A 115,343-nucleotide genomic window follows, 5' to 3' on the forward strand; every position below is an offset into this window, starting at 1 on the left:
CGCAGCAAAATCTCCACGCCGCAGCACTGCCGGGTGCGTAAGTCCTGCAGGGGCTGGCACCAAAGCGTGAACTCGTGGGCGGCGATTCCAAGGTTAATTTCCCGGGAAAAGCTCATTCTTCCCGCGGTCGCCAGCCACGCAATACCGGTCATCAACAGGCTGATTATCAGCGCCAGGGGCAGTTCGCCCGGTAGCTCATTGAAGGCGACCGCTGAGGCGCCCGGCCCGCTAACGCTAATCGTGAAAGGAAATTCCGTCGAATGCTGGCGATAGATGATTTGCTCGCCTGGCAGCGCTTCGTGATCGACCAGCCCGGTGCCGCTAATAAAGCTTTTTTCACCGACGCTGAGGCCAATTCCGGTAATTAACGCCGATTTTGCATTGAAAATTAACTCGCCCAGCAGCTCGATATTAATCACCAGCAGCACGCCGTCGTCGCCGCTAAGCGAAGCGGGATACCACTGGATTAGAACCGGCGTTCCCTTGAGCAACGAAGAGTCGTAGCTGAAAGTAAGCAGCGGGTGACTGGTCGGCAAGGCGGGCTGTAACTGGTGCACCGGAATATTTCGTTGACCAAAAATACTGGAGCAGTACAGCTGTTTCGACTGCACCAGGGCGATGGATCGCACCGTCTGTAGCGACGCCGCCAGCTTACGTAACGTGAGATGAATTTCCTGACAGGGCTGGTTTACCAGGTGCAGCAGGGGGGCGTGCTGTGCCGCCAGAGGCCGCAGGATATTATCCATGGCGGTCACCATTTTATTGGTGCTGATCTGGACGCGCTGCTGATTTAGGCTACGCTGCGAAATAAATCGTATTACTAACGTCGTCGTTAGCGTAAGTAGCGCGACCAGCAAGCAAACCAGAATGCGTTTCCTGCGATAGGTTGTGATAACTTTTTGTGCAGTCTGCATGCGCGACGCCCTGTCGGCTAAAAGTGTTAATGAGAGTAACAGCCGTTATAGAGCAAGTGTAGTGGGCGCAGATAATATCGAGAGGAAAAAGAAGAATGCGCCCGTGGGCGCATTCTGTTGAGCAATGATTAGTCGCACTGAACTTTGATTGCCAGGCCGCCGCGCGACGTTTCCCGGTATTTGGCGTTCATGTCCTTACCGGTCTCATACATCGTTTCAATGACTTTATCCAGCGACACGCGCGGTTCGCTGGTGCGGCGCATGGCCATCCGACTGGCGTTGATGGCTTTGACGGAAGCGATGGCGTTACGTTCAATGCACGGTACCTGCACCTGGCCGGCCACCGGATCGCAGGTGAGACCAAGGTTGTGTTCCATGCCGATTTCCGCCGCCACGCAGACCTGCTCGGGGCTGGCGCCAAGGATTTCCGCCAGACCTGCAGCGGCCATCGAGCAGGCCACGCCGACTTCGCCCTGGCAGCCGACCTCAGCGCCGGAAATGGACGCGTTCATTTTATACAACGTACCGATAGCGCCAGATGCAAGGAAGTAACGAATATAGATATCCGGGCTGACGGACTCGATGAAGTGGTCATAGTAAGCCAGTACCGCCGGCACGATGCCGCAGGCGCCGTTAGTCGGTGCCGTGACCACGCGGCCACCGGCGGCGTTTTCTTCATTGACCGCCAGCGCGAACATATTGACCCAGTCCACCACGTTCATCGGGTCGCTGGAGAGTTTATCGCTGGCAACCAGCATCCGCCGCAGCGCCGAGGCGCGACGAGGCACGCGCAGCGGGCCAGGCAGTACGCCTTCGGTGTTCATGCCGCGGTCGATGCAGGCGCGCATGGTCTGCCAGATATTAGCAAAATAGTCTTCAATCTCTTTTTTGCTGTGCAGAGCCAGCTCGTTCTGCATCACCATGCCGGACAGCGACATGCCGGTCTCTTTGCAGTAGCCCAGCATCTCCTGGGCGGATTTGAACGGATAGGGTACGGAAAGTTCGCTGGCGCTCTCTTTGCCGAAATGCTCTTCATCGACGATAAAACCGCCGCCGATGGAGTAATAGGTTTTGCTGTAGATTTCTTTCTCGCCAGCCCAGGCATGAATGGTCATCCCGTTTTCATGCAGCGGCAGGTTGTCGCTACGAAAACGCATGCCGTCATTCTGCGGGAAATCGACCTCATGCTGCCCCTGCGCCAGCAGCAGGCGTCCGCGCGTTTCAACGTCGCGAATAAATGCCGGTATCGCGTCAATATCGACCGTATCGGGCTGATTGCCCGCCAGTCCCATAATAATAGCGATATCCGTATGGTGGCCTTTGCCGGTTAATGACAGTGAGCCGTAGACGTCAACCGCCACGCGCGTCACTGTATTAAGCAATCCCTTTTCGACCAGGTCATCGACGAACTGTTTACCGGCCTTCATCGGCCCTACAGTGTGGGAAGATGAGGGGCCGATCCCCACCTTGAACATGTCGAATATACTAATCACGCTAACACTCCTGACAGGGTTGTCGCGAGTGCGACAACGATGTAATCACTGCGCATAGTGTAAGAGGGAACCGGGTCATCAGCTTATGTATTCACATGAATTAAACTAATGGATAACCGCGGATTTACTAATGCTGTGAACCCGCGCTATTAAGTATATACCCTGGAGAATTCGAGTTGCAGAAAAGCTAGCTTACACGCAACCTGAAGTATGGCGGGTAGCGCTAAGGACGAGCGCCTATCTGCAGCGCCAGCTCGCGAATAATACCGGCGGTCATTCCCCAGACAAAATAATGCTGGTACCAGGATAGCCAGACGCGATGCGAATTGCCGCGGCGATGGATATCCAGCGGGTGATAGCGTCCCAGCCGCAGCGCTTCGGCCAGCGGCATTTCGAAGACCGCAGCGACTTCATCCTGGCTGGCATGATAGTGCAGGTCAGGTGGAATAATCCCTACCACCGGGGTGACCTGAAAGCCGGTGACGCTATCCACCGGCGGCAGAACGCCGATGACCTCAACCGACTCCGGCGGGATCGCGACCTCTTCCTGCGCCTCGCGCAGCGCGGCGGCGATCAGCGTCGCATCGCTGTTATCTACCGCGCCGCCGGGGAAAGCGACCTGACCCGCGTGCTTGCGCATCAGCGGCGAACGCTGGGTTAGCAGCAGCCCAGGCTGCGGGCGACGTACAATCGGGACCAGTACCGCAGCCTGACGCTGGTTAAGCGCGCTGCGCGTGGGCTGTGGGCGCAGAAGCTGAAAACGCGAAAGGAAATCGTCAAGTTCGAGGGCGCTGTCCGCCATGTGCTAGCTCTCCAGTTGCTGCAGGATACGATTAACTTTATCAAAAGTTTCCTGATATTCCGCTGCTTCATTGCTATCGGCGACAATCCCGCCTCCGGCGGAGCAGTAAAGCTGCCCCTGCCAGGCCGTCAGCGTACGGATGGTAATGCTGGTATCCATATTGCCGCAGAAGCTGAGATATCCGATGCTGCCGCACCACGCATTGCGCCGCTGCGGCTCCAGCTCATCGATGATCTCCATCGCTCTGACCTTCGGCGCTCCGGTAATTGAGCCACCGGGAAAGGCCGCGCGCAGCAGGTCGGCGGCGTGCAGATGGGAAGGCAATCTGGCGGTCACGGTGCTCACCAGGTGATGCACGGCAGGGAAGGGCTCCACCACAAACAGTTCGGGCACCCGGACGCTACCGGGAGCGGCAACCCGGCCAATATCATTGCGCATTAAATCGACGATCATCAGGTTTTCGGCGCGGTCTTTTGGCGAGTTCGCCAGCTTTTGCGCCTGCAGCGCGTCCTGCTCAGGGTCGGTCAGCCGGGGGAGCGTCCCCTTAATCGGCCTGGTTTGAATTTCGCCTTGCCGGAGCTGAATAAAGCGCTCGGGCGACAGGCTTAATACTGCCCCTTCATCCAGGCGAATAAAGGCGCTGAACGGCGCGCGATTGGCGCGGTTAAGCTGACGGAAGGCCTGCCACTCATCCCCACGATAGCTTGCCGTAAACCGCTGCGCCAGGTTGACCTGATAGCAGTCGCCGCTGTGCAGCCAGGCCTGGATCTGGCGAAACTTCTCGCCATACTCTTCGCGGCTCATATTTGAGCGCCACGCTGAGGTCAGGGTAAAGGTTTCGGCGACAGGCTCAGCCTGAGCTTCCAGCCACGTCAGGCGCGCCTGCGGATCGTCATAGCTGAATAACGACACCTCCCGACGCTGGTGATCGACGATCAATGCCCAGTCGTAGATCCCCACCGCCATATCCGGCAGCGCGATATCCGCATCCGCTCGTGACGGCAGAGATTCAAAGCGGCGGCCCAGATCGTAGCCGAACAGCCCCAGCGCGCCGCCGAGAAACGGCAGATGCGGATGAGGCTGCGGATGCAGGTTGAAGCGCGCCAGCTGCTGATGCACGAGCGTAAGCGGATCGGCGTCAGAGGTGATGACGGTTTCCCCCTCGTTGATGACGGTCGTTTGACCACGCGTTACCAGCGTGGCGCGCGGCTGGGCGACAACAATATCAAAACGATTATGCGGATGTTCGGCAAAGCCGGAATGCAGCAGCATCGCCCAGGGCCGGGAACTTAAGGAGCTAAAATAGTATTCAGCGGCATCCGGACGCCAGGGCAGGGAAATCATAGCGGGGGACAACATCGTCTTCTTCAATCCTGATCGTTACCGCCCGCTGGTATACGAGAGGACGGCGTGAAATAATTACGCCCCACAATGTAGCAGGAGTCAGTCATGTTTGCAGGTTTACCTTCGCTGAGCCACGAGCAACAGCAAAAAGCAGTGGAAAGAATTCAGGAGCTGATGTCCCAGGGCATGAGCAGCGGCCAGGCTATTGCTTTAGTGGCCGATGAACTGCGCGCCTCCCATACCGGCGATCGGATTGTGGCGCGCTTTGAGGATGAAGACGAGTAAACTCTCCCCAGTTGAGATCAGGTGCCGCTTTCCGCGAAAGGAAAGATCGCATCGGGTCGTTTCCCGGGGGCGTCGTAAAGCGTCACGTGCGTCACGCGCTCGCCGCGCCAGAAGGTAATTTGCGTCCCGACTGGCGTATGATTCACTTGCACTTCCGTCAGCGGTGCGCTGTTGGCAAAATCCCACAGGCAGACAAAACGCGCCTGCGGCAGGTGACTGCGTATGACCAGATAGCTGAGATCGTGAGTCGCCGGGTTATCGGGCGCCACTCCCTGCCAGAGTTCACCATCACCGGAAAGCCAGAGCGCAACGGTATCGCCGTCGCGCGCAAAGTGGCGCGGCTGGCAGCCGTTCAGCGGCGCCATGGTTGCATTGGCCATATGCCGCAGCGGTCCGCTGAGCGAAAAGGGCTGCGGCGTGCCGCTCTGATCCAGCGCCTGCGCCGCCAGGTGCAAAGTCCAGTCGAGCTGCTGGCGATGTGGGTTCTCTACGGTAGAGAGATCGATCAGCACCTCTTCAAGCCATAGCAGGCGACGGCGAAAGCGCACATCTCGCCAGGCCGTCGCGTCCCACTCGACGCGGCTATGACTGTCTAGCTCCGGCGGCGGCTTGCCCCAGTCAACCTCGCTGTCCAGCCACAGAGCGTCGCTATCCATATGCCAGCCTGATACCTGCGGATTGGCCGGAGGCTGGTTGGTCTGATTGACGGAAAGCGTATTATGGGTGGCGCTGTTTTTGTAGTAGTCGTAGTGCATTTTCGCGCCGTAGCCGGTTGTGCCCATATCCGGGAGCAGCCAGCCGTCGTGATGCCAGAGCATCAGCCCCAGCCTGTCGTAATGATCGTGTTCGCCGCCCCAGGGACTGTGCTTTATCAGCAGCGCCTGCTGCGGGCGCCGCCAGAGAGTGAGCCCCGCCCCTGGCGCAAACAGCGATTGCTGAGGAATGAGCGCCTGCGTCGTTTCAGGCAGCGGCTGGTTGCGCCACAGCAAGGTCTCGCGGACATCAGGTTCCGTTTCAATAAACTGCAGCACGGCGGCGTAGAGCGGGTCACGCCAGATAAACCAGGCGAATTCGTACAGATCCCGGTGTCGCAGCTTTTCTTGTCCGGCGAGGCAGTCGTTGAGGCGAGGGAAGGTTCCGTCCGGCAGCAGCAGCGACAGCGGGAACTTCAGCATCGGCTGATACCAGGGGCCATCCAGCAGGCTCCAGCGAGTGCCGCGCGCCAGTTTTTCAAAGGCAAAAAAGCCCTGCAGCGCGTAGTAGTGGTAGTGAATCGAACCTTCAAACCATAGCCCCTCCGCCAGCAGGCCCTTTTCCAGCTGCCAGCGCAGGCCGTAAGGCTGGTTAACGGCGAATTCCAGCAGGCTCTCATCTTCGAGAACGAAACCGAGAACGCCAAGTGCCGCGCTAATTTTGACTTCGTGATTATGAATCTGCGCAGTGCGGTGCTCGCGTAGAAACGTTGCCGCGCAGCGCAGCAGGTTGTCGCGAATATGCCGCTCTTCGGCGGAGGTTAAGCCGTCGCGAATAAAGTCATAACCCAGCGCCATCTCCAGAATACAGTTGGCTTCGCACAGCGTCTGGGCGTTCATCTTCCCCGGTCCGTTGTTGGGAATATCACCGTGAATTTGATAGCCGGGATAGACGTCAGCGTAACCCATCAGCAGCGTGCGAACTTTATCGCGATACGCCGTTTCGCCGGTCAGCCGCCATATCAGACCAAGCTGCTGACAGGCGCTGGCGTTACGACCGTTCATTTCTCGCCACCATGCGCCGTCCCACGGCTCACCGCTGAAAATTTCGCCATCAACCGGGCAGGCGTGGCGATGAGGCATATCCGCCCGCCACGTCAGCCGCACGCCGTGATGGGGGCAAAAATAGTAGAGGTTCCAGCTGGCGATCCCCGTTTGTGGAATGAGCGCCGTCGCGTCAAGCTGCGGTTGCGCTTCCTGCACCAGCCGTTCAAGCAGACCGCTATCGCCGGCTGCACGTCTGGCAATGTCGGGCCAGAGTCCAGAAAATTGTTTCATTAGCGGTTATCCCTGACCTCTGACGATGGGGAAAGCGGAACAATGAGCGTGGTGATATCGTCGGGATATTTCGCTCTTAACCATTGCGCTTTTGCGCGGAACAGGGAATCTTCCGGCCAGGCATGCGCGGCGGTGGCCATATTGCGCAGCGCTTTCTTGTCGTCCATCTTATCAAGGTCTTTCCAGGGCCATGGCGTATCGCTGTTAATAAACCCGGCGATGTATTGATAGCCTTTGCGCAGGCTATGGTCGTCGAGGGTGAAGTTCCAGATATCGACGCCCGCCTTCTCGCCCAGACGACCCAGTCGGTTATAGGCTTCAAGGTTGAAATTGCTGTAGTGCCACGGACGCGTGCGCTCCAGCTCGCCCATCTGGCGGCCTTCAATGTCGAATTGCCCGGCAATTCGTCGCAGTTGGGTGATGTACAGGCGCTGTTTCGTCTCGTCAGTTTTACCGCTAAACAGGGCGAAGGTCGCGGCCTGCATATCAAAATAGCTGCCGTGGTTGTTGTGCCAGTTATCTTCTTCGAAACCGTTCTGGCTGGTGGTCATCCACTGGTAATACTCGCCAAACCACTGCTTTAATGCGCTAACGTCGTTTTCGTTCAGCGCCTCTGAGGATTGCAGCAGGGCGATAGCATCCACCACCTCTACCAGCGCGCGGCTATCAATAATGCCGATACCGCGTCCGGTATTAATGCCGGGAATGGCCTGGGCATATTGCAGGTTGGGATTCATGCGCGTTTGTGGATCGATAAACCAGCTCTTCAACTGGGCCGCCGCCTTCTGCGCGTAGCGATTGTCCTGGGTGAAGTACCACGCCAGCGCAAGGGTTGATACGTCGTTACTCATCTTCACCAGGCGGTTTTTATCGGTGGCATCGCTATTGGCATCCGGGTTGGTTTGCCCATCCTTACGAATATAGGGCAGTCCGTCTTTCGTATCAGGGTTCGGCCACCAGTAGGGAGGGAAACTATAGTAGTCGTGCTTATCGCCGCTGGCGGCGACCAGGGTTTTATCCATCACCGAGAACAGCGGATGCTTGAGCGCCAGATCGGCTTTTTTTTGCAAAGCCGCTTGCGCCTGCACGAATAGCGGATCTTTCGCGGCAATCTGCTGGCGGCTAAAGGTTAAATCCTTTCCGTCGAGCGTGTACGGCTCAGCGGCATATGAGGAGGCGCTAAGGCCGGAACAAAACAGCGCAATGCCTAACAAACCTCGGCGAGGTATTGAGATCATAGTGATAACCCTTCTGCATAATATGAGAAAAGATAACAACAGAATTATACCTGTCGCGTATTTTAATGACGCATAAAACAGGCGGTTTAATTAAAGGCGAACTATTTGAATATTCGATGGCGTGCAGTGTAAAAGACAAAGTGATTTTTTTTGTGATATCCATCAAACTTATTGTCATGGATAAATAATGGCGTTTTTAATGCTGCCGCCGTCACACAATTTCGCCTTTTTCCAGATTTTTTGAATGTTTTAACAAAATCAGTAAATTTATAATTTATTGATATTATTCGATATTTTATTTGTGTCACCTTTTTTGTCACTTCTTGATGTGATCTGCTTCTATTTTTTGATTTTTGAAACGTGATTTCTTTTTAGTGTGGTTGTATTGGGAAATACATTTCTATCTAATGAAGGGAAATATTTCTTACGTCTGCTTTATTAACGTCTTAGCGATATTCAAATACCTTGCTGTGTATTAATTAAGAATTTAATTACCTTTGTGCCCTACAATAAAGGATATGCCATCATGTCTGCCAATAAATTACGTTCACTATTACTTCTCACCGCACTCGGGCTCGGCGTTAGCCAAAGCTATGCGGCTACCACCCTCAACGTTTGGATCCGCGCCAGCAACGACTCGAAAAATATCTACAAACAGGAAGCGGAAAAATTTGAAGAATCAACCGGTATCAAAATCGCGTATTTCAACGCCACTACCGACTTTGAACAGCGGCTGGCGCGCGCCACGGCGGGCAACGCCTTACCCGATCTGATTTTTAACGATGCGGCTTCGCTGGGGCAGTTTATCCAGCTGGGTATTGCCGAAGAAATTGACCCGCAAGCGATCGCCGGCGGCGACCAGCTATTCCCGACGGCCTGGAAAAGTACCCGCTATATCGACGGCAAATACTACGGCGTACCGACTTCAGCGCAAACCTTCGCGCTGTTTGTACGCAAAGACTGGCGTGCAAAACTGGGGCTGCCGCAGCCTAAGAGCTGGGATGATATCCAGACCCTGGCGAAAGCCTTCACTACCCAGGATCCCGACGGCAACGGCAAAAATGATACCTACGGCTTTATCGTTCCCGCCTCCACGACACGCGGCTACGCCAGCTGGTTTATGAGCAGCTTTATCTGGCAGGCGGGCGGTGATTTCGTTAAAGAAGAGAGCGGAAAGTTCAGCGCCTCGCTCAATACGCCGGAAGTGGCTCAGGCGATGACCTTTATGCGCACCATGATGTGCGAAAAAGTCACCCAGCCGGGGGCGATTAACGCCACCACCGCCGACGTTATTCCATCCTTCCGCTCAGGGCAAAGCGGCATGTTCTTTAGCGGCCCGTACCATATCGCGCTGTTCGATAAAGATCCCGGTAAAGACAACTTTGAAGTGGTTCCGGTGGCTGGGCCAAAAGGCGAAGCGACTCTCGCGGAGGGCACCACGGTCTTTATGATGAAGAGCAGTAAACAGAAAGAGGCGGCGCGTAAATTTATCGAATTCATGATCTCGCCGGAAGGCCAGGAGATCGGCATGGGTAAAGGCAGCCAGCATATACCGGTGGTGCGCCTGCCGGTGAATAAGAACGTCGACGTTAAGGACGTTTATCAGGACGCGCGCTGGGAAACCTTCGCCCGGCTCTATAACGAGCAGGGACGCTACGTGCCGCAAATTCCTAACTGGACGCCGGTGCGCCAGGTGGCTGCCGACGGTTTTAACCGAATTTTTGCCGACTGCAGCAGCGATATCGCCGCTGAGCTGAAAACTATCGACGGCAAGGTGAACGCTGAGCTGAAAAAACAAAACGTGCTGGCTAACTGAGGACACAAGTGATGACGCTGCATGAGACGAAGTCCTCGCCGATAAAGCAGGCCGCTTCGCCTGACTCAACCGGATGGCTGAGTGCAAAGCGTAAGCGGGCGCTGATCCCGTGGCTATTTTTGGCGCCTACGCTGATTATTTTCAGCTGGTTTAAGTTTATCCCGATGATTCAGGGTCTGGTGATGAGCTTTTACAAGGTCAACTTTAATCAGCCGAACGAGTGGGTAGGACTCGATAACTTCACCCGCGCTTTTGCAGACTCAGAGCTGCATGCGGCGGTGGTGAACACTTTGCTGTACGTGGTGGTAACGATGTTCGCCGCGGCTATCCTGGCCTTCTTCCTCGCCATGCTGCTGGAAGGCCCGGCGCGCCATCTGCGCTTTATTCGAACCGCCATCTTTTTACCCGCGGTCACCAGTGCGGCAATCGTCGCTGAAATGTGGCGCATTTTGTTCAACCCGACGCCCAATGGCGTGGTTAACCACATCCTCAGCTGGTTTGGCGTCGCCGATCAGGGCTTCCTTGCCAGCTCCGATCAGGCGCTGGGGGTCATCATGCTGCTGCATATCTGGAAAGCGGTGCCCTACAACATGGTGATTTTTATTGCCGGTCTGGCGGGGATCAGCCGCGATTTATACGATGCGGCGAACGTCGACGGCGCCAGCTGGTGGAACCGTCTGCGCTACGTCACGCTGCCCGGCATGATCCCGGCGCTTTCGGTGGTGCTGATGCTCTCCTTTATCCGCGGTTTCCGCGTGTTCGCCGAGGTGTACGCCACCACCGGCGGAGGGCCGTCTAACGCCACGGAAATGGTGATGACCCACATCTACAAACTGGGTTTTGAGCAGTTTGATTATGGCTACGCCTCGGCGGTGTCGTTTCTGCTGTTCACCTTCACGGTTGTATTAACCCTCTGTCATCTGACGCTGAAAAAACGTATCGCACGTTACTAAGGAGCCGCGATGTTAAGTAAACGTTGGGATACAGCAGGGCGCTGGTGCATTTACGCGCTGCTGCTGATTGTCTTCGTCGGGCCGTTCTGGGGCATCGTGGCCACGGCCTTCAGCGGTGCGCCGGTGAAGCCGGGCGAGCTGCTGGCCTGGCCGAATCAGTTCTCGCTGGAAAACTTCATCTTTGCGTGGATGGATATCGGCGTCTGGCAGTACCTGCTGAACTCTATCCTGGTGGTGTTCTTCGGCACCGTTCTACAAGTGTCGGTCAGCGCGCTGGCGGCGTATGCCCTGGCGCGGAAAAAGTTTCGCGGCGTGGCGCTGGTGAGCCTGGTGATTTTGTCCACCATGATGCTGCCGGAAGAGGTCATCGCCATTCCGCTGTACATGATTATTAACTGGCGACTGCCGCTGATCGATGCCTCGCTCTACAACAGCTACCTCGGGATGATTTTGCCGGTGGTTGGCTGGGCTTTCTCCATCTTTGTCCTGACCGAATTTATGTCGGCGATACCGAAAGAGCTGGAAGAGGCGGCGCGGATAGACGGCGCCAACGAATGGCAGATTTTCTTCCATGTGATTCTGCCGCTGGTGAAACCGGCGCTCGGTACGGTAGTGACGTTCGGCTTCATTATGATTTGGGACCAGTACCTGCTGCCGCTGATTGTGGTTAACCAGGACAGCCTGAATACTATTCCGGTGATCCTCGGCACGCTGCGTACCGATGAGAGCATCACGCCGAACATTTTTATCGCGATTACGCTGCTGGCGATGCTGCCCAGCATCATCGTCTATCTGGGTCTGCAAAAACATTTCAACCGCGGGATTATGTCCGGCGCAGTCAAAGGATAAGGAGTGACCAATGGGATCTGTTGTACTGAATAGCGTGCGTAAATCGTATGGTGATGCGCACGTCATTAAAGACGTGTCGCTGACTATCCCGGACGGTGAATTCTGCGTTCTCGTTGGCCCCAGCGGCTGTGGGAAATCAACCCTGCTGCGCATGATCGCCGGCCTGGAGGAGATCTCTGGCGGCGAGGTGCATATTAACGAGCGCAACGTTACCGAGGTAGAACCGAAGCTGCGCGATATTGCGATGGTGTTTCAGAGCTATGCGCTCTACCCGCAGATGACGGTGCGTGAAAATATGGGTTTTGCCCTGAAGATGGCGCGCCTGCCGAAAGCGGAGATTAATCAGAAGGTTAATGAAGCCGCTGCGCTGCTGGGGCTTGAACCGCTACTGGAGCGCTTGCCGAAGGATCTCTCGGGCGGCCAGCGCCAGCGGGTGGAGATGGGGCGGGCGATCGTGCGTAAGCCGCAGGTGTTTTTGTTTGACGAACCGCTCTCCAACCTCGACGCCAAGCTGCGAACCCAGGTGCGCGGCGAAATTCGCGAGCTGCATCGCCGGCTGAAAACCACCTCGGTGTACGTCACCCACGATCAGATTGAAGCCATGACCATGGGGCAGATGATCGTGGTGCTGCGCGATGGGCGCATTGAGCAGGCGGGGACGCCGCTGGAGTTGTACGACCGGCCGGCGAATCTGTTCGTCGCTGGTTTTATCGGTTCGCCGGAGATTAATCAGCTGTCGGGCGTCGTGGTTTTGAACGGCAGCGCCACCAGCCTGCGTCTGAAAGATGGCTCGCTGCTGGCTTTGCCCGCTGGCCTTCAGGTGGCCGACGGTCAGCAGGTGGTGTACGCCATTCGCCCTGAGCAGGTCAACGTCGTCCACGAAGCGCGCGACGATGCGCTGGCGGCGAAGGTGACGGCGGTGGAGAACACCGGCTCGGATATGCAGCTCTTCTGCGATACCGGCGGCGGAGCGTTTACCTCGGTGTTCAAACAGCGTCTGGCTGTAAAAGAGGGCGATAAGATCTGGCTGCAGCCGAAGCTCTCCGGCGTGCACCTGTTCGATGGACAAAGCGGCCAGCGCATAGCGTGCCGGGAGGAAAACTAAGGTGGCGATGAAGCTGTACACCCTTGACGAAACCTGCCTGGAAAACGCCCGGGCGGGCTTAAAGCAGCCGTTCTCGCCGCTGCAGCTGGCGTTAAGCAAGCTGGTGTCGGAGGCCGACATTCTGCGTCGAGAGGCGCCGGAAAGCGTGGTGCATAAAAAGCTGCGCCCGGCCAGCGGCGACGCGCACGATTACTACAGTCTGGGTACCTACTGGTGGCCGAATCCGCGGCGGCCCAACGGGCTGCCCTATATTCGTCGCGACGGGCATATCAATCCGCAATGTGAAAACAACGATACGGACACCTCGCGCATTATCCGCATGTGCGAACGGTGCCTGACCCTGGGGCTGGCATGGTACTTTACCGGCCAGCGGCAGTATGCGCAGGCCGCGGCTACGCAAATACGCTGCTGGTTCCTGGATGCCGACACGCGGATGAATCCGCATCTGAACTACGGCCAGGCGATCCCGGGGATTGTATCCGGTCGCGGCACCGGGCTTATCGATACTCGCTTAATGTGGATGGTGGTGGATACCATTGGCCTGATCAACACGGCGAGCGTGCTTGATACCGATGATATTATCGGCCTGCACCAGTGGTTCCGCGACTTTAACCACTGGATGTACTACAGCGAAATCGGCCACTCAGAGTACGTCTGGCACAATAACCACGGCACCTGGTACGACGCCCAGCGGACGGTTAACGCGTTATTCTATGGCGATAAAGGGCTGGCGGCGCGGATCATTGAGCAGGGAATTACCCAGCGTATGGCGGCGCAGATTGACCAGGATGGCCGACAAACGATGGAGCTGGAACGCACCATCCCGTTCCACTATTCGCTATTTAACCTGGAGGCGCATCTGCTGCTCAACCGCTACGCCGAACACGTTGAGTTCGATCGCTGGAACACCATCCGCGACGGGCGAGGGGTGAAGCAGGGCATCGACTATCTGGTGCCGTTTATTCGCGAGCCGGAGCTCTGGCCGTACAGCGATCTGCAGGGGATCGTGTGGGATAGCGCGCTGCGCGTACTGCTGCAGTCAGTGCGGGGTTATGCAAAGCAGTCTGCCAGCTATCGTGATGCGCTGAAGTGTGTGCCCCAGGAGACCTTACAGTTAAAGGAGCAACTGATGTGGTGTCCGGGCTGATAGAACAATGCTTCTTGCCTCCCGACGGCGCTGTGCCTGGTCGGCCTGGCTGATATGTAGCCCGATAAGGCGTTTACGCCGCTATCCGGGGAATGCGCCGGATAGCGGCTTTGGCGCGGCTTCTTCCCGGGCGGCGCTACGCTTGCCCGGGCTACGGGGCCTCGGCTGTCTTACACTGCGGCGATGATTTTTATCTCGACTTTATACTTCGGATTCATCAGTTTCGCCTGTACGGTACAGCGTACCGGCGCATGACCGGCGACGACCCATGCATCCCAGGCCTGATTCATCGCTGCAAAGTCTGCACCGTCGGCGAGGAAAATAGTCGCATCAAGAATACGTGATTTGCTGCTGCCCTGTTTCTCCAGCACCGCATCGATCTGCGCCAGAGTATCAGCGGTTTGCGCGCAGGCATCGGCATCGAGGTTGGACGGTACGCCGGTGTAGTACAGCGTCTGGTTATGAATCACCACATCAGACCAGCGGGCTTCGGCATCAATACGCGTAATGGTCATGTTTATTTCCTCTCTGTTCCGGTTCATTAAGCTGCGGCAAGACTGCCATAATGTTTCATCTGCGTCACTACCTGCACTGGCGAAAACCCCTCCACCCTGACATAATCACTGTCCAAATAACCAGGGGGTAATGTGATCGACGATTTTGCAGCAGACGGCCAGCTGGCCAGCGCGATTGCCGGATTTAAGCCGCGCGAGCCGCAGCGCCAGATGGCTTTCGCCGTCGCCAGTGCAATTGAAGAAACTCGTCCGCTGGTGGTGGAGGCGGGCACCGGGACCGGGAAAACCTACGCCTACCTGGCGCCTGCGCTACGCGCCAACAAGAAAGTCATTATTTCCACCGGCTCGAAAGCGTTACAGGATCAGCTCTACAGTCGGGATTTACCCACTGTCGCTAAAGCGCTGAACTTCACCGGTAAACTGGCCCTGCTGAAAGGGCGTTCGAACTACCTGTGCCTGGAGCGTCTGGAACAGCAGGCGCTCGCCGGTGGCGACCTGCCGGTGCAAACCCTCAGCGATGTCATTCTGCTGCGCTCGTGGTCTAACCAGACCGTCGATGGCGATATCAGCACCTGCGTTAGCGTGGCCGAAGATTCCCAGGCCTGGCCGCTGGTCACCAGTACCAACGATAACTGCCTCGGCAGCGACTGCCCCTTTTATAAAGACTGTTTTGTGGTGAAAGCGCGGAAAAAGGCGATGGATGCTGACGTGGTCGTCGTCAATCATCATCTGTTCCTCGCCGATATGGTGGTCAAAGAGAGCGGCTTTGCCGAACTGATTCCGGAAGCGGAAGTGATGATCTTCGATGAAGCGCATCAGCTGCCGGATATTGCCAGTCAGTACTTCGGCCAGTCGCTCTCCAGCCGCCAGCTGATGGACCTGGCGAAAGATATCACCATTGCTTATCGCACCGAACTTAAAGACACCCAGCAGCTGCAGAAGTGCGCCGATCGCCTGGCCCAGAGCACGCAGGATTTTCGTCTGCAGCTGGGGGAGCCCGGCTATCGCGGCAACCTGCGCGAGCTGCTGGCGGATAACAATATTCAGCGCGCGCTGCTGCTGCTTGATGATGCGCTCGAACTCTGTTACGACGTGGCAAAGCTGTCGCTGGGCCGCTCGGCGCTGCTCGATGCCGCTTTTGAGCGGGCCACCGTATACCGAGGCCGCCTGAAGCGGTTAAAAGAGACCAATCAGCCCGGCTTTAGCTACTGGTATGAGTGTACTTCCCGCAACTTCACCCTGGCGCTGACCCCGCTGACGGTGGCGGATAAGTTTAAAGAGGTGATGGCGCAAAAGTCCGGGAGCTGGATCTTCACCTCGGCGACGCTATCGGTCAATGACGATTTGCACCACTTTACCGATCGTCTGGGCATAGGCGACGCGCAAACGCTGCTGCTCCCCAGCCCCTTCGATTATGCCCACCAGGCGCTGCTGTGCGTGCCGCGCAATTTGCCGTTACCGAACCAGCCCGGCGCCGCGCGACATCTGGCGGCGATGCTCAAACCGCTGATTGAAGCCAACGACGGGCGCTGCTTTATGCTCTGCACTTCGCACGCCATGATGCGCGACCTGGCGGAACAGTTTCGCGCCACCATGACGCTGCCGGTTCTCCTGCAGGGAGAAACCAGCAAAGGCCAGCTTTTACAGCAATTCGTCAGCGCCGGAAATGCGCTGCTGGTGGCGACCAGTAGCTTCTGGGAAGGGGTGGACGTGCGCGGCGATGCGCTTTCTCTGGTGATTATCGACAAGCTGCCGTTCACCTCGCCGGACGATCCGCTGCTGAAAGCGCGGATGGAGGATTGTCGCCTGCGCGGCGGCGATCCTTTTGATGAGGTCCAGCTACCGGACGCGGTCATCACCCTCAAACAGGGCGTGGGGCGTCTGATTCGCGACATCGACGATCGCGGGGTCCTGGTTATCTGCGACAACCGTTTGGTTATGCGCCCCTATGGCGCCGTCTTCCTCGCGAGCCTTCCGCCTGCGCCGCGCACGCGCGATATCCGTCGGGCGGTGCGTTTTCTTGCGGTACCGTCGGCGAGGTAATCCGGCGCAAAATGTGGTAAGCTGCGCGCCATTTTGTCAATCTGCTAGAGCGAGAGCGCGACAACCCATGCGAATTTTAGCTATCGATACCGCCACGGAGGCCTGCTCCGCGGCGCTGTGGAATGATGGCACCCTCAGTGCTCATTTTGAAATCTGCCCCCGCGAACATACCCAACGTATCCTGCCTCTGGTGCAGGATGTCCTCAATGAAAGCGGCACGCTATTAACCGAGCTTGACGCGCTGGCCTTTGGCCGTGGGCCGGGCAGCTTCACCGGCGTGCGCATTGGTATCGGGATTGCACAGGGGCTGGCGCTGGGGGCCGAGCTGCCGATGATCGGCGTGTCCACGCTGGCAACCATGGCGCAGGGCGCATGGCGAAAAACCGGCGCCACCCGCGTGCTGGCCGCCATCGACGCCAGAATGGGCGAAGTTTACTGGGCGGAATATCAGCGCGATGAACAGGGCGTCTGGCACGGCGAAGAGAGTGAAGCGGTGCTGAAGCCGGAAGCGGTTCGCGAGCGTCTGCAGCAGCTGGAGGGCGAGTGGGCTACCGTCGGCACCGGCTGGCAGGCGTGGCCGGATATGGCTACCGGCTGCGGCTTAACGCTTGCCGACGGCGAAATTGAGCTTCCTGACGCGCAGGATATGCTGCCGCTGGCTTGCCATCTGTTTACGGTGGGAAAAACCGTGGCCGTTGAACACGCTGAACCAGTTTATTTACGCAATGAAGTGGCGTGGAAGAAACTTCCTGGCCGCGAGTGAATCTCAGTAACTATATGTCTGAGAAGAAGGAAGGAGTCGCGTCATGGCGGGTCAAAAAACGGTAGTGCGTTGGTTAGTCGCGGCAGCAGTGGTTGCTGCGCTGAGCGGGTGCGCTTCGGTACCGGATGCCATTAAGGGCACCACCCCGACGCCGCAGCAGGATTTAGTTCGCGTGATGAACGCGCCGCAGCTGTATGTCGGTCAGGAAGCGCGCTTTGGCGGGAAGGTCGTCAGCGTGCAGAATCAGCAGGGTAAAACCCGCCTGGAAATTGCCACCGTTCAGCTTGACGGCGCCGCGCGTCCGGAGCTGGGCGAGCCGTCGCGAGGTCGTATCTTTGCCGACGTAAACGGTTTTATCGACCCGGTGGATTTTCGCGGGCAGCTGGTCACCGTGGTTGGCCCGATCGTCGGCGTCGTCGACGGTAAAGTCGGCAATACGCCGTATAAATTCATGCTGATGAACGCTACGGGCTACAAGCGCTGGAACGTTGTCCAGCAGGTGGTCATGCCGCCGCAGCCGATGATGGACCCGTGGATGTTCGGCCCGCGCCCGTGGGGCTACGGATACGGCGGCTGGGGCTGGTATAATCCCGGTCCTGCCGAAGTCAGAAACGTTGTAACTGAATGATTTTGTAGTTTTTGTAAGTTCAAAGAAACAGCGGCTGGTCCGCTGTTTCTTCGTTTTCAGTCAAATAAGAAAAATAAATAGTGACGCGCTTCGCAACCTGTAAAACGCCTAATTAATAAACTGGTACGCTGAGTTAATATAATGTTAACAAAATGTTTGTTGATCAGGGGCTGTGATGACGACGAATAACTATTTCAGAGGTGATGCAGTGAAAAAGGTTTGGCTAAACCGTTATCCCGCAGACGTTCCTGCGGAGATAAACCCTGACCGCTATCAATCCCTGGTTGAACTGTTTGAACACGCCGTCCGCCGCTATGCTGACCAGCCGGCCTTTATTAACATGGGCGAGGTGATGACCTACCGCAAGCTGGAGGAGCGCAGCCGCGCGTTCGCCGCTTATCTTCAGGAAGGGTTAGGCCTGCAAAAAGGCGACCGTGTCGCGCTGATGATGCCTAATCTGCTGCAGTATCCGGTGGCGCTGTTTGGTATCCTGCGCGCTGGCATGATTGTCGTGAACGTCAATCCGCTTTATACCCCGCGCGAACTGGAACATCAGCTTAACGACAGCGGCGCCGCCGCCATTGTGATCGTTTCCAACTTTGCGCATACCCTGGAAAAGGTGGTTGATAAAACCCAGGTCAAGCACGTGATTTTAACCCGCATGGGCGATCAGCTTTCCACGGCGAAAGGGACGCTGGTTAACTTTGTGGTGAAGTACATTAAACGGCTGGTGCCAAAATACCATCTGCCGGACGCCATCTCGTTTCGCAGCGCGCTGCAGCACGGTTACCGTATGCAGTACATTAAGCCGGAAATCGTCTCTCAGGATCTCGCTTTTCTTCAATATACCGGCGGCACAACCGGCGTGGCGAAAGGGGCAATGCTGACCCATCGCAATATGCTGGCGAACCTTGAGCAGGTGAACGGTACCTACGGGCCGCTGTTGCATCGCGGCAAAGAGCTGGTTGTTACCGCGCTACCGCTGTATCACATCTTTGCGCTGACCATGAACTGCCTGTTGTTCATTGAACTGGGCGGGCAAAACCTGCTGATCACCAACCCGCGCGACATCCCAGGCCTGGTCAAAGAGCTGGCGAAATATCCCTTCACCGCGATGACCGGAGTCAATACCCTGTTTAACGCGCTGCTTAACAACAAAGAGTTTCAGCAGCTCGACTTCTCTTCACTGCATCTCTCCGCCGGCGGCGGAATGCCGGTACAGCAGGTCGTTGCGGAGCGCTGGGTTAAGCTGACCGGGCAGTATCTTCTGGAAGGCTATGGCCTGACGGAGTGCGCGCCGTTGGTGAGCGTCAATCCGCACGATATCGACTATCACAGCGGCAGTATTGGCCTACCAGTGCCGTCCACCGAAGCGAAGCTGGTGGATGATGACGATAATGAAGTTGCGCCGGGAGAGCCGGGGGAGCTGTGCGTGAAAGGGCCACAGGTGATGCTGGGCTACTGGCAGCGCCCTGATGCTACCGCTGAAATCATTAAGGACGGCTGGCTGCATACCGGCGATATCGCGGTGATGGATGACGAGGGCTTCCTGCGTATCGTCGATCGCAAAAAAGATATGATCCTTGTCTCGGGCTTCAACGTCTATCCGAATGAAATCGAGGATGTGGTAATGCAGCATTCCGGGGTTCAGGAGGTTGCTGCGGTTGGCGTACCGTCCGGAAGCAGCGGTGAGGCGGTGAAAATTTTCGTGGTGAAGAAAGAGCCGACGCTGACGGAAGAGATGCTGATCGCTTTCTGCCGTCGCCAGCTGACCGGCTACAAGGTTCCGAAGCTGGTTGAGTTTCGCGATGAGCTGCCGAAATCCAACGTCGGGAAAATTTTACGTCGAGAACTGCGTGACGAAGCCCGTGCTAAAGTAGACAATAAAGCCTGAGCTAAGAGTGAATCGCCAGACGCCGGCTAAGCCGGCGTTTTTTATGGGCGCAAGTTAAGAGAGTATGATTTGAACTATCAGATGATCACCACCAACGATGGCCTTCGCGCCGTCTGTGAAGCGGCAAGCGCGGTTTCTGCCATCGCGCTGGATACGGAATTTGTCCGTACTCGTACCTACTACCCGCAGCTCGGTCTGCTCCAGCTGTTCGACGGCAACCAGGTCTCGCTGATTGACCCTCTGGTTATCACCGACTGGGAACCGATGCGTGAACTGCTGCTGAATAAAGATGTGACCAAATTTTTACATGCTGGCAGTGAAGATCTGGAAGTATTTCTTAATGCCTTTCATTTGATGCCTCAGCCGCTGATCGACACGCAAATTCTTGCCGCTTTTTGCGGTCGTCCGATGTCCTGGGGCTTTGCGTCGATGGTAGAAGAGTATACCGGCGTTGCGCTGGACAAGAGCGAATCTCGTACCGACTGGCTGGCGCGCCCGCTGACCGAACGCCAGTGCGTTTATGCCGCCGCCGACGTCTGGTACCTGCTGCCGATTGCCGGAAAGCTGATGGCTGAAACCGACAGCGCGGGCTGGCTTTCCGCCGCCCTGGATGAATGCCAGCTGATGCAGCAGCGTCGTCAGGAGATTCAGGATCCTGCCGAGGCGTGGCGCGACATTGGTAATGCCTGGCAGCTGCGCACTCGTCAGCTGGGCTGCCTGCAGCTGCTGGCGGAGTGGCGGCTGCGTAAAGCGCGCGAACGCGACCTGGCGGTCAACTTTGTTATCCGTGAAGAGCATTTGTGGAACGTGGCGCGCTATATGCCCACCAGCCTGGGGGAACTTGACAGCCTCGGACTCTCGGGCAGCGAGATTCGTTTCCACGGTAAGACGCTGATCGCCCTCGTCGAGAAGGCGCAGGCGCTGCCGGAAGAGGCGCTGCCAGAGCCGCTGCAAAATCTGATCGACATGCCCGGTTACCGCAAGCTGTTTAAGGATATCAAAGCGTTAGTTCAGACCGTAAGCGCCGAGAAGGGCGTGAGCGCGGAGCTGCTGGCTTCAAGGAGACAGATTAATCAGCTGCTGAACTGGCACTGGGGGCTAAAAAACGGCAACGGGCAGCCTGAACTGGTTTCCGGCTGGCGCGGTGAATTGATGGCCGATCGCCTGAATGCGCTATTAAGCGACTACCCGCGTTAGCGCCGATCGGCATAGTGAAAAAACCGGCTGCGCACAGCGTTGCCGGTTTTTTTATACCTCAGGCTCAGGGCTTCGACTCTTCAGTTTCCGGCAGGGTCACGTTCAGCTCCAGAATCGAAATATCACCGTCTCTCTGCTCCAGCTGTACGCTGACCATCTCCGGGTCGATTTGCACGTATTTGCAAATCACCTCAAGAATGTCTTTACGCAACTGCGGAAGATAGTGCGGTTCAGCGTCGCCGCGACGGCGCTCCGCGACGATAATTTGCAGGCGCTCTTTCGCAATATTGGCCGTGTTCTTTTTCCGCGAGAGAAAAAAGTCGAGTAATGCCATAATTTATCCTCCGAACAGGCGTTTGAGGAAACCTTTCTTCTCTTCTTCTACGAAGCGGAAAGGGCGTTCTTCTCCGAGCAGACGTTCAACCGTATCGGCATAGGCTTTACCCGCGTCCGAGGCGTCATCCAGAATCACCGGCTCGCCCTGGTTTGACGCGCGCAGCACGGACTGATCTTCCGGAATCACGCCCACCAGATTGATGCGCAGAATTTCCAGCACGTCTTCCATGCTCAGCATGTCACCCTTGTTTACGCGGCCTGGGTTATAGCGCGTCAGCAGCAGGTGCTCTTTAATTGGATCTTCGCCCCTTTCCGCGCGACGGGATTTGGAGGCCAGGATACCAAGGATACGGTCGGAGTCGCGAACGGAGGAGACTTCCGGGTTGGTGGTGATGATGGCTTCATCAGCAAAATACAGCGCCATCAGCGCACCGGTTTCGATGCCTGCAGGGGAGTCACAGACGATAAAATCAAAATCCATTTTTTTCAGTTCTTCGAGAACTTTGTCTACGCCTTCGCGGGTCAGGGCGTCTTTGTCACGCGTCTGGGAGGCCGGGAGAATATAGAGATTCTCCGTACGCTTATCTTTAATAAGCGCCTGGTTCAACGTGGCATCGCCCTGGATGACGTTGACGAAATCATAAACGACCCGGCGTTCACAGCCCATGATCAGGTCAAGGTTACGCAGGCCGATGTCGAAGTCGATAACGACCGTTTTCTTTCCCTTCTGGGCCAAACCAGTAGCGATGGCCGCGCTGGAGGTGGTCTTGCCAACGCCTCCTTTACCCGAAGTCACAACAATAATGCGTGCCATAGAAATTCCTTGTTAAAAAGGGATTAATTCAACGATTGAATCGTCAAAGCGCTGTCGTCTAAACGTAGACGGGCCGCTTTGCCATAAAATTCGGCCGGAATGTTATCACTCAGCCAGTATTCCCCCGCGATGGAAACCAGTTCCGCCGAGAGGTTGGTACAAAATATTTGGGCGTCTCTGTCGCCGCCTGCGCCAGCAAGCGCGCGTCCCCGCATCATGCCATATACATGGATGTTACCATCGGCGATAAGTTCAGCTCCGGCACTCACATGGTTTGTAACAATTAGATCACAGTGTGGCGCATAAATTCGCTGACCGGAACGTACCGGCTGATCAATCAAACGCGTTTTTGTGATCTGATTAACAGCTGGAGGTGGGGCAACGGGTTCAGGCGCAGCCTGGCGAGTCACTTTTTCTTTCCCTTCGGTTAATAAAGGGATCCCGGCGCGGTCAATTTCCGTTTTCAGCCGGGGAAGTTTACATCCGCTTACGCCCATAATACGCAGGCCGGTAGCCGCGATCGCCTCATGCAGAGGGCGCCAGTCGACGTCATCTTCAATGCTGCTGATATTCACCACCACGGGAGCGTGCCGTAAAAAGGCGGGAGCCTGGGCGATTTTGTCTTCTAACGCCTGACGAATAACCTCGGGATTTGCATCGTGCAAATGAACCACAGATAAGGTGAAGCTACTGCCCTTAAGTTCGATTGGCGTATTTGACATCCTGGCCTTACTCAATTTGCTGTTTATCACTCGCTGAAGTGCGGTGATATTCCGAAGACTAAAAGGCATGTTATAGTCACTCATATATTGAGGCAAGTGACCACAGGTCTAATTCCGAGTAAAACTATGTTTTGTGTGATCTATCGAAGTACTAAACGCGAGCAAACCTATTTATATGTCGAAAAAAAGGACGATTTCTCCCGCGTTCCTGACGAATTAATGTATAGCTTCGGTACGCCCAAACTGGCAATGATTCTACCGCTCGATGGACGAAAAAAACTCATTCACGCCGATTTGGAGAAAGTGAAACAGGCGCTCACCGATCAGGGCTATTACCTTCAGCTGCCTCCTCCGTCTGAAAATTTACTCAAGAAACACCTGGCGGAACAGGGGAATAAATCTGATTAACCCACAGAGGGAATATAATGTACCAACATCATAACTGGCAGGGTGCGCTACTGGATTATCCGGTAAGCAAAGTGGTTTGCGTTGGCAGCAACTATGCAAAACACATCAAAGAGATGGGCAGTGCGACGCCGGAAGAGCCGGTGCTGTTTATTAAACCTGAGACGGCGCTATGCGACATCCGCCAGCCGTTGGTGCTGCCTGAGGGGCTGGGGTCGGTGCACCATGAAGTTGAGCTGGCGGTACTGATTGGCGGTACGCTGCGCCAGGCGACGGAAGATCATGTCCTGAAAGCCATTGCTGGCTATGGCGTGGCGCTGGACCTTACCCTGCGCGATCTGCAGGGAAAACTGAAAAAGGCCGGTCAGCCGTGGGAGAAGGCCAAAGGCTTTGATAACTCCTGTCCTGTTTCAGGCTTTATTCCCGCCGCCGAGTTTCACGGCGACGCGCAGAGTACTCCGCTGAGTCTGAAGGTGAACGGCGAAGTGCGCCAGCAGGGTTCGACCGCCGACATGATCCATAAGATTGTGCCGCTCATCGCCTATATGTCGCGCTTTTTTACCCTGAAAGCCGGGGATGTGGTGCTGACCGGTACGCCGGAAGGCGTAGGGCCGCTGAGCAGCGGAGACGAGCTGGAAGTCGGTTTTAACGGCTTTTTGCTGACTACCCGCGTGCTGTAACGTCCGCTTGCCGCCTTCTCCGGGCGGCAAAACTTGCATCGGCGTGCCAGAGTGGTTATAAGGTGCACCCTGAACTGCAATGACGGACATCCCAATGAGCGAACAACCTTTCTGGCAACAAAAAACACTGGATGAAATGAGCGATGCGGAGTGGGAATCACTTTGCGATGGCTGCGGTCAGTGCTGCCTGCATAAGCTGATGGATGAAGATACCGACGAAATCTACTTTACCAACGTCGCCTGCCGTCAGCTCAATATCAAAACCTGCCAGTGCCGTAACTATGAGCGCCGTTTCGAGTATGAGCCGGATTGCATCAAGCTAACTCGCGACAATCTGCCTACGTTTGAATGGCTGCCGCCGACCTGCGCCTATCGTCTGCTGGCGGAAGGCCAGCCGCTGCCGCACTGGCATCCGCTGTTAACCGGTTCGAAGGCGGCGATGCATGGCGAACGCATCTCCGTTCGCCATATTGCGGTGAAAGAATCCACCGTGGTTGACTGGCAGGATCATATTCTGAATAAACCGGACTGGGCGCAGTAAGGCGCGCAGTTAGCCTTTCTTCGCGTGGAATAGTCCGCTTTCACCGTCGGCGTCATCTGCAACCCAAAAGTTAATATTGAACTGCGCGTCGTCGCTTAGCTCAATGCGGTGCCAGTACTGCGGCGGGCTGGTTGCGAACTGGCCAGCATTGATAACGACTTTTGCCTCAGGCTCTGTCGCCTGTTCATCGGCAAAACCATAGTAGGTTACCGTCCCTTCCATTACGCAAAGCTGGCCGAAAACACCCGCTGCGGTGTTGTGGTGCGTCAGCAAAGCGGCGGGTACGTTCTGTTTGGTAAAGAATGGGGTGGAGCGTTTTACCTTCCAGCTAGCGGGAATACGCAAATGAGACATCATGTGCTCCTTAGTTAACATTTATAAGTTGCATTTAATATGCAACTTTATGGCGACAACGTCAACGCGCAGGCAAAAAAAACGCTCCCGGAGGAGCGCTTTATGAACAATCGGTCTTAGCGACCAAACAGATCGCGCTTTTTAGGTTTAAACGGCTGAGCGATAAGCACCAGTACACCGACCACCAGATAGGCTGCGAAGATGCCGACCAGCCATTGCGGCATTTCCAGCGTCAGGAATTCCCACTGGCGTACGGAGCAGTCACCGGTAGCGACAAACACCTGAGGCAGCCATTTATCCAGCGGCAGCCACGTTGGGAAACGAGCGGCGAAATCGCAGGTCTGGAAGGGGGAAGGGTGAAGCTGAATCATGGTGTGTTCCCATGACAGCTGCAGCCCGCGCAGGGCGCTGTAGAGCCAAATCACAATCGCGACGTAGCGCAGAGGGGTTTTTGGCGCAATGGCGCCGACGATACCTGCGCCCATCACGCCAAATAGCGCGCAGCGCTCGTAAATACACAGTACGCACGGCTGCAGCAGCATCACGTGCTGGAACCATAACGCCACCAATTCAAGAATAAACGCGGTTAGCGCCATCAGGAGCCAGGCACCGCGTCCCCTTGAGCACTGGTTTAAATATCGCAACATAATCATTTCCCTGGAACATGCTAAATCATGGCAGTGTAAACGAAAACCGTAGCGACGCCAGCAGCTAGTCTGAAAATATTACGTAAACGAATATGGAATGCCCGGCGTTTTGAGCCGGGCATGGATGATTTTATTTCAGCAGCTGCGGCGTCACCAGCCAACCGTGCTCCAGCATCCACTGGGTGGCCGGCATCAGGGTAAACTCGACGCAGGCCAGGCCGACGAGGGTCAGGACGAGAGTATAGGGCAGCGCCATCCACACCATCCGGCCATAGGAGAGGCGAATCAGCGGGGCCAGCGCGGAAGTCAGCAGGAACAAAAAAGCAGCCTGGCCGTTCGGCGTAGCGACCGATGGCAGGTTGGTGCCAGTATTGATCGCCACCGCCAGCAGCTCGAACTGCGGCAAACTGATGGTACCCTGCTCCAGCGCGGACTTGACCTCGTTGATATAGACGGTTCCGACGAAGACGTTATCAGAAATCGACGACAGCAGACCGTTAAACAGATAAAACAACGATAGCTGGGCGTGCGGCGATGCCTGAAGAACGAACTCGATCACCGGGGCAAAAAGGTGCTGGTCAATAATAACCGCCACCACGGCAAAGAAGACCGTCAGTAGGGCGGTAAACGGCAGGGCTTCGGTGAAGGCTTTGCCGATAGCGTGTTCATCGGTGATGCCGGAGAACGTTGTCGCCAGCACAATCACCGACAGGCCGATCAGGCCGACTTCCGCAAGATGCATCGCAAGGGCGATAATCAGCCAGACGCCGATAAGTCCCTGAGCGATAAGACGCAGGCGATCCTGACGACTGCGATCGTCAAAATCCTGTAGCACTTTGCGCACGGTTGGCGGCAGCGGTTCGCCGTAGCCAAACAGGCGGAATTTCTCCAGCAGCAGACAGGTGATTAGTCCGCATACCAGCACCGGCAGGCTAACCGGCAGCATACGCATGAAGAATTCGCCGAAGTGCCAGCCTGCCGCCTTGGCGATGATCAGGTTCTGCGGCTCGCCGACCATGGTCATCACGCCGCCGAGCGCGGTGCCGACCCCGGCATGCATCATCAGGCTGCGCAAGAAGCCGCGGAACTGCTCCAGGACATCGCGATAGTGCTGCTCAATATGGCTGTCGTCGAGCATATTGTCATCATCCGGCCGCGCCGAAGCGACTTTGTGGTAAATACCGTAGAAGCCGACGGCAACGCTTATCACCACTGCGACAACGGTCAACGCGTCGAGGAAGGCGGAGAGGAAAGCGGATGCGACGCAAAACGCCAGCGACAGCAGCATCTTGCTACGAATGCCAAGCAACAAGCGGGTGAAGATGAACAGCAGCAGCTGCTTCATGAAGTAGATCCCCGCGACCATAAACATTAGCAGCAGCAGGACTTCAAGATTACTGGCCACCTCTTCGCGGATATGCCCCGGGGTGGTCATGCCGATAAATACCGCTTCAATGGCCAGCAGGCCGCCTGGCAGCAGGGGATAGCACTTGAGCGCCATCGCCAGGGTGAAGATAAATTCGATAACCAGCAGCCATCCGGCAATAAACGGATGCAGATAAAAGACCAGCGGATTAACAATTAAGAAAATGATGAGAGCGAGTTTGTACCAGTCCGGGGACTGGCCAAGAAAATTGCGCCACAGGGCGCGGCCATAAGACATTTCCACGACAGACATCCTTTCTCCGTCAAATTCTGAAACATGATTTTATGCGTAACTATACGCAAGATTACCAGTTGCGCAAAACGAGACGCAACTTTCTTCGCATCACATTCTTTAGCAACAGAAAATGTGAAATGAAAAGTGGAAAATGAAACGGCGATCCCTTTTTAATTACTTTCTGGCGCTATCTGCCTTATGGCCGCTCTGGTATGATGAGTCGAATAGCAACGCTGTGTAATGGAAATCTTATTATGGTCATTAAGGCGCAAAGCCCTGCGGGTTTCGCTGAAGAGTACATCATTGAAAGTATCTGGAATAACCGTTTTCCCCCTGGTTCAATTCTTCCCGCTGAACGTGAACTTTCTGAACTGATTGGTGTTACCCGTACAACCTTACGTGAAGTGTTGCAGCGTCTGGCCCGCGATGGCTGGTTAACCATTCAGCATGGTAAACCGACAAAGGTGAACAATTTCTGGGAAACTTCAGGTTTGAATATTCTCGAAACCCTGGCGCGTCTCGACCATGACAGCGTACCGCAGCTGATTGATAATCTGCTGTCCGTGCGTACCAATATTTCGACCATTTTCATCCGTACCGCTTTCCGTCAGCATCCGGATAAGGCGCTGGAGGTACTGGCGAGCGCGCGTGAAATTGAAGACCACGCCGATGCGTTTGCCGAGCTGGATTACAATATCTTCCGCGGTCTGGCGTTTGCCTCAGGCAATCCCATCTATGGTCTGATCCTCAACGGTATGAAAGGCTTATATACCCGTATCGGTCGCCACTATTTTGCCAATCCGGAAGCGCGCAGCCTGGCGCTCGGCTTCTATCATCAGCTGGCTAAAGTTTGTGAAGAGGGCCTGCATGAGCAGGTTTATGACATCGTACGCCGCTACGGCCGCGACAGCGGTGAGATCTGGCATCGTATGCAGAAGAATCTACCGGGCGACTTAGCGATTAATATGCGTTAAGCCCACGTAATGAATAAAAAACGCCCGGTGCTTTCACCGGGCGTTTTGCTTTTCAACGGCTACAGCGGGTTCTGCCGCGGCGGGGTGCGTTCCAGCAACTCGACGCTGCCATCGGCGTTTTGCTGCTCCAGAAGAACGTCAAATCCCCACAGGCGGTGAACGTGCTTAAGCACCTCACGGCGGCCTTTATCCAGCGGCACGCGGTTGTGCGGCACGTAGCGCAGGGTGAGCGAGCGGTCGCCGCGCAGGTCCACATTCCATACCTGAATGTTTGGCTCGAGGTTGCTCAGGTTGTACTGCGCTGAAAGTTTGGAACGAATCTCACGATATCCCTCTTCATTATGAATTGCGGATATTTCGAGATAGTTGTTGTGATCGTCATCCAGCACGGTGAAGAAGCGGAAGTCGCGCATGATTTTTGGCGACAGGAACTGGCTGATAAAGCTTTCATCCTTAAAGTCGCGCATCGCGAAGTGCAGAGTTTCAAGCCAGTCAGAGCCGGCAATATCCGGGAACCAGTATTTGTCCTCTTCCGTCGGCGACTGACAAATACGTTTGATATCCTGGAACATGGCGAACCCCAGCGCGTAGGGGTTAATACCGCTATACCACTGGCTGTTGTATGGCGGCTGGAACACCACATTGGTGTGGCTGTGCAGGAACTCCAGCATAAAGCGCTCCGTCACTTTACCTTCATCATAAAGGTGATTCAGGATGGTGTAGTGCCAGAAAGTCGCCCAGCCTTCGTTCATCACCTGAGTCTGCTTCTGCGGATAAAAATACTGGCTGACCTTGCGCACGATGCGCAGGATCTCACGCTGCCACGGCTCCAGCAGCGGCGCGTTTTTCTCCATGAAATAGAGCAGATTTTCCTGCGGTTCAGAAGGGTAGCGACGCGCGGCTTCGATGGTTTTTTCCTCTTCTCGCTTCGGCAGCGTGCGCCACAGCATATTCACCTGGCTTTGCAGATACTCTTCCCGGCTTTTTTGCCGCGCCTTCTCCTCCTGCAGCGAGATTTTTTGCGGGCGTTTATAGCGGTCAACGCCGTAATTCATCAGGGCATGACAGGAGTCGAGCAGTTTTTCAACTTCATCAACGCCGTAGCGCTCTTCACATTCGGTGATGTATTTCCGCGCGAAGATGAGATAGTCAATGATTGAGCTGGCATCGGTCCAGCTGCGAAAGAGATAGTTATTTTTGAAAAACGAGTTATGCCCGTAGCAGGCGTGCGCCATCACCAGCGCCTGCATGGTAATGGTGTTCTCTTCCATCAAATAGGCAATACAGGGGTTGGAGTTAATGACGATTTCGTAAGCCAGCCCCTGTTGGCCGTGCTTATAGGCCTGTTCGGTCTCGATGAATTTTTTACCGAACGACCAGTGCGGATAGTTAATCGGCATCCCGACGCTGGAGTAGGCATCCATCATCTGTTCGGAAGTAATGACTTCGATTTGGTGCGGATAGGTGTCAAGACGGTACAGCTTCGCCACCCGGTCGACTTCTGCCAGATAGGTCTCCAGCAGCTCAAAAGTCCAGTCGGGTCCATCGCTTAAACGGGTTGTGTCCTTGTTCATGGAATCAATCGTAGCCATTAGCGCGCCCTCGTTGTTGATGGTTCTCTCTGTACGGAAAACCTCTAAACAAGCATAGAACACGGCGTCGCAAACTGCGTCTATCCGCATTTCCTTTCTTCGCGATTTCACAATCTTAAAGGCGCTTTTTTGCGCTTTAATCAGAATTTTATTCTGTAGAAAAATGAGGAGCAGCAGGAGATGGTAAAGCGACGGGGTCAGCGCTGGCGCAGAATCCTGTGAGATAAGTCACCATAAATAAAGCGTATGTTGAATAATATTTTCATCTGAGTTATCAATTTGTAATCAGATGATTGTTCTTTAACGATTACGGAGCCGCTATGCGCGTCGTCATACTGGGAAGTGGGGTTGTAGGAGTCGCAAGCGCCTGGTATTTAAGCCAGGCAGGACATGAAGTGACGGTTATCGACCGTCAGCCGGGACCGGCCGAAGAGACCAGCGCCGCTAACGCCGGGCAGATCTCCCCCGGCTACGCCGCGCCCTGGGCGGCGCCGGGCGTCCCCTTGAAGGCGATTAAATGGATGTTCCAGCGCCACGCTCCGCTGGCTATCGGTCTGGATGGCACCCAGTTCCAGCTGAAATGGATGTGGCAGATGCTGCGCAACTGCGACACTCGCCACTATATGGAAAATAAAGGACGAATGGTGCGCCTGGCCGAGTACAGCCGCGACTGCCTGAAAGCGCTGCGCGAGAGCACCGGTATTCAGTATGAAGGGCGCCAGGGTGGTACGCTCCAGCTATTCCGCACCGACAAGCAGTTCGAGAACGCGACCCGCGATATTGCGGTGCTGCAGGATGCTGGCGTGCCTTACCAGCTGCTGGAAGCGAATCGCCTGCTGGAAGTTGAGCCGGCGCTGGCAGAAGTGAGCCATAAGCTCACGGGCGGTTTGCGCTTACCTAATGATGAAACCGGCGACTGCCAGCTCTTCACCACTCGTCTGGCCCGAATGGCGGAGCAGGCGGGCGTGACTTTCCGTTTTAATACTCCGGTGGATGAACTGCTCTATGAAGGGGATCTCATCTCGGGTGTGAAGTGCGGCGCTGAAATTATTAAAGCCGATGCGTACGTTATGGCATTCGGATCCTATTCGACAGCCATGCTGAAAGGGCGGGTGGATATTCCGGTCTATCCCCTGAAAGGCTATTCGCTGACGATCCCCATCGCGGAAGAGGACGGCGCGCCGGTTTCGACTATCCTTGATGAAACCTACAAAATCGCCATCACCCGTTTCGACAGGCGTATTCGCGTTGGCGGAATGGCGGAAATTGTTGGATTTAATAAAGAACTGCTGCAGCCGCGGCGTGAAACCCTGGAGATGGTCGTGCGCGATCTGTTCCCCCGCGGCGGCCACGTTGAACAGGCAACCTTCTGGACCGGACTGCGTCCGATGACTCCGGACGGTACGCCGGTGGTGGGGCGTACGGGGTATAAAAATCTGTGGCTCAACACCGGCCACGGCACGCTGGGATGGACCATGGCCTGTGGTTCAGGGCAGCTGATTAGCGACCTGATCTCCGGACGCACGCCGGCGATCCCGTATGACGATCTTGCCGTCGCCCGCTACGGACGCGGCTTTACGCCGGCCCGCGCTCAGCATCTGCATGGCGTTCACAATTAACAAGGAGCTTTCATGTCTCGTCCTGTAAAGGCCAGCATTGATATGTCAGCCTTACGCCAGAATCAACAAATTGTTCGCCGCGCGGCGCCCGGCTCGCGCCTGTGGGCGGTGGTCAAAGCCAATGCGTATGGCCACGGTCTGGCAAGGGTCTGGAATGCGCTTAGCGCCGCAGACGGTTTCGCGATGCTCAATCTTGAAGAGGCGATACTGCTGCGTGAGCTGGGCTGGAAAGGGCCGATACTGATGCTGGAAGGCTTTTTTCATGCCGATGAGCTGGCGTTATTTGATAAATACCGCTTGACCACCAGCGTGCACAGTAACTGGCAAATTAAGGCCCTTCAGCAGGCGAAGCTGCATGCGCCGCTTGATATTTACGTCAAGGTGAATAGCGGGATGAACCGGCTGGGGTTTATGCCGGATCGTCTGCACATCGTCTGGCAGCAGCTGCGAGCGCTCAGCAACGTCAGTGAAATGACGTTGATGTCGCATTTTGCCGAAGCCGAAAATCCGGATGGCATCGCGGAGCCGATGCGGCGCATTGAGCAGGCGGCGGAAGGGCTGGATTGCCCGCGCTCGCTGGCGAACTCGGCGGCCACCTTGTGGCATCCGGAGTCGCATTTTAACTGGGTGAGGCCGGGGATCGTGCTTTATGGCGCTTCACCTTCCGGCCAGTGGCAGGATGTGGCCAATACCGGGCTGAAACCGGTCATGACGCTAAGCAGCGAAATTATCGCCGTGCAGAATCTGAAAGCCGGTGAAGCGGTTGGATACGGCGCAACCTGGCGCACGACCGAGGAGCGGCGAATCGGCATCGTTGCCTGCGGCTATGCCGACGGCTACCCGCGCTTAGCGCCCAGCGGAACGCCGGTGCTGGTTGATGGCGTCCGCACCGTAACGGTCGGGCGTATCTCAATGGATATGCTGGCGGTGGACCTGACAACCTGCCCGCAGGCAGGCATTGGCGCGCCGGTCGAGCTATGGGGCAAAGAGGTCAAAATTGACGATGTCGCAGCCTCCTGCGGCACCGTCGGATATGAATTAATGTGCGCCCTTGCGCCGCGCGTGCCGGTTGTGACAGTGTAACCTGAAGCGAGGCGGATCACTCCGCCTCATCTTCCGCCATCCGTACGCCAACCCGCAGAACGTGATCCTCTTCTTTTTCCGCCACCGTCCACACCATGCCGGCAAATTCCACCTGGTCGCCGACAACCGGGGCGGCGCCTAACAGGTGCTGTATGACGTCACCCAGCGACTGCTGACGATCGCGAAACTCTTCTCCCCCGTCAATGCCGTAAATCTGCGCCACGTCGGCGAACCTGGCGCTGGCATCGAGAATAAAATCACCGAAGAAGCGCTGATCGAGAGCCACCGGCGGCGACTGGCTGAACAGTTTACCCAGCGCGGGTAAATCGCGTTCGCGGCCAATCACGCAGAGAATATCGCCTTCCAGCAGGCGGGTGCTGCCGGTAGGGTGCTGCAGAGCGTTATCGCGGAATAGCGCGGCAATCCGCGTTTCCGGCGGCATATGCAGGTCGCGCAGCGCCGCGCCGACGCACCATTTCTCCGCGCTCAACTGATAGACAAACTGCTCCCACGGATTTTCCGGATGGATATCCAGCCCGACGCGTGAGATGGGCGATCCGACCGGTGGCACCACCACTTTGGCTTTTTTGGCCGCCCAGGAGAGCGACGTACCCTGTAAAAGCAGCGAGACCAGCACCACGAAGAAAGCCACGTTAAAGAACAGGCGCGCATTCTCCAGGCCCGCCATCATCGGAAAGACGGCAAGAATAATCGGCACCGCGCCGCGCAGACCCACCCAGCTGATAAATATGCGCTCGCGCAGGTTAAAGCCGCGAAACGGCAGCAGGCCGGCGAATACCGACAGCGGACGGGCGATGAAAATCATCCACATCGACAGAATGAGCGCCGGGATGGCGATGGGCCACAGATCTGACGGCGTGACCAGCAGGCCGAGCACCAGGAACATGGCGATCTGCGCCAGCCACGCCAGCCCGTCAAAGTTTTGCAGAATGCCGTGGCGGTTGCGAATCGGCCGGTTGCCCAGCAGGAAGCCGCACAGATAGACCGCGAGGATGCCGCTGCCGTCCAGCGAGGTGGTGGCGGCGAAAATCATGATCCCGCCGCTCAGCGCCAGCAGGGGGTAAAGCCCGGCGGGCAGCACAATGCGGTTAATCATCTGCAGCAGCAGATAGCCGCCGCCGAGACCGATGGCGATACCTAAGCCAAACTGCTGGACGATATGCACCAGGAACATCCAGCTCAGGCCGGTTTCATGCTGCTGAATCATCTCGATAAGCGTAATGGTCAGGAACACGGCCATCGGGTCGTTGCTGCCGGATTCAATTTCCAGCGTTGAGCCGACGCGTTCGTTTAGCCCTTTTCCGCCGAGCAGAGAGAACACCGCTGCGGCATCCGTCGAGCCGACAATCGCGCCGATCAGCATGCCTTCAATCAGGTCGAGTTTAAACAGCCAGGCCGCCATGAGTCCGGTCAGGGCCGAGGTAATTAACACCCCGACCGTGGCAAGCGACAGCGCGGGCCAAAGCGCTACGCGAAAGGAGCTGGCCTGGGTGCGCATCCCGCCGTCAAGCAGAATGACCGCCAGCGCCAGGTTACTTACCATGTAGGCGAAAGGGTAGTTGTCAAACGGAATGCCGCCGATACCGTCAATACCCGCCAGCATCCCAATGGCTAAGAAGATAACCAGAATCGGGATGCCGAGGCGTGAGGAAAAGGAACTTAATAAGATGCTACAGGTTACTAAAACAGAACCCAGGATAAACAGACTGATGACCGCAGCGGCGTCCAATGTTGACGTACTCCTTACCGGCGTGAAGATAAATTAAAAACTACACCATTTTAACAATCCGACGCCGATCAGGATATGCGTTAGAGGAATTTTTATTCTGTCAGTACCGGGTGGCCGCTGATGCTCAACGTCGTGGCAGAGGCGTTGTTGACCAGCAATGCTCTGGCGCCAAGCGGTAGGGTGACCGTGCGCTGCTCGTGGCCAAAATCCAGGCCGCTGATGACCGGAATGTTAAGCTGCTGGCGAAGGTAGTCGTATACCATCGGCAGATCGTATCCGGCATCGTAGTCGTTGGCGACAGCGCCGGTAAAGCTGCCGAGGATAATCGCTCGCTGGCGCGCCAGAATACCGCTATTAAGCAGCTGCAAGAGCATACGCTCAACGCGGAAGGGATGCTCGTTAATATCCTCCACAACCAGAACCCCGTCGCTAATCTTCGGCATCCACGGGGTACCGATAAGCGAGGTCAGCATCGCCAGGTTGCCGCCCCATAGCGTGCCGCTGGTGCGACAGTCGGGCCCCTCGCCGTGCCATTCAAGCGTAAACGTCGGGTTGCGCAGGGCCTGCCAGAAATGGTGTTCGGTAAATTCATTAAGCGCTTCGGCGCCAAAGTTTCCCGCCAGCATCGGCCCGCTAAAAGTGATTATGCTACCCTTTGCCAGCAGGCCCATCTGGATGGCGGTGAAATCGCTGTGGCCGCAAATGAGCAGCGGATCCCGCTGCTGACGGGCAATGAGCCCCTGCCAGTCAATTTGCGGCAGCAGGCGAGTCGCGCCGTAGCCGCCGCGTACCGCCAGCACGATACGGTTTTTGCCGTCGAGGGCGGCGAGCTGGTTAATATCGGCAAGGCGTTGGTTCTCAGTCCCGGCAAAGCGCAGCGCCCGGCGGGGAATGACTTCCTGGTGCGCCACCTGATGCCCGGCCTCCTGCAGACGTTGCACGCCGCGATTCGCCGCCTCCTGGTTGATGCAATAGCCGGAGGGGGCGATGAGATAAAACTGAGACATGACAATTCCTTGCTAAGAATGAAAGGGTTATCATGCCGCCTGGAGCGTTTATTGTCATCTCCGTGCGGCAAACTTCAGCCAATAAGGATAGATGTGTGAAATTGAGATGGTGTGTTTTTTTATTTGTATTGTTGGCCGGTTGTAGTTCAAAACACGATTATCGTAACCCGCCGTGGAATCCGGAAGTCCCGGTTAAGCGGGCGATGCAGTGGATGCCAATCAGCGAAAAAGCTGGCGCGGCGTGGGGCGTTGATCCCCAGCTGATTACCGCCATTATCGCCATTGAATCCGGCGGCAACCCGACGGTGGTCAGCAAATCCGGCGCGGTTGGCCTGATGCAGCTGAAACCCTCAACGTCCGGGCGCGATGTTTACCGGCGGATGGGCTGGAGCGGCGATCCTTCGGTGAGCGAACTGAAAAATCCCGAGCGTAATATTTCTATGGGGGCGGCCTACCTTAGCATTCTCGAGAACGGTCCGCTGGCGGGGATTAAAGATCCGCAGGTGATGCGCTATGCGGTGGTGGTTTCCTACGCCAACGGCGCGGGCGCGCTGCTGCGCACCTTCTCGTCTAATCGCCAGGATGCGATTGAGGAGATTAACGATATGGACGCCGATGATTTCTTTGAGCACGTGGTGAAGAAACATCCGGCACCGCAGGCCCCGCGCTATATCTGGAAGCTGCAGAAAGCGCTGGACGCCATGTAACGGGCGCTCCCCACTGGCTTAGCTTGCCGGGGGTCATCAGCCCAGCCGATTCAGGGACAGTAAAGTGAGAAAGACGCGCGGCGGAGTTCCGCCGCGCGAAGGTTCACTGCGCGGCTTTTTTCTCCTCAACCGCAGCAGGCTGATGCGCGGCAGGCTGCGCCGAGCCGATATCGTCATTCGCCGCCGGGCGCGCGGTAGGCACGGAATCGCACGGCTTCTCTTTCGGGCACACCAGGTCCAGCATCTTCAGCGTGACGCCGTTGGTCCAGCCAAAGCCGTCCTGTAGCGGATACTCGCCGCCTCCGCCGCCGGTTCCCGTCGAACTGACATCATATTTTTCCACCAGCTTCTGTTTGCTGTCGTAAGTGTGCTGGACGTTGCTCAGGAAACGCCAGCTTACCTCCATCGCGATTTTTTGCTGGCCATATTTTTGCAAACCCTCCGCCGCGACCCACTGCAGCGGCGCCCAGCCGTTGGGGGCGTCCCACTGCTGGCCGCTATTCACCGTAGTGGTGGTCAGGCCGCCGGGCTTAAGTAGCCGCGTTTCGGTGGCGGCGGCGACTTTCGCAGCGCGTTCGCTGGAGGCGGCGTTGACGTACAGCGGGAACAGCGCCGCGGCGGTCAGCTGATTGCGCACCTTATGACTTTTAAGGTCGTAATCGGCGTACCAGCCCTCTTTATCATTCCACAGGTAGTTTTCCAGCGCTTTCTGGCGGGCATTGGCTAACGCGTCATACTTCGCGGCTTTGGTCGAATCTCCCGCCGCTTTGCTGGCGCGAGCGATGGCTTTTTCCATATGGAACATCAGCGAGTTTAAATCGACCGGAACAATAGAGGTGGTACGGATAGTGCCGAGCTGCTGCGGGTTATCCATCCAGCGTGAGCTAAAGTCCCAGCCGGATGCCGCGGCAGAGCGCAGATCGCGGTAGATTTCAGTCGCCGGACGATTGGGGTTATTTTTGGCGGTGGTCACATCGTCCAGCCAGGATTCCGGGCGCGGCGTGTCGTTATCATCCCAGTAGCGGTTGAGCAGCGCGCCGTCGGCCATGCGCACCACGCGCTTGCTGGCGCTGCCGGGCTGAAGCGCCTCAGCGCCATCCATCCAGTACTGGTACTCTTTCTCCATCTGCGGCAGCCATTTCTTGAGTGCCTCGTCGCCATCATGGGTGGCCAGCAGTTCAACCATAAACGGGAAGAAAGGCGGCTGCGAACGGCTCAGATAGTAAGTGCGGTTGCCGTTGGGAATATGACCCCAGGCGTCGATCTCGGCGGCAAAGTTGGTCACCATATCTTCGATTTTATCCCAGTGGCCGCTCTCAGCCAGGCCAAGCATGGTGAAGTAGCTATCCCAGTAATAGACTTCGCGAAAGCGTCCGCCGGGCACCACGTAAGGTTTTGGCAGCGGCAGCAGCGAATCCCATTTTTCTACTTCAACGGTACTGCGGGTCAGCACTGGCCAGAGTCCATTGATATGCTGGCGCAGGGTTTGCCCTTTTGGCGGAACGTACTGGTCGTTTTCCTGAGGCAGGGTAAAGTTAAGCTCGACAAAGTGCCGCAAATCAAAGCTGGTCTGATTTTTCTGCATACGATAATCGGCAAGGATCATCAGCGGATCGCCGTTAGGGATGGCGTCAGCGAACGTTTTCTGGTCAGAGAAAAGTTTGGCGCTTTGCACGTCGTTAAACAGCGGCCCGAGCAGGATATCGGGCGATTGCGGGATAGGGCGGGTCTCTTCAGCCTGAGCCGTCAGCGTCGCCAGAGCGACAAATGCGCCCCCGAGCGCCAGACGAAGGGTTGCGGGGCGACGGGAAACCGGACTCGTCATAAATTGTTCTCCTTATCATTGCAGACTATGTGCCACTGCATTCGGCCATCAGAAAACCTTAGACGAATATCCGCCGCTGCGCGTGTCCGAGGTAACATTTTAAGTGAAAACAGAGTATTTACCGGGCATCGCTCTGTTCCGCGCCGACAAAATATTGGCGATTAAAACAGTGCTGTCTTGTATGGTACTTCGGGGGGCGCTGAATATCTGGTAATTGATAAAAAACATAATCCGTGAATAAGAAAAATAAATAGACAAGCGGCATGGTATTCCTATATGGCATTTTTATCGGCTCATCCCTGTCGCCTGAAAAAAGTTAGCGAAGTATTAAAACATGTGATCTGCCAAACAAAAAACCGGGTTCTAATACCATTGAAGGCTGACAGGATCACATAAATAAAAAAACATAAATAATTAATAAAAAAACATAATGGCATCTGTAGGAGGGAAAAGTAAAAAATGCAGACTTTACAGAAACCGGTTTCATTTTTTCGTAAAGGAGTGATGTATGTCTGCTGGCGACAAAATTTCTGTCAGAGAAAAAGTAGGTTACAGCCTGGGGGACGCAGCGAGCCATATTGTATTTGACTCCTCCGTTGCCATCTTAGCCTACTTCTATACCGATATTTATGGTCTACCGCCCGCCGTGATGGGGACGATGTTTTTGCTGGTTCGTCTGCTGGATGCGATTACCGATCCGATTATGGGGGCGATTGCGGATGCCACCTCAACCCGCTGGGGGCGCTTTCGTCCTTGGCTGCTGGCGATATGCGTCCCCTTTGCGGTGAGCTGCGTGCTGGTTTATTCCATTCCATCTTTCTCTGACTCGGGAAAAATTGTTTACGCCGTGGCGGCATATATATTCATGACACTGATGTATACCGCGATAAATATCCCTTACTGCTCGCTGGGCGCGGCGCTGACCTCCGATCCGCGCGAGAGTCTCTCGCTGCAATCCTGGCGTTTCGCTATCACGCCGATCGGCGGGGCGCTCGGTACCGCGTTTATTCTACCGCTGGCTGATCTTCTTTATCCGGGCGATCGGGCGACGGGTATTCAGGTCTCCATGGCGATATTTGGCGTTATAGGCTGCCTGATGTTTGTCGTCTGTTTCGCGACCACTAAAGAGCGCGTTCAGCCGATTAAAGAAGAAAATCTGAATATTGCCCGCGACGTGAAAATTCTCTTTCGTAACGATCAGTGGCGTATTCTTTCCGTTTACAATTTTATGATGCTGGTCGCCGTGGTGATTCGCGGCGGCGCCGTCGTTTATTATGTTAATAGCGTGCTGCACAAAGGCGCCGACGTGATTACGGTATTCATGCTTGGTGGGATGTTTGCCTCCATGCTGGGCTCGGTGCTGGCAAAACCGTTCGGTACGCGTTTTTGTAAAGTCAGACTCTCTTTCTGGATTAACCTGTTGACCGCTGCGCTGGGGGTCGTGTGCTTTATTGTACCGGTGCAATATTGGCTTCTGGTGCTTGGGGTCCATATTCTGATCTCCATTATTCAGGGCGGTAACGGCGCGCTGCAGTGGTCGATGATTACCGATGTGAACAACTACGGCGAATGGAAAACCCAGCGGCGTATTACCGGTATGAACGTTGCGGCCAATATCTTTGTGATAAAACTGGGCGTCGCCGTCGGTGGGGCGATCCTTGGCTGGATATTAGCCTATTACCATTACGCCGCTAACACCACGGTACAGCCGGCTTCCGCCGTACAGGGGGTGGTGCTGTTATTCACGCTGGTACCTTCTGTTTTTTATGTTCTTACCGCAGTCTCTATTAAATTCTATGGCTTAACTGAAAATAGAATGAACGGCATCGTTGATGATTTGAAAAACGGAACTTTTGCTGAATCCTGATTAAACACTAAAAAAGTGCAAGGGCTATCTGATTTATTGCCTCCGGATAGCCTGGTGGTATCCGGGATGACATATACAATAACATAATTAGGGATGTTAAAAATGAAAGTGAAATATATCGCTCTGGTTATGAGTGCCGTATTTTCTGGCGGTCTGCTGGCCGCCCAAAATAATAACTCTGTGGATATTGAAAAACGGTTAGCACAGCTTGAACAGCGTTTAATTAACGCTGAACAGCGGGCCGCCGATGCGGAAGCGAAAATTCAGACGCTAACCCAGCAGCAGAACGTGGCGGCGAAAAATGCGCCAACCGTGAAGGTCGAGTCTGCGGAGCCCGTCGCTCCCGGCGCGACTCCCACGAAGCTTGCGCTCTCTGGCTATGGCGACCTGAAGTTTTATGGCGATGTGGAATTCAATATGGACGGTGCCAGCGGTAGCGGTAGCCTGACGTCGGTAAAAACCTCTTCGAATAAAAACTGGGCGCCGGGTACTAAAGAACGTTGGGATATTAACGGCCGTATTCTGCTGGGCTTCGATGGTATGCGCAAAATGGATAACGGCAATTTCGCCGGTTTCTCCGCCCAGCCGCTGGCCGATATGACCGGTAAGATGAACCTTGATGATGCGGTATTCTTCTTTGGCCGGGAAGATGACTGGAAGGTCAAAGTTGGTCGTTTCGAAGCCTACGATATGTTCCCGCTGAATCAGGATACGTTTGTCGAATACTCCGGCAACACGGCTAACGACCTTTATAGCGATGGCTACGGCTATATTTACATGATGAAAGAGGGCCGCGGCCGTAGCAGCAGCGGTGGCAACTTCCTGCTCAGTAAAACGATAGATAACTGGTATTTCGAACTTAATAATCTGGTGGAAAATGGCAGCACGCTGTTCCGGGACTCCAGCTATCACGGCAATAACCTGGAAAATGAGAAAAACGTTGCCTATTTACGTCCGGTGATTGCGTGGAATAGCGGTCGCTTCTCTACCGCCGTCGCGATGGAAAAGAACGTCGTGAAGAATGCTTACGGTTATTACGACAATCGCGGCAGTTGGATCGACCAGTCGGACCGCACCGGCTATGGCTTGACGATGTCATGGAATGGACAAAAAACCGATCCGGAAGATGGGGTCACCACTAACCTGAACGTGGCCTATATGGATGCCTCCGATGAGAAGGATTTCACCGCAGCTATTAACTCCCTCTGGCATCGTTTTGAACTGGGTTATATCTACGCCCACAACAAAATCGACAAGTTCAACTCGGCTAATTATGTCTCTACCTGCGACGATGGCTGCTGGATCTCCAACGTGGGTGACTACGATATCCACACCATTCACGCGTCGTACCTGTTCCCCAATGTCATGGATATGAAGAACTTCAATATCTATCTTGGCGCTTACGCCTCGTGGATTGAAGCGAAACCAACGGATGGCGACAAACATGAAGACTCCCGCTACGGCGGCCGTCTTCGCTTCAAATATTTCTTCTGATCAAAGCCGAGCCCGCATTGCGCGGGCTCTGGTCAATATGCCATTACGCCTCCTGCGGAGGCTCGAGTTAACAGGACAACACCATGTATGACAGTAAAGCGGGGACCCCGCTGGAAGGGTTTGCCGAATTTGCCGCCGCCGCCGCTGCCGAGGGCGCGGTGCTGCTGAGAAACGATCGCGGCATGCTGCCGCTTGACGCTCAGCAGCCGGTTTCGTTATTTGGCCGTACGCAAATTGACTACTATCGTAGCGGTACCGGCTCGGGCGGGGCGGTAAACGTGGTGAGCCGAACCACCTTGTTGCAGGCAATGCGCGCGCGCAGCGGGGGGAAGCTCAATGAGCAGCTGGCCGCGCTTTACGAGAGCTGGACGCAACAGCATCCTTTTGACAACGGCGGCGGAGGCTGGGCGGCTGAGCCCTGGTATCAGCAGGAGATGCCGCTGAGCGATGAGCAGATTCGTCAGGCCCGCGCCGTCTCGACCCAGGCGGTGATTGTCCTTGGCCGTACCGCTGGTGAAGATCAGGATAACGCGGATGTTGAAGGCGGATACCGGCTCACGGCCGACGAAATGATGCTGCTACATCAGGTCTGCCGCGAGTTTGACGATGTGGCGGTCGTGCTGAATACCGCCGGGCTTATCGATCTCGCATGGGCCGACGATCCGCTGCTGCGTACTCGCATTCGCGCGCTGCTGTACGTGTGGCACGGCGGCGCCGACGGGGCGCAGGCGGCTGCTTCGCTTCTCTATGGTGAGGTAACGCCATCCGGCAAGCTGGTGGGCAGCATCGTCAAATCGCTGGATGACCATCCGGCATCGCCCTGCTGGGGAGCAGAAGCGCAAAACCTCTATCAGGAGGATATCTACGTCGGCTATCGCTACTTTGAAACCTTTTGTCCCCAGCGTTTGCAGTTTCCTTTTGGGTTTGGTCTCTCCTATACCCGCTTCACCCTGCAATCGGCGCGAGCGGAAGCCTTTGACGACCAGATCCAGACGACCGTCACCGTAACCAACGACGGCGCGCGTTTTGCGGGCAAAGAAGTCGTCCAGATTTACCTTCAGGCGCCGCAGGGCGCGCTCGGGAAACCGGCCAGGGCGCTGGTGGCCTTCGCCAAAACCCGCCTGCTGCAGCCGGGTGAAAGCGAAACCTTAACGTTATCGATCCCGCTGGAGCGTTTTGCTTCCCTCGACGATAGCGGGGCTACCGGGCATCCCCATTGCTACGTGATGGAACCCGGACTGTATCGTTTATTGATCGGGAACAGCGTGCGCGATCTGCAACCTTTGCCGGTAGACGGAGAGGCGGGGTACACGCAGAAGACTCTGCGGATCCTCTCCCGCCATCAGCAGGTGCTGGCGCCAACGGTACCTTTCGTGCGCATTAGACCCGCTGGCGATGGCGGCGATGGGCGCTACCAGATCGAATGGGAAGAGGTGCCGCGACGGAAGATTAACCTGCGCTCGCGTATTGAGGAGCGCCTGCCAGAGAGCATCACTCTCACCGGCAACCAGGGGCTTACCCTCAGCGACGTTGCGGAAGGGCGCGCGACGATGAACGCTTTTGTTGCTCAGCTGTCGGTGGAGGAGCTGGCCTGTCTGGTGCGCGGGGAGGGCATGTGCAGCTACAAAGTCACCCCCGGCGTCGCGTCGGCCTTTGGCGGAGTGGCGGACAGCCTGCTGGAAAAAGGCATTCCGCTGGCGTGTGCCGCCGACGGGCCTTCCGGTATTCGCATGGATAACGGTGCAAAGGCCACTCTGCTGCCCAGCGGTACGCTGCTGGCCTCCAGCTGGGACCCGATACTCGTGGAGCGTTTATACGTGATGGAGGGCAAGGAGCTGCTGCGCAACGGTATCGACCTGCTGCTGGGGCCGGGGATGAACATCCAGCGCCATCCGCTCAACGGGCGCAATTTTGAATATTTTTCCGAAGATCCGCTTATCACCGGGATGATGGCGGCGGCGGTGGTGCGCGGCATTCGCAGCGGCGGCGGCGTGGCGACGCTTAAGCACTTTGCCTGTAATAATCAGGAGTTCGCCAGAGCCACAGCGGACTCGGTAGTGTCGGAGCGCGCGCTGCGTGAAATCTACCTGAAAGGCTTTGAGTACGCGGTGAAATCCGCCGGCGCCAGCGCGGTGATGACCGCCTACAACCCGGTCAACGGTTACCAGGCGGCCTCCAGCTACGATCTCACCACCACCGTACTGCGCGAAGAGTGGGGCTTTCGCGGGATCGTCATGACCGACTGGTGGGCAACGATGAACGATCCCATCGATGGCGGCGCGGCGAGCACCCGCAACACCGCGGCGATGATCCGCGCGCAGAACGATCTCTATATGGTGGTCAATAATAACGGCGCGGAGGTTAACGCTGCCGGTGATAACACCCTGGCGGCGCTGGCAAAAGGGGAACTCACGCTCGGGGAGCTTCAGCGCTGCGCGATAAACATCCTCGATTTTATGCTGCAGACTCAGGCCTTTAAGCGTGGGGAGGCGCCCCGGGCGAATGTGATTCACCTGGCGGCAGAACCGGCCTGCGCCGCCGGCTGCGAGGGGGCAATTAAAATCGCCGAGCAGTCGCGTTTGCGCTATGACGAGGACCTGGTGCTGAGCGTTGAACAGGCGGCAGTCTACGATGTGCTGGTCAGCGTGTACGCCGACGGTGCGCCGCTGGCGCAAACCGCCGGCAATCTGCTGCTCAATGACCAGTTCGTGGCAACGATACACACCCACGGCACGCTCGGCCGGGAAATGGTGCAGAAGCTGTGTCGGGTTGCGCTACAGCCGGGGAAATACCGCGTGGGGTTTGACGTTATCAAGCCGGGTCTGGTAGTGGAGTGGCTGGAGCTGAGGCGCGTTAACGACTAACCGTGGCAGACGTTCAGGTCGCGTGCGGCCTCTTCGCGAGCCGTTATCTGGCGACGGATGCGGGCTATCGACCCGCCCGTTAACGCGGAAGCGAACGCCCCAATTTGGTGCGATTCTGGCTGACGGCAGGGCCTGAACAAGCATAATAACGGGTTGTTTTTTATTCAGATAAGCGCGGCGTTACGCTATGCCGCTGCGCTGTGCTACCTGGCATAATTAATGCTTATCTCTCCCGGGGATGACCTCAAAGTGAGTACAACCGGAGGAGACGACCATGATAAAAATAACGCTTCCTGACGGGCATTATTATGATGAGATGCTTACCGCACAGGGAGAGCAGCGTCAGCACTATAACGCCTGGTGGCAATGGTTTCGCAGTACCGATCAATTCTCTATCCGGCAGAAAAAAGAGCAGGCGGAGCTGCTCTTTCACCGCATCGGCATCACTTTTAACGTCTACGGCGAAGACGAGGGGACCGAACGTCTGATCCCTTTCGACAGCGTGCCGCGCATTATCCCCGCCGGCGAGTGGCAGCGAATCGACCGCGGCATCCGCCAGCGGGTGAAAGCGCTCAACGCCTTTCTTTACGATATTTACCACGATCAAAATATCCTGCGCGCGGGACTGATCCCGGCCGAACAGGTGCTGGCGAATGAACAGTATCAGCCCTGTATGCAGGGAATAAATTTACCCAATAACACCTATGCCCATATCACCGGGGTTGATATGGTGCGCAACAGCGACGGCCAGTATTACGTGCTGGAGGATAATCTCCGCACCCCCTCCGGCGTATCCTACATGCTGGAAAACCGCAAAATGATGATGCGGCTCTACCCCGAAATGTTCGAACAGCATCGTATTGCGCCGGTAGAACGCTACCCCAGCTATCTGCTGCAAACGCTGCGCGAAAGCTCGCCTGTGGACGACCCGTGCGTGGTGGTGATGACCCCAGGGCGGTTTAACAGCGCCTATTTTGAACACAGCTTTCTGGCCCAGCAGATGGGCGTTGAGCTGGTGGAGAGCGCGGATCTGTTTATTAAAACCGGGGCGGTGTATATGCGCACCACCGAGGGGCCGCGGCGCGTGGACGTTATATACCGGCGGATCGACGATGCGTATCTCGACCCGCTGGCCTTTCACGCCGACTCTATGCTGGGCGTGCCGGGGCTGCTGTCGGTGTACCGCGCCGGAGGCGTGGTGCTGGCGAATGCCATCGGCACCGGCGTCGCCGACGATAAATCGATCTACCCCTTCGTGCCGGAGATGATCCGTTTCTATCTGGGCGAGCAACCGATCCTCAGCAATATTCCCACCTGGCAATGCCGTAAAGCGGAAGATCTCAGCTACGTGCTGAGCCATCTTGAGCTGATGGTCGTGAAGGAGGTTCACGGCGCGGGCGGCTACGGCATGCTGGTCGGTCCGCGCTCGACCAAAGAGGAGCGCGATGCGTTTCGTCAGCGTCTGCTGGCAAACCCGGCCAACTATATCGCCCAGGACACCCTGGCGCTGTCAACCTGCCCGACCTTTATAGAAGAGGGGCTGGCGCCGCGCCATATCGATCTCCGGCCCTTTGTCCTTTCCGGTCAGGAGATCCGCCTGGTTCCCGGCGGCCTGACGCGGGTGGCGCTAACCGAAGGCTCGCTGGTGGTGAACTCGTCGCAGGGCGGCGGAACCAAGGATACCTGGGTGATGGAGGAGGACGAATCATGTTAAGCCGCACAGCGAGTGAACTCTTCTGGATGGCGCGCTATCTTGAGCGCGCGGAAAGCTATGCCCGGGTGCTGGACGTGACCTGGAAGCTGTCGATGATCCCCCGCCACAGCCAGCAGTCGCGGGATTTAGCCTTGCCGCTAAATCTATCGCTGACCCATGAGCTGTTTCAGGCCCGGCACGCGCGTTTCACCATGAGCAACCTGCTTAATTTTTTCGCCCTCGACGGCAACAACCCGTACAGCATTTTTAGCTGCGTCGAGATGGCGTGGAACAACGCCCACGCGGTGCGCGGCAGCCTGTCGGCGGAAGTGTGGGAAAGCATCAACGCCACGCGTATTGAGCTGCGAAAACTGCGCCAGCAGGGGATCGGCGAGCTGGGCAACGACGCCTTCTTTGAGTGGGTAAAAGAGCGGGTTCATCTGTTTCGCGGGGCGATTCTCGGCACGCTGCTGCGTAACGACGCTCTGAGCTTTATCGGTATCGGGACGCTGATCGAACGGGCATCCGCCACCGCCCAGCTGCTGCTGATTAAGGATCAGCAGTTAAACAGCGATCCCGATCCGGTCCGCGAGTATTACCGGCTGGATACGCTGCTTAACGCGGTCAGCGCACGCGAGGCCTATAACAGCATCTACCGCCAGCCGGTCAGCCGCGAAACGGTGATGGAGCTGCTGATCCTGCGCAACGATGTGCCGAGATCGCTGCGAGCGAGCATTTCCGACCTCGTCGGGCAGCTGGAGCAGATTGCCAACGATCGTTCGCACTTGCCGCTGCGCCTGGCGCACCAGCTTAACGTCGACCTGCGTTTTAGCACCCGCGACGATCTGGCGCAGGCTGATTTGCAGGTCACCCTTAATGCACTGCTGGCGCGGATTAACGCGCTTTCCGACAGCATCAGACAAACCTATCTGGAGGCGTTATGAAACTGGTAATCGATCACCTGACCCGCTACGGCTACGATGAAGAAGTGAAGTTTTCAACCCAGTACCTGCGCCTGACGCCGCGCAGCAGCGGTCGGCAGAAGATCACCGCCTGGACATTAACCCTGCCGGACGGTTCCGCCGTCGCCACCACCGACGCGTGGGGCAACGTGCTGCACGTGCTGACGCTGGATAATCCGCATAAAGAGATTACCATCCGCGCCAGCGGGATCGTCGATATCGTGGAAGAGGGGGAAGAGATTGGCGCGGAGCCGCAGGAGCTGCTGTCGCCGCTGGTTTTCTTGCGCTGTACCCCGCTTACCCGCGCTGACGGCCCGATCCGCGAATTTGCCCAGCGCTGGTATCAGCCGGAGGCTCAGGAAGCGAGCCTGAACCGGTTAATGGCCGAGCTGCTGCTGAGAATGCCCTATTCGCCGGGCGCCACGCAGGTACAGGACTCGGCCGCCGACGCGTTCGCGCGATCGAAAGGGGTTTGCCAGGATCACACCCATGTGTTTCTCGCCTGCTGCCGGGCGCTGGCGATCCCGGCGCGCTACGTCAGCGGCTATGTCTACAGCGATAACGCCGAGCATGTCGCTATGCACGCCTGGGCCGAAGTATGGCTGAACGATCGCTGGCAGCCGTTTGATATCACGAACAATACCCGCCGTCTGAATCAGCATTTGCGGCTGGCGACCGGGCTGGACTATCTTGATGCGTGTCCGGTGCGCGGTACCCGCCTCGGCGGCGGCGGAGAAATTTTGTTAACTAACGCTGAGGTGCGCGAGCATTCACAGCAGGCGCAGCAGCAATAACCGCAGGAATGAAACGATGACCTATTGCGTGGCCATGTGTTTGTCAGATGGACTGGTGTTTGCCTCAGACTCCCGCACCAACGCGGGAGTGGACCATATTGCAACGTTTAAAAAACTGCACGTTTTCCATCAGGATGGCGAACGCGTCATGGTCCTGCAGTCTGCGGGTAACCTGGCCACGACTCAGAGCGTGATTAGCCTGCTCAGCGCCCGCATTCGTACCCAGCAGGAACCGAATCTGATGCAGGTGACTTCGTTATACGACGCGGCGATGCTGATCGGCAAAACGTTGCAGGAGGTGATTCAACGCGACACCAGCAATCAGCAGAACTGCGGCAATACCAACTTCAACTGTAACCTCCTGCTCGGCGGGCAGATTGCCGGGGAAACGCACCGGCTGTTCCATATCTATCCGGAAGGCAACTTTATTGAAGCCACGCGCGACACGCCCTATTTCCAGATTGGCGAGAGTAAATACGGCAAGCCGATCATCGACCGGGTCCTGACCATCGATACCCCCCTTGAGCAGGCGATGTGCTGCGCGCTGATCTCGATCGACTCTACCTTGCGCAGCAATCTTTCGGTGGGACTGCCGCTGGACACGCTGCTCTACCGCAGCGGTAGCCTGAGCAGCGCCGGGCAGCATCGGATCACCGAAAGCGATCCCTATTTCAATACCATTCGCAAAGCGTGGTCCGAGGGGTTACAAAGCACCTTCCTGCAGCTGCCGCCGTTCACGCCGGGCGGCCAGGATCAGGGGGCGAAATAGCGTCCCGGCGTCATGCCGGTCATGGTGCGGAAAAAGTAGATAAAGGCGCTATCGCTGGCGAAATCAAGCGCCATCGCGGTATCGGTAATCCGCTGCCCGGTAGCCAGCATCTCAACTGCCTTCATTAATCGCCACTGCTGACGCCACTGCTGGTAGGACATACCGGTATCGCGGCGGAACAGGCGGCTGATGGTTTTTTCGCTGGCGCCGCAGCGGGCTGCGAGCGTCCCAAGCGCCGGCGGTAGCGCATCGCCGGAAAGCTGCGCCAGCCGTTTATCCTGCGGCAGCGCCAGCATCATCGGCTCCTGGGCGGCGGCGCGAATTTCCGCCTGGCACAGGGCCGCGAGATGCCGCGCCGGCTCGGCTTCCCAGTCGGTATCCCAGGGGCTGGCGCAGATACGCTCTAAGAGTTCGCGCAGCAGCGGCACCACGTTGAGTATCGCCGCCTGCGTTGGCAATTGAGGGTAACGCTGCGGCTGAAACCAGACTGAACGATAATCGACAATATTTTTCATCTCCGCGCGATGGCTGATACCGGCCGGGATCCAGGCGGCGCGTCCCGGCGGAAGCAGGCACAGTAGCGCGCCATCGTCGAGCGTCAAACGTACGCATCCCTGACGGGTAAACAGGATCTGCGCCATCTTATGCTGGTGGCTGCCGGAGTCATGGTTACCCAGCGCCGACTGCACGCCAATCAGGCTTTTTGTTAACGCATCCGGATTGAATGCCGCATCAGCGTCAAGCCAGGCCATAATGTCTGATTTCCGATATTTAAAGTCATTATGTTTATAATGTTCGATAAACGGCTTACCTACAATAGCGCCTCTTGTTTATCAGGAGGTAGATATGTTGGGACGTGCCGCGCTGGTACTGGTTACTGCGCTATTGATGTTTCCGCAAATAGCGGAAACGATTTATAGCCCGGCGCTGACCGATATCAGCGCCCGGTTTTCCGTGAGCGCAGCGCAGGCGGCGCAAACGCTCTCCGTATACTTTATCGGTTTTGCCGTCGGCGTTCTGTTGTGGGGCGGATTCAGCGATCGCTACGGTCGGCGCCCGGCCCTGCTGGCGGGGTTAGGTGTCTACGCGGCGGGGTGCCTGCTGGCGCTGTGGGCCAGCGATTTTTCGCTGCTGCTGGTGGCGCGGATCGTCACGGCCGCTGGCGCGGCAACCGGCTCAGTGGTGACGCAGACGGTTCTGCGGGACTGCTATAGCGGGCGGCAGCTGGCGGGGATTTTTTCGTTTATCGGCCTGGCGCTGGCGGTGAGCCCGGCCATCGGGGTCTATATCGGCGGCGGGTTGACCGCCATCTGGGGTATGCGCGGCGTATTCAGCGCGCTGGCGATTTTTGCCGCCGCGCTCCTGCTGGGCTGCCTGTGGTTGATGCCGGAAACGCGCCCGCATAACCTCAGGGGAGGGTCGTTTCTTGACGTGCTGAGGCGGATGGCGGGCGACAGGCGTATCGCTCTGGCGGCAATTCTGGTGGCGGCATTTAACATCAGCCTGTTCAGCTACTACAGTCTGGCTCCCTTTCTGTTCGCCAGATTCGATCTCGATTCCCTGGCCTTTGGCTACAGCGGCGTGGCGCTTGCCGCGGGTTCGCTGTTCGGCGCGCTGCTTAACCGCCGTCTGCTGCGTCAGAATGTCCCGCTGGGGCAAATGCTCGCGATCGCCTGCATCCTCCACCTGGCGGGCGCTGCCGCCGTGTACGTGCTGCGGGAATCGCTGTGGTTTGTGGCGCCGGTCGCGCTGGTCACCCTCGCGTATGCGATGGCGATCCCGCTGGTTCTGGGATCGGCGCTGAGCGCCTATGGCGACTGTCGGGGCACCGCCGGCGCCATTTTCGGCTTGTTTTATTATCTTCTGATAGGCGCCAGTCTGCTGGCGGTCGGATGGGGGCAATCGCTGGGCGCATCGCTGCTGCTGTGCGCTGGGGTAAGCCTCATCGCCGGGTGGCGCTATATGCACTCGCTCAACGACGCATAAGGCCGATTTCTGGCAAAGCTTAGTGATTTAATTTCTTTGTTATTTAACGCGTTATCTCACATCTTCGGGGGAGCAAAACGATAACGCGAAAAGGTAGCGTCAGGAATGGCAAAAAGCAGATCGGCCTATTTGCATCCGCAGCAGCGCGAGCGGATTCAGCAGTTGTCCCGCAGCTGGCTGTGGCGCAGCGAACTGCCGACCTGGCTATTGATTTTTGCGATCTACGGCGGCTGGTTTGCCTCGCTGGCCTGGTGGCGCGCGCTGGGGCTGTTCCCGGCCACGCTGCTGCTGGTCTGGTTCACCGCCTGGTATATGTCACTGCAGCACGAGTTCATTCACGGCCATCCCACCTCGCGGCCGTGGTTTAATCAACTGCTGGGGACTCTGCCGCTGGCGGTCTGGTACCCCTATGGTCTGTATCGCGACTCGCACCTGGCGCACCATAATCATCATCTGCTGACGCAGCCGGTTGACGATCCGGAATCCTACTATTTTACGCCGCAGAGCTGGCAGCATTTTGCCCCCTGGCAGCGCAGTCTTATTCATCTGCGCAATACGTTTATCGGCAGGCTGCTGGTAGCGCCGCTGCTGGATATTGCCCAGACGCTCAGCTGCGCGCTGACGGCGCTGCGTCTTCGGCGGGTGAAGACGCTAGCGATGTGGCTGGTTCACGGCCTGCTGCTGGCGGCGCTGTTCGCGTGGATGCATCACCTTGACTTTTCGCCGCTCTATTTCGTGCTGGCTGTCAGCTATCCTGCGCTGGCGTTAACCAAAGTGCGCTCTTTTCTTGAGCACCGCGCCGCGGACGATCCGCTGGCCCGTTCGGTGATTAACGAGGCGGGGCTGGTCTGGCGGGTGCTGTTCCTCAATCTCAACTACCATTCAGTGCATCACGATTTGCCGGGCGTACCGTGGTACGGGCTGCGAAAAATCTATCTGCATAATCAGGCGGAGTATCAGCGGCGCAACGCCGGGTTTGTGGTGCGCGGCTACGGTGAATGGCTGCGGCATTTTTTTGCCAGACCGGTGACGGTGAATGCGCATCCCGGGTTCAACCAGCAGGGTAAGGCGGATGAAGAGCATGAGTGAAAGGCTGGCGTTTCCGATGTACGCGGTGAATGACGAGGATACTCAGGCGCTCTGGTGGGCGGTGCGGCAGCTGCTGGCGGCTCGCGGCGTGGTGGATGAGGATGGGCTGTCATATACGGTACCTGAGGATCTGCTGGCGCACTGGCGCCATCCGGCGCTGCTGTTGAGCCAGACCTGCGGTTATCCGCTGGTGACGCTGTTGGCGAACGTGCAAACGGTCGGCTGTTTTCACTATTCGGCGCCCGGATGCGAAGGGCGGAACTACCGCAGCCTGCTGGTGGCGCGTAAAGCGGACGGTGGTCAGGTGCTGGCAGATTTTCGCGGGCGTCGGGTCGCGTGCAATTCGCCGGATTCCCAGTCCGGCTATAACGTGCTGTTAAAAATGATCGCGCCGCTGTCGCGCGATGGGCGTTTCTTCTCAACGGTCGCGTTTAGCGGCAGCCATCGCCAGTCGCTGCGTGAAGTTCAGCAGGGGACGGCGGATATTGCCGCCATTGATTGCGTGACCTGGGCGCTGCTGCAGCGTCATCAGCCGGAGGCGCTGGCGGGGCTGACGGTGATTGCCCATAGCCCGCTGGCCCCGGGGCTACCGCTGATTACGTCGGCGACGACGCCCGTGGAGACGCTGGAGTTGCTCAGAGAGGCGTTGCAGCAGCTGGTGAGCGATGAACGCTATCAGCCGCTTTGCGAAGCGCTGTTTATCTGCGGCTACAGCGATATGCGGCGCGCGGACTATCAGCCGCTGCTGGCGTGGCGTGAAGAGGCCGCGGCCAGAGGCGTTGTGCGGCTATAGTTGGCAATTTCCCCGGGCCGCGGCGCAAGCGCCTTGCCCGGGCTACCCGATCGCAGGCGGTTGTGAACCCGTAGCCCGGCTAAGCGCAGCGCAAGCCGGGAAGAAAACTGCAGCAAGGCATCAGGCAGCACCCCTTCCCCGGAGGCGGCGCGTTGCGCCTGTCCGGGCTACCGATCCGCAGGCGGCGGTGCCCCTGTAGCCCGGTCAGCACAGCGCCACCGGGAAGCAAGTCGCAGCGCGGTCAGCGAGTCGAATTCGGGCGTTAACGTCAATTGGCGTAGGGGAGCGTCGGGCTGGCGAGCGAAGCGAGTTAAAACGCGCTCGGGCTGACGGCGTCGATCCTCTCTCCGCTAACCGGATGCACGAAATGCAGTTCGCTGGCGTGCAGCATCAGGCGCGGTGCCTGTTCTGTTCCCGGAAGCGCCATGCCGCCGTACAGATCGCAGCCCAGAATAGGGTGGCCAAGGTGCTGGCAGTGAATACGCAACTGATGGGTGCGGCCGGTTTCCGGCGTCAGCTGGACTCGCGTTACCGGCACTTGACCTTGATAGCGCAGGCGCTCCACGACCCGATAGCCGGAGCGGGCAGGTTTGCCGTGGCGCGGGCAAATCGTCATCAGCGGAAACAGCGCCGGATCTTTGGCTATCGGAGCGTCAACGGTTCCTTCATCATCCGCCAGATGCCCGCACAGCAGCGCGCTGTAGACTTTGCTCACCGCACGCTGGCTGAACTGCTGGCAGAGCGCGGCGTTGATGGCCTTGTTGCGCGCAATCACCATCAGCCCGGAGGTGCCGAAATCAAGACGGTGCGCCAGCGTGCAGCCGGGAAACTGTTGTACCAGTCGATAATGTACCGAGTCGAGATTCAGGGGATTTTTCCCCGACAGGCTCAGCAGGCCTGAGGGTTTATCGATCAGCAGCAGATGGTCATCCTGGTAGAGGATATCGATTTCAGCGTGGCACGGCGGGGCGATAAAGGTATCGATAACGGTAGACATCAGGCTGCACGGAGAGAGAGTGGAGGCGGATAATAGCGTATTATTCGCCTTCACGCGAGCTATGCGGTGACGGTACTCATGGCCTTAATATGCTGCCAGAAACGTTCGGCGGACTGGTTGAGCCGCGCACCGGAGCGATAAATATAGGCGCCGATCGGCAAGGACAGGCTCTCATCCATTATCGTCAGGCGGCCTTCCTCGAGCTCGCGCTTGATAGAGTATTGCGGCAGCCAGCCCACGCCGTCGCCGTTGAGGATCATACGTTTTAACAGCTCGCTCATTGAGGAGACAAAGGTCAGCGAGAAGGTAATTTCCGGCTTGCGGTCGATCACCTGATTCACCTGGCGCCCCATATAGCTGTCGTTGGCGTATTTCATCAGCGGCAGCACCCCGCGATGCAAATTAAAAAGCGGTCTGCCGTGCTTATCGCAGGGAGAAACGAGGTGCAGCGCTGAGTCGAAAATTTTATGATTGATAAACGGATAGTTCATCAGCTCTTCATTATAAAACGACAGGATAAAATCACTTTTGCCTTCTTTAAGATTAAATACGGCATCGTTGACATTAATCGATTCAACATGAAAAGTTTTATTTTTCCGGTCGGTATAACCGGCGATAATTTCTGGCAGTAATAAAACGGAAAGCGACGGCGCGGCGTCGATTCTTATTTTCTGCGTGGTGTTGTTCAGCCCTTTAATTCGGCTGATCTGGAAGTCCATATCGTCGAGCATATTTCGTGCGTAGCCAACGAAAATCTTCCCGCGGTTGGTCAGCTGCAGCGGGTTTGCCGAACGGTCGAAGATGCTGAAGCCCAGCGAAGACTCGAGCGCCTGAATGCGGCGGCTGAAGGAGGACTGCGAAATATTGCGGCTTTTGGCCGCGAGCGTAAAGCTTCTGGCTTCCTCAAGGGCAATCACATCGTAAAGCCATTTTACTTCAAGATTAGCCAGCACCGATCCATTCCTCATTCCTGCAATAAATGCTATGCAATTTTAGCATAATGCATAGAAACTATGCAATTAACATACTTACCTACAGGTGTTAACATTTTTAGCAGAGTTAGCTTATGAGGTATACGTGCCAACGATATTTCTAAAGTACAGGCGAAACCCTACACGAGCACGATTTTAAATCGCCGGCTCTGGTCTGTTCATCCTGGTTATTTAATTGCACGATGGTTTTTTTATTAAAATAAATCCATCTGCTTAACTAACGGGTTGAAATAACCGAATAGCATCTTATCCAGCCAATAGTTTGTCAGGAGTGCCATGTCACGTATTGAATCAGTAAAAGACGCTCTTCTTGCGCTCGGAATTCAGGAAAGCAGCGAGCTGTTTTATAACCCCGATTACGACTTGCTGATTGCGCATGAAACCAGTGCAGAGCTCACCGGCGCGGCGCGCGGCGTCATGACCGAGTCCGGGGCCGTTGCCGTGGATACCGGGATCTTTACCGGACGCTCTCCGCGCGACAAATATATCGTCAGAGACGAGCTGACGCGTGACGCCGTCTGGTGGTCCGATTCCGGCCTTGGCCGCAACGATAATAAGCCGTTATCCACGGAGATTTGGGCTGACCTGAAGACGCTGGTTGCCGGACAGCTGAGCGGCAAAAAATTGTATGTTGTCGATGCCTGGTGCGGCGCCAGTCCGGCAACGCGCCTGGGCGTCCGCTTCGTCACCGAAGTGGCCTGGCAGGCGCACTTCGTCAAAAACATGTTTATTGCGCCGAGCGCGGAAGAGCTGGCTGAATTTACGCCGGACTTCGTCGTCCTCAACGGCGCGGGCTGCACCAACGACAAATGGCAGGAACAAGGGCTGAATTCCGAGAACTTTGTCGCCTTTAACCTGAGCGAAAAAATTCAGCTGATCGGCGGCACCTGGTACGGCGGCGAAATGAAGAAGGGTCTCTTCTCGGTGATGAACTATCTGCTCCCGCAGCAGGGGATCGCCTCGATGCACTGTTCAGCTAACCGCGGCGAAGCGGGAGACGTGGCGCTCTTCTTTGGTCTGTCAGGCACCGGCAAAACCACGCTTTCCACCGACCCGCTGCGTCAGCTGATCGGCGATGACGAGCACGGCTGGGACGATGAAGGCGTGTTTAACTTCGAAGGCGGCTGCTATGCCAAGACCATTAATCTTGACCCGCATGCCGAACCGGAAATTTACGGCGCGATTCGTCGTAACGCGCTGCTGGAAAACGTGGTGGTCAGAGCCGATGGCAGCGTGGATTACGCCGACGGCAGTAAGACTGAAAATACCCGCGTTTCTTATCCGCTGTCGCATATTGACAACATCGTGAAACCGGTATCGCGCGCGGGCCATCCGTCGAAGGTCATTTTTCTTGCCGCCGATGCTTTTGGCGTGCTGCCGCCGGTATCCCGTCTGACAACCGAGCAGATGCAGTATCATTTCCTGTCGGGTTTTACCTCGAAGCTGGCCGGAACCGAACGCGGCATTACTCAGCCAACGCCAACCTTCTCCGCCTGCTATGGCGCGGCCTTCCTGCTGCTGCACCCGACGCAGTATGCCAGCGTTCTGGCAGCGAAAATGGCGGCATCGGGCGCCGAGGCCTGGCTGGTGAATACCGGCTGGAACGGAGAGGGCAAGCGCCTTTCACTACGCGATACGCGCAATATCATCAGCGCGATCTTAAACGGCACTACCGGTGAGCTGCGCGAGGAGACGGTCCCGGTGTTCGGTCTGTCTATTCCGCAAACCGTGCCAGGCGTGGATAGCGCGCTGCTTGACCCGCGTAGCGGCTGGTCTTCCGCCGACAAATGGCAGGAGAAGGCCGAAAGTCTGGCGCAGTTGTTTATGGATAACTTCAGGCAATATAGCGATACCGAAGCCGGTGCCCGCCTGGCGTTAGCCGGTCCGACGCTGACAAAATCAGCCGTCACGGCCTAAGGCATTTTTTCAGCGACCAACCCGGGCAGCCGCCCGGGTTTTTTACGTTAGCCATCGCCGGGTGAATGGCGCAGGAACTTGACTCTGCCTGTTTAGCGATTATAAATAAAGGGATGCAGGGCTCAGGATTGGGTCAAAATAACCTCATGGCATTGTTGTTATGAGAATTATCCTGGTAACCCAGCTGCGATGATCCCTCGATACGCTGATATCGATAAATAAAGGAATGACTATGAAACTCTGGAGTAAAACGCTAATCGCTTCTGCCGTATGCTTATTTCTTGCCGGCTGTGATGATTCCTCAAAGGTTGATGCTAATCTGGATAAAGCAAAAGATAACGCCCAACAAATTAAAGAGGCGGCGTCCGATAAAGCCGACGCAATTAAGGATGAAGCTGATAAACACATTGATGCAATAAAAAAACAGGCGGCGGACGAGGCCAACAATCTCAGCAGCCAGGCCTCCAGCATCAAGGCGGAGGCGGATAAAAAAGCGGAAGCAATTGCTCAGCAGGCCCAGGCCCAGGCTGATGCCGTCAAGCAGGATGCCCGGCAGAAAAGCGACCAAATCGTGCAGGAAGCTGGCAAAATTAAAGACAGCGCGATTGTTGATGCCAATAATCTGGCCAACGATGCGGCGAATAAAACAAAAGAAATTAAAGAGAGTATCGCTCCCGCTAAAACCGCAGAAGATGCGGCCAATGCGAACCAGCAGACATCACACTGATTATTTTTCGCCCTCCAGCCTTATGCCAACATTATCTTCAGCGCGTTGGTTCGCTGAAGATAATGTGGATTCAGCCTTTTATCTGTGGGTCACCCAGACGAGTTTATCGACCGGGAAGCCCAACTTCCGCGCAATGCTCACATACTCCTGCTTCACGGAGTCAGGGATGGTCGGCGTGCGCGACAGGATCCACAGATAGCCGCGATCGGGGCCGCTGACCAGTGCATATTGATACTGGCTATCCAGCGCGATCACGTTATAGCCACCGTAAAACGGGCCAAAAAAGGAGACTTTCAGCGCCGCAGTATCAGGAGCGCCGGTGAAATAAGCTTTACCCTCGCTCTCGTTCCATTTTTGTTTCTGCGGATCGTAACCACGGTTAACTACGCTAATGCCGCCATCGCTGCGTTGACCGTAGGTCGCGGTGACCTGCTCCAGGCCGCGTTCGAAACGATTTTCAAGGCGGGCAACTTCATACCATTTGCCCAGATACCGACTCGCGTCAAAGTCGCTTATGGGCTGGACACCTTTGGGTGGCGTGGGGGATTTACAGGCGACAAGGGTTAATGCGATAGCAACGCCAGTCAGAACAGGCCATATCTTCATGTGAAGTCCTTTTGTGAACGCAGGAACAGGAAGTATAGCGCAGGCTTATTCTTTTCCCGATCGTTGAGGTTATATTCAGAAAAATCTATCGCCCCCGGGACGAATAGCATTCTGCGCTTGTTTCCATAACCGCGTTTATCACGAAAAATTGAATATATTTTCACAGCCCAGCTGCTAACGTTTAATTGTTATTATCCGCAACAGGAAAACATTGTGAAAAAATTATCCGGTCTGGTTCTGTTATCTGCTATGTCTTTCATCCCCGCAGCGTTTAGTGCTCCCACCGGGACGCTCAGCGTACATATTCTCAATCAGCAAACCGGGCTGCCTTCCTCGGGCGTGACGGTGACCCTGGAAAAACAGCAGGCGAATAAATGGACCGAGCTTGCAAGCGGCGTAACCGACAACGATGGCCGAATTAAATCGCTGTATCCGGCAGAAGGGGATATGCAGCCGGGGATTTACAAAGTGACCTTCAAAACCGGCGATGACTTCAATAAGCAGAAACTGGCCTCATTTTTCCCGGAGATCCCGGTTCTCTTTACCGTGACGCGCACCAATGAAAAGCTACATATTCCTTTGCTGCTCAGCCAGTATGGCTATTCCACCTATAAAGGTAGCTGATCGCTCGCGATAAACACGCTTTACGTCACGCCATAATAAACAAAAGCCTGCTTACAAGCAGGCTTTTATCTGACGACTTTCGGTAGCGCGCCGTGCTTATTGGTTTTGCTGGAGGATCCTTAAAAAGTCCGCTTTATTGGCAATCAATGACAGCGCTCTGGCGATAACTTCATCGCTAAAGATTGACGCGACTTCTCTTAGCACATCAATGTGCTCACTCTCTTTAGCAATCACGCCAATGGCAATGAACATGACGTTATTTCTGTCCCAGATTACGCCGTCAGGGAACTGATAAATCTCAACGCCGGTTTTAACTATGATGTTTGTGGCTGATTTAGGCAGATGCGGCAGCGTAATGCCGTTACCTAAAAAGGTGGAGACCTGGCGCTCTCTTTCAGCAAGAAAGGCCACGCAATCTTCACTGACATAACCCCTGGCCTTAAAGTCAGCGCCAATCATCGCCAGCACTTCCGCTTTATTTTTCGCCCGGCATGACAGATGAAGATTATCTTGCGTAATGTTATCGATCATAATCCGCTTTCCTTTGTTGCTGCATTGAGTCGTGCTGAAGATTTATTGGCCGACAGCTCTTCTTCCAGCTGCTCCAGCGATTTATTTGATGTTTCAGGTAGCGCCGTGACGACAAAAATAATCGCCAGGTAGTTAATCGCGGCAAAAATCAGGAACACCGGGCCTAACCCGAGCTTGGCCTGCAATAATGGGAACAGATAGCTGACGATGGCGTTCATCACCCACATGAAAAATACCGATATGCCCATCGACAGTCCGCGGAACTTGAGCGGAAAGAGTTCCGCCAGCACCACCCAGGTGATAAAGCCCATCGTCCCCTGCATTACGCCAACGAACATCGCGCCGAGCAGCCAGATGGCCGTGGCTTTGATGTCGCCGACCAGGGTGTAGTCTACGCCGGCAATGATAAGGTGCAGGGTAGCCATGATCGCGAAACCATAAATAATGATGGTTTTACGCTTAAAACGATCGACCAGGAACAGAACGCCAAATAACATGCCGCCGACGGAGAACACGCCATTGAGTACGTTGCAGATGAGGGAGGTTCTTTCGGAGAATCCGGCGCTGCTCAGGATCTCAGTGCCATAGTACATGATGACGTTGACCCCGGTGGTCTGCTGCAGCGCCGCCCAAATCACCCCTACCAGCAGGAGTTTGAAAATCCATGGCGTCTGAAGGATGGTGATAAAGGCGTTTTGCGAATGGAGCTTTTTATCGGCTTCGGCCTTAATTAAGGTGGTGATATCGTTGAATTCTTTGGTTGCGCGTTCAAGCGGGCGGATTTGCTTTAAAATTTCCAGCGCTTCTTCATGGCGGTTTTTGCTAACGAGCCAGCGAGGGCTTTCCGGCGAACGCAGCATGCCGATAAACAGGCAGATAGCGGGAATGGTCTGTACCATCAGCATATAGCGCCAGACGTCGGGCAGATGGCCCCAGAGGATGCCAATAATGGCGTTGATGGCAAATGCGGCTAACTGGCCGATGACAATCGCGACTTCATTTAAGCCAGTGAGTTTTCCGCGCATTTCCGTTGGCGCGACTTCAGATATAAAGGTGGGGGCGGTGACCGAAGCGCCGCCGACGGCATAGCCGAGGATGAAACGTGAAATAAGCAGTACGGTGATATCTGGCGCCAGAGCGGACATCAGTGCGCCGATGAAAAAAATAAAGGATAAAAAAAGCAGGTATTTTCTTCGGCCAAAGAAATCGGCAAATTTTCCCCCGAACACGCTGCCTAGCGCAGCGCCGATCAGCAATACGCTCATGACCAGACCTTCAGTGGTCGGCGTCAAAGCCATATATTGTTTCAGAGAGGAAAATGCGCCATTAATAACGCCGGTGTCATAACCGAATAACAGGCCGCCAAATGTCGCAACCAGGGTTATCTGGTGTAGTCGTTTTCTCTGCTGTAGGTTCAGATTCATAATAAGAGACATTTTTATACCTTTTGTTTTGATTAACGGCACGAGATAAAAACGTGTCATCCCATCCCCGTCATGGCCTGCCTTTGCGCCAGGCGAAGCACGGTCGGGATGAAATAATTTTTTGTTCTTAGTGCAACTATTTAGCGCGATTGCTATGCGCTAAATAAAACCGATCAAAGAGGTTTCTTTTTGATTAATGATGAATCATCGGTAGATGCGGGGCTGGGTCCTCCGGGATGGTCGACGTTCAGAAAGTCCCCGGCAGCGTGAGGGTGGAAAAGGGGTGGGCCAATATAAACGGTTCTGACAAGTCCTGATCTCACTTCCTTCATTGCATCCTCCGGGGGGTTAGGATTTCTGCTGCGCCATTAAGGCGGGCAGAGTGCGTTTAGTGAGACGTTATTATTGACGCAATAAGTGAAATAAAAATGCAAACAGATCACATTTTGAAAGTTTTGTTTCGATCGTGCTTTGTGAGGCAAGTGTAGCAGCCTTGTTTATACCAGGGCTTTGTTTATAATTATCTGATATATAGAGTAATTTTTTAGCTTTCAAATGGGGGGTGTAGCTATCAGTATGCCGATGTATTGTTAAAATTATGATATATATCACATTTTTTCACCGCATATTTTATGAAACTTAAATTCCATTATTGAAATTATTTTAATTTTTATTCGAAATTTGATGGCAAAAAGCTGCTGCCGGGGCGAGCGTTAACATTCACGGCTTAACCTCCTGAGTCCGCTTTTTGACCGCAAGCGAAGGCTGAGAACTATGTATGTCGTCAATGATTAGCGGCGGGGCGGCCCCGGGAAAGAGAATTGAGAACAACCGATTATCATAGTGATACGCCTGTTCTCTTTTTGATAATTACCAGGCAGGCTTATCCATGTCATATTTTTTCAGCGGCAGGTTTTTTTAGAGATGCTTCACATAACTTACCCTCAAATAACCCTTTATTTATAGGTGGCATAGCCATTGCTTTATTCAGTCATCTTTCTTTGTGAGTGGAGACTGAATAATATGGATACAGTGCTTGTTGGCAGTGAGGTGCCCCGCGTAGACGGGCTCGCCAAGGTGACGGGTAAAGCTGTCTACGGCGATGACATCACCATGAATAATATGCTGTATGGCGTATGCCGCTACGTCGATATCCCTGCCGGGCGTATTGATTCTCTCGACCTGTCGGAGGCGGAAAAAGTCCCGGGGGTCGTGCGCATCGCCACCTGGGACGATATACCCGGCCAGCGCAAACTGGGGGCGATTGTTCCCGATCATCCGCCGATTATTGACAAGGAGATCGCCTACCGCGGCGACGTGGTAGCCGTCGTGGCGGCGGAATCCTATGAGGCGGCCTGCATTGCCGTCGATAAAATCAAAATCACCTATACCCCGTGGGAACCGATTACTTCGCCGGAAGAGGCTATGAAGCCCGGGGCGCGCCTTATCCACAGCGAACTCGATAGCAATATCATCAATCGCCACCACACGGCGAAGGGCGATATAGAAGCCGGCTTTGCCGCCTCCACCCATATCTTTGAACGTGAATATGAAGTGGGTTTTCAGGAGCATGGCTATATTGAGCCGGAGTCCATTACTGCCTATCTGGACAATAATGAACAGATCATGACCATTGAAGGGTCGATTCAGAACGCTCACCGCACCCGGGCGGTGATTGCCAAATATCTCGACCTGCCCCAGGCGAAAGTCAATATTAAGCGTTCGGTCCTCGGCGGCTCCTTCGGCGGTAAGGATGACATTATCGATAACGTCTCCTGCCGCGCGGCGCTGCTGGTGCACCTGACCGGACGGCCGGTTAAGATCTCCTATAACCGTGAACAGTCGATGCGCGAGAGCTACAAGCGCCATCCTTATAAGATGAAATACCGCATTGGCGTGGACGACGACGCGCGTATTCAGGCGATTAAAATTGACATCATCGCCGATGGCGGCAGCTACTGCGGCCAGACGGTGTTTGTCACCTGGCGCAGTTCCGTCCAGGCGGCGGGCCCCTATAATATTCCTAACGTGCGCGTCGACCTGGTGGGGGTGTATACCAACAACAACTACACCTCGGCCTACCGCGGCTACGGCGCGCCGCAGGTCATTTTCGCCAACGAATCGCTGATGGATGACGTGGCGGGCGAACTGGGACTGTCGCCCGTCGAATTCCGTTTGCGCAATATTCTCAAACAGGGCGATACCAGCATGGCCGGGCAGGTCTTCAGCGAACATACCGTCTCCGCGCAGGAGGTGCTGGAGAAGACGCTGCTCAAGGCCGAATACGAGGCCAAACGCGAGCACTACAAAAAGCTTAACGCGGAAGGCGGCCCGATTCGCTACGGGATCGGCTTCGCACTGAGCCATCGCGGCTGCTCTCTGGGGGCGGAGGGGCTGGATGCGTCCTCGGCCCTGATTCAGGTGAATGCCGACGCCAGCGTGAACATTTCCACTTCGGTATCCGAGAACGGGCAGGGGCTGCAGACCACCATGTCGCTGCTGGCGGCGGAAGCGTTCGGTATTGCGCTCGATCGGGTGATGTTTAGCGAACCGGCCACCGCGATGATCGCCGACGGCGGCTCAACGGTCGCTTCGCGCGGTACCCTGATGGGCGGGCAGGCGATTCTGAGCGCGGCGAACAAAATTAAACAACGCATGGCGGACGCCGTCAGGGAAACGCTAAAAGCGCAGAGCATTGACGATATTGCCTGGCAAAATGGCAAAGTGTTCAACCGCCACAACCCGGAGCTGAGTCTCAGTTTCCAGCAGGTGTGCGATATGACTCGGGCTACCGGGGCAAACCTCTCCGCCTACGGCTGGCACGTGGCGCCGAATATTCACTGGGATGAAGAGAAAGGCTGCGGCAGCCCCTATTTCACCTGGGTGTACGGCTGCCAGCTGGCCGACGTGGCGGTGGATATGCGCACCGGTAAAATTACCGTCAATAACGTCGTCGCCACTCACGATGTGGGAAAAGTCATTAACCCGGTTGGCTTTAGCGGCCAGGTTTACGGCGGCGTGCTGCAGGGGATGATCGGCTACGGCATGCTGGAGGATTTCAACACCGAGCACGGCGTGGTGAAATCGGAAAACTTCGATACCTATCTGCTGCCGACCATCAAGGATATGCCGCACATCGATATCATCGCGGTGGAAAACTATGATAAAGCGGGCCCGATGGGGGCGAAGGTTATCGGCGAACCGGTGCTCGAACTGGGCGCTGCGGCCCTCAACAACGCGGTGAGCTTCGCCATCGACCGACCCAACCGGACCCTGCCGCTGACGCTTGAACAGGTTCGCCTCGGCTATAACCTTAAGAAGCCGGAACGCCAGAGCGAGCAGATGCTGGAATCGAGCGATAAGAAACAGGTTCACCGCCTCAACACCCTGTCGCTGAGCGTCCCGCAAACCCTGAAAGAGGCTCTGACGCTGATGGCCGAGAAGGGGGCAATGCCTATTGCCGGCGGTACCGATGTGCTGGTTCAGGCCCGGATGCTGTCCGGCGAAGTGCCGCTTGTTAATATTGCCGGGCTGGCGGAGCTGAAGGAGATTTTTGACGTTGAGGGTGGCGTCTCAATTGGTTCCGGCGTCTGCTTTACCGATCTGGTTAAGCATCCGTTGATTCAGCAGCGCTATCCGCTACTGGTCACTGCCTGTAAAACCGTCGGCTCCCTGCAGCTGCGCAATCGGGCAACGATCGGCGGCAATATCGTCAACGCCGCCCCGTGCGCGGACTCCATGCCGCCGCTCATTATCTATGATGCGGAAGTCGAGCTGCGCAGCGCGCGCGGAACGCGCCGGATGCCGGTCAGCGAATTCGTCGTGGGCGGCTATCGCACCCTTCTTGAACCCGATGAGCTGGTGGTCCGCTTTATCCTGCCGGCGCCGACGCAGCAACCGCTGATCAATCGCTATCTGCAGCTTGGCCGGCGCAATGCGTTGAACATTACGCGCCAGAGCTTAACCGGGCAGTTCATGGTCGATAAGGGCGTGGTTCGCCTGTGCCGTCTGGTGGATGGCGCGCTGATGGCTAAACCGCAGCGGCTGACTGAGGTTGAGCAGGCGCTCACCGGTAAGGTGCTAGACGCCGCCACCATCGACTATGCGGCCGGCGTGCTTCACGACAAGGTAGAAAAAGCCATCGGCGGACGCTGGTCAGCCCCCTATAAAGTCCCCGTATTTATCGATATGTTCCGGCAGATGCTGCAGGAAGTCATGACAGAGCAGAAGAAATAAGGAGCCATGAACATGAACCATATTGAGCTAAAAGTGAATGGCATCCGCATTGCCCGAGATGTTAAAGACAATGTCCGCCTGATCGATTTTCTACGTGAAGATCTCAAGTTAACCGGCACCAAAGAGGGCTGTTCGGTGGGTGAGTGCGGCGCCTGCACCGTCATTCTGGACGGAAAATCGGTCTGCTCCTGCCTGCTGCTGGCCGCCCAGTGCAACGGGGCGGAGGTCACTACCGTCGAAGCGCTGCATCACGATCCGGTCGGCAAAAAATTGCAGAATGCCTTTATTCGTCACGGCGGCGTTCAGTGCGGCTTCTGCACCCCCGGCGTATTGATGAGCGCTAAAGCGCTGCTGGATGCCAACCCGGCCCCCAGCGACGATGAGCTGAAAGAGGCGCTGGAGGGAAATATCTGCCGCTGTACGGGATATCAGCCGATCATCACCTCGATTAAAGCCGTGTTGAAATCCTGACCATCGTAAGCGCCGCCGTCGCCAGTTGACGGCGGCGCTTTTTCGGCCGCAGGAGGAGGATGACAATGAGCAAAAAAGTCGATAAGCAGTGCATTATGCTGGCTGCCGGGCTCTCAAGCCGCATGGGCAAGTGGAAAATGATGATGCCGTGGGGTGAAGGAACGATTCTGGATAGCGCCCTTGCCAGCGCCCTGGCGTTCTGCGATCGGGTGGTGCTGGTCACGGGGTTTCGCGGCGATGAGTTGGCCGCGTGCTATCAGGACCATCCGGGCGTTGAGGTGGTCTTTAACCCGCGATATCAGGAGGGCATGTTCTCTTCGATTCAGTGCGGGGTGAGCCATATCCGCGCTTCGCGTTTCTTTCTGGCGCTGGGCGATATGCCGGAGGTCACGCCGGGCGTATACCGCAGGCTATGGGCCAACGCCGACGCGGAAAGCTGCCTCATTCCGGCTTACGATCGCGGAAAAGGCCACCCGGTACTTCTGCCGCAGCGGGCGATATCTTTGATTAACCACGCGGCGGAAGAGGTCACCCTGAGGGAGGTCATCGGTCAGATGGCAGTACGCGTTATCCCGGTGGAGAATCAGGGAATTCACTGGGATGTAGACACTCCGCAGCAGTATCTTGCGGTCGCGCGCCGCTGCCGCAAGGATCTGACGGCTGTCGGATAGCGTTGATGGACGTCACCAGAAAAAATAAGCAGAGACAATATCGCCCCGGGGATTGACCGCCGGGGCGATATTTTTTTACCCCGCGGCGCTTTCGCGCAGGTGGGCTTTCAGCTTACTGTATTCCTCAATGACGTACCTTTCGGCGGCTTGCCGATCGGCAATGCGCTCAACGTTAACGGCGCAGTACTTGTACTCCGGGGTTTTGGTGATTGGGCTAAGATTCTCGGTGACCAGCTCGTTGCAGGCGCCGATCCACCATTGATAGGTCATATAGACGGCCCCTTTATTCGGCCTGTCGCTGATCTTCGCCCGGGAAATCACCTTGCCTTTGCGCGAGTTAACCCACACAAGTTCTTCGTCCTCAATGCCGAGACGTTTTGCGTCGGCGGTGTTGATCTGGATGTAGCCCGGTTCGTCCGCCAGTTTGGCCAGCGCCGCGCAGTTGCCGGTCATCGAACGGCAGGAGTAGTGGCCCACTTCGCGCACCGTGGAGAGCACCAGTGGATACTCGTCGCTCAGCTTATCGATCGGCGCTTGCCATTCGCAGGTGAAGAACTGCGCCAGCCCGTTCGGGGTGGAGAAACGTTCCGCAAACAGATACGAAGTGCCCTGGTCCGCCTCCGACTCGTCGCGACACGGCCACTGCACGTAGCCCAGTTCCCCCATTTTCTCGTAGGTCGCGCCGAAGAAGTTGGGGCACAGGTGGCGGAGTTCATCCCAGATCTGCTGGGTGTTGTCGTACTTCATCGGATAACCCATACGGGTGGCGATCTCACAGATGATCTGCCAGTCGGTTTTCAGATCCCACTTCGGCTCTACCGCCTTGAAAAACCGCTGGAAGCCGCGGTCCGCTGCGGTATAGACGCCTTCATGCTCGCCCCATGAGGTCGAGGGCAGAATCACATCGGCCGCCGCGGCGGTTTTGGTCATAAAGATATCCTGGACGATGACCAGCTCCATCTCTTCGAAGGCCTGACGCACGGCGGAAAGCTCGGCATCGGTCTGGAGCGGATCCTCTCCCATGATATACGCCGCCCGCACTTCGCCGTGCGCTACGCGGTGCGGCAGCTCGCTGATGCGGTAGCCAGGGTTTTCCGGCAGGCTCCCGACGCCCCAGGCTTTGGCGAACTTCTCGCGGTTCTCCGGAAATTTCACGTACTGATAGCCGGGATAGGTGTCCGGCAGCGCCCCCATGTCGCAGGCGCCCTGGACGTTATTCTGGCCGCGCACCGGATTAACGCCGACGTGCGGTTTCCCCAGATTGCCAGTGAGGATCGCCAGGCTGGTCAGGGAACGCACCGTTTCAACGCCCTGCCAGAACTGGGTCACGCCCATTCCCCACAGAATCATGGCGTTTCCGGCGGTGGCATACAGCCGCGCGCATTCGCGAATCTGCCTGGCGCTGACGCCGGTGATGGCTTCCACCGACTCCGGCGTATAGCCTCCGACGATTTTGCGATACGCTTCGAAACCTTCGGAACGCCCGGCGACAAAGGATTTATCGTAGAGATCCTCTGCAATAATCACCTGCCCGATGGCGTTGAGCAGAGCAATATTGGAACCGTTTTTCAGGGCCAGATGCAGGTCGGCAATGCGCGCGGTTTCGATTTTGCGCGGATCGCAGACGATGATTTTGGCCCCGTTGCGTTTAGCATTGAGGATGTGATTCGCCACGATCGGGTGCGAATCCGCCGGGTTATAGCCGAAAATAAACACCAGATCGGTATTATCGATCTCGGTGATGGCATTACTCATTGCGCCGTTGCCGACCGACTGGTGCAGACCTGCAACCGAAGGGCCGTGTCAGACGCGTGCGCAGCAGTCGACGTTATTGGTACCAATAACGGCGCGCGCAAATTTTTGCATGATGTAGTTGGTTTCGTTGCCGGTGGCGCGCGAAGAGCCGGTGGTCTGAATCGCGTCCGGTCCGTATTTCGCCTTGATGTCGCTGAGGCGATTTGCCACATAATCGAGCGCTTCGTCCCAGGAGACGGATTCCAGTTTGCCGCCGCGCTGGCGGCGGATCATAGGGGTTTTCAGGCGCGGCGTGAGGATCTGCGGGTAGTCAATAAAATCCCAGCCGTAGTAGCCCTTAAGGCACAGAGTGCCCTGATTGTTTTTCCCCATCGCGGCGTCGGCGCGGGTAATTTTTCCCTCCTCTACCGTGAGCTGCATTTTGCAGCCGGAGGCGCAGTAGGGGCAGACGGTCGTTACTCTCTTCATAGCAGTGGTCCTTAAACTTAGAACAGCAGGGCATAACTAAAGCGGCCGCTAAGGCCCTGCGCTATTCCCTGCTGCACGACGGGTATCGCCAGCAGCAGCAGGGTGATCAAGGCAAACAGGATTCGGGTGGGCATTACTGTCCCTCCTGGGCTTCTTCAGGCTGTCTCTCCTTCTGAACTTTGCGCAGCAGGAGCCACATTCTGACGGTTCTGACGGCCATATTGCGCGCCGCTGAGCTAGGCGGAGCCGGATCGGGGACCGGCGTTTCGTGGTTAACGCGGAAAGGCACGCTGCCGTTGAGGGTGAGGTTGGCGACGATAGCCGTCAGGGTACCGATGGTAATCCCGCTGTGCAGAAACAGCTGAACCATCGGCGGAAACTGGGTAAACAGATTGGGCACCAGCACCGGCATCATGCCGAGGCCGAGGGTCAACGCCACGACCATGCCGTTATTATTGTTGCGATAGTTCACCTGCCCCAGGGTACGAATACCGGAGACGGCCACCATACCGAACATGACGATGCCTGCGCCGCCGAGGATCGGCTTTGGTATCAGCACCACCAGCGCCGCCATCCTTGAGAACACACCCATCAGAATCAGAATGATACCGGAGACCGACACCACAAAGCGGCTGCGTACCCCGGTTAAACCGATCAGGCCGACGTTCTGCGCGAACGCGGCGTAGGGAAACAGATTAAAAAAGCCGCAGATAGTGGTCGCGATGCCGCAGGTGTTAAGGCCGTTGCGCAGCATTTTTGCGTCAACTTTTTTCCCGACGATATCCCCGGTCGCCATCATTGAGGACATGGTTTCCACCATGACCACCACCATGACCATTGATAGCAGGGCGACGGGGATAATATGAAATTCAGGTTTGGCAAACGGCATCAGGGTCGGTAGATGGAGCCAGGGTGTGGCGTGGACCAGACTAAAGTCGAGAGGCTTAAAGCAGCTCCAGAGTACGGTGCCGATAATCAGGCCGATCAGTACCGACGTATTTTTCACAACGCCGGAGGCAAAAGTGTAAATATTAAGAATAATCACCAGAGTAATCGCCGCCATCAGCAGCGAGAAGGGGGCGCCAAAGCCGCTCATCTCGCTGCTGCCGCCGCCGATCCACCCGCCAGCGACCGGCATAATAGACATGCCGATAAGCGTGACGATGCTGCCCATGACCACCTTGGGAAAGAAGCGGATGAGCTTGCTAATCCACGGGGCGCAGCAGAGGATGAAAATACCGGAGACGATCACCGCCCCGGAAATACCGCCGATCCCATACTCCTTGCCGATCAACACCATCGGGATCAGCGCGGCGAAGGTACAACCCTGGATTAGCGGCAGCCGACAGCCGAGCCACTTACCGACCCCCAGCGACTGTACGATGGTGGCCGCGCCGCAGATAAACAGGTCGGCGCTAATCAGTAAAATAATGTGCTCCGGCGGGAGCCCTACCGCATTACCCACAACGAGCGGAACCGCCACGGCGCCCGCATACATCACCAGCACGTGCTGTAGTCCATAAAGAATCATTTGCGTAACGGGTAAAACCTCATCAACCGGTGCGGTTGAATGACCGTTGCGTGAGGCGGAATTGGCGATATCTTTCATGAAGTTGTTATCTCCTGTACGACTTCACTCCGTATAAACGTGAACGGAGCCGAAGTTACGATTCGAAGGCCGCTGCCTCCCTGAGCTGATGCGTTCACCAGCGTGTTGCGCGCACGTTGAGTGATATGCGTAAGATGTGCCAAAAATAAATATCCGGAGAATCGAAGAGGAATTGTGTGAAATAACTCACGGGAAAAAGGGCGGAATATCTCTCTGAGGGCAATATCTTTAAATAAGACGCGTTGGTAAAAAATATGCGCTATCACATTGAGATAGGGACAATCTCATTTTGGTATTACGCACGATACGTTGAATTATCAACATGATTACATCCAGAACGCAGCGAATAATTTTCCCTCAGCGCGCGTGGATAATTATCTCGCCGTTACTCTGAGGGGCACTTTTTTTTGAGGCGGCTCGCAAAAATGAGCAGCATATGAATACCCTGAAAAAAATCGCCTGATTATTGCATCGCTTCCCGGTGAGTCCTGGAATAATAAAGGGAAGCAAATGAATAAATTTATTGTTGCCGATTCTGCAAACTGTATTGGCTGCCACGCCTGTGAAGTGGCCTGCGTCACCTCTCATCGCCAGGACAGCTGGCCCCAGCAGCGCAGCGACTTTCTGCCGCGTATTCGGGTGTTCTTCCACCGCAACGCCAGCAGTGCGACAACCTGCCGCCACTGCAACGACGCTCCCTGCGTCGGCGCTTGCCCGACCCAGGCGCTGATCGTAGCCAACGACAGCGTTCAGTTTACAGAGGCGCTGTGCATCGGCTGTAAAAACTGCGTCATCGCCTGTCCCTTTGGGGCGATTGAGATGGTGGCCAACGATGACGACGCGCCGCAGCTGGCGCAGAAATGCGATCTTTGCCGTCAGCATCCTTCCGGTCAGCAGGCGTGCGTGGCCAGCTGTCCAACCCAGGCGCTGCGTCTGATGGATGAAGCCGCGGTTAACCAGCTGCGTACCGCGCGGCAGATCCGCTCCGCGCTGGAAACCCCGCTGGAAGCCGTTCGTGGCGTAAGACGTCGGGCGATACTCAATAAACCTCCGCGCGTTGGCGCAAAAAAAGTGCCCGCCGATGACCGCATGCAGCACTTCCGGGAAATCTATCAGCCGCTGAGCGAGTGCGATGCGGAGTATGAGAGCGAACGCTGTCTCTACTGCGCGCAGAAGGCATGGTGCAACTGGACCTGTCCTTTACATAATCATATTCCCGATTTCATTCGCCTGGTGAACGAGGGCAAGATTATCGAGGCGGCGGAGTTATGCCATCAGAGCAGCTCCCTGCCGGAGATTTGCGGCCGGGTCTGTCCACAGGACAGGCTGTGCGAAGGGGCCTGCACGCTCAAGAACGAAGGCGGCTCGGTCGCCATTGGCAACCTTGAGCGCTATATCACCGATACCGCGCTGGCGATGGGCTGGCGGCCGACAATCGGCAAAGTGGCCCCGCGACCGGAGCGGGTGGCGGTGATCGGCGCCGGGCCTGCCGGTCTGGGCTGCGCCGATATTCTCGTACGCGCGGGCGTGCACGTTGACGTTTTTGACCGTCATCCGGAGATCGGCGGTCTGCTGACCTTCGGTATCCCGCCGTTCAAGCTGGATAAAAAGGTGCTTGAGATGCGCCGCGACATTTTTAGCGCCATGGGCGTCAATTTTCATCTCAATCAGGAGGTGGGTCGCGACGTGGCTTTTGCCGATCTGCTGAAAAACTATGACGCCGTCTTCCTCGGCGTGGGCACCTACGGTCTGATGGCCGCCGGTCTGGAGGGAGAGAACGCCCCCGGCGTGATTCAGGCCCTGCCGTTCCTGATTGCCAGCACCCGCGAGGTGATGGGGCTTGAAGAGAGCGCCGAGTATCCGCTGACCGACATCAAGGGGAAACGCGTGGTGGTGCTTGGCGGGGGAGATACGGCGATGGACTGTCTGCGCACCGCCGTTCGCCGCGGCGCAGCGAGCGTGACCTGCGCTTACCGTCGCGATGAACTGAGTATGCCCGGATCGAAAAAAGAGGTGGTGAATGCGCGGGAAGAGGGCGTGAAATTTGAGTTTAACGTGCAGCCGCAGCGCATTCAGCTCAACCGTAAGGGGCAGGTCTGCGCGGTGGAGATGATCCGCACGAAGATGGGCGAGCCGGGGCCGGACGGCCGCCGCCGGCCGCAGCCGATCCCGGATTCCGGGTTTGAACTTCAAGCCGATGTGCTCATTATGGCGTTTGGCTTTCAGGCTCACGAGATGCCGTGGCTACGCGGCCACGGCATTAAGCTGGACCGCTGGGGGCAGATAGTCACCGGTGGAAAAGGGCGCGGAACGACGCAAACCAGCCATGACAAAATCTTTGCTGGCGGCGACGCCGTGACCGGGGCGGACCTGGTGGTTACCGCCATGGTCGCCGGGCGGCAGGCGGCCAGCGAGATGTTGACGCAATTCAGGGCCCGGGAGGAGATATGACCAGTTTTATCGTTGCCAGTTCGGAGGCCTGCATCGGCTGCAGGACCTGTGAGGTTGCCTGTGCGCTGGAACATGTGGCGCCGGGGGCGGAGTTCCATCCCCGCCTGAAGGTGATGCGCCTCGACGATCTTAGCGTGCCGGTGATGTGTCATCAGTGCGAGAATGCGCCCTGCGTGGGCGCCTGCCCGACCGGGGCGCTGAGTATGGGGGCGGAGAAAGTTGAAGCCGACGGCGGACGCTGCATTGGTTGTCAGAGCTGCGTTGTCGCCTGCCCGTTTGGGGCGATTACCATCGAGGTGGAGGCCGGTCTGACGCCGGTTATCGTCAAGTGCGACCTTTGTGGTACCGGCGAGCGCGGCCCCGCCTGCGTTGATGTCTGCCCGACGGCGGCGCTGAGTATCATGACCGAAGAGCAGCTCAGAGCGCTGCAAAAGCAGCGCAATATCGCTACTGCCGCGCTGCTGTCGCTATAAACGTTGCGCCCGGCGGCGCGTAAGCTGCCGGGTCATTTCACGCGCGCTGTCTGCAAAAAAAACCGGCTTGTCAGGCCGGTTTAGCATTTTTGCACGGGCTATGCGGGGAGCGCATCCATTCGCGCCCACATTTTTTTCGCCACTTTCTGCGCTTCGCGGAATATCGGCTCGCAGTCGAAGCTGAACTGGCGATCCTCGTAGATCATCACGCCGTTCACCATCACGCTGCGCACGCTGTTTGCTCCCAGGCCGAAGGCGATATGTCCGGCGATATTTTCCTCGATCAGCGGCGTCGGCGCCATATAGTCGCAAATGGTGAGGTCCGCTTTATAGCCCGCCTCAAGGCGGCCAAAGTAGGCGTTGAAGTTGCGATTCAACAGTTCATTACCGTTACTCAGCGCCTTCGCGAAGCTGTCCGGCCACAGCGGCCCGCCGGCGTCGCGGTGTTTAAAGAAGGCAAACTTCATCTCCTCGAACATATCGGAACCAATGCCGTCGGTGCCGAGCGCCAGATTACGGATCTGCGGCAGGCGGTGGTTGTAGCCGACGTGATTGTTCATATTGGAGCGCGCGTTATGCACCAGGAAACCGTCCTGCGCATTGAGCAGCTCCACGTCGGCATCGGAGATATACAGACCGTGAGCAATCAGCGTCTTACTGTTGATAAGGTCGAACTCCGCCAGCCGCACCAGCAGGTCCTTGCCGTAAAGGTGATGGCTGTGAGAAACATCGTAGCGGTCTTCCGCCGCGTGGATATGCAGGCCGCGGCCGGTGGCTTTTAGCGCTTCGCGCAGCATCGCCAGGCCTTCATCAGGCACGGTGAACGGCGCATGGGCGCCGATATGGGCCTCCACCAGATAAGGTTGCTCTCCTTTTTCGCGGGCGGCGTCGATCTCTCTGGCAAAGCGAATGTTCTCCTCAACGCTGTCGCGCAGCTCGCGGCTGCCAAAGTTGCGGTCGGTCGTTTCGAAGCAGGTCATCCCGCGCAGCCCGATTTTGAGAAAAGCGTTGCGCAGCTGGCTCAGGGAGCCAGCGATATAGTGGGGCGACGCATGATGATCGATAACCGCCGTGCAGCCGCTACGCACGGCCTCCATGGCGCAGATCAGCCCGCTGTAGAAAAGCGACTCTTCGTCCAGCGCCCGGTCAAGGCGCCACCACAGGTTTTTCAGCGTGGAGATAAAGTCCGGGCTGGGGGCGATATTAGCCTGAATCCCCCGGGACAGGCCGGAATAAAAGTGATTGTGAGAGCAGACCATGCCGGGCATTACCAGTTGCCCGCGCATCTCTTTCACCTGCGCCTGCGGATAGCGCTGGCACAGGCCGGGGCCGACGGCGAGAATTTTATCATCCTCAATGGCAATATCGACGTTCTCCCACACTTTCGCCGGATAGATCTGCGCGGCGGTGGCATTTTTCAGGATCAGGATACTCATACTTCAACGCCTCCCAGGAGATAGCTTTGATGCTGATGAATATGGCTTATGATGCGGCACATGGCGTCGAGCTGGGCCGGTACCTCGTTAAACTGGCCGCGGTCGTTAATTTCCAGCTGCCACGTCTGGTCGTTCTGACGCACTTTGACGCTGGCGCCCTCGACGAAGAAGCCCGGATTGGTGCTGTTGACAAAATCCTGCTCGAGGCTGAATACGGTGATTTTGTCTTTATACGGTTTCCCCTGCCACGGGCAGAACTGAGCGCAGTTGCCGCATTCGTTGCAATAAGCGTCCAGGTGCAGGGTCTGGAAACGATTCTGGAACCCCGGGACGGCCACGGAAATATTGGCGCGGTTTGGACAGACGTCGACGCATTTGCTGCACACGTAGTTGCACTCCAGGCAGCGGCTGGCTTCCTGCTCGACAAAAGCCTCGCGCTGGTTTTTATCCACCAGCGTGACGGCGATAGCGCCTTTACGCTGATACACCTTCGCCGGATCGACATTGTTCCAGACTTTATTCCCGTAGCTGCTGGCGATATTCTCCCGCGCCAGGATCACGTCCGTGGCCCGCCGCGCGTTGCCGATAGCGGAGACGATAGAAGAGGGGCCGCGCTGAACGTCGCCAATCAGAAAGACGTTCGGCTTGCTGGTCTCGCCATCGGCGTTGACCACCGGCCAGCCCTGCGGGTCGAGCGGGATCCCCATTGCCGACAGCGCTTCGCCGTCCTGCTGCTCGCCGATGGCGGTAATCAGGGAGTCGACTTTCAGCGTGCGAAGCTCATCGGTTTCTACCGGACGGCGGCGGCCTTTCTCATCCGGCTCGCCCAGCTTCATCACGCGTACGACGAGCGTTCCGTCGGCGTTAAACTGTTCCGGGTTGCATAGCCACTCGAAGTCAACGCCGTCGAGCAGCGCCTCATCGTACTCTTCGCGCCAGGCGGGCATCTCTTGCTGAGAACGGCGATAGACGATGGTTGCGCTCTGCACGCCCGGCACGCGTAGCGCCGCGCGGGCGCAGTCCATCGCGGTATTGCCGGCGCCGACCACGGCCACGCGTTTGCCCAGATCCAGTCGGTCGCCGCGGTTGAACTGGCGCAGGAACTGCAGCGACTTATGCACGTTCTGGTTGTCGCCGCGCAGCTTCACGCCGCTGTTTTTATCGGTACCGGTGCCGACCAGCACATAACGAAAACCTTCCGCCTGCAGCTTTTCTACGCTCAGATGCGGGTCGCAGCCGTACTCAATTTTGACGCCGTGGGCGACGACAAAATCGATATCGTGCTGGATAAGCTCGCCGGGAATGCGGAACTGCGGAATGATATTCTGCACCACGCCCCCGGCGCTGGCTTCGCGTTCAAAAACCGTGACCGGATGCCCGGCGCGGGCGAGAAAGTATCCGGCGGCGAGACCCGCAGGGCCTGCGCCGATCACCGCTACCGGGTGCTGGGAGCCGGAGCCCGCGGGTTTGTGCCAGCGGCTGCGGTACTCGTCCCAGCCTTTCTCCAGCGCCACTTTTTTCAGCTCACGAATGTTGAGCGCGCTGTCGTAATCCAGGCGCGTACAGTTGTACTGGCACTGGTGGTCGCAGATATGGCCGGTAATGGCCGGCAACGCGTTACGCTGATAGATTAGCTCCAGCGCGTCGGCGTAGCGATGCTCGCCCAGCAGGCGAATATATTCCGGAATATCCTGCTTAATGGCGCAGGCCGTTACGCAGGGGGCGACGTAGCAGTCAAGCAGCGGCAGGGGCTCGCCGGTATCAATGCGCTCTTCCGGCTTCCACTGTTTCTGGGTGTAGTCCATGCTCACCGCTTTTTCCGCCAGCGCGTTGAGGCGCTCGACGTCGATCTGCGTCATGTTCCAGCCGTCGGCTTTTTCCAGCTCGCGCATGCACTCGCTCAGGCGCAGATATCCTCCCGGCTTCAGCAGGTCGGTGGCCATGGTGATAGGGCGAATGCCGGTTTCGAAAATTTCGCGAATATTCAGCTGGCTGGCGCCGCCGGAATAGGAGATCGGCAGCTTGCCGTCAAACGCCCGCGAGAGCAGGGCGGCCACGTTGATAGATAGCGGGAACAGGGCGCGGCCGGACATATACATTTCATCTCCCGGCAGCGCCCCCTTGTTATTGACGGTGCCGAGGGTGTTGGTCAGCTTGACGCCAAAGCCAAGGCTGCGCTCTTTCGCCAGCGCCATCAGGCGCGTCAGCATCTCCAGCGCCCGGTCGATCTTAAGGTCGTGGTCAAATGACTCTTCGCTAAGGCCGATATAGCCGAAGCCGCAGGCGTCGAGGATCTGGCGTACGCGTGGATAGCCGAGCAGGGTCGGATTGAGCTTCACAAAGGTGTTGAGGTTTTTCTCCGTCAGCATATAGCGGCAGATGGCTTCGATCTCATCCGGCGGACAGCCGTGCATCGTCGAGAGGGTCACCCCTTCCACCAGCCTGGCGGGCACGCGCTGGGCAAGGTTATCGAGCCCGTCTTTGCGCGCGCATGTTGGCAGGCGATCGATAAAGGTTCTATTTTGCAGCCAGCGGTTCAGGGTGTCGCGGTACTGGGCGAATTTAGGATGGGCGGAGGCGTCCATCATATTGTCGATAAATTCCTGCATTGGCGGCTGCTTAATACCGTCAAGGTTGTAGCCAACGCTCATATTGAAAATAAACGACTTGCTCTCTTTATGGGTGCCCAGCGGAAAGACCTGCTCGAGCAGATGCAGCGTGAACCAGGCTTTCAGGTATTCATCCCAGGCTTTCTTGAGGGTAAATTCGGTGGACCATTCGGTGTTAAAGCACTCATCTTCGGCATCGATACAGGGTTTTTCCAGCTCCAGACGGTCAAGGATCTGTACGGTTTTCAGCTCGATAAACCGCCCGCCAGTGAGCCATGCGGTAATGATGTTTTGCGCCAGCTGGGTATGCGGCCCGGCTGCCGGGCCGAGCGGCGTCGCACAGCTTTCGCCGAATACGCCGATCGACCTCTGCGCCTGCGGCGTGTAAAACTGTTGCTCGGGAATGCCAAAAATAGTCCGCTGACTCTGATACTCGTCGAAAATGCGCGTTAAAAGCTCCTCAAACGGCACGGGACGCATTATATCTCCCATAACCCTCTCCTTAGATATCATTGTAAGATCGACATTGCCGGTGGTAATAATCCCGACGGATAACGAAAGAGGAGCAACAATCACACCAGTTATTCAAACCGCGGCGGCGAAATAATTAATTTGTGAACCAGGTCGAAACTCGACGATGCCGGGCGAATAATTCCATAGCGGGTAAATGAGAACTCAAATCAATACGCTTTATCATTCGGCGAGATTTCTCAAAATCAGATCCGGAATATCAGAATGATAATTTATGTCGGCTATTCGGCGGTGATTTCAGCAGGCGGCTTATTTTTGCTGCGGCAACAGAGGAAATAATCGATGAGATACCCTCGTTGCAGCGTCAATAGGGCTAACGAAATGACCTGGCTCACAATTTACGATGAAAAATAGCGGCTAAGTATAAATATTGCATAGTTGCTACGGGTCGCTGCGACGCTATTTCTACGCCGGGTAGACTCTCAAACTGAGAACCCGGGGAAATATCGCAGATAATCAAATAGAGCCGTAAACATCGCCTTTGAGGTTGGTATGAATATTTTTGCAGAAGCTGCACGACTTGAGGAGCAGAACCGTCCCTTTGCCCTGGCGCAGATTGTCGAAAGCCGGGGCTCTACCCCCCGACACTCCGCTCAGATGCTCATCCGGGAGGACGGCTCGATTGTGGGCACCATTGGCGGCGGGATGGTGGAGCGTAAAGTCATCGATGAGGCGCTGGAGGCGCTGAGCGAGCGGGAGTCGCGAATGTTCCACGGCCGCATGGCGCGCACCGGTAGCGACGCCGTGGGCTCCGACTGCGGCGGCGCGATGTCGGTTTATATCAGCGTTCACGGCCTGCGCCCGCGCCTGCTGTTGGTCGGCGCCGGGCACGTCAATCGTGCGGTTGCCCATGCCGCGGCGCTGGTGGATTTTGACATCTGCGTGGGCGATATCTATCCCGCCAGCCTTTGCCCGGAGGCTTTTCCGCTTTCGGCGAGGTTGGTCCATGGCTCCAGCTTTACGGAAGTGGTCGAGGTGATGGCGGTGCGGCCGCAGGATTTCGTACTGATCGCCACCAACAATCAGGATCGCGAGGCGCTGGACAGGCTGATAACCCAGCCGGTAGCCTGGCTTGGGCTGCTGGCAAGCCGACGGAAAGTGCAGGCTTTTTTACGCCAGATGCGGGAGAACGGCGTGCAGGAGGCGGATATCAGCCGCCTGCGGGCACCGATTGGTTATGACATCGGCGCCGAGACGCCAAACGAGATTGCTATCAGCGTACTGGCGGAAATCCTGCAGGTGAAAAACGGCGCGCCAGGGGGGCTTATGGATCAGGTGCGGCAATCTTATCAGCCGGATTGTCTGGCTGAGGCGGTGGCAATCTGAAGAGCAGGGGAGAGTTGCCGGGAGGTTCCCGGCAACCCGTGGCGTACAGCTTATTGGCTTACGATGGTGCCCGTTTTTCCTTCAATCCCCTCTTTGGCTTTGCTTAGCATCGTGATCAGCGCTTTGCGCCCCGGGCCTGAGCGGGCGAAGGCGGCGGCGGCTTCCACTTTTGGCAGCATAGAGCCTTTGGCAAAGTGTCCCTCTTCGATAAAACGTTCGGCATCGCGCAGGGAGAGGTTATCCAGCCACTGCTCGTCAGGTTTACCGAAGTTGATCGCCACCTTCTCCACGGCGGTGAGGATGATCAGCAGATCGGCGTCGATCATCTCCGCCAGCTTCGCGCTGGCCCAGTCCTTGTCGATGACCGCGCTGGCGCCGCGCAGATGATTACCTTCGCGTATGACCGGAATGCCGCCGCCGCCGACGGTGATCACCACGTGGCAGTCATCCATCAGCGCTTTTACCGTTTGTTTTTCGATAATATCGACCGGCTTTGGCGACGCGACGACGCGACGGTAGCCGCGCCCGGCATCCTCTTTCATGATATAGCCGTTTTGGCTCAGCTTTTCAGCCTCTTCTTTGCTGAAGAATGAGCCGATGGGCTTGGTCGGATTAAGAAAAGCCTCATCGTTAGCGTCCACTTCCACCTGGGTTATCAGGGTGGCCACCGGAATGTCCAGCTGGCGCGTGAGCAGTTCTTCACGAATCGCGTTCTGCAGGTCGTAGCCGATGTAGCCCTGGCTGAGAGCCACGCAGACCGACATCGGTAGCATCGGTGTGTGGGCTTCGGTTTTTGCCGCGGCCTCGAAGGCCTGATTAATCATGCCCACCTGCGGGCCGTTGCCGTGAGTGACCACCACCTGGTGACCAAGGGAGATAAGATCGACGATCGTCCGGGCGGTGTGCTGTACGGCCCGCATCTGTCCGGCGAGATCGTCGCCCAGCGCATTCCCGCCGAGAGCGAGAACAATTTTTTTACTCATAGCTTCCTCTCATTACGTTTCTGTTCCGCTGACGGTCTGGTGAGCGGTGGAAAAAGGTTGTCGGCGTAAAAAGCGGCCCTGTCCGGCGATGCCGGTAAAGGTGCCGTTATCAAAGATCACTCTGCCGTGGGAGAGCGTCTGGCGAATCGCGCCCTGGCAGATAAAGCCTTCATAGGGTGAATAGTCTGCGTTGTCGTGCAGCATGGCATGGCGGATGGTGGTCGTACGCTGTGGATCGATGATAACCACGTCGCCATCGGCGCCGGGCGCCAGCAGACCCTTCTGCGGCCACAGACCAAACAGCTTCGCCGGATTGGCGCTGGTGAGCGCCACAAAGCGCTCGGGGGTGATGCGCCCGCTCATCACGCCGTGCGAGAACAGCAGCAACAGGCGGTTTTCTACTCCGGGCAGACCGTTCGGACAGCGGCTAAAGTCGCCGCCGGAGATCTGCCTGCGCTGCTGGGCAGAGAAAGCGCAGTGGTCGGTGGCGACCGTGTCAATATCCCCATCATGGATGCCGCGCCATAGCGCATCGTTATTACTGGCGTTGCGCAGGGGAGGGCTGAGCAGGTAGTTAAGCGCATCTTCACGCTCGTAGCAGCGCTCGTCGAGCAGCAGATACTGCGGGCAGGTCTCTACCCACACCGGCTGGTGGCGTCTTCTGGCAAGACGTAGATACTCCAGGCCCAGGGCGTTGGAAAGATGAACAATATAGAGCGGCGCGTTTCCCGCCAGCCTGGCGAGGTTGATCGTTCGGGCGATGGCTTCCGCCTCGCACTCCAGCGGGCGGCTCAGGGCGTGATAGCGCGGCGCGGTTTTACCGGCGTTGATAAATTCCGCCCGGCGCTGGGCGATGGCGGCATCGTTTTCCGGATGGACCGTCGTCCGCGCGCCGGCGCGCTGCAGGTGGCGCATTGCCTGCAGCAACTCGTCATCGTTAAGTTTGTACTGGTAGGTCAGATAGAGCTTAAAGCTGCTGATGCCGCTATCCACCATCATCGGGATCTCGTCGAGAATGCCGTGGTTAACGTGCTGGATAACGCCGTGAAAACTGTAGTCGATAACGGCTTTATAGGCGGCGTAGCCGCGATAGACTTCGAACTGGTGGCGCAGGTGGCAGCCGACGGGGCCAAAGCCCATATGATCAACAATGGTGGTGGTGCCGCCGCAGGCCGCGGCCCGGGTTCCGGTAAAAAAATCATCGCAGCTGCGGGCGAGCCCCACGTCAATATTGAAATGAGTATGAACGTCGACGCCGCCGGGCATCACGTAGCAGCCCTCGGCGTCAATCACTTCGCAGGGTTGTTCTGCCTCAATAGAATCGGCAAGGCGCTTGACGAGGCCATCTTCAATGAGCAGGTCCTGCTTTACCTGTCCGTCGGCGTTGACGACGAGGCCATTTTTAATCAGTACGCGCATAGAAACCTCAACATACCGCCGCAGAGCGCGGCGGCAGACAGGACGAACAATTACTCCGTTGCCAGCCAGCTCAGCGGGATGGCGGCATACATTGCGGCGCAGGTCACCAGATGCGATTTCCAGGTTTTCTCATTTGGCGCGTGCGCTTCCGGCTCTTTCCCTGGCCCAAAACCGATAACCGGAATGCCGTGGCGGCCCATAATTGACACGCCGTTGGTGGAGAAGGTCCATTTATCCACCACCGGCGCTTTGCCGAACAGACCTTCGTAGGCGTTACTCAGGGCGCGGACGGTGAAGTGGTTCTCTTCCACTTTCCAGGTCGGGAAGTAGCATTCGGTCGGGTAGACCAGCCCGGTCCAGGAGGGGCGTTCGTAGTTGTACATTGAGACCACCGCGGCGGCTTTTTTCACCGCCGGCAGCGCGCGGATCTCTTCCAGCGCGCCTTCCCAGGTTTCGCCCCAGGTCAGACGGCGGTCAATGGAGACGGCGCAGCTATCCGCCACCGCGCAGCGGCTCGGCGAGGTGAAGAAAATCTCTGACACGGTCAGGGTGCCTTTGCCGAGGAACTCGTCGTAGCCCAGCTTCTGCGAAAGTTGTTCCAGCTCGGTGAGAATGGGGGCCATTTTGAAGATGGCGTTATCGCCGCGCTCCGGAGCGGAGCCGTGGCAGCTGACGCCCTGAACTTCCACGCGGATCTCCATACGCCCGCGCTGGCCGCGGTAAATCTGGCAGTCGGTGGGTTCGGTGCTGACGACAAATTCAGGACGAATGCCGGATTGTTCAATAATGTACTGCCAGCACAGGCCGTCGCAATCCTCCTCCTGAACGGTACCGGTCACCAGCAGGGTATACTCATCTTCCAGACCCAGATCTTTGATAATTTTACCGGCATAAACCATGGAGGCCATTCCGCCCTCCTGGTCAGACGCGCCGCGTCCGCCGATCAGCTCATCGGTCTCCATACCTTCGTACGGGTCGAAGTTCCAGTTTTTGATGTTACCAATGCCGACGGTATCAATGTGCGCGTCCATGGCGACCAGACGCGGGCCGTGGCCGATGTAGCCCAGTACGTTACCCATCGGATCGATTTCCACTTTGTCGAACCCGACTTTCTCCATCTCCTCTTTGATGCGGTGCACCACGCGCTTCTCATCACTGCTTTCGCTGGGGATGGCGATCATATCGCGCAGGAAGCGGGTCATCTCTTTTTCATACTGTTTTGATTTTTCCAGGATCGCGTTGAACGGAATTTGCTTAGCCATAAGGATGTTCTCCAGTTCTGAATACAGGTTTCCCGCCGGGCGGGAGGAATTTGATAAGTTGGCTACTGCGCGGCCGGATGTTTGCCTTCCCAGACGACTTCGCGATAGTGCTTAACGTCGGTGTCGCCCTCGGTGCTAATCACCAGCACCACGGAATCGCTATCCAGCTTGAGCTTGTGCATCAGCGCTTCGCGCTGCGGATGGAAATGAATCGCCGCCAGCAGGCCGAGACCGACGGCGCCGGATTCGCCGGAGATAATGCGAGGATCCTGGCCCGTCGGGTTTCCCAGCACCCGCATGCCGAGGGCGGCGACGGCGTCCTGACAGGAGACAAACTGCGTGGCGCAGTTGCGCAGCACTTCCCAGCCCAGCGGGTTAGGCTCACCGCAGGCGAGGCCGGCCATAATGGTGGCCATATCGCCGCTGACGTTAACGATCTGGCCCTTCAGGGCAGAGCGATAGAGACAGTCGGCCAGCTCTGGCTCGACGATAATGGAATGGAGATGCTTCGCGCCGTAGACATCGGCCAGGTAGCCCAGCACGCCGCCCGCCATCGCCCCCACGCCGCCCTGCAGGAGCACGTGCGTCGGACGAGCGATTCCCATTGAGGAGAGCTGTTCTACCGCTTCATCAGCGAGGGTGGCGTAGCCCTGCATAATCCAGGTCGGAATTTTTGTGTAGCCTTCCCACGCGGTGTCCTGCACCACCTCCCAGCCGTTTTTCTGCGCGGTCTGCATGGTAAAGCGGACGGTGTCGTCGTAGTTCATGTCGGTGACGATACACTCGGCGCCGAGGCGCAGAATGGCATCAACCCGCTCCTGTGCGGAACCTTTAGGCATATAGATAACGGCGTTCTGGCCTAACTGGCGGGCCGCCCACGCCACTCCGCGGCCGTGGTTGCCATCGGTGGTGGTGGCGAACGTCATCTTCTCTTTAATGCTGGATTTGAGCGTTTCGAAGGAGAGATCGTTGATATCTAAATGGTATTTTTCACAGAGCAGCCTGGCAATAGCGTAAGAGCCACCGAGCATTTTGAAGGCATTGAGGCCAAAGCGTCGTGACTCGTCTTTGACGAGGATTTTTTGCACGCCAAACAGGGCGGAAAGCTCGTTCAGCGCCACCAGCGGCGTAGGCTTATAGCCGGTAATTTTTTGATGAAAGCGGCGAGCCTGCTGCGCCTGCTGGCGTGAAAACAGCGGCGAAGTCTCCCCGTTGAAAAAACGGTTTTCGGCAATATCCATTTTCAGTGAGAAAGCAGACATACTCGATCCTTATCCTTTTATGGGCGAAGTCATGAGGCTGGCCCGCAGGCCAGCCTGGGATTATTTGATGCGTTTCTGTGCTTCCTTGAGCAGCTGCTCCAGCACTTTGCCCGGATTGGCGTATTTGCGGCACACGATCATCGCGGCGATGATATACGGCTTCCAGCTGGCCTCTTTGTAGGTCGGGATACGGTACTTCTCGAAGACGCCCTCGGTAACTTCGCCCGCGTCGCAGGAGACGCCGGTGATATCCGCCGGCAGGCAGTGCATGTACAGCGCGTCGCCGTTGCGGGTGTGTTTCATCATCTCTTCCGTACAGTGCCAGTCTTTATGTCCGGCGTTCTGTTCAAGGCAGGCTTTTTCCAGCGCCTTCAGGCCTTCATGGTCATTCGCGCGCAGCAGCTCGGTGCGTTTTTCCATCACCTTGTACGGCGCCCAGGATTTCGGGTAGACGATATCGGCGTCTTTGAATGCTTCTTCCATGCTGTTTACCTGGCGGAAGCTGCCGCCGGAAGCTTTGGCGTTGTTTTTTGCCACTTCAATAACGTCCGGGATCAGGTCGTAACCTTCCGGGTGGGCGAGGGTAACGTCCATTCCGAAGCGGGTCATCAGGCCGATAATGCCCTGCGGTACCGAGAGCGGTTTGCCATAGCTCGGCGAATAGGCCCAGGTCATAGCGATTTTCTTGCCCTTCAGGTTCTCCAGCGAACCGAAGTGCTCGCGCAGCCAGGCGAGATCGGCCATGGATTGCGTCGGGTGGTCGATATCGCACTGCAGATTGATCAGCGCCGGACGCTGCGGCAGGACGCCCTGCTTGTGGCCGTCATCCAGCGCTTCGCCTACCTCACGCATGTAGGCATTGCCCGCGCCAAGGAACATGTCATCGCGGATGCCGATGGCATCGGCGCAGAAGGAGATCATGTTGGCGGTTTCACGGACCGTTTCGCCGTGGGCAATTTGCGATTTTCCCTCATCCAGATCCTGCTGGGCCAGACCTAACAGGTTGAGCGCGGAGGCATATGAGAAACGGGTGCGGGTTGAGTTATCGCGGAATACGGAAATACCTAATCCGCTATTAAACACTTTGGTGGCGATATTTTCATCGCGCAGGGTTTTCAGCGCGGCGGCGACATCCAGCACCTGCTTCAGCTCATCCGGCGATTGCTCCCAGGTCAGCAAAAAGTCTTTCTCACTGAGATGAGAGTTAAGTTTATTGATATCCTTAATCAGTTCGTTAACAGTTTTCATGTTTCAATCCTGGTCGTGAATGACGGCTTAATGATTGCTGTGCGGTCGGATATGCAGAGTTGCCGAATTAGCGACTGCCAGCGCTGTATAATCACTAACAATAAGCGTGCCAAATCCTCCGCAAGAGGCGACGGTCAAAATTGAATGGTTGAGATTATGCTAACTCGGTCACGAATTCAGGCGTGTTTCTCCGGCAGGGAAACGCTGACATTTGTGCCACTGGCGTCAATTCCAGCAGTACAGGCAAGGGAGGGCGCAGTGAATAATACGATTATCATCTTCACACTGCGCCAATATGATAAAATCCGCTGTGAATTTATCATATTGATAAGGAACTGTGATAGCTATTGCATATTTAAGATAAGGTGGGGGGATCGGCCCTATCTATATCAATGCTCGCCGCTAAAGGGAGTGGTATCATTCTTCATAGATAAATAAAACCGCCTCGCTCGATGCCGATCAGGTGAGCAATAATAGAAGGCCGATATACATGATACCGTCCAAAGCACCTTCCATTTTAATGCAGATTCAGCCTACAATTCAGAAGTTTGCAAGGATGTTGTCCAGCGTACTACAGTTGGAGGTTGAGATTGTCGATAACGAATTATACCGCGTTGCGGGAACCGGGGCTTATAGTAAGCAGATTGGCTATAAATTAAATTCAAATTCACGGCTTCTTCGTTACATTATTGAAACACAGAGCGAAAAGGTCGTCACCCATTCCCGCTTCGATCCTCTCTGCAAAGATTGTAACAATAAGGACAAGTGCGAAGAGAAAGCGTTCCTCGGCACTCCGGTGATGTATCACGACCGCTGCGTTGGCGTTATTAGCCTGGTGGCGCTAACCCGCGAGCAGCAGGAACGTATTAATGAGAACATTCAGGAATTTTCAGATTACGTTCGCCACGTCTCCAGCATATTCGTTTCTCGCTTTTTACAGGAACGGGCGGTTGGCGATAATATCCACAAAATATTTTTAACCATGATTGAAAATATGGACCAGGGCGTGCTGGTGGTAGGCAACGATCAAAAAGTTAAATTTGCCAACCAGGCCGCGCTGAAAATAATGAGCGTGACGCAGGGCCACGTTATTGGCAAGTCCATCCAGTTTCAGCCTTTGACCTTCGAAGATAATTTCAAGCACGGCCATATGCAGCACATTATCTCCTTTGACGATCGCAAGGAGCTCATTATCGGCCAGCTGCACGCGGTGCAGGATCAATGGCTGTTTTTAATGGCCTTTCACCAGTCGCACTCTTCTGGCGATTTCAGCTGCGGGCAGGAAGGGCCGCAAATTGAAGCGATGGTTGGCGAGTGTCGGCCTATGCGGCAGTTGAAAAAGCTCATCAGCCGCGTGGCGCCGAGCCCATCCAGCGTGATGATAGCCGGCGAGAGCGGGACCGGGAAAGAGGTTGTTGCCCGCGCTATCCACAAGCTCAGCGACCGCCACACGAAGCCCTTTATCGCCATTAACTGCGCCGCCATCCCCGAGCAGCTACTGGAGAGTGAACTGTTCGGCTACGTGAAGGGGGCGTTTACCGGCGCATCGGCTAACGGTAAGACCGGCCTGATTCAGGCGGCCAACAGCGGAACGCTATTCCTGGATGAAATTGGCGATATGCCGCTCACCCTGCAGGCCAAGCTGCTGCGGGCCATCGAATCACGAGAGATTCAGCCGGTAGGCGCCAGCCATCCGGTTCAGGTCGATATCCGCATTATTTCCGCAACCAATCAAAACCTTGACCAGTACATTGCGGAAGGGAAGTTCCGCGAAGATCTCTACTATCGCCTGAACGTCATCCCGCTGCGTCTGCCGCCGCTACGCGAACGCCAGGACGACATTGAGCTACTGATTCACTATTTTCTGCATTTGCATACCGGCCGGCTCAACCTGGTTTACCCCGGCGTCGCGCAGGATGTGATCGATTTCCTCAAACGCTACCGCTGGCCGGGCAATATTCGCGAACTCAGCAATTTGATGGAGTACCTGGTCAACGTGGTGCCCTCGGGCGAGATTATCGATATGTCCCTCCTGCCGCCCAATCTGTTGAGCAGCGGTGAACTGGCGAGCCAGCCGACAGCGCCTGTTTCAGCGGCAGCGACCATCGCCCAGGAGGAAAACGTAACGGCGCTGGAAGAGATGGAGCGGCAGATGATCCGTGACGCCCTCTCTCGCTACAGTAATAAAAAGCAGGCAGCGGACGAGCTGGGTATCGGCATCGCCACGCTGTATCGCAAAATAAAGAAATATTCGCTGGCGGCGGGTCAGAACTGACGGGAACGGCGGCAATAAAAAAATCCACGCGAGAGCGTGGATTTTATGACTGGTCTCAGAGCGCAGAAAGGCTTAAACGTTGAACAGGAAGTTCATCACATCGCCATCTTTTACGATGTAGTCTTTACCTTCAGCGCGCATTTTCCCGGCTTCTTTGGCACCCTGTTCGCCTTTGTAGGTAATAAAGTCTTCATAGGCGATGGTCTGCGCGCGGATAAAGCCCTTTTCGAAATCAGTGTGGATTTTACCTGCGGCCTGCGGAGCCGTTGCGCCGACCGGGATAGTCCACGCGCGAACTTCTTTCACGCCTGCGGTGAAGTAGGTCTGCAGGTTCAGCAGTTCGTAACCGGCGCGGATAACGCGGTTCAGGCCAGGCTCTTCAAGACCCAGTTCGGCCATAAACTCATCGCGGTCGGCATCGTCCAGCTCGGCGATATCGGACTCAACGGCGGCGCAAACGGCGACGACCACCGAACCTTCGGCAGCGGCGATTTCGCGGACTTTATCGAGATAAGGGTTGTTCTCAAAGCCGTCTTCGTTGACGTTGGCGATATACATGGTCGGCTTCAGGGTCAGGAAGCTCAGGTATTTAATCGCCGCTTTGTCTTCGTCGGTCAGATTTTTCAACGAACGCAGCATACCGGCATTCTCAAGGTGCGGCAGGCATTTTTCCAGCGCCGCCAGCTCGGCTTTCGCGTCTTTATCGCCGCCTTTGGCTTTCTTCTGCACGCGATGGATGGCGCGTTCGCAGGTATCCAGGTCGGAGAGCGCAAGTTCGGTATTGATCACTTCAATATCGTCAGCCGGGTCCACTTTATTGTTAACGTGGATAATGTTGTCGTTTTCGAAACAGCGCACCACGTGACCGATAGCTTCGGTTTCGCGGATGTTGGTCAGAAACTGGTTGCCCAGGCCTTCGCCTTTGGAGGCGCCTTTGACCAGGCCCGCGATATCAACGAATTCCATCGTGGTCGGCAGAATACGCTGCGGTTTAACGATTTCAGCCAGTTTGTCCAGACGCGGATCGGGCATCGGCACGACACCGGTGTTCGGCTCAATGGTACAGAAGGGGAAGTTGGCCGCTTCAATACCCGCTTTGGTGAGCGCATTGAACAGGGTGGATTTGCCGACGTTGGGCAAACCGACGATACCGCATTTGAATCCCATGATTTAAATCACCTTAATCTTTGGATAATCAACCTGTTACAGTGAACAGATTGTAGAAAAGTAAATAACTTCGCCTATTATACACGGTGCGTGACAAAAATTCCGCACGCCGACCGGTTATTGCGCTTTAAAAGCGTGTAAACGGTTGGTCGCTTTGGTCAGGCCATCCTTCATCCACACTTCGGTGCAGCGTACCGCTTCGTCAACGGCCTCATCAATCAGCTTCTGCTCGCTGGCGGGCGGCTTGCCCAGCACAAAACCGACAACTTTATTTTTATCGCCCGGATGGCCGATTCCCACGCGTAAGCGGTGAAAGTTCGGGTTATTGCCCAGCTTGCTAATGATGTCTTTCAGGCCATTATGGCCGCCGTGACCGCCGCCCAGCTTGAACTTAGCGACGCCAGGCGGTAAGTCGAGCTCATCGTGGGCGACCAGGATTTCATCCGGGTTAATGCGAAAAAAGGTCGCCATCGCGCCGACGGCTTTACCGCTCAGGTTCATAAAGGTCGTTGGGACCAGCAGGCGAACATCCTCGCCCGCAAGGTTAATCCGCGAGGTATAGCCGAAGAATTTGCTCTCTTCGCGCAGCGGCGCGCGGTAGCGTTCTGCCAATAAATCCACGTACCAGGCGCCGGCGTTATGTCGGGTCGCTGCGTATTCAGCGCCGGGGTTCGCCAGGCCGACAATCAGTTTTATGCTCACTTTTTTATCCTGCTTGGATCGTTCTCTGGCGCGTAGTGTACTGTCTGCGCGCGCGGTTGACAAAATTCTGCCAGCGAAGCGCGGCCGGAACGGATAATCACGGCTTTGAACAATTAGAATTTGATGTTGTTCAGTAGGTTATTTGTAAACTTTTGTTGGCAAGATGTTCGCTTATGTGATCGTCCACGCAATCGCTATATTGGCTATTGTCTATACTACACCTATAAGATTTGGGGATATTCCCATGCAACCCAAGGTTCCGGAGGTGACATATGAAACGCAGAAACGCTTCGTTACTCGGTAATGTGCTGATGGGGTTGGGGTTGGTCGTCATGGTTGTCGGCGTTGGTTATTCCATTTTAAACCAGCTTCCGCAGCTTGACCTGCCGCAGTTTTTCGCACACGGCGCGATATTAAGTATCTTTGTCGGCGCGGTACTGTGGCTGGCGGGCGCGCGTATCGGCGGTCATGAACAGGTCAGCGACAGATACTGGTGGGTTCGCCACTACGATAAACGCTGCCGCCGCGATCAGCATCGCCACAGCTGAGTGAATTCTTTACCACCAGCCGTTGTCAACGGCTGGTGCGTTTTCATGCAGCCTGGTCAGGCTGTCTTTTTGATGTCGTCTCAATTCCTTATTTCTCTCATTGTGCTTCTTCGGCATAGTCTGCTTAATACCCTCCCCGTATTTAGCGCTTGACCCTGACGTCACGTCAGGCAGCAGAGTCGTGCCACTGGTATACGAAAGGAGCAGCCATGTTAATTCAGGTGGGAGAACTGGCGAAGCGCGCCGGAATGACCGTCCGCACGTTACATCACTATGAACAAACGGGATTGCTGACGCCTTCGGCCAGAAGCGCGGCGGGTTACCGGTTATATAATCTGGCGGCCGTTCAGCGGCTGCATATGATTAAAGCGCTGGCGCAGGCCGGGCTGGAACTCGCCACAATTAAGGACTATCTCGACCGGGACGCCTTCTCGCTGTCCGATCTGCTGGTCAAGCAGATCGCCACCCTCGACCGACAGCTGCAAACTCTCTCAACGCTGCGCCAGCGCCTGGCGCTGCTGCGCGAAGAGCTGGACAGCGGAGGCGAGCCCGATCTCGAGTCCTGGGTACAAACGCTGGAGCTGATGAAAATGTACGATCGCTGGTTTAGTCAACAGGAATTACAGGTGCTGCCGTTTGCGGAGCAGGATGAGCAGCGTAACCAGACATGGCTGGAGTTGGTGGGGGAAGCGCAGCAGCTCATGGACGAACGCTGCCCGGCAGATGAGCCGCGGGCGATTGCGCTGGCAACCCGCTGGATGGAGCAGCTGGAGCAGGATACCGCCGGCAGGCCGGAGTTTCTGACTCGCCTGAATGAGATGCACGCCGCCGAACCGCAGATGCGTGAACAAACCGGGGTGACGCCGGAGATGATTGATTTCATTACCCGTGCTTTTGCCGAAAGCAAGCTGGCCATCTGGGCGCGCTATCTGAACGCCGAAGAGCTGGCCTTTACCCGGCAGCACTATTTCGATCGCCTGATGGAGTGGCCGGCGCTGGTGGCCGACCTGCATCGGGCCTGTCGTGAGAAGCGAGAGCCGGCCTCCCCGGAAGGTCAGCAGCTGGCGCAGCGCTGGCTGGCGCTGTTCCAGTCTTACGCGGGTAAGGATGCGCAGACGCAGCAGAAGTTTCGCTATGCCATGGAGCAGGAGCCGCATTTGATGAAGGGAACGTGGATGACTTCGGAGGTGCTCAGCTGGCTTCAGCAGGCGATTGGCGTGATGATGCGGCAGGCGCAGGGGCCTGCCGCCGAATAATTAAATATCCGCCAGCGCGGCGTTGCGGTCCGGGTAGAAGCTCAGACGGCCCGGAATGGGTTTAACGCCGGCGCGCGCCAGCGTGCGCAGCGGCTGAAACTCCAGATTCGACACGCGCAGTTCACAGCCTTCCGGCAGCTTATTCACGAAGCGCTGGAAGGCATCCAGCCCGCCGGCATCCAGCACCGGTACCGCATCCCATTTCAGCACCACGATACGCTTACCTTCCACTCTGGTTTCGAGGTCGGTAAATAGCCCTTCCGCAGCGGCGAAAAATAGCGGGCCAATCACGCGCAGCACCAGCACGTCGTCAGGAACTTCGACGTTAACCGGCGCGAGGCGGGTCATACGCGCGATCCGGCGCATAAACAGCAGGGAGGCCAGCACAATACCGACGCTGATCGCGATGACCATATCAAACAGTACGGTCAGCGACATGCACATCAGCATGACGATAATGTCGTCTTTTGGCGCATAGCGCAGCAGGTTAACAACCTTGTGCGCTTCGCTCATATTCCATGCCACCATCAGCAGCAGCGCCGCCATAGCGGAAAGCGGCAGCCAGGAGAGCAGGGGAGCGAGGATCAGCAGCGCCATAATGACCAGCAGCGCGTGGATCACGGCGGAAATCGGCGAAGTCGCCCCGGCGCGGACGTTGGCCGCCGAGCGGGCGATGGCGGCGGTGGCGGTAATGCCGCCGAAGAACGGAGCGACGATATTGCCCAGCCCCTGGCCAATGAGCTCGCTATTGGCCTTATGTTTGGTGCCGGTCATGCCGTCCAGCACTACGGCGCACAGCAGGGACTCAATCGCCCCGAGCATGGCCATGGAAAAGGCCGCCGGCAGCAGCGCCCGCAGCGAGGACCAGCTAAGCGTGAACTCCGAACCGGGCATATCCCACGGCAGCACCAGCTGCGGCAGCAGCTGCGGAATACCGTTGCCCTGACTGCCGTCGGCGAGAATATAGTGGAACTGAGAGCCGATGGTGGCGACGCTGCCGCCGAGCAGATTAACCACGCCCATGACCGCGCAGCCTGCCAGCAGCGCCGGCAGGTGGCCCGGCAGACGAATACCCAGGCGAGGCCAGATAATCAGCGTGCCCAGCGTGACAATACCGATGGCGGCATCGCCGGGATTAATCGTCGGCAGCGCCATAACCAGCGCGCCGACTTTCTGCAGATAATGTTCAGGCACGTGCGCCATCTGCAGACCGAGAAAATCTTTAATCTGCATGGTACCAATGGTGATACCGATCCCGGAGGTGAAGCCGAGGGTAACCGATAGCGGGATATATTCAATCAGCCGGCCAAAGCGTGCCAGGCCGAAAAGAATCAGGAAGATCCCAGACATCAAAGTTGCAACCAGCAGTCCCGCAAGGCCGAACTGCTGCGAGACCGGGTAGAGAATGACCACAAAAGCGGCGGTTGGCCCGGAAACGCTGAAGCGCGAGCCGCCGGTTAACGCAATCACGATCCCCGCCACAGCAGAAGTGTAGAGACCGTACTGCGGCGCCACGCCGCTGCCAATTGCCAGCGCCATCGCCAGCGGGATAGCGATAATCCCGACGGTAATCCCGGCGATCACATCACGGGTAAACCGCGAAGCGGTATATTTTTCTTTCCAACAAGCGTCGATGAGGGCGCGGAAAGGCATCACATGTGAGGAAAATAATCTGTTCACAATAATGTTTCATCCATGAGCGCATCATCTGTCAACTAAATGGCAGGTGAAGGAGGCATTGGTCATATCCACGTCATCCTTCGGATGCCTCTCTGCTGGCTGCGTTCATTTACCTCGATCACGTACTGCCGGTACGCTCCCGGGATTCATTCACTTGCCGCCTTGACGCATGCCGAATGATATTGTGGAAGAATAAAAGGTTCAGAGACAAAAAAACCCGCCGCAGCGGGTTTTTGTGCCGGGCTCGATTAATGTTCGAACATAGCAGAGATAGATTCTTCGTTGCTGATACGACGAATCGCTTCGGCCAGCATACCAGACAGTGTCAGAGTACGTACCTTTTCCAGCGCTTTGATTTCCGGCGTCAGCGGAATGGTATCGCAGACGACGAATTCGTCAATCACAGAGTTTTTGATGTTCTGGATGGCGTTGCCGGAGAAGATCGGGTGCGTTGCGTAGGCGAATACGCGTTTAGCACCGCGCTCTTTCAGCGCTTCTGCGGCCTTACACAGGGTGCCGCCGGTATCGATCATATCGTCAACCATCACGCAGTCACGACCAGCGACGTCACCGATGATGTGCATCACCTGAGAAACGTTAGCGCGCGGACGGCGTTTGTCGATGATAGCCATATCGGTATCGTTCAGCAGCTTGGCGATAGCGCGAGCGCGAACCACGCCGCCGATGTCCGGAGAAACCACGATAGGGTTATCCAGGTTCAGCTGCAGCATATCTTCCAGCAGGATCGGGCTGCCGAATACGTTATCCACCGGAACGTCAAAGAAGCCCTGAATTTGTTCTGCGTGCAGGTCAACGGTCAGAACGCGGTCAACGCCGACGCTTGACAGGAAATCAGCAACCACTTTCGCGGTGATAGGAACACGAGCAGAACGAACACGACGGTCCTGGCGAGCATAACCGAAGTAGGGGATAACAGCGGTGATACGACCTGCCGAAGCACGACGCAGAGCATCAACCATAACAACCAGTTCCATCAGGTTGTCGTTGGTGGGAGCACAAGTGGACTGGATGATGAAAATATCACCACCGCGTACGTTTTCATTGATTTGTACGCTGACTTCGCCGTCGCTAAAACGACCTACAGCGGCGTCGCCAAGAGAAGTGTACAGGCGGTTGGCAATACGTTGTGCTAGTTCCGGGGTGGCGTTACCAGCAAAAAGCTTCATATCAGGCACGAGAAGAACCTCAGGCATGCGTCCAGTGGTGGATGAAATGGGCCAAAAACTGTGCGGGTGGGCACGATTTCATCCAGGCGGTGTATTTAAAGAGCCCGATGCAACGTCTGGAACAGGGTGACGTTGTCACCGTAACTCAGTTTCCCCGGCGTTTTCGCCAGATTTGCTATAATAAGCAGAACTTAGCGCAGCGCCTGCTTGAGCGGAGAGATGTTAACACCTCGCGCCACGAAGCCATGCAGCCATGCCGGGGCTTTTTCAAGCACCTGACGAGCGGCGGATTCAGTGTCAAATTCAGCAAATACACATGCACCGGTGCCAGTCAGGCGCGACGGCGCATATTCTAACAGCCAGGAAAGCGCCGCATCAACCTCACGAAAACGTTTTCTTGCGATAACCTCGCAATCATTGCCGAATTTACATTTTAATAACGTATTAATTGACCTGGCCGGGGTATTGCGCGGAAGTTCCGGATCGCGAAAAATGATCGGCGTTGGAATGCTGACCCCCGGATGCGCCACCAGATACCATTTTTCCTCCGGTTCGGCCGGGGTGAGAATTTCCCCGATGCCTTCAGCAAAGGCCGCATGGCCGCGAACGAACACCGGCACGTCGGCGCCGAGCTGCAGACCCAACGCCGCCAGCTCATCTTCCGGAAGATTACAGCCCCACAAGTGATTCAGCGCCACCAGTACGGTGGCCGCGTTGGACGAGCCGCCGCCGAGGCCGCCGCCCATCGGCAGCACCTTATCAATGCTGATATCGGCGCCGCTGCCTGCAGGAAGCTTCCCGTCCTGCGCTGCGGCCTGCATTAACAGCCTGGCCGCGCGAATAATCAGATTCTCTTCATCCGGTACGCCGTCAACCGGCGTTAGCAGACGCAGTTGGCCATCGTCGCGCGGTTCAATCGTCAGCGTGTCGCCATAATCCAGAAACTGAAAAAGCGTCTGCAGCGTGTGGTAACCGTCGGCGCGCTGCCCGGTAATGTATAAAAACAGATTCAGTTTTGCGGGAGAGGGCCAGCGGGTCATCATTTCACAATCCAGTTATCCATTTTCAGCTTGATGCGCTGACTGCCGTCGTTAAGTTCCATATTGGCTGGTAGCGAAGGTTTGGTGTCTGAGGTGTAGCCGCCCCAGGTGACGTGCCAGGTTTTGCCGTTTTGCGTGTAGTTCAGTTCGCGCAGGCGATACTGGTCATCAAGCGAGTAGTCGGTGGCCTCGCCCGGCAGGCCAATGATCCACTGCCGGAGGCTATTGAGCGGAATCGGCATGCCGGTCAGGCGGCCAATCATCTCTTCGGCGTCGGTCGCCGTGTAAGTCTGGCCTTTATTGTCAATCAGCTGCACGTTGCCCGGCTGGGCGGTTAACGACAGTTCGGTGCTGCCGAGCGGGTTAGTCAGCAGCAGGCGGTAGCGGTCCTGGCCCGTCTGCTGCCAGAAGAAGCGGGCATAGACTTTTTGCTCATCAGAAAGATAAGCAAAAGCGCCGCGCGTCTGGAACTGATTAAGATTGCGGACATCTTGCTGGTGCTGACGCCACTGTGGAGAATCCGGGCTTTTACCCGGCCCTTTCGGAGCATTAATCGCACAGGCGGTCAGAACGAGGCTTGCCAGCGGCAACAGGCGGAACAGTCGATTCATAATGATGACAAATCCTTGATGTCTACAGTGAAATGCGGCGGATGAGAGAAACAGGTGGCCGATTTGTGTAGCGGGTTACAATTATAACCATTAATGCTAGCGTTGCCGGGCGGTAGCGTCTACGTTCAAGTTGTCTGAAATCAAAAAATTACCGTTAATGGCTATTACAGATTAGCTATTACTCCAAAAGGGGAGCCTCTCTTTTATTGATTACGCGCATCCTGTATGATGCCTGCAGACTAACCTTAGCAACGCTGGTACTACTCCCTCACAATGACCCTTTTAGCTCTTGGCATTAACCACAAAACAGCTCCTGTAGCGCTGCGAGAACGCGTAACGTTTTCGCCGGATACGCTCGATCAGGCGCTGGAGAGCTTGCTGGCCCAGCCAATGGTGCAGGGCGGAGTGGTGCTGTCGACCTGTAACCGCACGGAACTTTATCTCAGCGTCGAAGAGCAGGATAACCTCCAGGAAGCTCTGATTCGCTGGCTGTGCGACTACCACGGTTTAAATGAAGAGGACCTGCGTAAAAGCCTCTACTGGCATCAGGACAACGAGGCGGTCAGTCACCTGATGCGCGTCGCCAGCGGTCTTGATTCGCTGGTGTTGGGCGAGCCGCAGATCCTCGGGCAGGTGAAAAAAGCCTTTGCGGATTCCAGCCGTGGGCACCTGAACGTCAGTGAACTGGAGCGCATGTTCCAGAAGTCGTTCTCAGTGGCCAAACGGGTGCGCACCGAAACCGATATCGGCGCCAGCGCGGTCTCCGTGGCGTTCGCTGCCTGTACTCTGGCGCGGCAAATCTTCGAATCACTCTCCAGCGTGACCGTGCTGCTGGTCGGCGCCGGTGAGACTATCGAACTGGTGGCTCGCCATCTGCGCGAGCATAAAGTCCGCAAGATGGTGATTGCCAACCGCACCCGCGAGCGCGCTCAGGCGCTGGCCGATGAAGTCGGCGCGGAGGTGATCGCGCTGAGCGATATCGACGAGCGGCTGAAAGAGGCCGATATCATCATCAGTTCTACCGCCAGCCCGCTGCCGATTATCGGCAAGGGGATGGTGGAGCGCGCGCTGAAGGCGCGCCGCAATCAGCCGATGCTGCTGGTGGATATCGCCGTTCCGCGCGATGTCGAACCGGAGGTTGGCAAGCTGGCGAACGCCTATCTTTACAGCGTGGACGATCTGCAAAACATCATTCAGCACAATCTGGCGCAGCGTAAAGCCGCGGCGGTGCAGGCGGAAACCATTGTTGAGCAGGAAGCCAGCGAGTTTATGGCCTGGCTACGCGCCCAGAGCGCCAGCGAGACCATCCGCGAATATCGTTCCCAGGCCGAGCAGGTCCGCGAGGAGCTGACGGCGAAAGCGCTGGCAGCGCTCAATCAGGGCGGCGATGCGCAGGAAATCATGCAGGATCTGGCGCGCAAGCTCACTAACCGCCTGATCCACTCGCCAACCAAATCTCTTCAGCAGGCCGCCCGTGACGGGGATGATGAACGCCTGCATATTCTGCGCAACAGCCTCGGGCTGGAATAGCGCACCTTTATCTCTTTTTTAGGACAGGGTGAATTTACGCCTATGAAGCCTTCTATTGTTGCCAAACTGGAAGCCCTCTATGAACGCCATGAGGAAGTTCAGGCGCTCCTCGGCGATGCCGCAACCATCGCCGATCAGGATAAATTTCGGGCGTTGTCGCGCGAATACGCCCAGCTGAGCGACGTCGCGCGCTGCTATACCGACTGGCGTCAGCTGCAGGATGATATTGAAGCCGCGCAGATGATGCTCGACGATCCGGAGATGCGCGAAATGGCGCAGGAAGAGCTGCGCGAAGCGAAAGAAAAGGGTGAGCAGATGGAGCAGCAGCTGCAGGTTCTGCTGTTGCCAAAAGATCCGGACGACGAGCGTAACGCGTTTGTTGAAGTTCGCGCCGGCACCGGCGGTGATGAAGCGGCGCTGTTCGCGGGCGATCTGTTCCGTATGTATAGCCGTTACGCGGAATCACGCCGCTGGCGCGTGGAAATCATGAGCGCCAACGAAGGCGAGCACGGCGGCTTCAAAGAGGTGATTGCCAAAATCAGCGGCGACGGCGTCTATGGGCGACTGAAGTTCGAATCCGGCGGCCATCGCGTTCAGCGCGTCCCGGCCACCGAATCCCAGGGGCGTATCCACACCTCCGCCTGCACCGTGGCGGTGATGCCGGAGCTCCCGGAAGCCGAAATGCCGGATATCAACCCGAGCGACCTGCGCATCGATACCTTCCGCTCCTCCGGCGCGGGCGGTCAGCACGTTAACACCACCGACTCGGCAATTCGTATTACCCACCTGCCGACCGGCATTGTCGTCGAATGCCAGGATGAGCGTTCCCAGCATAAAAACAAAGCCAAAGCGCTATCGGTACTTGGCGCGCGTATCCGCGCCGCGGAAGTCTCCAGACGCCAGCAGGCGGAAGCCTCCGAGCGCCGTAACCTGCTGGGCAGCGGCGATCGCAGCGATCGTAACCGTACCTATAACTATCCGCAGGGCCGCGTGACCGATCACCGCATCAACCTGACGCTTTACCGTCTGGATGAAGCGATGGAAGGCAAGCTGGATATGCTGATTGAGCCGATCGTTCAGGAGTATCAGGCCGATCAGCTGGCAGCCCTTTCCGAGCAGGAATGATGACTTTTCAGCAGTGGCTGACGCAGGCCATCGCTCGTCTGAGCCAAAGTGAAAGCCCGCGCCGGGATGCCGAAATCCTGCTGGGTCACGTGACCGGCAAAGCGCGGACCTATATTCTCGCCTTTGGCGAAACGGCGCTGACGGCGGAGCAGGCCGTCGAGCTGGAAACGCTGCTGAGCCGTCGCGCACGGGGCGAGCCGGTGGCTCACCTGGTGGGCCAGCGCGAATTCTGGTCGCTGCCGCTGTTCGTTTCTCCGGCCACGCTGATCCCGCGTCCGGATACCGAATGCCTTGTTGAGCAGACGCTGATGCGGTTACCCGGCAAGCCGTGCCGCATTCTCGATCTCGGTACCGGCACCGGCGCTATCGCTCTGGCGCTGGCCAGCGAACGACCCGATTGCCACGTCACCGCCGTTGACTTTATGCCCGATGCGGTTGCGCTGGCGGCGCGTAACGTTGAGCACCTCGCCATCAAGAACGTTACCGTGCTGCAAAGCCACTGGTATAGCGCGCTCGGCGCACAGCCGTTCGACATCATCGTCAGTAATCCACCCTATATTGATGAAACCGACCCGCATCTTGCGCAGGGCGATGTGCGCTTTGAGCCAAAAACGGCGCTGGTCGCCGCCGATGGCGGCCTCGCCGATCTGGCTTACATCATTCGCGAAGGCCGCCGCTTCCTGACTCCCGGCGGTTTGATGCTGCTGGAACACGGCTGGAAGCAGGGGGAAGCGGTGCGCGCAATCTTTCGCGAGGTGGGTTATGGCAATATTGCTACCTGCCGCGACTACGGCGACAACGAGCGTCTGACGCTCGGGCAATATCAGGGAGGCGTATGAATCTGTTTAACGCTGTCCTGTATCTGCATATCGCCTGCGTGGTGGTCTCGGTCAGCCTGTTTGTCCTGCGCTACTGGTGGCACTGGAGCGGCAATCGCCGGCTCGACCAGCGCTGGGTTCGCATCGCGCCGCACTGCAGCGATACGCTGCTGTTTCTCAGCGGCGCCGGATTAATGGCAATAACGCACTATCTGCCGTTTACCGAAGAGGGTACATGGCTGACTGAGAAGCTGTTTGGCGTTATCATTTATATCGCATTGGGATTTATCGCGCTGGGCCGTCGTCGTCCGCGCAGTCAGCAGAGCCGGTTTGTCGCCTTTCTGCTGGCCCTGGTGGTGTTGTTTATCATTATTCAACTCGCCATCACAAGAACACCGTTACTGGGGTAAGGCATGAGGTCGTTAGCTGATTTCGAATTTAATAAAGCGCCGTTATGTGACGGCATGGTCCTCATTTCTGAATTAATCCGCGACGATTTTCCGACGCACTATGTGCAGGATGAGCTGGAGCGGCTGCTGGCCCTGGCGCGGGAGGAGATTGCCTCCTCGTGGGACCAGGAGCGCCAGATAGAGCGTTTGCTGGAGCTTTTCTACAATGACTGGGGCTTTAGCGATTCGCGCGGCGTTTACCGTCTGTCCGACGTGCTATGGCTTGATAAAGTCTTGAATAATCGCCAGGGTAGCGCGGTGTCGTTAGGCGCGATCCTGCTGTGGATTGCTCAGCGTCTGGCGCTACCGGTGGTGCCGGTGATTTTCCCGACCCAGATGCTGCTTCGCGCCGACCCTGAAGAGAGCGAGGAGATGTGGCTCATTAACCCGTTTAACGGCGAAACGCTCAACGAGCATACGCTGGAAGTGTGGCTGAAGGGCAATATTAGCCCAGTTGCCGAGCTGTTTAACGAAGACCTTGATGAAGCGGATAACGCGGAGGTGATCCGCAAGCTGCTCGATACCCTTAAATCGGCGCTGATGGAAGAGCGGCAGATGGAGCTGGCGCTACGGACCAGCGAAGCGCTGCTGCAGTTCAATCCGGAAGACCCGTACGAAATTCGCGACCGGGGGCTGATATACGCCCAGCTGGATTGCGATCACGTGGCGCTGCAGGACCTTAATTACTTCGTTGAACAGTGCCCGGAGGATCCCATCAGCGAGATGATCCGCGCGCAGATCAACACCATTTCGCACAAACAAATTACATTGCATTAAAGCCAATCCCAGCAGGCGTTCCTGGCGCAGCCAGTTTGGACACGGACAGCGCGCAGAAACCGGAGCGTACACGTAGTACGTGAGGATTGACTCGCGACGCTCGCCCTCCGGGCCGCCCTGAAGGGCGTTCAAAATACTTTCGTATTTTGTCGAGCACTGCCCAGGTCCAAAATGGCAAGTAAAATAGTCCTGATTGGATAGGCTTTAGTCTGAAACCATTCCGGTTACACCCTGATAAGGCGAACTTATGAAACAAAAAGTGGTTAGCATTGGTGATATCAACGTAGCAAACGACCTGCCATTCGTGCTGTTTGGCGGCATGAACGTGCTGGAGTCCCGCGATCTTGCGATGCGTATCTGCGAACACTACGTGACCGTTACGCAGAAGCTGGGCATTCCTTACGTGTTCAAAGCCTCTTTTGATAAAGCTAACCGTTCTTCCATCCACTCCTATCGCGGGCCGGGTCTGGAAGAAGGGATGAAGATTTTCCAGGAGTTGAAACAGACTTTCGGCGTGAAAATCATCACCGACGTTCACGAAGCCAGCCAGGCGCAGCCGGTCGCTGACGTGGTGGATGTTATTCAGCTGCCAGCGTTTCTCGCCCGTCAGACCGATCTGGTTGAAGCGATGGCGAAAACCGGCGCGGTTATCAACGTGAAAAAACCGCAGTTCGTGAGTCCGGGCCAGATGGGCAATATCGTCGATAAGTTTATCGAAGGCGGCAACGACAAAGTGATCCTTTGCGATCGCGGCGCAAACTTCGGCTACGACAACCTGGTCGTCGATATGCTGGGCTTTGGGGTGATGAAAAAAGCCTCCAATAACTCACCGGTTATCTTCGACGTTACCCACGCCCTGCAGTGCCGCGACCCGTTTGGCGCGGCCTCCGGCGGCCGTCGCGCTCAGGTTGCCGAACTGGCGCGCGCCGGGATGGCGGTTGGGATCGCGGGTCTGTTTATTGAAGCGCATCCGGATCCGGAGCACGCGAAATGCGACGGTCCTTCCGCGCTGCCGCTGGATAAACTGGAGCCGTTCCTCAAGCAGATGAAAGCCATCGACGATCTCGTTAAAAGCTTTGATGAGCTCGATACCAGCAAGTAATCGCCGCTGAAACGACAAAAGCCTGCCGGTTTTACAACCGGCAGGCTTTTTTGATCTCCCCGAACGGCATGACGCCGCCGGGGGAGGCTCAGGCAAAAATGGTCATCAGGTAGGCAGCGAACAGCGCCAGATGCGCCGCACCGTTCAGCACATTGGTGCGTCCGGTAGAGAACGATATCTGGCACAGCAGCAGCGAGGCGACCATCACGACCATCTCCGGGGCGCCAAGGCCAAAACGCAGTTCGTTACCGGTGAGGAAGGCGATAAGCGTCACTACTGGTACGGTCAGGGAAATGGTGGCCAGCACGGAACCGAAAAACAGGTTCATCGCCCGCTGGACCTGATTGTTTAATACGGCCTTCAGCGCGCCAAGGCCCTCCGGGGAGAGGATCAGCAGCGCCACCAGGAAGCCGGTAAAGGCAACGGGAGCGTTCATGCTGGTCAACAGCGTCTCCAGCGGATTGGCATTCATTTTAGTGACCGCAATAACCGCAACCAGATGTATCAGCAGCCAGGCGGTGTGCCACTTGCTGCTGTGCGCCGACGGTTTGCCGTGATGCGGGTCATCGTCGTCGCCGTCATCCTCATGTTCGTAAACAAACAGGCTCTGGTGCGTTTTGGTTTGAATCAGCAGGAAGACGCCATACATAGCGGCGGAGATCAGCGCCACCAGCAGCGCCTGGCCGGTGGTAAAGTTGGCCCCGGGCAGCGCCATCGGGAAGACCAGAACGATTATCGCCAGCGGAAAGAGGGCGATAAGGTACTGTTTAATCCCGAACAGATTCATATACTGGGTGGCGAATTTGCGCCCGCCCAGCAGTAAAGAGAAACCGACAAGCCCGCCGGTAACAATCATAATGATCGAATAAAGCGTATCGCGCATCAGAGTCGGCGCGGCGTCGCCGGTAGCCATTAATGCGGAAATCAGGCTGACTTCAAGAATCACCACTGAGAGGCTTAAAATTAACGATCCGTAAGGTTCGCCAAGGCGGTGGGCCAGCACGTCGGCGTGGCGGACGACGCTAAAGGCGCTGCTTAGTATGCCGACCAGCGCCAGAATATTAATCGCAACGACCACTGGCAGTGACTGGCTGCTTCCCCAGAAGAACAGCACCGCCAGCGCCAGAACCGGAAAGGCGAGGGAGGTCTCCTTGTGGCGGGTTTTTACCGCCTCATGTGCATCGGTCATGAATTATCTCCAGCTATGCAGGTGTTATAATTATAGATATCGTAAGTTAATAAAATAACAGACATTGATTAAACTAATTTGTTTTTTTACTTAAATTTACCACTATAGTCCTGTAAAAGTGATAGATTGCCATAAACTGCGGTTACTATTTTTTTGTATTTATTATTCAGATAATTACTAAAACATCTTTCTCATTTATCTGTCGCCTTGCCAGCCGGTTGATCCTCTACCAGACTCACTATTCACCCTTAAACCGGAGGTTGCCATGCCCTATAGCAACAAAAGTGAATTGCCCGACAGCGTTCAGCACGTACTGCCCGCCCACGCCCAGGAGATTTACAAAGAAGCCTTTAATAGTGCCTGGGAGCAGTATAAACATAAAGAGGACCGGCGTGATGACGCCAGCCGCGAAGAGACGGCGCATAAAGTGGCCTGGGCAGCGGTGAAAAATGAATATCAAAAAGGTGAGGATGATAAGTGGCATAAGAAGAAATAATACCTTTTGCCGCGGCCTCCGCTGACTGTCCGCTTGCCCGCGGCCCGTTCATTGCTTATTGTCGAATAAAGCTGGATAATAATTCGGCAATACTTCACGGATGGCACCAGATAATCGCCGGAAGCGGGCAGTGGCGGAGGTAGTAGACAGTGTTAACTCGTGATTTCTTACTGAATGCAGATTGTAAAACGGCGTTTGGCGCTATTGAGGAATCGCTTCTCTGGTCGGCAGAACAACGGGCCGCCTCTTTGGCGGCGACCCTGGCCTGTCGTCCGGATGACGGCTCGGTGTGGATCTTTGGTTACGGTTCGCTAATGTGGAATCCGGCGCTGGAATATCGCGAATCCTGTACCGGTACGCTACCGGGCTGGCACCGCGCGTTCTGTTTGCGGCTCACCGCCGGGCGCGGTAGCGCCATGCAGCCGGGCCGCATGCTGGCGCTGAAAGAAGGTGGGCGCACGACCGGCGTCGCCTACCGCCTGCCCGATGAATCGCTGGAAGAAGAGCTGACACTGCTGTGGAAGCGGGAGATGATCACCGGCTGCTACCTGCCGACCTGGTGTAAGCTGGAGCTTGACGATGGTCGCACCGTCAATGCGCTGGTCTTTATTATGGACCCGCGACATCCGCTGTTTGAGGCGGACACCAGCGCGCAGGTGATTGCGCCGCTGATAGCGCGCGCCAGCGGGCCGCTTGGCACCAACGCTCAGTATCTGTTCGCGCTCGATCAGGAGTTGCGCAAACTCGGTATGCACGACGCTTGCCTCGACGATTTAGTCGGTAAGGTACGTCATCTGCTTGGGGAGAATAGCCAGCCGGGGCTGGCGTAAGAATGAATCGCCCGGGGAGACCCGGGCGTTTGCTATCAGGCGGGAACGTAGCTGATAGAGTGTTCCAGCGACTGGCTGTGGCTGTCGATGAGAACGTTCCAGGTGCCGCTGTAAGGCACGGTCAGATACGCGCTATCTCTGTCCTGTACGCTCAGAACATCAGCGTGACTATCGCCAGGCACTTTGGCACTCATCAGGTGAATATGGCAGCGTTCAGAACAACGCACCACCAATGTGTCACCGCCAAACAACGTCAAACTTGCTTTTACCATTGCCATTTAATCTTAACCCCGTTTCTGTCTACAGCATCCTGCCAGCCCATTAACCCGCGTGATATTGTTCACACTTTGCTCTGTGCATAACACCAAAGGGGAGGGATGCGGATGCTGATTTTGATCAAAAAAAAGAATAAAGATTAAACAAAAATGACGTTGTGCCTGAAAGCTTTCAGCTGGCATTGTTTTCGATTAGTAAACGCCGCCAGCTTAATATTTAATCCCGTGAGCGCGGGGATTTTTAGAAGGTCAGGACTTTATCCGCCGCCAGCGTCCACTGCGCCAGCTCAACGAGGGTGCCAATCTCCACGCCATCAATCAGCGGCAGCGCGCTGATCCCCCGGCCATCGGTACAGGTTTTACACAGCTTCACCGGCACATTTTGCGCGGTGAGGATCTCCAGCATCTGCTGAATATTGTAGCCTTCCGCTGGCTTCTGCCCGCGCAGGCCGGCGGTGACCGCATCGGACATTAAAAACAGTTTGAGTTCAAGGTCGGATTGCTGCTCGCGCAGGGCGATCGCCAGACGCAGGCTGTTGAACAGAGATTCGCTGCCGTAGGCGGCACCGTTAGCGATAATCACAATACGTTGCATAAGAACTCCTTCTATAAAGACGGTTATTGCCTGGCGGAAGTATATACCCGTGATACTGCCAGTTGCATGTACGTTGGCTGTGTTACTCGGCTTATACATCAGGCTCGCCCTTACGGACCGCCGTTCAACGGCGGTCAAATCTTTTCCGGACAGATTCGTCCTTCACCCCCATCAATTGGCTAAGCGCCTGGAATTTGACTCACCGTATCCCGGAACTTAAGGCGCTGCTGGCGGCGAAGCTGGCGCAGGCCTGATATTCGGTATATTCCTGAAATCGTGCGGGAGGCTGCCAGGCCGGGTAAAAAACGATAAACTTAACTTTTGCCGCCATCACTTTATGAGTAGACGTAACCGATTTGAGCTCCTTGTCGTTCCGTATAACCCCTTATTTACCGCTTCTCCTGCTGCTGACAGGTGCTCCCGCCCGCGCGCTGCAGGATACTCAGGCCTTTTCCAGAGGCCCTGAAAGCTTACCCGACCTTGGCCTGGCGCCGCAGGTCGATGACGACGCAAAACATTTTGCCGAGATGGCGAAAAAATTTGGCGAAGCCAGCATGAGCGATAATGGGCTGACAACCGGCGAACAGGCGCGTGTATTTGCCATGAGCCGGCTGGGCAACGAAGTCAGCCACCAGCTGGAAAGCTGGCTTTCGCCGTGGGGCAATGCCAACGTCGATTTGCTGGTCGATAAAGAGGGCAATTTTACCGGCAGCAAGGGGAGCTGGTTTGTTCCTCTGCAGGATAACGGCGACTATCTCACCTGGAACCAGTACTCGGTCACCCAGCGGGATAACGGTCTGGTCGGCAATGTCGGCCTCGGCCAGCGCTGGCGGATGGGCTCCTGGCTGCTGGGCTACAACTCCTTCTACGATAAAGTGCTCGATGAGCGCATGGCGCGCGGCAGCGTCGGAGCCGAAGCCTGGGGCGAATCACTGCGCCTGTCGGCTAACTACTACCAGCCGCTCGGCGGCTGGCAGCAGGGGAGTAGCCTGACTCAGCAGCAGCGTATGGCGAGCGGCTACGATGTGACCGCTCAGGCGCGGCTGCCGTTTTATCAGCACATTAATACCAGCGTGAGCGTGGAGCAGTACTTCGGCGATAGCGTTGACCTGTTCCATTCGGGCACCGGCTATCACAATCCGGTCGCGGTGTCTGTGGGGCTGAATTACACCCCCGTTCCGCTGGTCACGGTGACCGCCAAACATAAGCAGGGCGAGAGCGGCGTCAGCCAAAACGATATTGGGTTAAAGCTGAACTATCGTTTTGGCGTTCCCCTTAAACAGCAGCTGGCGGCCGATGAAGTCGCCGTTAGCCGATCGCTTCGCGGCAGCCGCTACGATAGCCCGGAACGCGATAATCTGCCGGTGGTTGAATATCGCCAGCGCAAAACGCTGTCGGTTTATCTGGCGACGCCGCCCTGGGATCTTCAGCCCGGGGAGACGGTGCAGCTGAAACTACAGATTCGTAGCCTGCACGGAATTAAGTCGCTAAGCTGGCAGGGCGATACCCAGGCGCTGAGCCTGACCTCGCCGATAGAGGCCAACAGTACGGACGGTTGGACCGTGATTATGCCGCGCTGGAACAGCGAAGCCGGGGCAAGCAACCGCTGGCATCTTTCGCTGGTGGTGGAGGATAAAACGGGTCAGCGCGTCTCATCCAATGAGATCGCACTGGCGCTGACTGAGCCGTTGGTACGCGTACCGGCCGATGGCGTTTCGTGGCAGCATCTGCCCTAGAATACGCGCTCCTGATGGACCCAAACCGCCGCTTCCACGCGCGATTTCAGCTTCATTTTCTTCAACATATGTTTGACGTGTACTTTAACGGTACTTTCGGTGATATCCAGACGGCGGGCGATCATTTTGTTCGGCAGGCCCTGGGCAATTAGCTTGAGAATATCGCGCTCGCGCGGGGTTAGCTGGCTGATGTCGCGGTCTGAGGTAGCGCGATTAGCGCGCAGGCTGGCAGCCAGCACCGGGGTTAACGCTTCGCTGAGCACCATTTCGCCTGCCGCCGCCTGCTGTAGCGCTTTCAGCAAATCTTCCGGCTCCATATCCTTCAGCAGATAGCCGTCGGCGCCGCGTTTCAGAGCGGTCACCACGTCTTCTTCATGATTGGAGACGCTAAACACCACCACGCGGCCGGACAGCGACTTCTCGCGCAGCTTGTCGAGGGTTTCCAGACCGTTCATGCCCGGCATATTGAGATCCAGCAGAATCAAATCAGGATCCAATGATTCCGCCATCGCAATACCTTGCTCGCCGTTGCTGGCTTCGCCGATAACCTGGATATCCGGGGCCATGCTGATCAGCTGTTTGACGCCGGTGCGCAGCATCGGGTGATCGTCGATGAGAAGGATGGTTGCCCGTTCCTGTTGACTCATGGAGTTCTCCTTATTGGATTGAAAACGATTTTTCAGGGATAAAAGTGACCACCACTTCGGTACCGCCGGTTTCCCGGCGCCGAACCTGGCAGTCCCCGCGCAGGCTCTGAGCGCGATCGCGCATGATAATCAGGCCGTAGTGGTTGCTGCGCTCCGCATGGTCCGGTACGCCGCGACCGTTATCGGCCACCGTCAGACGGACCTGATTGTCCCGCAACGCCACGGTAACGCTGACATCGGTGGCATTGGCGTGCTTCAGCGCGTTGCTGAGCGCTTCCCGGGCGATTTGCAGCAGATGGATGGCCTGATGCGACGGCACAAAACGCGGCGGCAGCTGATAGTCCAGGCGTACCGTAAAACCGAAGTGGGCGCTGTATTCCTGGCAGCTGGCCTCCAGCGCCGGACGTAGTCCCGGCTCGGTGAGCTGTAGCCGGAAGGTCGTCAGCAGTTCGCGCAGCTGAGCCCAGGAGGTATTCAGTTCATTACGGATTTGCCCCAGCAGCTGGCGGCTCGCTTCCGGCAGGTCATCGCCCTGCATTTGCAGGCAGCTAACCTGCATTTTCATACAGGAGAGCGACTGGGCGATGGAGTCGTGGAGCTCGCGGGCGATAGTGGCGCGCTCCTCCATGACGATTAGCTGCTGCTGGCGCTCCTGATGACGATCGAGAGCGAGGGTGCCGGTAAGTTGTTCCACCAGCGTGTCAACCAGCTGCTGCTGATCGTGGCTCAGATGACGCCCGGCGGGCAGGGTGGCCAGTAAAATACCGTACTGATTATGGGCATCCGACAGCCGCCATTTTAAAGTGGTGCCGGTATCAGGCAGCGGCGGCAGGTCGCGGGGACAGAGATAGCAGCCCCTGTCGTCGCACTGAATATCGGAGTGGCAGGAAAACTCCTGATGGTTGTCTTCGTCTTCAAGGTCGTAGACGCGAACTTCAATATCGCGCAGCAGGGTCAGCCCCTGTAAACCGTTAAGAACGGGCGAAATGCGTTCACAGAGCGGCGCGTTAGAGTGGAGGCGGCGGTTGGCCTGCCACAGAAAGGCGAGGATCTCGTTTTTTTGCTCCAGGCCGGCGGTTTTTTCCTGCACCCGGCGTTCAAGCACCGAATAGCTCTCCGCCAGCTCTTTGGACATGTTGTTCAGCGCCATGCCGAGCGTCGCCATCTCGTTACGCCCGCTAATCTGCGCCCGCTGGGTGAAATCACGTCGGCTCACCGCTCGGGCCATACCGAGCAGCTGTTTCCACGGACGTAACAGGCGGGCGCGCAGCCAGACGATGGTAAATACCAGCAGCAGCGCCATCCCCACGGCCATGATGCGCTGGATCCAGACAACGTGTTTAATCCGCTCCTCGGTGGTGTGATCGAAAGCGGTAACCAACTGGTCAATGCGGTCGACAAATCCGGCGACATCCGTCGCGACCGAGGCCTGATTTTGCGCTTTGCGCATTCCCGGCGCCAGCTCCAGCTGCCAGTAGTGCTGCAGCGCCTGGAGCTGCCGCTGCTGATCGTCATGGCGAGCGGCGTACTGCAGTTCCGGACTAAAGACGGTTGCCGTCATTTCATCCAGCAGCTTTTGATCGCTGTCGGTCAGCGGTATCGCCGCCAGCAGGCGATAGCTCTGCATGCGCAGCGAACCGGCTTTATTGATGGCATGCGCGCTGCCCTGAACGCCATGCACCAGGCGGGAAGAGATCGCCATTCCGGCGACGCCAATGATCGTGGCCAACAGAACGATCAGCGCGAGTTGATTAACCAGCGTCAGCGGCGTAAAAAGTCGTTTCAACATGGGATATGGGGCTCCTGACCGGCAAATTATCCGGGAGTGGCGCTTATTCTCGAACATCCCCTGGAGTATACCCATACCCCCAAAGGATTACCCCTTAATTGTCAGCCTGCGATGGGCTGGTGGCAGGCGTTGAGGTAATCCCGGCACTGGCGTGAAAAACCACACTTTTTTGCGCAGAAATAGCTACTCACTTCGGGTGATGAATTTTTTTTAGCCAAATTAGCGCCAACTTTTCCTTTGATTTATATCAACTTACCGCCGCCTGTAACCCATAAGGTAGCCAGGGTTAATATGAATCATCAGAGGTGTCTATGAGTCACTCTTCAATCCCGGAGAAGACTAACAGCTCAGTCATTAGCGACTGGCGTCCTGAAGATCCTGAATTCTGGCAGCAGCGCGGTCATCGCGTCGCCAGCCGCAATCTGTGGATCTCCGTTCCGTGTCTTTTACTGGCATTCTGCGTCTGGATGTTGTTCAGCGCCGTTGCCGTCAACCTCAATAAAGTCGGCTTTCAGTTTACTACCGACCAGTTGTTTATGCTGACCGCGCTCCCGGCGCTGTCCGGTGCGCTGCTGCGCGTGCCTTACGCGTTTATGGTGCCGCTGTTCGGCGGTCGTCGCTGGACTGCGTTCAGTACCGGGATCATGATCGTACCCTGCGTATGGTTAGGCTTCGCGGTGCAGGATACCTCTACGCCTTTCAGCGTTTTCGTGATCATCTCTTTGCTGTGCGGCTTTGCGGGGGCGAACTTTGCTTCCAGTATGGCTAACATCAGCTTCTTCTTCCCGAAACAGAAGCAGGGCGGCGCGCTGGGTATCAACGGCGGCCTCGGTAATATGGGCGTCAGCGTGATGCAGCTGGTTGCTCCTCTGGTGGTATCCCTGTCTATTTTCGCCGTCTTTGGCGGTACCGGCAGCGAACAGCCGGATGGTTCCATGCTATATCTGGAAAACGCCGCGTGGATCTGGGTGCCGTTCCTGATTATCTTCACCCTGGCGGCGTGGTTCTTCATGAACGACCTGTCGGCATCGAAGGCGTCGCTGAGCGAGCAGCTGCCGGTACTGAAGCGCGCGCATCTGTGGATTATGGCGCTGCTCTATCTTGCCACCTTCGGCTCGTTTATCGGCTTCTCGGCGGGCTTCGCCATGCTGTCCAAGACCCAGTTCCCGGATGTGCAGATTCTGCACTATGCATTCTTCGGGCCGTTTATCGGCGCACTGGCTCGCTCGACCGGCGGGGCGATCTCCGACCGTCTCGGCGGGACTCGCGTGACGCTGGTGAACTTTGTGGTCATGGCTATCTTCTGCGGCCTGCTGTTCCTGACGCTGCCGACCCACGGCGAGGGCGGTAACTTTATTGCCTTCTTCGCGGTATTTATGGTGCTGTTCCTGACCGCCGGTCTGGGGAGCGCGTCTACTTTCCAGATGATCTCGGTTATCTTCCGTAAAATGACGATGGATCGCGTCAAGGCGCAGGGCGGCAGCGAAGCGCAGGCCATGCGTGAAGCGGCGACCGATACGGCGGCGGCGCTGGGCTTTATTTCAGCGATTGGCGCCATTGGCGGCTTCTTTATTCCAAAAGCGTTTGGTATCTCGCTGGATTTGACCGGCTCGCCGGCCGGAGCAATGAAGGTGTTCCTGGTGTTCTATATCGCCTGCGTGGTGATTACCTGGGCAATCTACGGACGCAAGCAGAAATAATATTTTCTGGTGAGTTTCTGCAAAGGGCGCAAATATCGTTGCGCCCTTTTTTTATTTATTATTTAGTTACAACATGCTAATCGTTGAGGGTTATTTTAAAAGCAGTCCGGAGTCACAAATAAAATAGCGGCATAAGCATCTACCCCTTAATACCATGGCGAATGGCAAAACCCTGGCCTTTGCAGGTTTTTTAGCTGAATTTCTATGTAAATCATATAGATATAAAATAGAAATAAATACTGCTTTGGTGGTATCAGGCTTCCGGAGCGGCTTTTATAAGCCCTATCGTCTTGATCGTTATCAATTCTCTCCCTCTTTCATAGCGTTACCTTCGCTGCAAATCCAGCAATGTCGATTTATCAGAGAGCCGTCAGGCTCCACACAGGAGAAACCCGATGAGTAAATTCCTGGACCGGTTTCGCTACTTCAAACAGAAGGGTGAAACCTTTGCCGATGGGCACGGCCAGCTTCTAAAAACCAACCGGGACTGGGAGGATGGATACCGTCAACGTTGGCAGCATGACAAAATTGTGCGCTCCACCCACGGTGTCAACTGCACCGGCTCATGCAGCTGGAAGATTTATGTCAAAAATGGTCTTGTCACCTGGGAAACCCAGCAGACCGACTATCCGCGCACCCGTCCGGATATGCCAAACCACGAGCCTCGCGGCTGCCCGCGCGGCGCCAGCTACTCCTGGTATCTTTACAGCGCCAACCGCCTGAAGTACCCGCTGATGCGCAAACGCCTGATGAAAATGTGGCGTGAAGCGAAAGTACAGCACAGCGATCCGGTTGACGCATGGGCCTCGATAATTGAAGACGCTGATAAAGCGAAAAGCTTCAAGCAGGCGCGCGGCCGCGGCGGTTTCGTGCGTTCATCCTGGCAAGAGGTGAACGAGCTGATTGCCGCCTCTAACGTCTATACCGTCAAAACCTACGGCCCGGACCGCGTAGCCGGCTTCTCGCCCATCCCGGCGATGTCGATGGTCTCCTATGCCTCCGGCGCGCGCTATCTGTCGCTGATCGGCGGGACCTGCCTGAGCTTCTACGACTGGTACTGCGACCTGCCGCCTGCATCACCGCAGACCTGGGGCGAGCAGACCGACGTACCGGAATCTGCCGACTGGTACAACTCCAGCTATATCATTGCCTGGGGATCCAACGTACCGCAGACCCGTACCCCGGATGCCCACTTCTTCACCGAAGTTCGCTATAAGGGCACTAAAACCGTTGCTATCACCCCTGACTACGCCGAAATCGCCAAGCTTTGCGATCTGTGGCTGGCGCCGAAGCAGGGTACCGATGCGGCGATGGCGCTGGCGATGGGTCACGTCATGCTGCGCGAGTTCCACCTCGACAAACCAAGCCAGTACTTTACCGATTACGTGCGCCGTTACACCGACATGCCGATGCTGGTGATGCTCGAAGAGCGCGATGGCTATTACGCCGCGGGCCGCATGCTGCGCGCGGCTGATCTGGTGGATGCATTAGGTCAGGAAACAAATCCGGAATGGAAAACCGTCGCCTTTGATGAGAAGGGCGAAATCACCGTACCGAACGGTTCTATCGGTTTCCGCTGGGGCGACAAAGGTAAATGGAATCTTGAACAGCGCGACGGTAAAACCGGCGAAGATGTCGAGCTACGCCTGAGCCTGCTGGGCGGCCACGACGATATCGCTAACGTCGGCTTCCCCTATTTTGGCGGCGAAGGTACCGAGCACTTTAATAAAGTCGAGCTGGAAAACGTGCTGCTGCACAAACTGCCGGTAAAACGCCTGCAGAAGGCCGACGGTTCTACCGTGCTGGTCACCACCGTCTACGACCTGACCATGGCGAACTACGGCCTGGATCGCGGACTCGGCGATGAAAACTGCGCCAGCAGCTATGATGACGTCAAAGCGTATACCCCGGCATGGGCGGAGAAAATCACCGGCGTTTCCCGGGCGCATATTATCCGCACCGCGCGGGAGTTTGCCGATAACGCCGATAAAACCCACGGCCGTTCGATGATCATCGTCGGCGCCGGTCTGAACCACTGGTTCCACCTCGATATGAACTATCGCGGTCTTATCAATATGCTGATCTTCTGCGGCTGCGTTGGTCAGAGCGGCGGCGGCTGGGCGCACTATGTCGGCCAGGAAAAACTGCGTCCGCAGACCGGCTGGCAGCCGCTGGCGTTTGCCCTTGACTGGCAGCGTCCGGCGCGCCATATGAACAGCACATCGTACTTCTATAACCACTCCAGCCAGTGGCGCTATGAAACCGTAACCGCGCAGGAACTGCTGTCGCCGTTAGCGGATAAATCCCGCTACAGCGGCCACCTGATTGATTTCAACGTGCGCGCCGAGCGTATGGGCTGGCTTCCGTCGGCGCCGCAGCTGGGCACCAACCCGCTGCGTATTGCGCATGCGGCAAAAAAAGCGGGCATGACGCCGGTCGATTACACCGTCAAATCGCTGAAAGAGGGTTCCATTCGCTTTGCCGCAGAGCAGCCGGAAAACGGTAAAAACCATCCGCGCAACCTGTTTATCTGGCGTTCCAACCTGCTGGGCTCCTCGGGTAAAGGCCACGAGTACATGCTGAAGTACCTGCTGGGTACGGAAAACGGTATTCAGGGCAAAGATCTCGGCAAGCAGGGCGGCGTGAAGCCGGAAGAAGTGGAGTGGAAAGATAACGGTCTCGACGGCAAGCTGGATCTGGTGGTGACCCTCGACTTCCGTCTGTCGAGTACCTGCCTCTACTCCGACATCGTGCTGCCGACCGCTACCTGGTATGAAAAAGACGACATGAATACCTCGGATATGCATCCGTTTATTCATCCGCTGTCTGCCGCCGTCGACCCGGCCTGGGAATCGAAAAGCGACTGGGATATCTACAAAGATATCGCGAAAAAGTTCTCCGAAGTGTGCGTGGGTCATTTGGGTCAGGAAACCGACGTGGTAACGCTGCCTATCCAGCACGACTCCGCCGCCGAACTGGCGCAGCCGCTGGACGTTAAGGACTGGAAAAAAGGCGAATGCGACCTGATTCCAGGGAAAACCGCGCCGCATATTCTGACCGTCGAGCGCGATTATCCGGCGACATACGAACGCTTTACCTCTATCGGCCCGCTGATGGAGAAAATCGGCAACGGCGGTAAAGGCATCGCCTGGAATACCCAGAGCGAGATGGATCTGCTGCGCAAGCTCAACTACACCAAAGCGGACGGCCCGGCGAAAGGCCAGCCGATGCTTAACACCGCCATTGATGCGGCAGAGATGATTCTGACCCTGGCGCCGGAAACCAACGGCCACGTGGCGGTTAAAGCCTGGGCGGCGCTCAGCGAATTTACCGGTCGCGACCATACGCACCTGGCGACGAATAAAGAAGAGGAAAAAATCCGCTTCCGCGATATTCAGGCCCAGCCGCGCAAAATTATCTCCAGCCCGACCTGGTCCGGACTCGAAGATGAGCACGTTTCCTATAACGCCGGCTACACCAACGTTCACGAACTGATCCCGTGGCGCACGCTTTCCGGCCGCCAGCAGCTGTATCAGGATCACCAGTGGATGCGTGATTTTGGCGAAAGCCTGCTGGTTTATCGTCCGCCAATCGACACCCGCTCCGTGAAAACGGTGATGGGCGCGAAATCCAACGGCAACCCGGAGAAGGCATTGAACTTCCTGACGCCGCACCAGAAGTGGGGGATCCACTCCACCTACAGCGACAACCTGCTGATGCTGACGCTGTCGCGCGGCGGGCCGATTGTCTGGATGAGCGAAGCGGACGCCAAAGATCTGGGGATCGAAGATAACGACTGGATCGAAGTGTTTAACAGCAACGGCGCGCTGACCGCCCGCGCGGTGGTAAGCCAGCGCGTACCGGCCGGGATGACCATGATGTACCACGCGCAGGAACGTATCGTAAACCTGCCGGGTTCCGAGATCACCGAACAGCGCGGGGGGATTCACAACTCCGTGACTCGTATTACGCCAAAGCCGACCCATATGATCGGCGGCTATGCGCAGCTGGCCTACGGCTTTAACTACTACGGCACGGTAGGGTCTAACCGCGACGAGTTCGTGGTAGTACGTAAGATGAAGAATATTAACTGGTTAGATGGCGAAGGTAACGACCAGGTACAGGAGAGCGTAAAATGAAAATTCGTTCACAAGTCGGCATGGTGCTGAATCTCGATAAGTGCATCGGCTGTCATACCTGTTCAGTCACCTGTAAAAACGTCTGGACCAGCCGCGAGGGTATGGAGTACGCGTGGTTCAACAACGTTGAAAGTAAGCCGGGCGTTGGTTTCCCGAACGACTGGGAGAATCAGGAAAAGTGGAAGGGCGGCTGGATCCGTAAGATCAACGGCAAGCTGCAGCCGCGCATGGGCAACCGCGCGATGCTGCTGGGTAAAATCTTTGCTAACCCGCATTTGCCGGGCATCGACGACTACTACGAGCCCTTTGATTACGACTACCAGAATCTGCACAACGCGCCGGAAAGCAAACATCAGCCGATCGCTCGCCCGCGCTCGCTGATCACCGGCCAGCGGATGGATAAAATCACCAGCGGTCCGAACTGGGAAGAAATTCTGGGCGGCGAATTTGAAAAACGCGCCAAAGACCAGAACTTCGAAAACATGCAGAAGGCGATGTACGGCCAGTTCGAAAACACCTTTATGATGTATCTGCCGCGCCTGTGCGAACACTGTCTGAACCCGGCGTGCGTCGCGACCTGCCCGAGCGGCGCGATCTATAAACGTGAAGAAGACGGCATCGTGCTGATCGACCAGGACAAGTGCCGCGGCTGGCGCATGTGCATCACCGGTTGCCCGTACAAGAAAATCTATTTCAACTGGAAGAGCGGCAAATCAGAGAAGTGCATTTTCTGCTACCCGCGTATCGAATCCGGGATGCCGACCGTCTGTTCGGAAACCTGCGTGGGGCGTATTCGCTACCTCGGCGTGCTGCTGTATGACGCGGACGCGATTGAAAATGCCGCCAGCACGGAGAATGAGAAAGACCTGTATCAGCGTCAGCTGGACGTGTTCCTCAACCCGAACGACCCGAAAGTGATTGAGCAGGCGCTGAAGGACGGCGTGCCGCAGGGGGTTATCGAAGCCGCCCAGCAGTCGCCGGTGTACAAAATGGCGATGGACTGGAAGCTGGCGCTGCCGCTGCATCCGGAATATCGCACCCTGCCTATGGTCTGGTACGTGCCGCCTCTGTCGCCGATTCAGTCAGCCGCCGATGCGGGTGAACTGGGCAGCAACGGTATTCTGCCGGACGTCGAAAGCCTGCGTATCCCGGTTCAGTATCTGGCAAACCTGCTAACCGCGGGCGATACCCAGCCGGTGCTGCTGGCGCTGAAACGCATGCTGGCGATGCGCCACTTCAAACGCGCGGAAACCGTGGACGGCGTACTGGATACCCGGGCGCTGGAAGAGGTTGGCCTCACTGAAGCCCAGGCGCAGGAGATGTATCGCTATCTGGCTATCGCCAACTACGAAGACCGTTTCGTCGTGCCGAGCAGCCATCGCGAGCAGGCCCGCGATGCTTTCCCGGAGAAAAACGGTTGCGGCTTCACCTTCGGTGACGGATGCCACGGTTCTGACAGCCAGTTTAATCTGTTCAACAGCCGCCGCATCGATGCTATCGACGTCACCAGCAAAACGGAGCCGCACCCATGATTGAACTCGTCATTGTGTCGCGCCTTCTTGAGTACCCTGACGCTGCCTTATGGCAGCATCAGCAGGAGCTGTTCGAC

Annotated in this window: 95 protein-coding genes and 1 pseudogene (2 of these 96 cut by a window edge); 53 read left to right on the forward strand and 43 right to left on the reverse strand. The window is 56.6% G+C overall.

All coding sequences use genetic code 11. The features are described from left to right. The 4 genes from IAE27_RS05940 to pabB form a co-directional block, all read right to left on the reverse strand. A protein-coding gene (locus tag IAE27_RS05940) for an EAL domain-containing protein (RefSeq protein ID WP_004113734.1) crosses the window boundary here: on the reverse strand, positions 1–914 show its 5' portion. Its footprint begins 649 nt before the window's first position; only the first 914 of its 1,563 coding nucleotides appear in the window; the start codon lies at positions 912–914; its stop codon lies beyond the left edge, outside the window. 128 nt (positions 915–1,042) lie between these two features. Then, the gene (gene sdaA / locus IAE27_RS05945; protein WP_004103297.1) at positions 1,043–2,407 is read right to left on the reverse strand and encodes an L-serine ammonia-lyase; all 1,365 of its coding nucleotides are present in this window, start codon (positions 2,405–2,407) and stop codon (positions 1,043–1,045) included. 223 nt (positions 2,408–2,630) lie between these two features. After that, on the reverse strand, positions 2,631–3,209 hold the full coding sequence (locus tag IAE27_RS05950; protein ID WP_004103295.1) for a CoA pyrophosphatase: 579 nt from the start codon (positions 3,207–3,209) through the stop codon (positions 2,631–2,633). A 3-nt stretch (positions 3,210–3,212) separates the two neighbouring features. Then, positions 3,213–4,568, reverse strand: a complete 1,356-nt coding sequence (pabB, locus tag IAE27_RS05955; protein ID WP_026055907.1) for an aminodeoxychorismate synthase component 1 — start codon at positions 4,566–4,568, stop codon at positions 3,213–3,215. A gap of 90 nt (positions 4,569–4,658) precedes the next feature. Here pabB and IAE27_RS05960 point away from each other — a divergent pair, with 90 nt between their 5' ends. Further along, complete coding sequence (locus IAE27_RS05960; RefSeq protein ID WP_004103292.1) at positions 4,659–4,838, forward strand: YoaH family protein; 180 nt, start codon at positions 4,659–4,661, stop codon at positions 4,836–4,838. Positions 4,839–4,855: 17 nt separating this feature from the next. Here the strand turns inward: IAE27_RS05960 and IAE27_RS05965 are convergent, their stop codons facing one another. Next, entirely contained in the window at positions 4,856–6,868 is a 2,013-nt protein-coding gene (locus tag IAE27_RS05965) for a heparinase II/III family protein (RefSeq protein ID WP_023329843.1), read from the reverse strand. Continuing rightward, the gene (locus tag IAE27_RS05970; protein WP_200092128.1) at positions 6,868–8,106 is read right to left on the reverse strand and encodes an alginate lyase family protein; all 1,239 of its coding nucleotides are present in this window, start codon (positions 8,104–8,106) and stop codon (positions 6,868–6,870) included. Before IAE27_RS05970 ends, IAE27_RS05965 begins: the two co-directional genes overlap by 1 nt. 526 nt (positions 8,107–8,632) lie before the next feature. Between IAE27_RS05970 and IAE27_RS05975 the strand changes: the two genes are divergently transcribed. From IAE27_RS05975 to IAE27_RS05995, 5 genes are read left to right on the forward strand one after another with little or no spacing between them, the layout of a single operon-like run. Next, the gene (locus IAE27_RS05975) at positions 8,633–9,922 is read left to right on the forward strand and encodes an ABC transporter substrate-binding protein (protein ID WP_154022462.1); all 1,290 of its coding nucleotides are present in this window, start codon (positions 8,633–8,635) and stop codon (positions 9,920–9,922) included. Between the two features lie 11 nt (positions 9,923–9,933). Further along, entirely contained in the window at positions 9,934–10,875 is a 942-nt protein-coding gene (locus IAE27_RS05980) for a carbohydrate ABC transporter permease (protein WP_227685239.1), read from the forward strand. A gap of 9 nt (positions 10,876–10,884) precedes the next feature. After that, the gene (locus IAE27_RS05985; protein ID WP_004103286.1) at positions 10,885–11,724 is read left to right on the forward strand and encodes a carbohydrate ABC transporter permease; all 840 of its coding nucleotides are present in this window, start codon (positions 10,885–10,887) and stop codon (positions 11,722–11,724) included. A gap of 10 nt (positions 11,725–11,734) precedes the next feature. Further along, positions 11,735–12,829, forward strand: coding sequence for an ABC transporter ATP-binding protein (locus tag IAE27_RS05990; protein WP_200092130.1), 1,095 nt, complete (start codon positions 11,735–11,737; stop codon positions 12,827–12,829). Positions 12,830–12,836: 7 nt separating this feature from the next. Continuing rightward, positions 12,837–13,976 carry an alginate lyase family protein gene (locus IAE27_RS05995; RefSeq protein WP_053065080.1) on the forward strand — a complete coding sequence of 380 codons (1,140 nt, stop codon included), beginning with the start codon at positions 12,837–12,839 and terminating at the stop codon, positions 13,974–13,976. Between the two features lie 170 nt (positions 13,977–14,146). Here the strand turns inward: IAE27_RS05995 and IAE27_RS06000 are convergent, their stop codons facing one another. Next, positions 14,147–14,491 carry a RidA family protein gene (locus tag IAE27_RS06000; protein WP_004113724.1) on the reverse strand — a complete coding sequence of 115 codons (345 nt, stop codon included), beginning with the start codon at positions 14,489–14,491 and terminating at the stop codon, positions 14,147–14,149. A gap of 132 nt (positions 14,492–14,623) precedes the next feature. Here IAE27_RS06000 and IAE27_RS06005 point away from each other — a divergent pair, with 132 nt between their 5' ends. From IAE27_RS06005 to rnd, 5 genes are all read left to right on the forward strand, one after another. Beyond that, complete coding sequence (locus IAE27_RS06005) at positions 14,624–16,534, forward strand: ATP-dependent DNA helicase (protein WP_200092132.1); 1,911 nt, start codon at positions 14,624–14,626, stop codon at positions 16,532–16,534. 67 nt (positions 16,535–16,601) lie between these two features. After that, positions 16,602–17,297: a tRNA (adenosine(37)-N6)-threonylcarbamoyltransferase complex dimerization subunit type 1 TsaB gene (tsaB, locus tag IAE27_RS06010; RefSeq protein ID WP_004103277.1), complete on the forward strand. Its 696-nt coding sequence runs from the start codon at positions 16,602–16,604 to the stop codon at positions 17,295–17,297. Positions 17,298–17,340: 43 nt separating this feature from the next. Then, on the forward strand, positions 17,341–17,925 hold the full coding sequence (locus tag IAE27_RS06015) for a Slp family lipoprotein (protein ID WP_004103275.1): 585 nt from the start codon (positions 17,341–17,343) through the stop codon (positions 17,923–17,925). Positions 17,926–18,133: 208 nt separating this feature from the next. Next, a complete protein-coding gene (fadD, locus tag IAE27_RS06020; protein ID WP_085955773.1) occupies positions 18,134–19,819 on the forward strand; it encodes a long-chain-fatty-acid--CoA ligase FadD in 1,686 nt (561 codons plus the stop codon). An 81-nt stretch (positions 19,820–19,900) separates the two neighbouring features. After that, complete coding sequence (rnd, locus tag IAE27_RS06025; protein WP_162098340.1) at positions 19,901–21,016, forward strand: ribonuclease D; 1,116 nt, start codon at positions 19,901–19,903, stop codon at positions 21,014–21,016. 64 nt (positions 21,017–21,080) lie between these two features. Here the strand turns inward: rnd and minE are convergent, their stop codons facing one another. From minE to minC, 3 genes are read right to left on the reverse strand one after another with little or no spacing between them, the layout of a single operon-like run. After that, positions 21,081–21,350: a cell division topological specificity factor MinE gene (minE, locus tag IAE27_RS06030; RefSeq protein WP_004103270.1), complete on the reverse strand. Its 270-nt coding sequence runs from the start codon at positions 21,348–21,350 to the stop codon at positions 21,081–21,083. A 3-nt stretch (positions 21,351–21,353) separates the two neighbouring features. Further along, positions 21,354–22,166 carry a septum site-determining protein MinD gene (gene minD / locus IAE27_RS06035; RefSeq protein ID WP_004103267.1) on the reverse strand — a complete coding sequence of 271 codons (813 nt, stop codon included), beginning with the start codon at positions 22,164–22,166 and terminating at the stop codon, positions 21,354–21,356. Positions 22,167–22,189: 23 nt separating this feature from the next. After that, the gene (minC, locus tag IAE27_RS06040) at positions 22,190–22,888 is read right to left on the reverse strand and encodes a septum site-determining protein MinC (protein ID WP_004103264.1); all 699 of its coding nucleotides are present in this window, start codon (positions 22,886–22,888) and stop codon (positions 22,190–22,192) included. A 126-nt stretch (positions 22,889–23,014) separates the two neighbouring features. Between minC and IAE27_RS06045 the strand changes: the two genes are divergently transcribed. From IAE27_RS06045 to IAE27_RS06055, 3 genes are all read left to right on the forward strand, one after another. Continuing rightward, complete coding sequence (locus tag IAE27_RS06045) at positions 23,015–23,296, forward strand: YcgL domain-containing protein (protein ID WP_004103262.1); 282 nt, start codon at positions 23,015–23,017, stop codon at positions 23,294–23,296. Positions 23,297–23,313: 17 nt separating this feature from the next. After that, positions 23,314–23,973 carry a fumarylacetoacetate hydrolase family protein gene (locus tag IAE27_RS06050; protein ID WP_004103259.1) on the forward strand — a complete coding sequence of 220 codons (660 nt, stop codon included), beginning with the start codon at positions 23,314–23,316 and terminating at the stop codon, positions 23,971–23,973. Positions 23,974–24,067: 94 nt separating this feature from the next. Next, entirely contained in the window at positions 24,068–24,514 is a 447-nt protein-coding gene (locus IAE27_RS06055) for a YcgN family cysteine cluster protein (protein ID WP_004103257.1), read from the forward strand. Positions 24,515–24,523: 9 nt separating this feature from the next. Here IAE27_RS06055 and IAE27_RS06060 read toward each other — a convergent pair whose 3' ends face one another. The 3 genes from IAE27_RS06060 to nhaB all read right to left on the reverse strand — a co-directional run bounded on the left by IAE27_RS06060 (position 24,524) and on the right by nhaB (position 27,184). Then, on the reverse strand, positions 24,524–24,868 hold the full coding sequence (locus IAE27_RS06060) for a DUF1971 domain-containing protein (RefSeq protein ID WP_004103255.1): 345 nt from the start codon (positions 24,866–24,868) through the stop codon (positions 24,524–24,526). A gap of 116 nt (positions 24,869–24,984) precedes the next feature. Next, positions 24,985–25,515, reverse strand: coding sequence for a disulfide bond formation protein DsbB (gene dsbB / locus IAE27_RS06065; protein ID WP_004103253.1), 531 nt, complete (start codon positions 25,513–25,515; stop codon positions 24,985–24,987). A 130-nt stretch (positions 25,516–25,645) separates the two neighbouring features. Beyond that, positions 25,646–27,184, reverse strand: coding sequence for a sodium/proton antiporter NhaB (gene nhaB, locus IAE27_RS06070; RefSeq protein WP_200092163.1), 1,539 nt, complete (start codon positions 27,182–27,184; stop codon positions 25,646–25,648). A gap of 245 nt (positions 27,185–27,429) precedes the next feature. On the opposite strand from nhaB, the gene fadR reads away from it, so the two are divergent. After that, positions 27,430–28,149, forward strand: a complete 720-nt coding sequence (gene fadR, locus IAE27_RS06075; protein ID WP_004103249.1) for a fatty acid metabolism transcriptional regulator FadR — start codon at positions 27,430–27,432, stop codon at positions 28,147–28,149. A gap of 59 nt (positions 28,150–28,208) precedes the next feature. Here fadR and IAE27_RS06080 read toward each other — a convergent pair whose 3' ends face one another. Further along, positions 28,209–29,741 carry a SpoVR family protein gene (locus IAE27_RS06080; RefSeq protein WP_004103247.1) on the reverse strand — a complete coding sequence of 511 codons (1,533 nt, stop codon included), beginning with the start codon at positions 29,739–29,741 and terminating at the stop codon, positions 28,209–28,211. A 320-nt stretch (positions 29,742–30,061) separates the two neighbouring features. Here IAE27_RS06080 and IAE27_RS06085 point away from each other — a divergent pair, with 320 nt between their 5' ends. Continuing rightward, positions 30,062–31,360, forward strand: coding sequence for a D-amino acid dehydrogenase (locus IAE27_RS06085; RefSeq protein WP_004103245.1), 1,299 nt, complete (start codon positions 30,062–30,064; stop codon positions 31,358–31,360). A 12-nt stretch (positions 31,361–31,372) separates the two neighbouring features. After that, the gene (dadX, locus tag IAE27_RS06090; protein ID WP_108704918.1) at positions 31,373–32,443 is read left to right on the forward strand and encodes a catabolic alanine racemase DadX; all 1,071 of its coding nucleotides are present in this window, start codon (positions 31,373–31,375) and stop codon (positions 32,441–32,443) included. A gap of 16 nt (positions 32,444–32,459) precedes the next feature. Here dadX and IAE27_RS06095 read toward each other — a convergent pair whose 3' ends face one another. Further along, entirely contained in the window at positions 32,460–34,193 is a 1,734-nt protein-coding gene (locus IAE27_RS06095) for a potassium/proton antiporter (protein WP_154022463.1), read from the reverse strand. Positions 34,194–34,285: 92 nt separating this feature from the next. Continuing rightward, complete coding sequence (ldcA, locus tag IAE27_RS06100) at positions 34,286–35,200, reverse strand: muramoyltetrapeptide carboxypeptidase (RefSeq protein ID WP_105890437.1); 915 nt, start codon at positions 35,198–35,200, stop codon at positions 34,286–34,288. A gap of 95 nt (positions 35,201–35,295) precedes the next feature. Between ldcA and emtA the strand changes: the two genes are divergently transcribed. Continuing rightward, a complete protein-coding gene (gene emtA / locus IAE27_RS06105) occupies positions 35,296–35,907 on the forward strand; it encodes a membrane-bound lytic murein transglycosylase EmtA (protein WP_016808276.1) in 612 nt (203 codons plus the stop codon). A 103-nt stretch (positions 35,908–36,010) separates the two neighbouring features. On the opposite strand, the gene IAE27_RS06110 is transcribed toward emtA, so the two are convergent. Next, complete coding sequence (locus IAE27_RS06110; RefSeq protein WP_154022464.1) at positions 36,011–37,732, reverse strand: alpha,alpha-trehalase; 1,722 nt, start codon at positions 37,730–37,732, stop codon at positions 36,011–36,013. Positions 37,733–38,240: 508 nt separating this feature from the next. Here IAE27_RS06110 and IAE27_RS06115 point away from each other — a divergent pair. From IAE27_RS06115 to IAE27_RS06145, 7 genes are all read left to right on the forward strand, one after another. Next, the gene (locus IAE27_RS06115; RefSeq protein WP_049593013.1) at positions 38,241–39,599 is read left to right on the forward strand and encodes a glycoside-pentoside-hexuronide (GPH):cation symporter; all 1,359 of its coding nucleotides are present in this window, start codon (positions 38,241–38,243) and stop codon (positions 39,597–39,599) included. Between the two features lie 102 nt (positions 39,600–39,701). Beyond that, positions 39,702–41,093 carry a carbohydrate porin gene (locus tag IAE27_RS06120; protein ID WP_200092135.1) on the forward strand — a complete coding sequence of 464 codons (1,392 nt, stop codon included), beginning with the start codon at positions 39,702–39,704 and terminating at the stop codon, positions 41,091–41,093. 83 nt (positions 41,094–41,176) lie between these two features. Then, a complete protein-coding gene (locus IAE27_RS06125) occupies positions 41,177–43,957 on the forward strand; it encodes a beta-glucosidase (RefSeq protein WP_016808868.1) in 2,781 nt (926 codons plus the stop codon). Between the two features lie 274 nt (positions 43,958–44,231). Further along, complete coding sequence (locus IAE27_RS06130; RefSeq protein ID WP_163529089.1) at positions 44,232–45,671, forward strand: circularly permuted type 2 ATP-grasp protein; 1,440 nt, start codon at positions 44,232–44,234, stop codon at positions 45,669–45,671. Continuing rightward, complete coding sequence (locus IAE27_RS06135) at positions 45,665–46,594, forward strand: alpha-E domain-containing protein (RefSeq protein WP_004103215.1); 930 nt, start codon at positions 45,665–45,667, stop codon at positions 46,592–46,594. The genes IAE27_RS06130 and IAE27_RS06135 overlap by 7 nt, the downstream gene beginning before the upstream one ends. Further along, a complete protein-coding gene (locus IAE27_RS06140; RefSeq protein WP_004103213.1) occupies positions 46,591–47,406 on the forward strand; it encodes a transglutaminase family protein in 816 nt (271 codons plus the stop codon). Before IAE27_RS06135 ends, IAE27_RS06140 begins: the two co-directional genes overlap by 4 nt. A 16-nt stretch (positions 47,407–47,422) precedes the next feature. Beyond that, complete coding sequence (locus IAE27_RS06145; protein WP_070556925.1) at positions 47,423–48,175, forward strand: proteasome-type protease; 753 nt, start codon at positions 47,423–47,425, stop codon at positions 48,173–48,175. Here the strand turns inward: IAE27_RS06145 and IAE27_RS06150 are convergent. Next, on the reverse strand, positions 48,160–48,927 hold the full coding sequence (locus tag IAE27_RS06150) for an AraC family transcriptional regulator (protein WP_163529091.1): 768 nt from the start codon (positions 48,925–48,927) through the stop codon (positions 48,160–48,162). The genes IAE27_RS06145 and IAE27_RS06150 overlap by 16 nt on opposite strands. A 94-nt stretch (positions 48,928–49,021) precedes the next feature. Between IAE27_RS06150 and IAE27_RS06155 the strand changes: the two genes are divergently transcribed. From IAE27_RS06155 to IAE27_RS06165, 3 genes are all read left to right on the forward strand, one after another. After that, positions 49,022–50,161 (forward strand): multidrug effflux MFS transporter, encoded by a 1,140-nt coding sequence (locus IAE27_RS06155; protein WP_200092137.1) that lies wholly within the window; start codon positions 49,022–49,024, stop codon positions 50,159–50,161. Positions 50,162–50,266: 105 nt separating this feature from the next. Next, a complete protein-coding gene (locus IAE27_RS06160) occupies positions 50,267–51,250 on the forward strand; it encodes a fatty acid desaturase (RefSeq protein ID WP_016808865.1) in 984 nt (327 codons plus the stop codon). Continuing rightward, complete coding sequence (locus IAE27_RS06165; RefSeq protein WP_200092139.1) at positions 51,243–52,043, forward strand: phosphate/phosphite/phosphonate ABC transporter substrate-binding protein; 801 nt, start codon at positions 51,243–51,245, stop codon at positions 52,041–52,043. Before IAE27_RS06160 ends, IAE27_RS06165 begins: the two co-directional genes overlap by 8 nt. A gap of 310 nt (positions 52,044–52,353) precedes the next feature. Here the strand turns inward: IAE27_RS06165 and IAE27_RS06170 are convergent, their stop codons facing one another. Both IAE27_RS06170 and IAE27_RS06175 read right to left on the reverse strand, forming a co-directional pair. Beyond that, the gene (locus IAE27_RS06170) at positions 52,354–53,040 is read right to left on the reverse strand and encodes an RluA family pseudouridine synthase (protein ID WP_004103197.1); all 687 of its coding nucleotides are present in this window, start codon (positions 53,038–53,040) and stop codon (positions 52,354–52,356) included. A 59-nt stretch (positions 53,041–53,099) separates the two neighbouring features. Then, complete coding sequence (locus IAE27_RS06175) at positions 53,100–53,993, reverse strand: LysR substrate-binding domain-containing protein (protein WP_004103196.1); 894 nt, start codon at positions 53,991–53,993, stop codon at positions 53,100–53,102. Positions 53,994–54,308: 315 nt separating this feature from the next. Here IAE27_RS06175 and pckA point away from each other — a divergent pair, with 315 nt between their 5' ends. Together pckA and IAE27_RS06185 are read left to right on the forward strand one after the other, a co-directional pair. Next, on the forward strand, positions 54,309–55,949 hold the full coding sequence (gene pckA, locus IAE27_RS06180) for a phosphoenolpyruvate carboxykinase (ATP) (RefSeq protein WP_200092141.1): 1,641 nt from the start codon (positions 54,309–54,311) through the stop codon (positions 55,947–55,949). 232 nt (positions 55,950–56,181) lie between these two features. Then, on the forward strand, positions 56,182–56,676 hold the full coding sequence (locus IAE27_RS06185; RefSeq protein WP_004103192.1) for a hypothetical protein: 495 nt from the start codon (positions 56,182–56,184) through the stop codon (positions 56,674–56,676). Positions 56,677–56,754: 78 nt separating this feature from the next. On the opposite strand, the gene IAE27_RS06190 is transcribed toward IAE27_RS06185, so the two are convergent. After that, positions 56,755–57,282 (reverse strand): lipocalin family protein, encoded by a 528-nt coding sequence (locus IAE27_RS06190; protein ID WP_023321204.1) that lies wholly within the window; start codon positions 57,280–57,282, stop codon positions 56,755–56,757. A gap of 249 nt (positions 57,283–57,531) precedes the next feature. Here IAE27_RS06190 and uraH point away from each other — a divergent pair, with 249 nt between their 5' ends. Then, entirely contained in the window at positions 57,532–57,906 is a 375-nt protein-coding gene (gene uraH / locus IAE27_RS06195; protein WP_029779342.1) for a hydroxyisourate hydrolase, read from the forward strand. 96 nt (positions 57,907–58,002) lie between these two features. Here uraH and IAE27_RS06200 read toward each other — a convergent pair whose 3' ends face one another. Beyond that, on the reverse strand, positions 58,003–58,437 hold the full coding sequence (locus IAE27_RS06200) for a PTS sugar transporter subunit IIA (RefSeq protein WP_004103186.1): 435 nt from the start codon (positions 58,435–58,437) through the stop codon (positions 58,003–58,005). After that, entirely contained in the window at positions 58,434–59,873 is a 1,440-nt protein-coding gene (locus tag IAE27_RS06205; RefSeq protein ID WP_004113687.1) for a sugar porter family MFS transporter, read from the reverse strand. The genes IAE27_RS06200 and IAE27_RS06205 overlap by 4 nt, the downstream gene beginning before the upstream one ends. A gap of 1,011 nt (positions 59,874–60,884) precedes the next feature. Between IAE27_RS06205 and IAE27_RS06210 the strand changes: the two genes are divergently transcribed. The 3 genes from IAE27_RS06210 (at position 60,885) to IAE27_RS06220 (ending at position 65,239) form a co-directional block, all read left to right on the forward strand. Then, positions 60,885–64,097, forward strand: coding sequence for a molybdopterin cofactor-binding domain-containing protein (locus tag IAE27_RS06210; RefSeq protein ID WP_023329840.1), 3,213 nt, complete (start codon positions 60,885–60,887; stop codon positions 64,095–64,097). A 12-nt stretch (positions 64,098–64,109) separates the two neighbouring features. Further along, positions 64,110–64,568, forward strand: coding sequence for a (2Fe-2S)-binding protein (locus IAE27_RS06215; RefSeq protein WP_004103181.1), 459 nt, complete (start codon positions 64,110–64,112; stop codon positions 64,566–64,568). A gap of 65 nt (positions 64,569–64,633) precedes the next feature. Then, positions 64,634–65,239 (forward strand): NTP transferase domain-containing protein, encoded by a 606-nt coding sequence (locus IAE27_RS06220; RefSeq protein ID WP_004113683.1) that lies wholly within the window; start codon positions 64,634–64,636, stop codon positions 65,237–65,239. 75 nt (positions 65,240–65,314) lie between these two features. Here the strand turns inward: IAE27_RS06220 and fdhF are convergent, their stop codons facing one another. After that, the gene (gene fdhF / locus IAE27_RS06225) at positions 65,315–67,462 is read right to left on the reverse strand and encodes a formate dehydrogenase subunit alpha (RefSeq protein ID WP_200092144.1); all 2,148 of its coding nucleotides are present in this window, start codon (positions 67,460–67,462) and stop codon (positions 65,315–65,317) included. A 133-nt stretch (positions 67,463–67,595) separates the two neighbouring features. Next, entirely contained in the window at positions 67,596–69,071 is a 1,476-nt protein-coding gene (locus IAE27_RS06230) for a nucleobase:cation symporter-2 family protein (protein WP_004103176.1), read from the reverse strand. Between the two features lie 510 nt (positions 69,072–69,581). Between IAE27_RS06230 and ygfT the strand changes: the two genes are divergently transcribed. Together ygfT and IAE27_RS06240 are read left to right on the forward strand one after the other, a co-directional pair. Continuing rightward, positions 69,582–71,522, forward strand: coding sequence for a formate-dependent uric acid utilization protein YgfT (gene ygfT, locus IAE27_RS06235; RefSeq protein ID WP_023329838.1), 1,941 nt, complete (start codon positions 69,582–69,584; stop codon positions 71,520–71,522). After that, positions 71,519–71,995 (forward strand): 4Fe-4S dicluster domain-containing protein, encoded by a 477-nt coding sequence (locus IAE27_RS06240; RefSeq protein WP_023329837.1) that lies wholly within the window; start codon positions 71,519–71,521, stop codon positions 71,993–71,995. The genes ygfT and IAE27_RS06240 overlap by 4 nt, the downstream gene beginning before the upstream one ends. Positions 71,996–72,093: 98 nt before the next feature. On the opposite strand, the gene ssnA is transcribed toward IAE27_RS06240, so the two are convergent. Together ssnA and ygfK are read right to left on the reverse strand one after the other, a co-directional pair. Continuing rightward, a complete protein-coding gene (gene ssnA, locus IAE27_RS06245) occupies positions 72,094–73,425 on the reverse strand; it encodes a putative aminohydrolase SsnA (RefSeq protein WP_187145452.1) in 1,332 nt (443 codons plus the stop codon). Between the two features lie 2 nt (positions 73,426–73,427). Beyond that, the gene (gene ygfK / locus IAE27_RS06250; protein WP_023329835.1) at positions 73,428–76,532 is read right to left on the reverse strand and encodes a putative selenate reductase subunit YgfK; all 3,105 of its coding nucleotides are present in this window, start codon (positions 76,530–76,532) and stop codon (positions 73,428–73,430) included. A 531-nt stretch (positions 76,533–77,063) separates the two neighbouring features. Between ygfK and IAE27_RS06255 the strand changes: the two are divergent. Beyond that, a pseudogene (locus IAE27_RS06255) lies at positions 77,064–77,840 on the forward strand (XdhC family protein); the annotation flags it as partial. A gap of 107 nt (positions 77,841–77,947) precedes the next feature. Here IAE27_RS06255 and arcC read toward each other — a convergent pair. From arcC to ygeW, 5 genes are all read right to left on the reverse strand, one after another. Further along, positions 77,948–78,880: a carbamate kinase gene (arcC, locus tag IAE27_RS06260; RefSeq protein WP_154022469.1), complete on the reverse strand. Its 933-nt coding sequence runs from the start codon at positions 78,878–78,880 to the stop codon at positions 77,948–77,950. A 12-nt stretch (positions 78,881–78,892) separates the two neighbouring features. Further along, positions 78,893–80,299 carry a dihydropyrimidinase gene (hydA, locus tag IAE27_RS06265; protein ID WP_196548442.1) on the reverse strand — a complete coding sequence of 469 codons (1,407 nt, stop codon included), beginning with the start codon at positions 80,297–80,299 and terminating at the stop codon, positions 78,893–78,895. Positions 80,300–80,349: 50 nt separating this feature from the next. Beyond that, entirely contained in the window at positions 80,350–81,561 is a 1,212-nt protein-coding gene (locus IAE27_RS06270; protein WP_004113674.1) for a YgeY family selenium metabolism-linked hydrolase, read from the reverse strand. 62 nt (positions 81,562–81,623) lie between these two features. Further along, entirely contained in the window at positions 81,624–82,823 is a 1,200-nt protein-coding gene (gene dpaL, locus IAE27_RS06275) for a diaminopropionate ammonia-lyase (RefSeq protein ID WP_017145668.1), read from the reverse strand. A gap of 60 nt (positions 82,824–82,883) precedes the next feature. Beyond that, entirely contained in the window at positions 82,884–84,071 is a 1,188-nt protein-coding gene (gene ygeW, locus IAE27_RS06280; RefSeq protein ID WP_049591846.1) for a knotted carbamoyltransferase YgeW, read from the reverse strand. Between the two features lie 490 nt (positions 84,072–84,561). Between ygeW and IAE27_RS06285 the strand changes: the two genes are divergently transcribed. Next, on the forward strand, positions 84,562–86,346 hold the full coding sequence (locus IAE27_RS06285; protein ID WP_004103163.1) for a sigma-54 interaction domain-containing protein: 1,785 nt from the start codon (positions 84,562–84,564) through the stop codon (positions 86,344–86,346). 72 nt (positions 86,347–86,418) lie between these two features. On the opposite strand, the gene ychF is transcribed toward IAE27_RS06285, so the two are convergent. Beyond that, positions 86,419–87,513, reverse strand: coding sequence for a redox-regulated ATPase YchF (ychF, locus tag IAE27_RS06290; protein WP_004103162.1), 1,095 nt, complete (start codon positions 87,511–87,513; stop codon positions 86,419–86,421). Between the two features lie 117 nt (positions 87,514–87,630). Then, entirely contained in the window at positions 87,631–88,215 is a 585-nt protein-coding gene (pth, locus tag IAE27_RS06295) for an aminoacyl-tRNA hydrolase (protein WP_004103161.1), read from the reverse strand. 272 nt (positions 88,216–88,487) lie between these two features. On the opposite strand from pth, the gene ychH reads away from it, so the two are divergent. Both ychH and IAE27_RS06305 read left to right on the forward strand, forming a co-directional pair. Then, positions 88,488–88,763, forward strand: coding sequence for a stress-induced protein YchH (gene ychH, locus IAE27_RS06300; protein WP_004103160.1), 276 nt, complete (start codon positions 88,488–88,490; stop codon positions 88,761–88,763). Between the two features lie 209 nt (positions 88,764–88,972). Beyond that, positions 88,973–90,019 (forward strand): MerR family transcriptional regulator, encoded by a 1,047-nt coding sequence (locus IAE27_RS06305; protein WP_154022470.1) that lies wholly within the window; start codon positions 88,973–88,975, stop codon positions 90,017–90,019. Here the strand turns inward: IAE27_RS06305 and dauA are convergent, their stop codons facing one another. From dauA to lolB, 4 genes are all read right to left on the reverse strand, one after another. Next, complete coding sequence (gene dauA / locus IAE27_RS06310) at positions 90,020–91,699, reverse strand: C4-dicarboxylic acid transporter DauA (protein WP_029496800.1); 1,680 nt, start codon at positions 91,697–91,699, stop codon at positions 90,020–90,022. 248 nt (positions 91,700–91,947) lie between these two features. Continuing rightward, positions 91,948–92,895 (reverse strand): ribose-phosphate diphosphokinase, encoded by a 948-nt coding sequence (gene prs / locus IAE27_RS06315; protein WP_004103157.1) that lies wholly within the window; start codon positions 92,893–92,895, stop codon positions 91,948–91,950. 182 nt (positions 92,896–93,077) lie between these two features. Next, a complete protein-coding gene (gene ispE, locus IAE27_RS06320) occupies positions 93,078–93,926 on the reverse strand; it encodes a 4-(cytidine 5'-diphospho)-2-C-methyl-D-erythritol kinase (protein ID WP_024274374.1) in 849 nt (282 codons plus the stop codon). Beyond that, positions 93,926–94,537, reverse strand: coding sequence for a lipoprotein insertase outer membrane protein LolB (lolB, locus tag IAE27_RS06325; protein ID WP_004103154.1), 612 nt, complete (start codon positions 94,535–94,537; stop codon positions 93,926–93,928). Before lolB ends, ispE begins: the two co-directional genes overlap by 1 nt. Before the next feature lie 273 nt (positions 94,538–94,810). Between lolB and hemA the strand changes: the two genes are divergently transcribed. The 6 genes from hemA to kdsA all read left to right on the forward strand — a co-directional run bounded on the left by hemA (position 94,811) and on the right by kdsA (position 100,338). Beyond that, a complete protein-coding gene (hemA, locus tag IAE27_RS06330) occupies positions 94,811–96,067 on the forward strand; it encodes a glutamyl-tRNA reductase (protein ID WP_004103152.1) in 1,257 nt (418 codons plus the stop codon). A 42-nt stretch (positions 96,068–96,109) separates the two neighbouring features. Further along, on the forward strand, positions 96,110–97,192 hold the full coding sequence (gene prfA, locus IAE27_RS06335) for a peptide chain release factor 1 (protein WP_004103150.1): 1,083 nt from the start codon (positions 96,110–96,112) through the stop codon (positions 97,190–97,192). Next, the gene (gene prmC, locus IAE27_RS06340) at positions 97,192–98,031 is read left to right on the forward strand and encodes a peptide chain release factor N(5)-glutamine methyltransferase (protein ID WP_108704928.1); all 840 of its coding nucleotides are present in this window, start codon (positions 97,192–97,194) and stop codon (positions 98,029–98,031) included. Before prfA ends, prmC begins: the two co-directional genes overlap by 1 nt. After that, positions 98,028–98,420: an invasion regulator SirB2 gene (gene sirB2 / locus IAE27_RS06345; protein WP_004103148.1), complete on the forward strand. Its 393-nt coding sequence runs from the start codon at positions 98,028–98,030 to the stop codon at positions 98,418–98,420. Before prmC ends, sirB2 begins: the two co-directional genes overlap by 4 nt. Positions 98,421–98,423: 3 nt before the next feature. Beyond that, entirely contained in the window at positions 98,424–99,236 is an 813-nt protein-coding gene (gene sirB1, locus IAE27_RS06350) for an invasion regulator SirB1 (RefSeq protein WP_004103147.1), read from the forward strand. 247 nt (positions 99,237–99,483) lie between these two features. Next, positions 99,484–100,338 (forward strand): 3-deoxy-8-phosphooctulonate synthase, encoded by an 855-nt coding sequence (gene kdsA / locus IAE27_RS06355; protein ID WP_004103146.1) that lies wholly within the window; start codon positions 99,484–99,486, stop codon positions 100,336–100,338. Positions 100,339–100,426: 88 nt separating this feature from the next. On the opposite strand, the gene chaA is transcribed toward kdsA, so the two are convergent. After that, positions 100,427–101,527, reverse strand: a complete 1,101-nt coding sequence (gene chaA, locus IAE27_RS06360; RefSeq protein ID WP_004113666.1) for a sodium-potassium/proton antiporter ChaA — start codon at positions 101,525–101,527, stop codon at positions 100,427–100,429. 265 nt (positions 101,528–101,792) lie between these two features. Here chaA and chaB point away from each other — a divergent pair, with 265 nt between their 5' ends. Together chaB and IAE27_RS06370 are read left to right on the forward strand one after the other, a co-directional pair. Further along, complete coding sequence (gene chaB, locus IAE27_RS06365; protein WP_004103144.1) at positions 101,793–102,023, forward strand: putative cation transport regulator ChaB; 231 nt, start codon at positions 101,793–101,795, stop codon at positions 102,021–102,023. A gap of 149 nt (positions 102,024–102,172) precedes the next feature. Continuing rightward, entirely contained in the window at positions 102,173–102,853 is a 681-nt protein-coding gene (locus tag IAE27_RS06370; protein WP_004103143.1) for a gamma-glutamylcyclotransferase, read from the forward strand. 35 nt (positions 102,854–102,888) lie between these two features. On the opposite strand, the gene IAE27_RS06375 is transcribed toward IAE27_RS06370, so the two are convergent. Together IAE27_RS06375 and IAE27_RS06380 are read right to left on the reverse strand one after the other, a co-directional pair. Beyond that, positions 102,889–103,131, reverse strand: a complete 243-nt coding sequence (locus IAE27_RS06375) for a DUF1883 domain-containing protein (RefSeq protein ID WP_004103142.1) — start codon at positions 103,129–103,131, stop codon at positions 102,889–102,891. A gap of 238 nt (positions 103,132–103,369) precedes the next feature. Continuing rightward, a complete protein-coding gene (locus tag IAE27_RS06380; RefSeq protein WP_004103141.1) occupies positions 103,370–103,723 on the reverse strand; it encodes a DsrE/DsrF/TusD sulfur relay family protein in 354 nt (117 codons plus the stop codon). Positions 103,724–104,079: 356 nt separating this feature from the next. Between IAE27_RS06380 and IAE27_RS06385 the strand changes: the two genes are divergently transcribed. Further along, positions 104,080–105,459 carry a YchO/YchP family invasin gene (locus IAE27_RS06385; protein ID WP_004103131.1) on the forward strand — a complete coding sequence of 460 codons (1,380 nt, stop codon included), beginning with the start codon at positions 104,080–104,082 and terminating at the stop codon, positions 105,457–105,459. Here IAE27_RS06385 and narL read toward each other — a convergent pair. After that, positions 105,456–106,106 carry a two-component system response regulator NarL gene (gene narL / locus IAE27_RS06390; protein WP_004103129.1) on the reverse strand — a complete coding sequence of 217 codons (651 nt, stop codon included), beginning with the start codon at positions 106,104–106,106 and terminating at the stop codon, positions 105,456–105,458. The two genes, IAE27_RS06385 and narL, sit on opposite strands and share 4 nt — an antisense overlap. A gap of 10 nt (positions 106,107–106,116) precedes the next feature. Then, a complete protein-coding gene (gene narX, locus IAE27_RS06395) occupies positions 106,117–107,895 on the reverse strand; it encodes a nitrate/nitrite two-component system sensor histidine kinase NarX (RefSeq protein WP_017145677.1) in 1,779 nt (592 codons plus the stop codon). A gap of 311 nt (positions 107,896–108,206) precedes the next feature. On the opposite strand from narX, the gene IAE27_RS06400 reads away from it, so the two are divergent. From IAE27_RS06400 to narJ, 4 genes are all read left to right on the forward strand, one after another. Then, entirely contained in the window at positions 108,207–109,595 is a 1,389-nt protein-coding gene (locus tag IAE27_RS06400; RefSeq protein ID WP_004103127.1) for a NarK family nitrate/nitrite MFS transporter, read from the forward strand. A gap of 395 nt (positions 109,596–109,990) precedes the next feature. After that, positions 109,991–113,734, forward strand: coding sequence for a nitrate reductase subunit alpha (locus IAE27_RS06405; RefSeq protein ID WP_154022472.1), 3,744 nt, complete (start codon positions 109,991–109,993; stop codon positions 113,732–113,734). Beyond that, complete coding sequence (gene narH / locus IAE27_RS06410) at positions 113,731–115,266, forward strand: nitrate reductase subunit beta (protein ID WP_004103125.1); 1,536 nt, start codon at positions 113,731–113,733, stop codon at positions 115,264–115,266. Before IAE27_RS06405 ends, narH begins: the two co-directional genes overlap by 4 nt. Continuing rightward, on the forward strand, positions 115,263–115,343 hold the beginning of the coding sequence (gene narJ / locus IAE27_RS06415) for a nitrate reductase molybdenum cofactor assembly chaperone (RefSeq protein ID WP_200092152.1). It continues 630 nt past the right edge of the window; only the first 81 of its 711 coding nucleotides appear in the window; it begins with the start codon at positions 115,263–115,265; the stop codon falls past the right edge of the window. The genes narH and narJ overlap by 4 nt, the downstream gene beginning before the upstream one ends.

The sequence above is a fragment of the Klebsiella sp. S69 genome, assembly GCF_016516145.1.
Classification (GTDB): Bacteria; Pseudomonadota; Gammaproteobacteria; order Enterobacterales; family Enterobacteriaceae; genus Klebsiella; species Klebsiella oxytoca.

Coding starts and splice junctions, on each gene's coding strand:
- IAE27_RS05950 (WP_004103295.1), bottom strand. CDS start 3,209: ATGGCGGACAGCGCCCTCGAACTTGACGATTTCCTTTCGCGTTTTCAG.
- pabB (WP_026055907.1), bottom strand. CDS start 4,568: ATGTTGTCCCCCGCTATGATTTCCCTGCCCTGGCGTCCGGATGCCGCT.
- IAE27_RS05960 (WP_004103292.1), top strand. CDS start 4,659: ATGTTTGCAGGTTTACCTTCGCTGAGCCACGAGCAACAGCAAAAAGCA.
- IAE27_RS05965 (WP_023329843.1), bottom strand. CDS start 6,868: ATGAAACAATTTTCTGGACTCTGGCCCGACATTGCCAGACGTGCAGCC.
- IAE27_RS05970 (WP_200092128.1), bottom strand. CDS start 8,106: ATGATCTCAATACCTCGCCGAGGTTTGTTAGGCATTGCGCTGTTTTGT.
- IAE27_RS05975 (WP_154022462.1), top strand. CDS start 8,633: ATGTCTGCCAATAAATTACGTTCACTATTACTTCTCACCGCACTCGGG.
- IAE27_RS05980 (WP_227685239.1), top strand. CDS start 9,934: ATGACGCTGCATGAGACGAAGTCCTCGCCGATAAAGCAGGCCGCTTCG.
- IAE27_RS05985 (WP_004103286.1), top strand. CDS start 10,885: ATGTTAAGTAAACGTTGGGATACAGCAGGGCGCTGGTGCATTTACGCG.
- IAE27_RS05990 (WP_200092130.1), top strand. CDS start 11,735: ATGGGATCTGTTGTACTGAATAGCGTGCGTAAATCGTATGGTGATGCG.
- IAE27_RS05995 (WP_053065080.1), top strand. CDS start 12,837: ATGAAGCTGTACACCCTTGACGAAACCTGCCTGGAAAACGCCCGGGCG.
- IAE27_RS06000 (WP_004113724.1), bottom strand. CDS start 14,491: ATGACCATTACGCGTATTGATGCCGAAGCCCGCTGGTCTGATGTGGTG.
- tsaB (WP_004103277.1), top strand. CDS start 16,602: ATGCGAATTTTAGCTATCGATACCGCCACGGAGGCCTGCTCCGCGGCG.
- IAE27_RS06015 (WP_004103275.1), top strand. CDS start 17,341: ATGGCGGGTCAAAAAACGGTAGTGCGTTGGTTAGTCGCGGCAGCAGTG.
- rnd (WP_162098340.1), top strand. CDS start 19,901: ATGATCACCACCAACGATGGCCTTCGCGCCGTCTGTGAAGCGGCAAGC.
- minE (WP_004103270.1), bottom strand. CDS start 21,350: ATGGCATTACTCGACTTTTTTCTCTCGCGGAAAAAGAACACGGCCAAT.
- minD (WP_004103267.1), bottom strand. CDS start 22,166: ATGGCACGCATTATTGTTGTGACTTCGGGTAAAGGAGGCGTTGGCAAG.
- minC (WP_004103264.1), bottom strand. CDS start 22,888: ATGTCAAATACGCCAATCGAACTTAAGGGCAGTAGCTTCACCTTATCT.
- IAE27_RS06045 (WP_004103262.1), top strand. CDS start 23,015: ATGTTTTGTGTGATCTATCGAAGTACTAAACGCGAGCAAACCTATTTA.
- IAE27_RS06050 (WP_004103259.1), top strand. CDS start 23,314: ATGTACCAACATCATAACTGGCAGGGTGCGCTACTGGATTATCCGGTA.
- IAE27_RS06055 (WP_004103257.1), top strand. CDS start 24,068: ATGAGCGAACAACCTTTCTGGCAACAAAAAACACTGGATGAAATGAGC.
- IAE27_RS06060 (WP_004103255.1), bottom strand. CDS start 24,868: ATGTCTCATTTGCGTATTCCCGCTAGCTGGAAGGTAAAACGCTCCACC.
- dsbB (WP_004103253.1), bottom strand. CDS start 25,515: ATGTTGCGATATTTAAACCAGTGCTCAAGGGGACGCGGTGCCTGGCTC.
- fadR (WP_004103249.1), top strand. CDS start 27,430: ATGGTCATTAAGGCGCAAAGCCCTGCGGGTTTCGCTGAAGAGTACATC.
- IAE27_RS06080 (WP_004103247.1), bottom strand. CDS start 29,741: ATGGCTACGATTGATTCCATGAACAAGGACACAACCCGTTTAAGCGAT.
- IAE27_RS06085 (WP_004103245.1), top strand. CDS start 30,062: ATGCGCGTCGTCATACTGGGAAGTGGGGTTGTAGGAGTCGCAAGCGCC.
- dadX (WP_108704918.1), top strand. CDS start 31,373: ATGTCTCGTCCTGTAAAGGCCAGCATTGATATGTCAGCCTTACGCCAG.
- ldcA (WP_105890437.1), bottom strand. CDS start 35,200: ATGTCTCAGTTTTATCTCATCGCCCCCTCCGGCTATTGCATCAACCAG.
- IAE27_RS06110 (WP_154022464.1), bottom strand. CDS start 37,732: ATGACGAGTCCGGTTTCCCGTCGCCCCGCAACCCTTCGTCTGGCGCTC.
- IAE27_RS06115 (WP_049593013.1), top strand. CDS start 38,241: ATGTCTGCTGGCGACAAAATTTCTGTCAGAGAAAAAGTAGGTTACAGC.
- IAE27_RS06120 (WP_200092135.1), top strand. CDS start 39,702: ATGAAAGTGAAATATATCGCTCTGGTTATGAGTGCCGTATTTTCTGGC.
- IAE27_RS06125 (WP_016808868.1), top strand. CDS start 41,177: ATGTATGACAGTAAAGCGGGGACCCCGCTGGAAGGGTTTGCCGAATTT.
- IAE27_RS06130 (WP_163529089.1), top strand. CDS start 44,232: ATGATAAAAATAACGCTTCCTGACGGGCATTATTATGATGAGATGCTT.
- IAE27_RS06135 (WP_004103215.1), top strand. CDS start 45,665: ATGTTAAGCCGCACAGCGAGTGAACTCTTCTGGATGGCGCGCTATCTT.
- IAE27_RS06140 (WP_004103213.1), top strand. CDS start 46,591: ATGAAACTGGTAATCGATCACCTGACCCGCTACGGCTACGATGAAGAA.
- IAE27_RS06145 (WP_070556925.1), top strand. CDS start 47,423: ATGACCTATTGCGTGGCCATGTGTTTGTCAGATGGACTGGTGTTTGCC.
- IAE27_RS06150 (WP_163529091.1), bottom strand. CDS start 48,927: ATGGCCTGGCTTGACGCTGATGCGGCATTCAATCCGGATGCGTTAACA.
- IAE27_RS06155 (WP_200092137.1), top strand. CDS start 49,022: ATGTTGGGACGTGCCGCGCTGGTACTGGTTACTGCGCTATTGATGTTT.
- IAE27_RS06160 (WP_016808865.1), top strand. CDS start 50,267: ATGGCAAAAAGCAGATCGGCCTATTTGCATCCGCAGCAGCGCGAGCGG.
- IAE27_RS06165 (WP_200092139.1), top strand. CDS start 51,243: ATGAGTGAAAGGCTGGCGTTTCCGATGTACGCGGTGAATGACGAGGAT.
- IAE27_RS06170 (WP_004103197.1), bottom strand. CDS start 53,040: ATGTCTACCGTTATCGATACCTTTATCGCCCCGCCGTGCCACGCTGAA.
- pckA (WP_200092141.1), top strand. CDS start 54,309: ATGTCACGTATTGAATCAGTAAAAGACGCTCTTCTTGCGCTCGGAATT.
- IAE27_RS06185 (WP_004103192.1), top strand. CDS start 56,182: ATGAAACTCTGGAGTAAAACGCTAATCGCTTCTGCCGTATGCTTATTT.
- IAE27_RS06190 (WP_023321204.1), bottom strand. CDS start 57,282: ATGAAGATATGGCCTGTTCTGACTGGCGTTGCTATCGCATTAACCCTT.
- uraH (WP_029779342.1), top strand. CDS start 57,532: ATGTCTTTCATCCCCGCAGCGTTTAGTGCTCCCACCGGGACGCTCAGC.
- IAE27_RS06200 (WP_004103186.1), bottom strand. CDS start 58,437: ATGATCGATAACATTACGCAAGATAATCTTCATCTGTCATGCCGGGCG.
- IAE27_RS06205 (WP_004113687.1), bottom strand. CDS start 59,873: ATGTCTCTTATTATGAATCTGAACCTACAGCAGAGAAAACGACTACAC.
- IAE27_RS06210 (WP_023329840.1), top strand. CDS start 60,885: ATGGATACAGTGCTTGTTGGCAGTGAGGTGCCCCGCGTAGACGGGCTC.
- IAE27_RS06215 (WP_004103181.1), top strand. CDS start 64,110: ATGAACCATATTGAGCTAAAAGTGAATGGCATCCGCATTGCCCGAGAT.
- IAE27_RS06220 (WP_004113683.1), top strand. CDS start 64,634: ATGAGCAAAAAAGTCGATAAGCAGTGCATTATGCTGGCTGCCGGGCTC.
- IAE27_RS06230 (WP_004103176.1), bottom strand. CDS start 69,071: ATGAAAGATATCGCCAATTCCGCCTCACGCAACGGTCATTCAACCGCA.
- ygfT (WP_023329838.1), top strand. CDS start 69,582: ATGAATAAATTTATTGTTGCCGATTCTGCAAACTGTATTGGCTGCCAC.
- IAE27_RS06240 (WP_023329837.1), top strand. CDS start 71,519: ATGACCAGTTTTATCGTTGCCAGTTCGGAGGCCTGCATCGGCTGCAGG.
- ygfK (WP_023329835.1), bottom strand. CDS start 76,532: ATGGGAGATATAATGCGTCCCGTGCCGTTTGAGGAGCTTTTAACGCGC.
- arcC (WP_154022469.1), bottom strand. CDS start 78,880: ATGAGTAAAAAAATTGTTCTCGCTCTCGGCGGGAATGCGCTGGGCGAC.
- hydA (WP_196548442.1), bottom strand. CDS start 80,299: ATGCGCGTACTGATTAAAAATGGCCTCGTCGTCAACGCCGACGGACAG.
- IAE27_RS06270 (WP_004113674.1), bottom strand. CDS start 81,561: ATGGCTAAGCAAATTCCGTTCAACGCGATCCTGGAAAAATCAAAACAG.
- dpaL (WP_017145668.1), bottom strand. CDS start 82,823: ATGTCTGCTTTCTCACTGAAAATGGATATTGCCGAAAACCGTTTTTTC.
- ygeW (WP_049591846.1), bottom strand. CDS start 84,071: ATGAAAACTGTTAACGAACTGATTAAGGATATCAATAAACTTAACTCT.
- IAE27_RS06285 (WP_004103163.1), top strand. CDS start 84,562: ATGATACCGTCCAAAGCACCTTCCATTTTAATGCAGATTCAGCCTACA.
- ychF (WP_004103162.1), bottom strand. CDS start 87,513: ATGGGATTCAAATGCGGTATCGTCGGTTTGCCCAACGTCGGCAAATCC.
- ychH (WP_004103160.1), top strand. CDS start 88,488: ATGAAACGCAGAAACGCTTCGTTACTCGGTAATGTGCTGATGGGGTTG.
- IAE27_RS06305 (WP_154022470.1), top strand. CDS start 88,973: ATGTTAATTCAGGTGGGAGAACTGGCGAAGCGCGCCGGAATGACCGTC.
- ispE (WP_024274374.1), bottom strand. CDS start 93,926: ATGACCCGCTGGCCCTCTCCCGCAAAACTGAATCTGTTTTTATACATT.
- lolB (WP_004103154.1), bottom strand. CDS start 94,537: ATGAATCGACTGTTCCGCCTGTTGCCGCTGGCAAGCCTCGTTCTGACC.
- hemA (WP_004103152.1), top strand. CDS start 94,811: ATGACCCTTTTAGCTCTTGGCATTAACCACAAAACAGCTCCTGTAGCG.
- prfA (WP_004103150.1), top strand. CDS start 96,110: ATGAAGCCTTCTATTGTTGCCAAACTGGAAGCCCTCTATGAACGCCAT.
- prmC (WP_108704928.1), top strand. CDS start 97,192: ATGACTTTTCAGCAGTGGCTGACGCAGGCCATCGCTCGTCTGAGCCAA.
- sirB2 (WP_004103148.1), top strand. CDS start 98,028: ATGAATCTGTTTAACGCTGTCCTGTATCTGCATATCGCCTGCGTGGTG.
- sirB1 (WP_004103147.1), top strand. CDS start 98,424: ATGAGGTCGTTAGCTGATTTCGAATTTAATAAAGCGCCGTTATGTGAC.
- kdsA (WP_004103146.1), top strand. CDS start 99,484: ATGAAACAAAAAGTGGTTAGCATTGGTGATATCAACGTAGCAAACGAC.
- chaA (WP_004113666.1), bottom strand. CDS start 101,527: ATGACCGATGCACATGAGGCGGTAAAAACCCGCCACAAGGAGACCTCC.
- chaB (WP_004103144.1), top strand. CDS start 101,793: ATGCCCTATAGCAACAAAAGTGAATTGCCCGACAGCGTTCAGCACGTA.
- IAE27_RS06375 (WP_004103142.1), bottom strand. CDS start 103,131: ATGGCAATGGTAAAAGCAAGTTTGACGTTGTTTGGCGGTGACACATTG.
- IAE27_RS06380 (WP_004103141.1), bottom strand. CDS start 103,723: ATGCAACGTATTGTGATTATCGCTAACGGTGCCGCCTACGGCAGCGAA.
- narL (WP_004103129.1), bottom strand. CDS start 106,106: ATGAGTCAACAGGAACGGGCAACCATCCTTCTCATCGACGATCACCCG.
- narX (WP_017145677.1), bottom strand. CDS start 107,895: ATGTTGAAACGACTTTTTACGCCGCTGACGCTGGTTAATCAACTCGCG.
- IAE27_RS06400 (WP_004103127.1), top strand. CDS start 108,207: ATGAGTCACTCTTCAATCCCGGAGAAGACTAACAGCTCAGTCATTAGC.
- IAE27_RS06405 (WP_154022472.1), top strand. CDS start 109,991: ATGAGTAAATTCCTGGACCGGTTTCGCTACTTCAAACAGAAGGGTGAA.
- narH (WP_004103125.1), top strand. CDS start 113,731: ATGAAAATTCGTTCACAAGTCGGCATGGTGCTGAATCTCGATAAGTGC.